Source organism: Chromohalobacter marismortui (assembly GCF_004364315.1).
Taxonomy (GTDB): Bacteria; Pseudomonadota; Gammaproteobacteria; order Pseudomonadales; family Halomonadaceae; genus Chromohalobacter; species Chromohalobacter marismortui.
The window spans coordinates 1-115,343 of sequence record NZ_SOBR01000005.1 but is presented as its reverse complement, the minus strand read 5'-3'; the positions used below and the strand labels follow the sequence as shown (position 1 = coordinate 115,343).

The window sequence follows — 115,343 nt, the reverse complement described above, 5'->3', positions numbered from 1 at the left end:
CTGCAACGTCTCGATCTGGAGGCACGCGATTATGACAATCGCGATGATCGGCCCTTCACCCTGCAAGGCCAGGCGAAATGGAATGGCGGTACTCTGAAAGGCAACGGCGAGATGGGGTTCGCGCCATGGACGCTGGATATCGAGCTCGACGCGGACCAGGTACCGCTGACGACGCTGTCGGGCTATCTGGCGCAGGTCGTTCGCGCCGCGCCGGCGGCGGGTTCGCTAGGCGCGCAGATTCGATTGCGTGCGGGCCGTGCCAGCGACACTGGTACGCGTATCCACGGTCAGGGCGAGATTGCAGGACTCGAGATGCGTGACCCTGCAACGGATGAGCCGGTCGCCCGCGCCGAGCGCGTCTCCATCACGGGGCTGACGTTCACCAGTGCACAGCCTGAGCTCATCGTCGAGCAAATATCGCTTGCGGCCCCTTGGCTTGAGGTGACGATCGACGAGCAACTCGACACCAATCTCGATGTCTGGCGCCCGCCGCAGCAAACGGGCGGTGGGTCTGAAGGCACCGGCATACGCTACACGTTCGATACCTTGATCATCGAACGTGGCGCGGTGGCCTTCACGGATCGTCACTTGCCACGCCCCTTCGAGATCGATTTCTCGGCACTCAATGGCAAGTGGCAGGCGATCAATTCCGCGCAAGCGGGTGATGGCCAGTTGTTGCTCGAGGGACAGGTGTCCGACGGCTCGCCACTGCGTATCGAGGGGGCCTTCGACCCTCTCAGCGACGCCCTGAACGGCAATCTGAATCTGCATTTCGAGCGTCTCGATCTCGAAACCTTTGCCCCCTATCTTCGCAAGTTCGGTGGGTATGCTGTCGAAGGTGGCCAAGCGACACTGAATCTCGATTATCGGCTCGTGCAAGGCCGCTTGATCGCCAAGAATCATGTCGTGCTGCATCGGCTCGAGCTCGGCGAGGAGGTCAATGCCTCGGCCACCGACCTGCCGCTCAAGACCCTGCTCGACGTACTGAAGAGCGAAGACGGGGTGATCGAGCTCGATATTCCCATGCACCTACCCCTCGATGAGCCCAGCGCAGTGGATTTTGGCAGTGTGATCGGTCAGGCGATCCGCGAGGCGCTCGAAAACTTGGTGACGTCACCGTTGGAAACGCTCTCCGCCGTGGTCGATGACGATGGTGAGCGTCGCGAGAACGGCACGGAAGATGGCAGCGGCGAAAGCGACAAACGCAGCGAGGCGGGCCCAGCGCTTTACGAGCGGGCCCGGACCATTCAGTAAGCATTCAGTGGGATGGGCAACGTTGTAGCGGCTGCTGCCGGAAGTAACGCGCGAGCAGTGCGTAAAGCTCGGGATAGGCGGCGTCGAGGATGTCCGGTGCGGTGAAGAAGTACTCGCAGCAGACCGCGAAGCATTCGCCGGGATGGCTGGCGGCGTAATCGTCGATGGGCGGCGCCTCGCCGCGCGCCAGGTGCGCCTGAAGGTCGTCCCAGACGCCGGTGAAGACGCGGTGCCAGTCTCGGGCATCGATAGCGCGCGGCAAGGGCGGGAAGCCGTCGGCGTCCAGCGAGTTGCCCATGTCCAGCTTGTGGGCGAACTCGTGGATGATGACGTTGAAGCCGCCCCAGTCGCCGCTTTCCTGAATGTCCGACAATGCCAGGACGATGGGCCCCTGATGCCAGGTCTCGCCGACGCGTTCGTCCTCGTATTCGTGGATCACGCCCGCCTCGTCCATTTCCTCGACCTTGCGGCGGAAGGCCTCCGGCAGCACGCGTACCTCGTGGACGTTGGCGAAGGCGTCACGGGCCTCGTCTTCCGACCAGTGAAGCGTCATCAGGCACGCCTGGGCGACCAGGGCCAGGCGTGCGGGCAGGTCGAACAGTTCGTCGTCGAACAGCGCAAGTCGCTTGCGACGCAGAAAGGACCAGGCGCGTTCGCCGAGGCGTCGGACATCCTCCTCGGGAAGCGCCTGCAACAGCGGCACCCGCGCGAGACCTTCGGCCCAGGCCTCGGCGGGGAAGGGATGACGCTCGCTGCGCCAGGCGTTCCACCATTTCATGACTGGGCTCCTTCTCGCCGTTTGCCGGCAGCGTCTCGGCTCAGGCGTCGTCCTGACGCGAGCCCGATTTCCACGACCAGTCGCGCCAGCGCAGGTCGAACAGGTCCTGGCGGCGATCTTTCAGATTGGTCACCGAGCCTTCGTTGCGCACCACCGTGAGGCGGGTCAGGTCGAGATCCGAGAACATGATCATCTCGGTGTTGGGGGTGGTCTCGGCCAGTACCGCATCGTGGGGGAAGGCGAAATCCGAAGGCGAGAACACCGAGGACTGCGCGTACTGAATCTCCATGTTCTCGATCGACGGCACGTTACCGACGCTGCCGCACAGCACCACATAGCATTCGTTTTCGATGGCGCGGGCCTGAGAGCAATGGCGCACGCGCAGGTAGCCGTTCTTGGTATCGGTCCAGAACGGCACGAAGAGAATGTCCATGTCCTGATCGGCGAGCAGCCGCGAGAGCTCCGGGAACTCGACGTCGTAGCAGATCAGAATGCCGATCCGCCCGGCATCGGTGTCGAAGACGCGTAGGTCATCGCCGCCCTCGATGATCCAATCGCGTCGCTCCTGAGGCGTGATGTGCAGTTTGGCCTGGGCCTCGATGTCGCCGTCGCGGTGGAAGAGATAGGAGATATTGTAGAGATGCCCGTCGTCGTGTTCCTCGATCATCGAGCCGGCGATGATGTTGATGTTGTAGGACACCGCCATGCGCGACAGCTCGGTCTTGAAATGTTCGGTGAAGCCGGCCAGAAAGCGAATGGCGGCGATCTGGTCCTGTTGCGCGGCACGATCCTGCAGGCCCATCAGTGGCGCGTTGAAGAGCTCCGGAAAGACCGCGAAGTCACTTTGGTAATCGGACAGTGCATCGATGAAGTATTCGGCCTGTTGCAGCACCGCCTCCACCGAGGAGAACTCGCGCATTTGCCACTGCACCGCGCCCACACGCACCTGGGTCTTGCGCGTGTCGAGTACCGACTCTGCAGGCTCGAAAAGGATGTTGTTCCACTCGAGCAGGGTCGCGTAGCCCTGGGATTTTTCATCCTCCGGCAGATACTTGCGCAGCAGTCGCTTGACCTGGAAGTCGTTGGCCAGCTGGAAGGAGAGGATGGGGTCGTGTATCTCCTTGCGCGAGACCTGATCCAGGTACTCGGCCGGCGACATTTCGTTGGCGTACTGGTGATAGTTGGGAATCCGTCCGCCGGCGAGGATGGCGCGCATATTCAAGGATTTACACAGATCCTTGCGGGCTTCGTAGAGGCGCCGGCCGAGCCGATAACCGCGATAGGCCGGATCGATCAACACGTCCAGGCCATACATGGCGTCGCCCTCGGGAGCGTTGAGAATGATCTCCCGCTGGTCCATCAGATCGTCGTAGCGGTGCGGGTTGGAAAACTCTTCATAGTCGACGCGGGCGGTCAAGGCCACGCCGACCAGGGTTTGATCATCCTCGATGGCAATCTGTCCGTCGGGGAACTCGCTGATCAAGCGCTCGATGGTGCGTTTTGGCCACGCGCCGCCGATATCATGATAGACGCGGTCCATCAGCGTCTTGAGCTGCGGATAGTCCTCGGGCGTCAGGTTGCGAAGATTGAGGTGAAGATCGTCGAGGGACATGTGGGCGTCCTGCGTTGCGGATACGAAAGTGGCGTCAGTGTATCACGCAGGGTGCGTGGCCCATGAGCCAACGATCGGGCAGTGGAAAGCCCCACGCGACTGACAAGCCCTGCACGGGGCAGGGCTTGTCGGGTGATGAGAGAACTATCGGTGCCGTGCTAGGAGGCTTGGAAGCTCTGCCGCGCGTTGGCGCTGCCTTGACTGTCAGCCTGGGGCTGAGTCCGCCAGATGGCGATGTTGGCATAGCCATAGAATATCGAGATCGCGATCACCAGCATGTGGTACCAAAGGAAGGGAAGATAGGCCATGGTCGAGACACCGAGGGTGGTGGCCATGAAGACACCGCCGTCGGTCCAGGGCACCATGGGGGTGGTGATGGTGCCGCCGGCTTCGGTATTGCGCGAGAGCACTCGCCGATCCACGCCCTGATCGTCATAGTTCTTCTCGGTGATGGTGCTGGCGGTGATGAGTGACACATAGGCTGCGCCGCCGAAGAAGTTACCGAAAAAGCCACCCAGCATGGTCGATACCGTCAAGCGGCCCGGGTTGCTGGCCCAGCGCAGAAAACCATTGCTGATGGTCTTGAGGATGCCCACCTGGCTCATCAGGCCACCGAGGCCCAAGGCAAACAGAATCAGTGCCACGACACCGAGCATGGATTCGATACCGCCGCGGTTGAGCAGCGTGTTGAGAAACTCCACCTCGGAGTGCATGTCATTGCCCACATAGGCGATGCGAATGGCATCGATGGGGCCGACACCTTGGGCCCACCAGGCACAGATGCTGCCCAGGACCGCGCCGAAGGTGATGACTGGAATCGCCGGATAGCGGCGGGTCAGCAGTCCGATCACGATGACCGCCGGCAGCAGTAGCCAAGGAGTGATGGTGAAGTTGGTCTCGAGCGCTTGCATGGCGACGGTGGCGCGCGAGGTGTCCATATCCACGTTGATATAGAAGAACCCGACGACCAGAAACAGAATTGATGCGACTGGTATGGCAAGCGCGCTGACCGTCATCATCGAACGGATGTGGTCGATCAGGTTGACCTTGCACAGCGAGGCGGTCATCACCGTGGTGTCGGATAGCGGCGACATCTTGTCGCCGACGTAAGCACCGGAGATGACCGCGCCGGCTACCAGCGGGAGCGGAATGCCGAAGCTGTGACCGATACCCATCATGGCCACCCCGGCGGTGCCTGCGGTCCCGAAAGAAGTACCGGTGGATAGTGAGGTCAGGGCGCAGATCACGAAGGCGGCGAACAGGAAGATCTGCGGGTTCATCACCGTCAGCCCGTAATAGATGATGCTGGGCACGATCCCCCCGGCGATCCAGGTACCGATCAGCGCGCCGACGGTGGTGAGCACCAACACGGCTTCCATGCCGTTGTGGATGCCGTCGATGAGGCCGTCTTGCATGGCGGTGTAGGACATCTTGAGCCTCAGGCCTAGTGCCATGACCAGGAACCAGGAGGCGAACAGCGCAAGCTGAATGGGCAGCCCGAGCACATTGATGCTGAGGAACATGATGGCGATGAAGCCCACCATGACCGTCAACACCTCACTCATGCTGGGTAGCCTTGCAGTGGCATTGGATGAGGACATGATATCTCCTTTGATCTTGTTGTCTGACTTGAAGGGATTGCGTTTAGAAGCGATCGAGCCGGTAGGGTGCCAACTCGGGAAGTGCTTGGTTGTGAGTAGATGGAGCGCACCGGGTTGCACCAGCGCCCGGCGTTCCTGGCGTTGCCAGCCCAGCGATCATCTCGGCTGTTACCGCGGCCTGGGTCAGCCCCAGATGGTGGTGTCCGAACGCCAGCAACACCCGACTGTCTTGCGCGCTATCAATGACGGGCAATGAGTCGGGTAGCGAGGGACGAAAGCCCATCCAGGGCGTTGCCTCGGTGGTATCGAGTGGCGTCTTGAAAAGCCCCTGACTCAAGCGATGCAGTTGCCAGGCCCTTTCCATGTTGGGTGGTCGCTTGAGACCTGCGAACTCGACGGTACCCGCCAGGCGCAGACCATCCGACATCGGTGTCATGATGAAGCGACGCTCCAGCGACGTGACCGCCATGGGTAGACGCGATTGCTCGCCGGGTAGCATCAGGTGATAACCGCGCTCGGTATCCAGCGGTACTCGTTTACCGGTGAGGTGGGCGGTGAGCGACGCCGAGTGCGCGCCGCAGGCCACCAGCACCTGACGGCAGTGGAGCCGTCCCAGGGCAGTCGTCTCGAGCGTGACTCCCTGGGCATGAACGTGGCCGGAGACGACTTCGTCCTGGCAGAACGTGACGCCCTCCGACTTGGCCGCCGTCACCAGACGCTGGACGACTGCGAGCGGGTCGACGACATGACCGGTCGCAGGAAAGAACAGGCCGCCGTGAATCGACTCGGACAGTTGTGGCGCCACATTGCGGATGGCGTTTCCCGACCAGGATTCGACCGGCACGCCCTGCGTTGCCATGCAGGCTTTCAGCGTTTGCAGGTCGGTGAGGGAGCTTTCCCGCTCGTAGACCATGAAGGAGCCGTCTTGCTTCAACAGGTGGGCGCCATCGACCGTGTCGAGGAGCCGGCGCCAGGCATCGAGGCTCGCCTCGTTGAGTGCCCGTAGCCCGCTGGTGCTGGCCTGGTAGGGCGTTGGACGGAGATTCGACAGCAACCGGGTGAACCAGGGCAGCGCCTTGGGAAGGTAGCGCCAGTCCAGGCGCAGCGGCCCCATGGGGTCCATCAGCATGCCAGGCAGGCGTTTGAGGATCGACGCATCGGCGATGGGAAAGACCTGCTCGGTGGCCATGTGACCCGCGTTGCCGAAGGAAGCCCCCATGCCGGGTGCCTGCTTGTCCACCACCATCACGTTCAAGCCTCGGCGACTCAGCGCGAGGGCGCAGGCGATACCGATCACGCCGGCGCCGATGACGGTAACGTCTGTCGGCTCGGCATTGTCGTGGACGGCCTGATCCTGTGAGCCCATGGAGATTTCCTCGCAGGTGGTGTGTTTTTCTTTGTCGATTGTATAAAATATAAGATATGTCGATGCCGGCTTCAATAGCCGTCGACCAAAGTCGTGACGCGATTCATGAATGCGATGCCGGCAGTGGAGAGCCGCAATGACAGCCAGGAGGAAATGCAGGGTGTCTGGCCGTCTGGGGAGGAGGCGAGGGGAGCAGCGAACGTCAGTATCGATGCGCCCGGAGGTGCATCGCTGGCAGGTCAAGGACCTAGGGAGGCCCGGGGGATGAACGTGCTCGTCGAAGAGAGAGTAGGCGCTGCGGCGCTAGGGAGCCTCCGCCTGCTTCGCGCGTTCGTCCAGAAGCGCGACGATGCCTTCGCAGGCTTCCTGTATATGCGTCTTCAACAATTCGCAGGCCTTGTCGGCATCGCGTTGGCGGGCTAGTTCGAGCAGGCCGTGATGCTCTCGTTCGGCTTTCTCGATTTCCTGCGTATAGACCAGTTGCATACGAATGTAGCGATCGGACTTGGTATTCAACTGGCTGATCAACGACAGCGTTTCAGGCAAGTCTGCCGGGGCGTACAGCGCCTGGTGGAAGGCGAAGTTGTACTCGCTCCAGTTATCGATATCGCCGCCCGAATTCAGCGCTTCATCGTACTTGAGCAGGATGTCTTCGGCCTTTTTCAGATTCGCGTCGGTGAGGCCATTCATGGCATGGCGCAGAACGTAGGTCTCGAGCAGTACGCGCAGATCGAACAGTTCGCGAATCTTGGCCACGGAAAGCTCGGTGGTGAAGGCGCCCCGATGGGCATGAAACTCGACCAGCCCTTCGGATTCCAGGGTCAGCAGGGCTTCACGGACGGGGATGCGGCTGACGTCGTAATCTCTGGCCAAAGCATCTTGTCGCAGTTGAGTACCGCCCTTGAACTCACCGCCCAGTATGCGTCCGCGCAGGTCATCCGCGACGAATTGCGCGCGTGTCTTGTAAGTTGCCATGGTCGGCCTCTGCCGAAGATTGGATTTCGCATACTGTATACAAACTGCAGTGAATGTCCAAGATGAAGACATGAGCTCACCGGCGCCATCTCATGCGTCTGAGAAGCAGCAGGCTCCTGCACCCGAAAAGGGAGCCGGGAGGTCGCAGACCTCCCGGTAGATAGTGACGCGATCTGCCAGGGTGCCGTTGGACAGTGCGTCGTATCAGGCAGGGAGTTGCCTCAGGTGGTGCTCAAGGTGGCGGACCAGTTCGCGTACCAGGTACGGAATAGCTCGTATTGGGTTTCGATGTAGTGTCGCTGGGCATCACTGAGGGCATCGGTCTCGTTGAAATGCAGCGTATACTCGTGTTCGCCATTGAGTACCATCAGGTGCTTGTAATAGAGGACCAGGTCGGCGCCCTCGTCGAAGGAGGACAGCACGCCGAGTGCTTCTTCGAGCTCCTTGGCCTGACGGCGCGCGACCACATCCCCCTGGGCGGCTTGCTTGCTGAGGGTCACGAGATGCAGCACTTCGCGGGGCAAGGCGTTGCCGATACCGGTGATGGCGCCGGTGGCGCCGCAGTTGACGAAGCCGTGATAGACGGTGGTGTCGACGCCGACCATCAGGGTGACGTCAGCGTCCTGTGAGGTGATGTGTTCCGCCGCGTAACGTAAGTCGTCGGCGCCGCCGAACTCCTTGAAACCGATCAGATTCGCGTGCTGGGCGCGCAATGCGAAGAACAGGTCGGCGCGGGTGGCGAAGCCGTAGTGAGGACTGTTGTAGATTACCGCCGGAAGGTCGGGCGCGGCATCCAGAATGGCCGAGAAGTGCGCCTTCTGCGCGGTGGCGGACGTGCCGCGAGACAGCACGCGGGGAATGACCATCAGTCCATGAGCGCCGACCTTGGCCGCATGCGCCGCATGGGAAACAGCTTCCTTGGAGTTGACCGCTCCGGTGCCGACGATGGTCGGGATGCCCGCCTCGACCAGACGTGCGACGCCTTCCTGACGTTGCGCTTCGCTCAGCAGCGGCCAGTCGCCCATGGAACCGCAGTACACCACGCCGCTCATGCCCAGTTCGATCAGTTCACGGCCCTTGGCTACCAAGGCGTCGAAATCCGGTTGTCGGTCGGCGGTGCATGGCGTCATCAGTGCGGGAATGCAACCGGTAAAGATGGCATCGTTCATCGTTGTTCCTCGGAGGTTGGTCCATTGCATGTAGTGGCCTCAGCGCAGCGTGGTGACCGGCGCTGAAGCGTCGAGAGAAGTTGGGTTACTGACGCGTGATGCCCCAGGCGAATGGGTCCTGCTCATCGATGAGCAGGGTGGCATCGGCGCTGAGATGGGCGCGCCCCTTGATCGAAGGACGAACGCCATCGCCTTCCCGCTCGTAGAAGGCCTCGAAGCGGCTGCCGCAGATGCTCGCCTGTGTCCAGATCTGCCCCGGTGCCAGCTTGCCATCGGCGGCGAGACAGGCGAGCTTGGCGCTGGTGCCGGTGCCGCATGGCGAGCGGTCATAAGCCTTGCCGGGGCAGAGCACGAAATTTCGGCTGTCGGCCTCGCGGTCGTCGCAGAAGAGTTCGATGTGGTCGATCACGCTGTCGTTTTCCCCGGTGATCGACTGAGCCTCCAGCGCCTGACGAATGGCCCAGGTGTAGTCGGTGAGAGCCTCGACGTTGTCGAGTTCGAGGGACATGTCGTGGTCGCTGACCAGGAAGAACCAGTTGCCGCCCCAGGCGATGTCGCCGTGTACGGTGCCGTAGCTCGGCACCTCGACGGGGACCCGGCGGCGATAACGGTAAGAGAGGACATTGCGCACGGTCACGGCGCCATCGTCGTGAAGCTTGGCGCTGACGGGGCCCGCTGGCGTGTCGATCTTGTGGCAGCCCGGCGTCAACTGCCCCAGATGATGCAGTGATGCCACCAGCCCGATGGTGCCGTGGCCGCACATGCCGAGATAGCCGTTATTGTTGAAGAAGATGACCCCGCAACTGGCATCACTGGACTCGGGGGCGCAGTACAGCGCGCCGACCAGTACGTCGTGCCCACGCGGTTCCAGCATGATGGCCCGCCGCCATGCATCGTGGTTGTCGCGGAAGTCGTCGCATTTCTCGGCGATGGTACGACCGGAAAGCGCCGGCATGCCTTCCATGACCAGCCGTGTCGGCTCTCCCGCCGTGTGGGAGTCGATGACATGCACCCGTTTCATAAGCCACCTTCATTCCATCTTGTTAGGTTTTATATTTTATACAATCTTCAAGGAGGTTTGTGAAGCCATGGCCGACGATAATCTCACCGCAGGAGGCGGCCCGGGATACAGATCGAAAGAGGTGTGGACGCATGCAGGCGGCAGCCAGCGCCGGAGCGGCGAGCAAGACACCGCTTGAACGGGAAAAGCCGGAGGAATGCCACCGGCCGGGGGCAGGGAAAACGGTGGGACTGACATAGCCGCGCGCCCGGCCAGGAGGTGGAGTGTCACGCCTCGCTGGATGTCATGCGGGCAAGTTCAGGCGTGACGGAGAAGCATCAGACAGTAGCTAGCGCAGCTGACTGTCCTTGCTGCCGCGTCGATTGTAGCCATTGACGGCGGTGCGCTGCTTGTCGCGCTCGCTCTGACATGCGATGCACAAGCGCACGCCCTTTATCGCTTCGCGCCGCGCCTGGGGAATCGCCTCGCCGCATTCTTCGCAGTACGCGAGACTCTCTCCGCTGGGGAGCTCGCTCCGCGCGCGTTCCAGGGCGTCCTCGATGGTGCTGTCGATCTGCTCCTGGACGGCGCCGTCTTTCGACCATCCGCCTGCCATGGTCTGCCTCCTTCAGGGTCAACGGTCGTGTTTCGGGGATGTTGCCATCTGCGCCCCGTCGTGTCGCCCATGTCACGTCGGGGACGCTGACAGTATGGAACAACAAGTAGGGGACAACACGGGCGGCGATACATGCTGGCATTCGCGCGCCGGTGCCGAAGGTATCGTTATTTCGGGCGCGCCATCTTGAAGTTCTGCTCGGCGCTGATCTCGAAGTAGTCGGCGGGACCGCCGCCACGCAGGATGGGGTGGGCTGCGGCCGTTTGGTAAACGCCTTCGCGAAGCAGTTGCTTGTCGATATGCACGCCGACGACCTCGCCGAGCACCAGCCAGGTGTCGAGCGACGTCCCGTCGGCGGCCTGCAGGCGCACCACCTGGCTCAGCCGGCACTCGAAGGCAACGCGGGCTTCGGCGACGTGCGGGACCCCGACGACTTGGGAGGAACGCGGCGTCAGGCCGGCCAGCGCGAATTCGTCGACCTCGGGCGCTACGGCCGCGCAGCTTGCATTCATCTGCTCGGCGAGTGCTCGGGTTGCGAGGTGCCAGCAGAACTCGCCCGTCGCCTCGATATTACGCACGCTGTCCTTGTAGCCGATGCTGGAGAAGCCCACGATCGGTGGCGTGTAATTGAAGGCATTGAAGAAACTGTAGGGCGCCAGGTTCAAGTGGCCGTCGCGGTCCTGGGAAGAGATCCAGCCGATGGGGCGGGGCCCGACGATGGCATTGAAGGGGTCGTGCGGCAGGTCGTGGCCCTGGCGTGGCTCGTAGAAGTGAAATCCATCGCGCATGACATGCTCCTGATTGATCATGAAGAGTGCAGCGCCGGGCGTATTACCCGGGCGGACCGCTGGCGTGATGATGGTAGCCAGAGACGTGCGCTGGCGATAGGGGCGGCTAGGTCGCGCTGCCGTCGAGGGCGTCTCGCGTGCGGCGCACGTTGGTGAGCAGTGGTGCGCCGGTGGCGGGATCGGTCATCAGTGTGCAATCGACACCATACAGCCGTCGTACTAGATCGGTCGTGACCGTTTCGTGCGGCGGCCCCTCGGCGAGAATTCGACCTTGGTGCATGGCAATCAGGTGATCGGCGTAGCGACAGGCGCCGATCAAGTCGTGGATGACCATGACGATGGTCTTGCCCGTCGTGGTAAGCGATCGGATGAGCTCGTAGACTTCGACCTGATGGCCGAGGTCGAGCGCCGAGGTGGGCTCGTCGAGCAACAGCGTCGAGGTCTGCTGGGCGATGGCCATGGCGATCCATGCGCGTTGGCGCTGACCGCCTGAGAGCGCATCCACCGGACGCTCGGCAAGCGTCGTCAGCCCCGTCAGCTCGAGCGCTTCGTCGACGCCACGTTTGTCCTCGGGAGACCATTGACGCAGCCAGCTCTGATGCGGATGTCGGCCGAAACGTACCAGTTCGGCGACGGTCAATGCCTCGGGGGCATGGGGCTGTTGCGGCAGCAGCGCCAGGCGCTTGGCCAGTTGGCGGCTCGGCAGGCGCTGAATGTCCGCGCCATCGAGCAAGACCGTGCCCGCGCGCGGCTTGAGCAAGCGCGACATCCCCGACAGCAAGGTCGACTTGCCACAGCCGTTGGGGCCCACGATGGCCGTGACCTGCCCGCCAGGGAGGCGTAGCTCCAGCTCCTCGATGACGGATACGTTGCCATAGGCAAGCGATAGCCCCTGCGTCGCGATGTCCGGGGCGCTGTCGTGATCGGCGGACGTGGAAATGAAAGCCTCTTGGGTCATGGGGTCGTCCTGGCATTGGGGTTCAAGAGTATCCACAGCAGCAATGGGCTGCCGATCAACGCGGTGACGATGCCCACCGGGATCTCGATGGGGGCGAGCAGTACGCGCCCGAGCAGGTCGGCAGCCACCATGACCACCGCCCCGGCGAGGGTCGCGCCGAGCACGGGAACGGTGTTCCTGGCACTGAGCTGACGCGCAAACTCCGGGCCGATCAACGCCACCATGCCCACCGGTCCCGCCACCGCCACGGCCAGCCCGGGGAGAATCACCGCGACGCTCAGGGCGGCCATCCGACAGCGTCCCGCCGCGATGCCCAGACCGATGGCGACGGCATCGGAAAGTCGCAATACGGTGAGCGAGCGGGTCAGCCATATGCCAGCCAGCAACGCGGGCAGCAGGGCCAGCGACAGGCTCAGCACCGCGTGATCGGGGCGGGCATTGAGACTGCCCACCGTCCATGGATAGGCCGCATTGGCGGCATCGATGGAGACCCGCGTCAGCATGAGTTGGGTGATGGCGCCAAAGACGGCACCGACGCCGATGCCGGCGACCAGAAAGCGATACCCGCGCACACCGATGCGGCCCGTCAAGCCGAAGGTGAGTGCCGCGGCGACGGCGGCGCCGGTCAAGGCCATGGCCGGTGGCGCCAGGCTGATGCCGGTGCCCACCACGGAGGCTACGGCGAAGGCGGTGGCGCCATTATCGAGGCCGACGATGCCTGGCGTGGCCAGGCGGTTGCGCGCGACGGTCTGCATCAGGCAGCCGGCCAGGGCAAAGGCGCCTCCGGTGGCGATGCCGGCAACCACGCGTGGCAGACGCAGGTCGCGGATCACGAAGATGTCGAGCGGATCGCCTTCTCCGAACAAGGCGCGCAGCGTCGCCGGCAGCGATAGCGACGCGGCGCTGCCGGTATTCAGTGAGATGCCTGCCAGCAGTATCAGGAGCCCTAACAGCAGCAGGTTGACGAGCAGGTTGCGCTTGTCGACGATCACGCGCAGCGGGGAGCGCTGGCCCAGCGGCAACGCGAGGTAGTACTTGTCCTGTCGCACAGAGCTCGGAGCGTCGATGGGGGACGTCATGGCGTGGCCTGCGGAAGGTGTCGTGAATGAAGCGTCGGACATGTGCGGCCTATAGCGTTGGCAGCCGGCGGCCACGCACCACGCCGATCAGCACGGGCGCGCCGATCAGCGCCGTGAGCACGCCCAGCGGGAGTTCGGAAGGCGGCACCACGAGCCGCGAGACGATATCCGCACTGACAACCACGATAGGGCCCAGTGGCAAGCACAGCCATAGCGTGCGCCGAATGTCGGGGCCGGCCAGCGCGCGCGCGGCGAAGGGCACTACCAGCCCCACGAAGGCGATGGGGCCGGCCGCGGCAGTAGCGCCGCCCACCAGCAGGGCGACGACCACGATCACCAGCAGGCGCACGATGCGAGGATGATGCCCCAGCCCGATGGCGACGTGCTCGCCGAGTGCCAGTGCCGCGAGCGGGCGCGCGAGAATGACGGTCAGCAACGCGGCCACTGCCAGACTGGGGAATAGTGGCACCAGGTCGTCGAGTTGGCGGCCGGCGAGGCTGCCCACCACCCAGAAGCGAATTTCGTCTGCGGTGTATTGATCGTAGAGCAGGATCAGCGACGACAGCGAGTGCAACAAGCCCGACAGGATGGCCCCGGCGAGGATGAGGCGGACAGGGTCGTTGCCGATGCCTTGCAGTCGCGCGGCGGCCAGCACGCACAAGCATCCGCCCAATGCGCCAAGTTGGGCGACCGAGACGCGAAGCGTGGCGGCATCCGCTCCCCACAAAATGGCCAACGTCACGGCGAAGGCAGCCCCTGCGCTGACGCCCAGCAGCCCGGGCTCCGCCAGCGGGTTGCGCGTCACGGCCTGCAGCAACGCCCCCGCGATGCCGAGGGCGGCGCCTACCACCAGGCCGATCCACAGCCGGGGCGCGCGTAGCTCGGCGGTTACGAAACGGGCTTCGCTATCGTATGAGGCGGCGGTGCCTAAGTTCTGCAGCGCCTGCCAGGCGCGTGCAGGGCCGACGTCACCGGCCCCGTACAGCAAGCTCAACAGCGCGATGGCGGTCAGCAAGCCGGTCAGACCGAGCCACAGGCCGATCAATGAGCGTGGCTTGCCGAATGACAGACAATGAGTCAGGACACGCATGAGGTCATCGTTATCATCAAGTGCTTAGGCATCCGTGGACGCCATCATTGGGCCGCATCCATGGCGGAGGCGATATCGTCGAGGATTGCCTTTGCCGCCATCGGTCCGGACGCGCTGGTCCATAGCTGGCCGTCGACAGTAATGACGTGGTCCTGTTGCACGACGTCGAGGCGTTCGAAGGCCGGCGACTGCTTGGCGGCTGCGTACGCCTCATCACCTTCGGCGTTCAGCGTGGCCAGGAACAGATAGTCGTTGTCGATCCGCGAGAGGTTTTCGAGACTCAACGGATCGCTGTGCGGGCGCCCATCCTTGACGGTACCGCCATCGTCGACCGCAAAACCGCTTTTGCTGAGTAGTGTGTTGGAGAAGATTTGCGGTGCCATGACGATGGCGCCTTGCGGCATCCAGCGAATCAGGCTGGCGGTCGGAGAACCGTTCTGACGTTCGCTCAACGTCTCGGCCTTGGCATTGACCTCGGCGATGGCGTCATCGATGGCGTCGCTGCGCCCGAGTGCCTCGCCATAGACTCGTGCCTCATTCTCCCAGCTATCCATTTGATAGGGGGCGACATCCGGCACCACGGTCGGTGCGATGCGCGATAGCAGCTCGTACTGAGCCTCGGGCAGTCGCGGCGAAGCCAGGATGACATCTGGCTTGAGCGCCGCCACGGCTTCGATATTGGTTTCCCGCGGCGTGCCGACGATATCGATGTCCCCGGCCTCCTCGGTGAGGTAACGCGCGACGCCGTCACCGCCTCGGGTAGCGACCGCTCCCAATGGGGCCACGCCCGCCGTCAGTGCGGTATCCAACGCGTTGGTATAGAGCGTGACGACACGTGAAGGGGCGTCATCGACCTCCACCGTACCGAACGCGGTCTCCAAAGAGTTGGCGTTAGCCGGGAGTGTCGCGGATAGCGCGGCGATGCCGGCCGCCGCCATGCAAAGGCGTCGTAGAGAGGTCATGAGAGGCTCCTAATGGTAAATACCGCACTAGTGGTTACTACCGTGCTGGTTTGATCTCGCGCAAAGGTGTCTTTCACTGAAACGCGTGGAATAGTAAACGAGAACAAATGTAAATGAGAAGTCATCTCATGATGTTGCCGGCCACGTTCCGGTGCGCGGCGCCATGCCGAGCGAGCATGTCTTCATTGGCCTCGTGTTACACGAGGTCATGTTCGGCGTGGGACGTAATGTGTTAAGTTATTGTTTTTAAAGTTATATATTGGGATTAGAAGGGGCGAAGTAGGCGTGTCCGAGGCGGCGGCGAAGATGTGGGTGTTCTAGATGATGAAACAAGGCGTTCGTCTATCACCGAGTCGCTCTGGAAGGCCGCACCGCTCGGTGAGCGGTACGGGAGGGGGGATTATGCGCGGCGATCTGCAAGGACGCGCCGGCCGCGACGGCAATCCTGTTCATGGGGCTCGTCGACCCAGGGCTCGGCGATGCCCTGGGATATCCAGTCAGCGATACTGGGGTGCGCGAGTAGGCGTTGCGCAGAGAATAACCCCTCATGGGTCAGCGAGGCCCACGGCGTAGGAGCCTCGCGCTCGTGGGGGAGTGCAGCGGTCAGCCTTGTCCTTCCAGGAAGACCAGGGTGCGGCCGTGGGAGAGTGCCGCGGCGTGGCGGTGGTAGGCGCTGCGAGCCCAGCAGTTGAAACCGTGGTCGGCTCCGTCGTAGACGTGGATGGTGACGTCGTCGCGGTCGGCGAAGGTGGCGCGAACCTGATCGACGGTCGCGGCGGGGATATGCCCGTCGTTACCGGCGAAATGGAACTGTACCGGCACGTCGAGGCGCGGCGCCTTGTCCAGGTGCTTGTGAATGCCGCCGGGGTAGAAACTCGCCGCGCGGTCGACGCCCGACTCGATGGCGGCGAGATAGGCGAGAATGCCGCCCATGCAGTAGCCGATGGCAGTGACGTCGCCGTCGCACTCGCCGCGCTGTCGCAAGGCCTGGGTGGTGCTGGCCAGGTCCTTGACGGCTACCGTGAAGTCGATATCGCCGACGAGCTTGAAGGCCTTGTCCATGTCGGTACCTTCATAGGCAAGTTCGACGCCCGGCTCCTGACGCCAGAACACATCCGGTGCGAGCACCACATAGCCGTCCTGGGCGTATTGTTCGGCCACGCTGCGAATGTGGGCATTGACGCCGAAGATTTCCTGAATCAGCACGATACCGGGGCCCTTGCCGGCAGGTGGCAGGGCCAGGTAACCCTTGAAGGTCTGACCGTCGTGGGAAGTGATATCGATCCATTGAGTCGTGACGGCAGAGTCGCTCATGGTGTCTCCTTGGGTGGTGAGGCATTCAAGATATGAACCTAGTCTAGAGAGTTGGCACTATGAAGGCCAGGAGGTTTGCAGGCGAACGATAGTTCAGTCCCGTGGTCAGGCCTTTTAGTCGTTTAAAGAATATAAAAATCGCGTTTTAGAATTTTTCATTCTTTTCAGACTTGCTAGGCTAGAAGCCTTGGTTTTCCGAGCATTTACGCAACGATGAGAGGTCCAATGTCGCAAGGACGCTTGTCCGAATCGAACAGCCCCCTCAGCGCCGATCAGGCGCGACGGCTCAATGATGCGCTGGTCGATCTCGATGCCCGCCAGCGTGCTTGGCTGCAGGGCTATCTGGCCGGTCTGGATGCGCACGACGCGCCGGTGGTCGCTGAATCGCCGCCCTCGGCGCCCAGTGAGCCGCTGACCGTGCTGTTCGGCAGCCAAACCGGCAATGCCGAAGGTGTGGCCGAACAGGCGGCCGAGCGCGCGCGTGCCAGGGGACTCGAGGTCGAGCTGAAGGATATGGCGTCCTTCGGTAAGCAGGACCTCAAGCAGGCCACCCGGCTGATGGCGGTGGTCAGTACCCAGGGCGACGGTGACCCACCGGATAGCGCCTTGGGTTTTTACGAGCTGCTGGCGGGTCGCAAGGCGCCACGTTTGAGTGACGACCATCGCTTCGCTGTGCTGGGGTTGGGCGATGCCAGCTACGAGTATTTCTGCGAGTCCGGCAAGGTGCTCGATTCGCGGCTCGAAGCCCTGGGAGCGCAGCGGCTATGCACACGGGTCGATGCCGATGTCGATTATGAAGAGACCGCCACCCAGTGGGTCGACGCGACGCTCGAGGCGTTTGCCGCGCTCGCGGAGAGCGCGGCGCCGACGCAGGCGTCCGATGCCGGTGGTACGGCGGCCGCGACCTATTCACGTTCGACGCCTTTCCAGGCGGAAGTGCTGGAGATGCAGCCGCTCAACACCGAGGATTCCGATAAGCAGACGCTGCATGTCGAGCTCTCGCTGGAAGAATCGGGGCTGGAATATCAGCCGGGCGATGCGGTGGGCATCGTGCCGCAGAACGATCCTTCCTATGTCGATGAACTGTTGGCCGCCTTGCGACTGGATGGCGAGGCGCCGTTCGAGGAAGGACGCCAACTGCGCGATGCCTTGCTCAACGATTTCGAAGTCACCACCCTGACGCGCCCTTTTCTCAACCACTGGGCCGAGATCAGCGACGATGCCGAGCTGCGCCGCCTGCTCGATGAAGAGTCGCGCGACGAATTGCGCGAGTGGTTGCAGGGACGGCATATCATCGATGTGCTGGAGCAGTTTCCGGTCGAAGGCTTGGAGGCGGATACCTTCATCCGCGCATTGCGCAAGCTGCCGCCGCGCCTGTACTCGATTGCCTCGAGCCAGGCCGCGTCGCCCGATGAAGTGCATCTCACGGTGGCCGTCGTGCGCTATGAAACCCATGGCCGCGTGCGCGGCGGCGTAGCGACGACCTACCTCGCTGACCGTGTCAGTCCCGGCGATCAGGTGCCGATCTACATCGATCACAACAAGCACTTCAAGCTACCCGACGATGACGCAGCGCCCATCGTGATGATCGGCCCCGGCACGGGTGTGGCACCGTTCAGGGCCTTTCTGCAGGAACGCGAGGCGCGCGGTGCGAGCGGCGACAACTGGCTGTTCTTCGGCGACCGGCGACGGCGCAGCGACTTCCTGTATCAGGCCGAATGGCTGCAATGGCGCAAGATGGGATTGCTGACACGGCTCGACGTGGCGTTTTCCCGCGACCAGCAGGACAAGGTCTATGTGCAGGATCGTCTACGCGAACGGGCCGCCACCCTCTATGATTGGTTGCAGGCCGGGGCTTATGTCTTCGTGTGCGGCGATGCCGAGCGCATGGCGCCGGACGTCCACCAGGCCTTGCTCGATGTGATTCGCGAGCAGGGTGGGCATGACGAAGAAGCCGCTGCCGAGTACCTGCGTGACTTGCAGCAGCAAAAGCGCTATCAGCGCGACGTCTATTGAGGAGGCCGACATGGATATCATCGCCAAGATGCGTGACGTGTCGCTCGACGAGCTGCACCCCAATGAACGACTCAAGGTCGAGAGTCACTATCTTTACGGCACTCTCGAAGAGAGCCTGGCGGACCGCGCCACCGGCGCGGTCAACGAGGCGGATACGCAGCTGACCAAGTTCCATGGCTTCTATCAGCAGGATGACCGCGATGTACGCGACGACCGTCGCCATCGCAAGCTGGAACCGTTGTATTCGTTCATGGTGCGTCTGCGCCTGCCCGGTGGGCGCGTATCCCCTGAGCAGTGGCTGACGCTGGACGATAACGCCAAGCGTTATGCCAATGGCACGCTGCGCATCACCACGCGTCAGACCTTTCAGTATCACGGCGTGTTCAAGGAACACCTGCGCGGGCACCTGCAGGCGCTGGACAAGGCCATGATGGACACCATCGCCGCCTGTGGCGACGTCAATCGCAATGTGATCTGCACCGCCAACCCACACCGCTCTGCGGTACATCGTCAGGTCTATGACCTCGCGCATGAGGTCAGCACTCGCCTGCTGCCGCGCACTCGGGCGTATCACGAGATTTTCCTCGGCGAGGAGCGCGTGGCGGGGGGCCCCCAGGAAACCGACGACGAGGTCGAGCCGCTCTATACGCGGCATTATCTGCCGCGCAAGTTCAAGGTCGCGCTGGCGATTCCGCCTGAAAACGATGTCGATGTCTTCGCCCACGATGTCGGCTTCATCGCCGACGTCCAGGCGGGCGAGCTACAGGGGTTCAATGTCTGCATCGGGGGCGGCATGGGCATGACGCATGGGGAGCCCGCGACCTTCCCGCGGCTTTCCGACATCGTCGGCTACTGTACGCCTGATCGTGTGGCTGCCGTGTCGGAGGCGATCATGCTGGTGCAGCGCGATCACGGCAATCGTCAAGACCGCAAGCAGGCGCGTCTCAAATATACCGTCGAAGCGCTGGGTGTCGAGGGCTTTCGCGAGCGCGTCGAGGAGTATCTGGAGGAAGCATTGTCGCCGGCTCGCGAGTTGCCGCTCACCCATAACGGCGACCGACTCGGCTGGTATCAGGGCGATGACGGTCTCTGGCATTACGGATTGTTCGTTCAGAACGGACGCCTGGCGGATGTCGATGGCGGGCCGCAGCTCATGACGGGCATGCGCGAGATCGCCCAGGCGCACGATGGCGATATCGTGCTGACCACCAACCAGAACCTGATCATCACCCAGGTTCCCGAGACGCGGTGCGAGATCATCGACGAGCTGTTGGATCGCTACCGGATGACGGTCGAGGCGACGCCGCTGCGTCGTCATGCGATGGCCTGTGTGGCCTTCCCCACCTGCGGTCTGGCGATGGCCGAAAGCGAACGCTACCTGCCCTCGCTGATCGACCGTCTGGACGCGATCATGCATGACGCGGGACTCGACGACGACGCCATCGTGGTGCGCATGACGGGTTGCCCCAACGGCTGCGCACGGCCTTATCTGGCGGAAATCGGCTTCGTGGGCAAGACCCTGGGACGTTACAACCTCTATCTAGGGGGCGGTTTCGCCGGTGAGCGCCTCAACAAGCTCTACCGCGAGAACATCGACGAGGCGACCATTCTCGAGGAGCTCACGCCATTGATCCAGCGTTACGCCACCGAACGCGAGGCGGGCGAGCCCTTCGGCGACTTCGTGGTGCGTGCAGGCGTGATCGCCCCGACCCTGGCCGGACGAGAATTCCACGCGCGCTGAGCCGGCGCTCAGCCTTGCTTCCACTATGTCGTCAGCCACCATGCCTTGGCGCCTGGGTGCGCCAAGGCATGGTCTCCTGTCGCGGGGTGCCGTGTTATTGGAAAACGACGCTCGATCCCTCGTGAATGCCGATCTGCCGCAACAGTTTGACCAGTGCGCTGTAATCGCGAAGTGAGCGCTTCGTGCGGCTCTTCGAGGCCATGTCGCGCAGTATGCTCTCGCGTTCGGGAATCGCCAGGTAGTCGAGAATGGCGCGCCAGAATCCCACGTCGAGTTCGATGAAGTCGTCGATGGCGCGTAGCAAGTGGGCCCGAAAGATGGCTTGCTGTCCGGCCCCGAGACGCTCGTAAACGGCACGGGCGAGCTCACCGAAAATGGCCGCATGCGAGGCTTCGTCCTGGCGGTGAAGTTCGGTGTTCAGACGGTTGAGTGGTTGGATGCTGCGATCCTGTGAAAGACGTTTCAAAAACACGTTAATGGTCATCTCGGCCACAGTGGCGTAGGCCATGCGGATCAGTGCGAACTCACGTTCGTTGTCCGCCTTGGAAAGCGCTGTCTCCATGCGTTGCTCGAGCAGCGGCGTGGGAATGCGCAGGTCCTGGAGGCGGTGCTGGCGACGCGCGCAGTCGCAGACTTCCAGACACATCAGGATATGGAACTGCTCGTCGACCTGCGTCTGGGCGATGGCCTTCTTGGTGACGCTATCGCCTACGCCGGGCAACGCATCCTGCAGCAGCAGCGAGCACATGGGGTTGATGATCTTGTCCTCGACGAAGATCGTCTTCTCGTTGTAGTTGATCCAGGCGCCGGCCAGCATGCGGCGTTTGTCGGCGTCGTCGATGGCCTGAAAACGCGGATCGTCCCAGAAGGGCACCATCGATGGCGGAAAATCCGGCGCGCGGGTGTCGTAATATTCGCTCAGATCGAGTCGTGTCTTGCGCACCGCGACGCGCTGGTTCCAGCTCTCGGTGAGGCGCGCGAGGATCTCGCTTTCGCTGGCCTTCGTTGGGTGGGCGGTAGTGGTGTACATGTGGCGCTTTCCTTGAAAGAGCTATCTAGAAACCAGCCACTCGCTCTAGCGGTGGGTGATGTCGTTCGAGTCGGCGGAGGAAGTTCGCCAGCATGAGATGGCCATGCTCGGTGAGGATGGACTCGGGATGAAACTGCACGCCTTCGATATCCAGGTGGCGGTGACGAATGCCCATGACGTCCTCGATGTTGCCCTCGGCGTCACAGGTCCAGGCGCTGATCTCGAAGTCGGCCGGCATGCACTGGCGGGTGACGATCAGCGAGTGGTAGCGGGTCACGCGCACCGGTTGGCTGACGCCGGTGAACACGCCGCGGCCGTCGTGATTAACGAGTGACACCTTGCCGTGCATGACCTCGCGTGCATGTGCGATATGTCCCCCGAATGCTTCGGCAATCGCTTCATGGCCCAAACAGATGCCCAGAATCGGGACCTTGCCCGCGTAGGCCTTGATGACCTCGAGGGTGATGCCGGACTGCGATGGCGTGCAGGGGCCCGGCGAGATCAGAATGCCCTCTATGGCGTGGTCTGCCAGCTCATCCAGCGTCATCGCATCGTTCTTGACGATCCAGGGCTGAGTACCCAATTGGTTGAGGTAGGACACGATGTTGTAAGTAAACGAATCGTAGTTATCAATGAGACACAGCATAGGTTGCCTCCTGGCCGACCCAGGCAGTCAGGGTGTGTATGGCTTGTTCGCTGAGCATGACGGGAACGACGCCACGCACCGCGTTGGTGAGCCATATGGCGTCGGCATCGAGTAGATCCCGCGGTGTGATCGGGCGCTCGCAACAGCGCTCGCAACTCGCTGCGATGAGCGTTTCGCGGGCGATGCCGGGAAGCACGCCTTCGTCGAGCGGTGGTGTCAGCAGCATGCCATCCTTTTCGATGAACAAGTTGTGACGGCTGGCTTCGGTTACGCGGCCTTCTCGATTGAGGAAGGCGACGTCGTAATCGCCTTGCTCTTGATGTCTCCGATACTCGCTGTCGTAGACATCGCGTGCGCTGGTCTTGTAATGCAGCAGGAAGGCATGCTGATCGATGATATGGGTACTCATGCCTAGTTGCGCTGCCGACGGCGCTTCGCTCTCGGGCCCTAGCGGCGTGGTGACGATGTCGAACTGGCCATCATGGGCCAGGGACAGGCGCACCCTTGTGTCGTGACCGAGTCCGTCGATGGCCTCGTCGAGCGCATGTCGCACGCGTGGCCCTTCGAAGGCGAAATGCAAATCGTGCGCCGAGCGCGTCAGACGCTGCAGATGGTTCTCGAGATGCTCGATGCGCGCCTCGGCGTTGGAATAGCGCATCGTTTCGAAGAGCTGCAGGTCCTGATTGAGCCCGCTCAAGAAACGTGCCTTGAGCAGGCATTCCGCGTATTCGGCCTCGGGGTCGGACTCATGAAGCACGCCGCCGCCAATGCCCATCTCCGCGTGACCGTTGGCATATGCGATGCAGGTGCGGATGGGCACGTTGAAACAGAAATCGTTGTTAGGGGTCAGGTAGCCGATTGCGCCGGTATAGACGCCGCGCGGTTCGCGTTCCAGCTCTTCGATGATCTGCATCGTACGTATCTTGGGCGCACCGGTAATCGAGCCGCACGGAAACAGTTCGCGGAAGATATGCTCGATCCTGGCATCGGGAGCGATCCTGCCGGTCACCGTGGAAATCATCTGATGCAGTGTCTCGAATGTCTGTATCTCGAACAGATTCTTGACCGCCACGGAGCCTGGCGAGGCGACGCGGCTAACGTCGTTGCGCAGCAAATCGACGATCATCACGTTTTCGGAGCGTGTCTTCATGTCGTGGCGCATCGTGTCGAGAATATCGGTATCCTCTTCGACCGAGGCGCCGCGCGGGAAGGTGCCTTTCATGGGCTTGGATTCGAGTGCCGTGCCTTGCTTGCGCAGAAAGAGTTCCGGTGATAATGAGAGTACCGAGTATTCGGGAAAATTGAGCAATCCGCCGAACTCGACTTTTTGGCGACTGCGCAGTTTGCGATACAGCGCGATGGGGGCACCCTGGTATTCGAAGCGATATTTAAGTGTGTAATTGACCTGGTAAGTATCGCCTTCGCGAATATAGGATTTTATCTTGTCGATATTATCGAGGTATTCTTCGCGTCGTGCGTTGAGAGTCAGGTGGCGAAGAGCCGCCGGTGTCGTGTCGTGTGTGTGCGCTTCGAGAAATCGGCTGGCCTGGTGCTGCGACAAGCGGCGTACATCGCGAAACGCATAGAAATGCATGAGTGGGGTATCGCTATGGGCGCGCTTGCAAAACTTGAAATCCGGCTTGTCGGCAAGCGCGTAACCCGCTTCGTAGGCGAGATAGCCGCAGACATAATAGCCTTGCCCACGTAACTCATCGAGCTCGCGCAGCGCACCCTGCAGGGCGTCGTTGCGGTAACAGATGACTTCGTATTCAGGGCGTTCGAACAATAACGAAGCACGATGGCCGCTCGAGCAACGCGTGTTTTCGAGAAGTATGAATACATTGTCGTCTTGTTGCTCTTTGAGTTGCTGCATCGCCCTGCCCCTTGGAATTTAATTATATTTTTATTTAAGGGGGTGTGAGAGTTTATGTCAATAATGATTATATTGGTTCTAATGTGTTGCAGATTTAATCTAAAGTGTATTTTTAGTGTTTTAAAAATAGCATCGGGTCACGATGAAAAAGATGCGCGAGAGGCAGGAATTTTCTGCACTCGGCATGATGGAAAACGTCATGCCGCCACGCTCGAGGGGTGTCGCGACCTCGAACGTGGCGGTCTAGGTGCGCTCAGCCTGTGGCGAGCAGGCCGGTTTCCGCTTCCACTTCCTGCGTGCTCATCAACGCGAGCGTCACCGGGATCGACTTGCCGGCGATGGTGTTGCTCTGCTGGTCCCGGTTGCCGACGGGGATGAGATCGTTGACCTCAGGGTAGTAGGCACCGAGGCAGTTCTGCGGCAGGTCATAGGCGATGATCTTGAAGCCCGAGACCCGACGTTCGATGCCATCGTCGCTCACCGCTTTCAGCGTGACCTTGTTGCCGGCCTCGAAACGGTGCTTCTCGATGTCGGCGGGGTTCATCATCAGCACCATGCGGGTGCCGTAAATGTCCCGGTAGCGATCGTCGTACGAATACACGGTGGTGTTGTACTGGTCATGGCCGCGGATCGAGAGCAACTGAAAATGCGTGTCATCGGGCGTGGACTCATCCTCGGTCAAGTGCTCTTCGGGGAAAAGAAAGTGCGCCTTGCCGGAATCGGTGTTCCAGATTCGATCGCGGGCGGCGATATCGAGATGGAACACCCCGGTCGCGGCGAGCCGGGCATTGAAGTCGTAGAAGGTGTCCGGCTGGGTCGCTTCGATCTTGTCGCGGATGCGGGCGTAATCTTCGGCGAGCCATTCCCAGTCGACCTTGGGATTGGGCGTGAGTGTGGCACGCGCTAGCCCGGCGACGATGGCGACTTCCGACCGTAAATGCGGTGACGCCGGCGCCAGTGCGCCGGTCGAGGCTTGCACGTTGCACATGCCATCTTCGATGGTGATGGTCTGCTCGACGCCGGCCTGAATGTCCCTCTCGGTGCGGGCCAGCGCCGGCAGCAGGTAGGCCGCCTTGCCGTGGATCAGGTGGCTGCGGTTGAGCTTGGTGGCGATCTGCACGGTGAGCGGAATGTGCTTGACGCGGGCGGCGACGCGGGCCTGATCCGAAATTGCGCGGAAGAAGTTCCCGCCCATGCCGAGGAAGGCGTCCACCTCGTCGCGCAGGATGGCCTCGCAGCAGAGCGCCACGTCGTGGCCGTGTTCGCGACGGCAGTCGATGCCGAAGATCTCGTCCATCTTCGCCAGGAACGCCTCGCCGGACTTGTGGAAGATGCCCACGGTACGGTCCCCCTGGACGTTGGAATGGCCGCGCACCGGGCAGGCGCCGGCGCCGCGCCGGCCGATATGGCCACCCATCAGCAGCAGGTTGAGAAGCTGGTGGACATTGTCGCCGCCACGCATGTGCTGGGTGATGCCCATGCCCCAGCAGCAGATCACCCGCTCGGCCTTCATCCAGGCCGCGGCGGCTTGCTCGAGCGCCGCTCGTTCGAGACCGCTGTGGCGCTCGATACGCTCCCACGGCAGGTTGCGGCAGTGATCGGCAAACCTCGCGAAGCCCTCGGTGTGCATATCGATGAAGTCATGATCGATGACGCGCTCACCGTCTTTGTCGCGGGCTTCGTCGTCGACCTCGAGGATGCGCTTGCAGATGCCCTGGATCGCGGCGATGTCGCCGCCGATGCGCACCTGATGATACTGCGAGCTGATCGGCACGCCGTGATTGGTGAGCATGTCCCTGGGCGTCTGGGGGTTGGCGAACTTGACCAGTGCCCGCTCGCGCAGCGGGTTGAAGGTGATGACCTCGGCGCCACGCAGGCGCGCCTCGTGGAGCAGGCCCATCATGCGCGGACTGTTGGTGCCGGCGTTCTGGCCGAACAGGAAGATGCAGTCGGCGTGTTCGAAGTCCTCCAGCGTGGTGGTCGCCTTGCCCACGCCGATACTCTGCGGCAGCGCCACGGTGGTGGTCTCGTGGCACATGTTGGAGCAGTCGGGGAAGTTGTGGGTGCCGATCATCCGCCCGTAGAGCTGCCATAGAAAGGCGGCCTCGTTGGAGGTGCGTCCCGAGGTGTAGAGTTCGACGCGCGTCGGGTCAAAGGACGCGACGCGCTCGCCGATCTCGCGATAGGCGGTTTCCCAGTCGATGGGGTCGTATTTGTCCGTGGTGGCGTTGTAGCGCATCGGGTGGGTCAGGCGGCCCTGCTTCTCGAGGGCATGATCCGACCAGTCGAGCAACTCGGAAACCGTGTGGCTGGCGAAGAACTCCGGCGTGGTGCGTGCCGCCGTGGCTTCCCACGCCACTGCCTTGGCACCGTTCTCGCAGAACTCCGCCGGGCCGGGTTTGGCCGGATTGGGCCAGGCGCAACTCGGGCACTCGAACCCGCCCTTGGGCTGATTGATCTTGAGCATCAAGGCGTTGCCCTTGAAGGGCACTTTCTCGCGCAGGAAATGCGTCTCGGTGGCCCGGATCGACTGCCAGCCGCCGCCGGGTGCATCGTGTTTGCCCTGCTTGCCGTGCAGTTCGTCATCCTTGAGTGGGTGTGCCATGACCGTCGCCTCTTGGGTATCGCGCCCGCGCCACTAGATGTGTCGCGGGCTTATCGTATGGTGGCTAGTGAATACGTGATGATGAGTATGGCAAGGAATGCGGGATTTTGCAGGTGGCGGCGACCGAGCCCGCGATTGGCGTAAGACGGCAGAGGAATAGAAAAGGAGGCAGGCGGGGAGGAAGCACCGGCTGTCGGACCATGCCGAACGGTATAGCGAGGCACGCCGGTGCGTGCCTCGCCGGGCTGCGTTCGTCAGGGTGTGAGTGTCAGGATGTGCCTGCCAGGACCGTCAAGACAATGCCGCCACGGCGGCCTTGGCCACGTGCACGTCCTGATCGGGCTTGACGCCGGAAATCCCCACGCTGGCGACGACCTCGCCGTCGATGATCAGTGGCACACCACCAGCGAGCAGCGCTTGCATCGGTGCGCTGACGAAGGCGGTGCGACCGTTATTGATCATGTCCTCGAAGGCCTGGGTTTCCTTGCGCCCGATGGCGGCGTTGCGGGCCTTTTCGGTGGCAATGCCGGCGCTGAACGGGGCGGCGCCATCCAAGCGACGCAGGCCGAGCAGATGGCCGCCGGCATCGGCCACGGCGATGGTCACCGCCCAACCATTGGCTTCGGCTTCTCGTTGCCCGGCGTCGAGCAATTGATTGACGTCACTGAGTTCGAGTACGGCTTGAGTTTTCATGTAGATCTCCTGGTGAGAATGTGAGCTACGGGCTAGGTGTCGATGCTGTCTGCGTGTCGTCGCCCGCTGTCGATGTCAGCGCCTCGTCGACGACTTCGATCCAGTGCCGGACGGGGGTGCGGCCTGCGCCTGCCAGGTGGGTCTGACAGCCAATGTTGGCGGTGACGATCTGCTCGGGTTGCCCGGCCTCGAGCGCATCGAGTTTGTCGTTGCGCAATTGTGTCGCCAAGGCCGGCTGCGTGATGGAGTAGGTCCCCGCCGACCCACAGCATAGATGGGGATCGCGTACGGGGGAGAGCGAGAAGCCCAGTCGACCGAGCACGCTTTCCACGGCGCCGCCCAGTTTCTGGGCGTGCTGCAGCGTGCAAGGGCAGTGGAAGGCGAGCCGCGCGTCGCCGTGAAGCGTCAATGCTTCCAAGTCTTCTTCGCGCAGAATCTCCACCAGGTCCTTGGTCAGGGCGCTGATGCGTTTTGCCTTGTCGGCGTAGTGCGGGTCGTCGGCGAGCATGTCGCCGTATTCCTTGACGAAGGCGCCACAGCCGCTGGCGGTCTGCACGATGGCTTCGACACCGGCGTCGATGTGCGGCCACCAGGCGTCGATATTGGCCCGCATGCGGTCGCGGCCGTCCTCCTGGGCATTGAGATGGTAGTCGATGGCACCGCAACAGCCTGCCGCCGGGGCCGCTTTCAGGGCGATGCCCAGCCGGTCGAGAACGCGGGTCGCGGCGGCGTTGGTGTTGGGCGCTAGCCCCGGCTGTACGCAACCCTCGAGCACCAGCATGTGTCGGGGATGGCGTGCGGGGGTGGCCCGCCCCACGTTGACTGCACGAGGGGGAATCTTGTCCTTGAGCGGTCCCGGCGCCAGGGGGCGAAAGGTCTGTCCCAACGCGAGCAATGCTTGAAACCGCCGCGGCTCGACCAGTGCCTTGCGTAGGCCGTAGCGCAAGGCCCGCTCCTTGGCAGAGCGCCCGACGCGACGCTCGACCTCGGCGCGTCCGATGTCGAGCAGCTTATGGTACTCGACGCCCGAGGGGCAGGTGGTTTCGCAGTTGCGACAGCTCAGGCAGCGGTCGAGGTGGGTCTGCGTTTCGTGAGTGACCTGATCGTCGTCATCGCGGCTTTCCAGCAATTCCTTCATCAGATAGATGCGCCCGCGTGGGCCATCGCGCTCGTCGCCCAGCAGCTGATAGGTCGGGCAGGTGGCGTTGCAGAAGCCGCAGTGCACGCACGATCGCAGGACGCGGTCGGCCTCGCGGATGTGCGGTTGGCGCAGCGCCTCGTCGGAAAAATTCGTCTGCATGGCTATAGCCCCTCGTAGAGTCGCCCGGGATTGAAGATTCCCCTTGGGTCGAGCTTGGCCTTGAGCTGGCGATGATATTTGTCCATCACCACGGAAAGCGGTGTGAACGGCGCGTCGACGCCGTGCGCTTGGTTACGGTCGACAAGGGTGGCATGGCCGCCGGCCTGAGCGGCGTGCTGACGAATCGTCCCGGCAGGCAGCTCGCTGCGCAGCCAACGTTGGGCACCGGCCCAGTCGACGAGCGTGTCGCCGTCGAGTGCCAGGGGCGGCGCGCGATGCGGTAGCGATAGCCGCCAGAGCGGGCGCTCGTCGTGCCGACGCGAGAAGAACGCCAGTTCGAGCTCGCGCAGTCGTTGCCAGAAATCGGCGTCGTCCGGCTCGCCGCCGAGCCGCGTCTGCGTGTTGCTAACCGAGCTGGCACCGCCTTCCAGGCGAATATGCAGTGCCTCGCCGTCGTGGGCGGCACCGGTGATGGGCAGTGGCTCGCGTCCCCACTCGGCAAGGCGCGCCATGGCGGTGTCGCGGGACATTTCCAGGCGTAGCGTAGCACTGGCGGCGGGGCGCGGCAGGACTTTGAACGAGACCTCGTCGATCACCCCCAGCGTGCCCTGGGCGCCGACCATGAGTCGCGAGAGATCGTAACCGGCGACGTTCTTCATGACCTCGCCACCGAAATGCAGCCGCTTGCCGTCATGGGTGATCATGCGTGTGCCGAGCACGAAATCGCGCACGCTGCCGGCCCATGGACGGCGTGGACCGGAAAGTCCGCAGGCCACGGTGCCGCCAACCGTCGCATTTTCGCCGAAATGAGGGGGCTCGAAGGCCAGTTGCTGGCCCTCTTGAGCCAATGCGGCTTGCAGATCGGCCAGGCGGGTGCCGGCGCGTACCGTGACCACCAGTTCGACGGGGTCGTAGTTGACGATACCGGTGTGTTCGGCCAGCGAGAGCGTTTCGCCGACGACCGGTCGACCATAGAACCCTTTGCTGCCACCCCCGACAAGGCGCAGCGCCGTGCCGGTCGCCGCGGCTTGGCGCACGCCTTCGAGCAGAGCCTCGCTGGCATCGTGATCGCGCGCCGGCAAGGTGCGTGCGTCCTGTGGCGGATGTTGGTCCTGTGGATGCATCATGTTCTCTCCTTCGCACGCATGCCGTTAGAAACGCGGCAATTCGGGGTGGGGCAGATTGCCGTGATGCACGTGCATGGCACCGAATTCGGCGCAGCGTGCCAGCGTCGGAATGTTCTTGCCCGGGTTGAGCAGCCCGTGCGGATCGAAGGCGGCCTTGACGGCATGAAAGATCGTAATCTCGTCGGCGTTGAACTGGGCGCACATCTGGTTGATCTTCTCGCGTCCCACGCCATGCTCCCCGGTGATGCTGCCACCGACTTCGACGCAGAGTTCGAGGATCTTGCCGCCGACTTCCTCGGCCAGTGCCAGCTCGCCCGGCGCATTGGCATCGAACAGGATCAGCGGGTGCATGTTGCCGTCGCCGGCATGGAAGACATTGGCCACGCTCAGGCCGTGGGTCGCCGAGAGGTCGGCGATGCCCTTGAGCACGCGCGGCAGCTCACGCCGGGGAATGGTGCCGTCCATGCAGTAGTAATCGGGGGACATGCGTCCCACCGCGGGGAAGGCGTTCTTGCGCCCGGCCCAGAAGGTGGCGCGCTCGGCGTCGTCCCGTGCCAGGCGGATATCGGTGGCACCGACCGCCTCGAGAACGCCACGCACCGTGTCGCAGTCGTCGTGAACGTCGGCCTCCACGCCATCCAGCTCGCACAAGAGGATGGCTTCGGCCTCCACCGGATAACCGGCCTTGACGAAGTCCTCGGCAGCCTGGATGGCCAGTTTATCCATCATCTCCAGACCGCCGGGGATGATGCCGGCGGCGATGATATCGCCCACTGCCTTGCCGGCCTTCTCGACGTCGTCGAAGCTGGCCATCAACACCTTGGCGCTTTCCGGTTGAGGTAACAGTTTGACGGTGATCTCGGTGATCACGCCGAGCATGCCTTCGGAGCCGGTGAACAGTGCCAGCAGGTCGAAGCCTGGCGTATCCAGCGCCTCGCTGCCGAGCGTGATGTGTTCACCCTCGATGGTCAGGATGTTCACCGCGAGCACGTTGTGCACGGTCAGCCCGTACTTGAGGCAATGCACGCCCCCGGCGTTCTCGGCGACGTTGCCGCCGATCGAGCAAGCGATCTGCGACGAGGGATCGGGCGCGTAATACAGGCCATGCGGCGCCGCCGCCTCGGAAATCGCCAGGTTGCGCACACCGGGTTGCACACGTGCGGTGCGGGCATCGGGATCGACGTCGAGAATGCGGCTGAAGCGTGACATGACCAGCAATACGCCTCTCTCGAGGGGCAAGGCGCCGCCGGAGAGGCCGGTCCCCGCACCGCGCGTGACCACCGGAACGCCTTGAGCGTGACAGATGCCGAGAAGGGCTTCTACCTGCTCCAGCGTATCGGGCAATGCCACCAGCATCGGCAGCACGCGGTATGCCGAGAGGCCGTCGCACTCGAAGGGGCGCAGGTCCTCCTCGCGATGCAGCAGTGTCATGCCGGGGAGGTGCGCGGTCATGTGCGCGACAAGGGCATCCTTGTCGATCGCCGGCAGCGTGCCATCCAGGCGTTCGTCAAAGAGGATGTTCATGGGGGCTCCTTGGGCAATGCCGCCACGCATGGGCGGGGACGTTCGGTGCATGGCCTCGCCGCTTATGGAAAGTGTTTCCATATTCTCTTATGACATGCGGTCGTGCCTATTAGCCGAAAGCCTAATCGATGGGAAATTGGTAATACCAATAGAGACCCCGCCTCGGCATGGCCGAGGCGGGGCGGTGGGCGTGAGAAATGCAGGATGCGGTGGCGGTCTAGCCTATGAGAGGGTCGCTTACGCCGATCACATAGAAGGCAATCAATCCGAGGAGGCCGGTGAAGGCCACATAGTACAGCGTGGGGAGGATCGTCTTGCGCAGCGTGGTGCCTTCGCGGCCCAGCAGTCCCACGGTGGCGGAGGCAGCGACCACGTTGTGAATGGCGATCATGTTGCCGGCGGCGGCCCCCACGGCCTGCAGTGCCACCATCATGGCGGTGGAGACGCCCAAGGCCTCGGCGACGCTGAACTGGAAGTCCGACAGCATCAGGTTGGACACCGTGTTGGAGCCGGCGATGAAGGCGCCCAGTGCCCCGACGGCGGGCGCGAAGAATGGATAGACATGGCCGACCCCATCAGCCACCAGTTGTGCCATGGCCACCGGCATCGACGCCAGGTCGGCACCATTGACGCCGGAGTTGATCAGGATGCGCACCATGGGAATGGTGAACAGCAGTACGAAGCCGGCACCCAAAAGCGTGCGCGTCGATTCGGAGAACGCCTCCTTGACCTGCTGACCACGCATGCGGTGCAGCAGTACCGTGATCAGGACCACGATGACGAGGATTCCACCGGGCAGATAGAGTGGCTCGAGGCTGCCGGCGATATCGCTCTCGCCGAGTATGCTGCGCCAGCCGATGCTCAGCGACACGAGCGCTTCTTTGACGGGTTCGACAGTGCGCGAGATGACCAGCAGCACAGCCAGCAGGACGTAAGGCAGCCAGCCCATGAAGACCGACATCGGCGCGCGACCGGCCACGTCATCGAACTTGATGTCGAGGTTGCCGATCCATTCCTTCGGCCAGGAGGTGGCATCCGGAAAATCCCAGGTGGTCTTGGGCAGCAGGAAGCCTTTCTTGGCGGCGGGTACGACGATGGCCAGTCCCACCATGGCACCGATCATGGAGGGAAATTCCGGTCCCAGCAGGACGCCGGCCAGTGCATAGGGCACGACGAAGCTGATGCCCGCGAAGAGTGCGAAAGGGGCGATTTCCAGGCCATCGCGCCAGGAGCGTCGTTCACCAAAGAAGCGTGCCATCACGGTGACCATGATCAGTGGCATCAGTAGGCCCACGATGGCATGGGTAATGGCGACTTCGGAGGTGATCAGCTGAAAGTAGGCGTCCCAGCCGGCGCCATTCGCGGTGAGCGTGTCGCTGATGCCGGCTTTGTCGAGCCCGCCGCTGACGCCGACCACGATGGGCGTGCCTACGGCACCGAAAGACACCGGGGTGGACTGGATCATCATGCCCACCACCACCGCGGCCAAGGCGGGGAAGCCGAGCGCCACCATCAGCGGCGCGGCGACGGCGGCGGGGGTGCCGAACCCGGAGGCGCCTTCGATGAAGCAACCGAACAGCCAGGCCACGATGATCGCCTGGACACGGCGGTCGGGGCTGATACCCGAGAAGCCGTTGCGAATGGCGGCAATGCCACCCGATCGTTTCAAGGTATTGAGCAACAGGATGGCGCCGAAGATGATCCACAGGATCGCCACGGTCAGGATCAAGCCCTGAAAGGTCGAGGCCAGCACACGCGTGAAGGTCATGTCCCAGGCCAGCAGGGCGATCATTGCCGTGACCAGAAACACCACGGGCATGGCGGTCTTGGCCTGGATTCGGAAGCCAATCAGCAATACGCCGGCCAGTACCAATGGCGTGAAGGCGAGTAGCGAGAGCAGCGTTTGATTCATGGAAGTGCCCCTGATGGTGTCGTTGTACAGTGCAAGACGCTTGGCTGGGTTCAGCGGCTGATGTGCGTCGTCGAGCGAAAGATAACCGTCAAACTCCGCTAGGCCAATCCTTGGATAATTGGTAATACCAATATGGTTAGTGTGCCCATGAACTCAAAAAATAAAGGGCAATCATGAGGTTGGAGTTAGCCTTCCTACCTTGGTCGGAGGCCTGCAAGGCGCTTTGGCAGCGCTCGACGGCATTTTGATTCGACTAATAGACGAGACGTTTCAAGGTTCACAGGGGTGTCAGGGCGCGGGTCGTAGGCGCATTCACGCAGCGTGTGGTAGCGTCGACTTCCTGGGCGTGGGCGCTTCCCCACGCGATGCATGTCGAGAAGGAGCAATGATATGGCGTTGCAGATGTATGAGTTGAGCGGACGCGACGAGCGGCTGCGGTTTTCTCCCTATTGCTGGCGTGTGCGCTATGCGCTGGCACACAAAGGCCTGGAATGTGATTTCATCCCGTGGCGCTTTACTCAGAAAGAGGCGATCGCGTTTTCGGGGCAAGGCAAGGTGCCGGTACTCGTCGATGGCGAGACCACGGTCACCGATAGTTACGAGATCTTCCGCTATCTCGATCGTTCGTATCCCGGCAAGCCGTTGCTGGGCGACGATACAGCCGAGTCACGGGCGCGCTTTTTCAAGTTCTACAGTGAGCGGGCGCTGGCACCGGGGATTCTACGCACCATCGTCATGGATCTTTTCAATGTCGTGCATCCCGACGATCAGGCGTACTTTCGCGAAACGCGCGAAAAGGCGTTAGGTCGCAGCCTCGAGGAAATGCATGCGCCCAGTAAAGGGCTATCGGCCCTCGATGCGGCCCTCGAGCCGCTGCGGGGGCGTCTCGAGGAGGCTGACTTCCTCGATGGTGAAGCGCCTGGCGGTGCCGACTACATGGTCTTCGGCCATTTCATGTGGGCACGGTGTGTCTCGGCGGCGGATCTTGTCTCCAATGCCGATCCGGTCTATGCCTGGATCGAACGCATGCTGGATGTACATGGCGGCGTGGGGCGCCATGCCACGCGTATCGTCGATATCGAGGGCGGTTATCCCGGCTGATGGAGCATCGTGTGTCACGAGTGGTCACGTCTATGGACAAGGCCTATGTCAATAAGGAGTGAAGCATGAGCGATATCGTATTCATTACCGGGGCGACCTCGGGCTTCGGACGCGCCGCGGCACGACGTTTCGCCCACGCCGGCTGGTCGTTGATCCTCACCGGTCGGCGCGCGGAGCGTCTCGAGGAGCTCGAGAAGGAACTCGCTAGCCAGGTGCCCGTGCATACCGCGGTACTCGACGTGCGCGACGCCGACACGGTCAGGGATGTCGTCACGGCGCTGCCCGAAGGTTTTCGCGCGGTCAAGGCGTTGATCAACAACGCGGGCCTGGCCTTGGCACCGCAGCCGGCGCAGGCGGCGGCGCTGGACGACTGGCACACCATGATCGATACCAACATCAAGGGGCTGGTCAACGTCACCCACGCGGTTCTGCCCACCTTGATCGAGACCGGCGCCGGGGCGAGCATCGTCAACCTGGGCTCGGTCGCCGGCCAATGGCCGTATCCCGGTAGTCATGTCTACGGGGCCAGCAAGGCCTTCGTGCAGCAGTTCACCTATAACCTGCGTTGCGATCTACAAGGTACCGGTGTGCGGGTCACCGATATTGCCCCGGGCATGGCGGAAACCGAGTTCACGCTGGTACGCACCGGCGGCGATCAGTCGGCCTCGGACAAGCTTTATGGCGACACCACGCCGCTCGAAGCGGAGGACATCGCTGAATTGATCTTCTACACGGCCTCGCTGCCGGCGCACGTCAACGTCAATCGTCTCGAAGTCATGCCGACGCGCCAAGCCTGGTCGGCTTTCGCCGTCGACCGCGACTGAGTCAGTCGTCGGCGATCAGTCGCTTGCCGAGGGTCACGAACTCGCCGCTTTCGTACCCTTGGCGGCGGTAATACTCGACGAGCTCGGGGTGTTCGTTGCGGACCATCAGCATCAGCTTCGGGCAGCCCCGGGCCTGCAAGGCGCGCTCCACTGCGGTGAGCAGAGACGTGCCGAGCCCTTGCCCCTGATGACCGGGGTGGATGGCGAGGTAATGCACCCAGCCGCGATGCCCGTCGTAGCCCGCCATGGCGCTGGCGATCACGCTGTCCGCTGTCACGCCGACCAGAAACAGGCTGGGATCTTCCGCAAGCTTGCGTGCAATGTCGCGGCGCGGGTCATTTCCATGGGCGTGTCAGGCCGCAGCGCTCCCAGAGCGCAATGACGCTCTCTTCATCGGCGGGTTGAAAAGGGCGGATTTGCATGATTCTCCTCGCATCTGTCTCGTTGTCACTCTCAGGCGGGGCGCGCGGCGGGCGTCGGCGTCAACCGTTCGGCCATGACCTTGGCTTGACGTTCCAGCACCAAGTCGAGTCGCTCGACCAGCCCCTCGATGAGCGCGCGTGCGTCTTCCTCGAGGCCGCCATGGCGTGCGATGGCGTCGTCCAGCGCTTGCCCCGCCGCCTGAATACCGCGTGGCGCGCGACCATGGGCGCTGTCCTCGAATGCGGCGGCAAGGGTCGCCAGCAAGTGCCGCATGGCGTCACGCACGGGCGTCGCGGCAGCGTCCAAACGGTGGCGCAAACGCAGGCATGAGCGTCCCAGGTCGAGACCGTTGAGGCCGATCATGAACAGATGGCGGTGGTCCTCGGGCAGCATGTCGTCGTGCCGCGCGAGTTGTAACAGGCGATCGGCCATGCGGCCACTGAACCGGCTTTCGGCTTCATGCAAGGGCTGTTCATCGATATGCCGCAGGTCATGGCTGATGGCGCCGATCAGGCGGCGGCGCCGAATCGGCGCTCCGAGACCCGGGATCAGGCGAAAGCCCATGACCACGGCGCTCAACCCGACGATCACGGCAATGGCGCGGTTGGCGAAACTGTCGAAGGAAAAATCCATGCCGTTGCCCGGCATGGTCAGCAGGATATTGAAGATGGTGAACGCCAGGCAGTACCCCATCAAGCGCGGGTTGGAGGCGCCGAGCAGCCCCAAAAACAGCGGCGTGACGAAGAGCATGGCGAGCATGGGAAAACCGTTGGCCTGCGAGAGCAGCACATGCCCGAACAGGAAGGCACTGGGCAACGCCGCCAGCATGCCCTTGAAGAACATCATGCAGATCGTGACAGGGTTGTCGCGCGTGGCGAAAAACGCTGAGAACAGGGTGCCGAGCAGCATCGCGACCTGGCCGTTGCTCCAATGGGTCTGCAGCCAGAATACGGCCAGGCACGAGAAGACAAGCCCCGCGCGACCGGCATTGAGCAGCGCCACCAGATGATCGCGGTGCCACGACAGCGAGCCGCCGCGTAGCTGTTTACGCCCCGGGTGGGCGATGGCCTCGCGGGCATCGAGCATGATCATGGCATGCCCGAGCACCTCGCGCAGCGCCAGGATGACACGGCGCTGCAAGGGATCGAGCTGGGTATCGGCGTAGGTATGCGCTCGCTTGCGTAGTGCCTGCAGCTGTTGGCGTGCCGCCGGGACGCCCGTCACGTGTTCGGCGTTGCGAAAGCCGTCGGCGACTTCGCTGGCCAATTGTTGCAGCGGGGCGCTGATACGCTCGCGATGGTCGTGCAGCAACTGATAAAGCGCCCCCAGGGTGGCGAAGAAGCGCAGCGTGCGGCGAGTGAGTACGTGCGTGACGCGAATTCGGCCGGCACCGTCGGGGCCCTCGTAGCGCGCCGCCTGGCTGTCGGTTTCGAGCATCGTCAACGGCTCGAGACTGGCGGTCAGCGACTGCTGCATGGCGGCCAGATCCTCGCCTGCCTCGAGGCGCTGCCCGGCGTGGGTGAAAGCCTGGTTGATCACCGCGTCGGCTTGATTGGCCAAGTGATCCTTGACGCGCGTGGGCCACAGCAAGGCACTGACCAGGGTGGCGCAGAGCGCACCGAGCCCCAGTTCGGAGAGTCGCGCGACGGCAATGTCGAAGATGCTGCCGGGCTGACCGGCGGCGATGACGACGATCAACATGGCCGTGACGGCGCCCATGATGCAGCCGTAGGAAAAATTGTTACGCAACAGCGAGCTGCCGTAGGTACAAAACATGATCCACAGCGTCAGTGCCACCAGGGCGGGCACGCGCGCCTGGGCGAAGAAGGCCATGATGACGATCCCCACCAGTGCACCGATGAGGGTGCCGCCGATCTGGCAGATGCCCTTTTCGACGACCATACCGCTCATCGGTCGAATCTGCAGGAACGCCGCCGAGATCAGCGCCCAGTAGGGGCGGTCGAGATCGCACCACAAGGCGATGTAAAGCGCCAGCAGCATCGCCAGGGTGGTCTTGGCGGCGAATTGCAAGGATGACTTCGAGGGAGTGAGGTAGGTTTCCAGCCAGGGCGACATGGGCGACTCAGTCCGTATCCGACGCGTCGACGATATGGATGGTGGCGGTCATGCCCGCGCTGAGCAGCGTATCCTTCGGGATCTGAGCGAGCTCTATGCGCACGGGAATCCGTTGTGCCAGCCTGACCCAATTGAAGGTGGGCTCGACCTGGGGAAGTAGCTGACTGTTCAGCGAGGTGTTGGTGTTGGCAATGCCGCGCCCGATACCGGCGACACGGCCCCGCAGTTCGGTGTCGCCGCTCATCAGCGTCACCTTGGCGGGATCGCCCACCTCGATGCGCGATATCTTGGTCTCTTCGAAATACCCGGTCACGTAATAGGAAGCGTCTTTTACCAGGGCCATGACGGGATTGCCTGCCGTGACGTAATTGCCCTCGCTGAGATGCAGGTTGAGGATATGCCCAGCGGCGGGGGCCTCGACCACGGTGCGTTTGAGATCCAACTGAGCGCTTGCCAGGTTGGCCTTGGCTTCGGCGAGATTGGCTTTCGCCACGCGGGTGTTGATGCGTGCGATTTCCAGATCTTCGCCGCTGATGGCTTGATTGCTCAACCGATTACGCCGTTGCTCCTCGTGTCGCTTGAGTTCCAGCTGTGCCTGGTTCAGAGCGACGACGGCCTCGGCCTTGTCGACGGCGGTCTGGTAACGCGCCTGGTTGATCTTGAACAGCGTGTCGCCTTTCTCGACGTGCTGTGTGTTGTTCACCGATAACTGGTGGACCCAGCCGGAGACATCGGGGGCGATGGTGATGACCTCGGCGCGCACGCGCCCATCGCGGGTCCATGGCGTATAAAGATAGTAATGCCACAGCCAGACCCCGGCGGCTATGGCCAGTGCCACGATGACGAGTGTAGTGAGCATGCGTAGCGAAGTGCGCATTTAGACGATTCCGGCAATGGGCGAAAAGACAAAGGCGACGGTGGCCGTGATGATGACGAACAGGGCGGCATCGAACCACGCTTCGAACCAGGGGGTGTGCTGTCCGACGATCTTGTGCAGCAGCGTACGCACGATGAGAGCACCGATGAACCCCAACAGGGCGTAGAGCAGCAGCGGGCTGACATAAATGCCGCCGATCGCGATTTCCTTGAGGCCCATTCCCTCTCCCGTTCGCCAAGGCAAGCGACTATGTTAGCACGCTATCTATTTGGCGCGCTATCTGTGTGACCGGCTGCCGTGGTGGCACGTCCCGTCGCGGCTGTCAGTCTAGCGTGAAATCGAGGGCTGGGGGACCGGCGCATGCAAGCGCCAGCTCTCCGGCACGGTCTGGCGAATCTGCTCGAGAAGCGTGACGCTTTTGCGAGGTAAGCGTCCGAACGGGTAGAGCAGGGTGATGGGAAGCGACGAGGGCGCCCATTCTTCGAGGCAAGGGGCCAGGCTACCGGGATGATGTTGGAGGCGTTTCTCGGCCATCCAGTGGGGAAGCAGGCCAAGCCCGCGTCCCCGCGCGATGGCGTCGATATGCAAGACGTATTGATCCACGTGCAGGCGTGAGGGTGGCAGGGTGATTCGCGTTTCCCCTTCGCGGGCATGATGCAAGGTCATGCCTTGTTCGCTGGTACCAAGCAGGTCGACCCACGCGTGTTGAGTGAGTTCGCGGGGGTGTCGAGGTGTTCCGTGGCGACGGAAATAGTCGGGATGCGCGTAGACCCCACGACGCATGTAGCCGAGCGTTTCCTGGCGCAGACCACAGTCGGCGACGTCGCCCAGCCATACGCACAGGGTTTCGTCCTCAGGTCCTGTGGGCGGCATCAGACGGGTATGCAGGTTCAGGCGCATGCCCGGATGGCGCGCCACGAAATCTTCCATCTGCTGGCTGAACCATCCCCGCGCGAAGGCATTATGAACCTCGACGGTCAATTCGCCGCTCACTTCCGCGCGCAAGTCGTCGAGCGCCTGATGGCCTTGCTCGGCGAGGTGCAGTATCTGCTGGCTGTAGGCGAGAAACAGCGTACCGGCTTCGGTGGGAAGCAGGCGGTTGGCTTGGCGTCGCAACAGCGGCTGTCCCAGCCGTTCCTCCAACTGACTGATACGCCGACTGAGGGTCGACTTTGCGAGTCCTAGTTCGCGGGCGCTGGCAGTCAGGCTGCCGGACGCCATGACCGAGGTGAACGCGGTCAGTTCATCGAGATCGTGCATGCCATGGGCCATCGTCAGCATGGTGTGTGGAGTGGATGGGCATTTTGGCATATGGCACGACGTTTTTGAAAATCATTCACGTTTGTGACGCTATCTCGTGCGTTGCGGATTGCGAAACGCCCTGTCCCGTGACCTGTTGTGTTCTCTGTGAAAGAATCTAAATGATAAAAATTCGCATTAAAAATCAAGGTATCTTGCACATGCTCCAGCCGACCCTGGAGCGGGATTCATCAGGGAGAACAACGCACCATGTCTCATTACGTTGGTCCGTCCGCGCTGACGCTCGCCATCACGACGCTGGTCACGCCACTGGCCTATGCCGACGCTAAAGATGTTCAACTCAACGATGTCGTCGTGACCGCCGCCGGGTATGCCCAGCCGTTACAGGATGCTCCGGCATCGATCAGTGTCATTTCGCGCGAGCAGCTCGAGAACAAGGCCTATCGTGATATCACCGACGCTTTGCGGGGGGTGCCAGGAGTGATCGTCACAGGGGGCGGAGGTGGCGATAACGGAGTCGACATCAGCATGCGTGGCATGCCGGCCAAGTACACGTTGATACTCGTCGATGGTCGCCGTCAGTCATCACGCGAATCACGTCCCAATGGCAGTGCTGGATTTGAACAGGACTGGTTGCCGCCACTGCAGGCCATCGAACGTATCGAGGTCATTCGTGGGCCGATGTCGACGCTTTATGGCTCGGATGCCATCGGCGGGGTCATCAACGTCATCACGCGCAAAGTGGCCGATGACTGGCACGGCAACGTGCGTGCCGAGGCGACGCTTCAGGAAGACAGCGATTCGGGGAATGCCAATCAGGGCCAGCTTTATGTGTCGGGCCCCTTAGCCGACGATCTGCTTGGTGTGCAAGTCTATGGTCAGTACCAGAAGCGCGAGGAAGACGACATCGAGGAAGGATACGAAGACAAGGATCTGCAGAGTCTGACCGCCAAGTTTTCGCTGACGCCGAGCGAGCATCACGATATAGGCCTGGAAGTGGGTAAGGAAACGCAGGAGCGTGCGGCTCATGTCGGCAAGTCTGTCCCGGCGGAAGGCTGCCGCGGCGGTTGTAGCGATAGCTACTCGGCGCATGACCGTGAACATTATGCGCTGACCCATACCGGGCGCTGGGGATTTGCCACCTCCGACAGTTACATACAACGCGAGTCCACCGACAATAAGTCACGCGATATTGAAATTACCAATACGGTGGCGAACACCCAGTGGGTGCTCCCGTTGTCGCGCCATATCGTGACGCTGGGTGCCAACTATGAGAAAGAAGAACTCAACGACCAGAACACCAATCAGATTTCCGACCGGACCCAGGTCAGCAACGACCAGTGGGCGCTATTCGCCGAGGACGAATGGATGCTGACGCGGGACTTTTCGCTGACCGGCGGAGTACGACTGGATGACAACGAAAATTATGGCAGCCATGTCAGCCCACGCTTGTATGGTGTATGGCAGGCGGCACCGCGCTGGACATTGAAAGGTGGTGTTTCCACCGGGTATCGCGCCCCTGGCTTACGTGAAGTGACGGCTGACTGGGGGGCCATTAGTCGAGGTGGCACTACCTACGGGAACCCGGCTCTCGAGCCCGAGACATCGCTCAACAAGGAACTTGCCTTGCTGTACAGCGCCCCGCGGGGACTGAATGCCAGCGTAACGCTGTTTCACAATGACTTCGAAGACAAGATCACGCGGGTACGTTGCGGGTCGGCCACGGCATGCCCTCCGGTGACTCAGTACGATATCGACGACAACGGCAATCTTCTCACTAATACCCGCATCAATGTCGACGAGGCCGTGACACGGGGCGTGGAACTCTCACTATCGTCGCCGTTGACCGAGACGCTGAGCGTGTCGACGAGTTATACCTATACCGATTCCGAGCAGAAAAGCGGCGAATACGAAGGCCAACCGTTGACCCAATTGCCCAAGCACCAATTCCGCAGCACGCTGGACTGGACGCCGATGGCGCGGCTCAATGCCTGGGTGCGGTTGACCTATCGAGGCAAGGAAAGTCAGCCCGTCGAGGGACCGTCCTCCAGTAGCATCCAAGCCCCTTCCTACACTTACGTAGACAGTGGTGGGGCGTGGCAGTTGACCGACAAGGCCAAGCTCATGGTCGGTGTCTATAACCTCTTCGACGAAGACGTCGGCTACGAAGAATACGGTTATGTGAACGATGGGCGTCGTTATTGGGTGGGGGCGAGCCTCGACTTTTAAGCGCCGGTCGGATGTTGGCATCTCAAGGGAGGCGTCTGGCCTCCCTTCTGCGTTCGGCCCGGCCTCTTGGAAGGCGTCTGGGTTGTTGCCATCGTGCGTGCTATTTTCGATAAGCTGATAGCGCCGTCATTCTCATCAAGGCCGCTGAACGGTCTGGAGTGTTTTTTATGTCACGTCGTTCACTGGTGCGTATGTGGATCGTGCATGCCCTGGCATTGTCGCTGGGCATGGCAAGTCTGTCGGCGTTGGCCGCTGAGCGCGTCAAGGTCTTTGCGGCGGCCTCGCTGACCGATGCCGTCAATGCACTGGCCGACGCGTATGAGCGCGATCACGATATCGAGATCGTACCCGTCTACGCCGCGTCGTCGACCCTGGCCCGCCAGATCGCCAATGGCGCACCGGCGGACATTTATCTCTCGGCCAACGAACAATGGATGGACTGGTTGGGCAAGCAAGATGGCGTCGCGTTGTCGCATCGCCACGATGTGCTGGGCAATCGCCTGGCGCTGATTGCGCCTCGGGACAGCGCGCTGGATCGGTTTACCCCGGAGGGCAGCGCCTCGATTGCCGAACGACTGGGAGACGGGCGCCTGGCACTCGGCAACCCGGAGCATGTACCCGCAGGTATCTATGCCAAGCAAGCCCTGCAGGGAATCGGGCAGTGGCGAACACTGCGCGCGCGTCTGGCGCCTGCGAGTAACGTGCGCACCGCCCTGGCCTTGGTCGAACGCGGCGAAGCCCCGTTGGGCATCGTCTATGCCAGCGATGCCCAGGCCAGCGACAAGGTCAAGACGCTGGGCACCTTCCCCGAGGCTTCTCATGAACCGATCGTCTATCCCGTCGCCCTGGTGGGCGCGTCGCCCAGCGAGGCAGCCGCCGAGTTGGCCAGGTGGCTGGAAGGCGACGAGGCCAGCGCCATCTTCCAGCGTTTCGGCTTTACGACGCTGGGTGACGGGGATAGGTGATGTTGACGCCGCTGGAATGGGAGGCGCTGGCCCTGAGCTTGCGTGTTTCCGGTATCGCGGTGGCGGCCATCTTGTTGCCGGGGATCGCCTTGGCCTACATTTTGGCGCGTTTCGATTTCCCGGGAAAAACACTCCTTGATGGCGTTGTGCATTTGCCGTTGGTGCTGCCGCCGGTCGTGGTGGGGTATCTGCTGCTAGTGTCGCTGGGGCGACAAAGCCCGCTGGGCCAATGGCTGCATGAAACGTTCGACGTGAGTCTTCCCTTTACCTGGCAAGGCGCGGCACTCGCCGGGGCGGTGATGGCGTTTCCCTTGCTGGTGCGCGCCGTGCGGTTATCGCTGGAGGCGGTCGATCGCAAGCTGGAGGACGCTGCACGAACGCTGGGAGCGGGACGGCTCAAGACCTTCATGACGATCACGCTGCCATTGACCCTGCCGGGGATTCTGACCGGCGGCGTGCTGGCCTTCGCGCGATCGCTATCCGAGTTCGGGGCGACGATCACCTTCGCCGCCAACATTCCCGGCGAAACGCGTACGCTGCCGCTGGCGCTCTACAGCCTGGTACAGACGCCTGGCAAGGAAGCCGCCGCCGCACGGTTGTGCGTGATCTCGGTGGTGGTGGCATTGGTCGCGCTGGTGACATCGGAATGGCTGGCGCGACGCGCGCGCCATCGTCTGGAGGGCCGACATGCTTGACGCGCAGGTCTTTCAGCGGCTGGGCGACTTCACCCTCGATACCTCACTTGCGGTGCCGGCGGAAGGCGTTACCGCCCTGTTCGGGCGCTCGGGGAGCGGCAAGAGCAGCCTGATCCGGCTGATCGCCGGATTGGGGATGCCAGAGGTCGGCACCATTCGGTTGGGTGATACATGGCTGGTGGATACCCGGCGGCGTCGCTGGGTGCCGCCGCATCGGCGTCAATTGGGCGTCGTGTTCCAGGAGGCGCGGCTGTTTCCGCATTACTCGGTGCGTGGCAATCTACGCTACGGCATGCCGCGTGCATCGCGCGACGCGTTCGATGATCTTGTCGACCTGTTGGGGATCGGCCATTTGTTGGCGCGTACGCCGGGGCGGTTGTCGGGGGGCGAGGCGCGGCGCGTGGCGATAGGACGTGCTCTGTTGTCATGTCCACGCATGCTGCTGATGGATGAGCCGCTCACCGGATTGGATGGGGCGCGCAAGCAGGAACTCTTGCACTATATCCGGCGCCTCGCGCGCGACACCGGCGTGCCGATTCTCTTCGTCAGTCACGACACGCGTGAAATCGGTGCGCTGGCTGATCGCGTGGCGTTGATCGAAGAAGGCCGGGTCATGGCCAGCGGACCGGTGGACGAGATGTTCGCGCGCCTCGATCTGGGCCCGCGCACGGGACGTTTCGAGGCGTCGTCGTTGATCGAGGCACGCATCCTTGCCCATGACCAGGCGCTGTGCCTGACGCGTCTGGCATTGCCGGGCATGGAGGCGGGTGAGGCGCTGAGCGTCGCGCGTCTCGAGGGCGCGGTGGGAGATGCGGTGCGTTTGCGCCTGCGGGCGCGCGATGTCGGGGTCGCCCCTTCAGGGGCGCCGCCTTTGCCGGATGTGGCCTGCATCCCGGCGACGTTGCGCGAAATGGGGGATGAAGCTCACAGCCCCTTCGTCGAGGTGATGCTGGACGTCGGCGGACAGGCGCTGCGAGCGCGCCTCAGTCGTGACGCCATCGCGCAAATGGAGCTGCAGGTCGGGCACGCGTTGCAGGCGCGACTGCGCAGCGTGACGGTTTCCCGCCATGATATGGTCGTCGTGACGTAAGGGCGTTCAGGACGCGTCGCGTGGCTGTCGTCTTCCAGGGAGATTGATGACCGCCAGGCCGGCGATGACCAACGCCCCGCCGAGCAATTTGTGGCCGTCCAGAGCGTCGCCGAGCAGCCAGACACCGAGGAAAACGGCGATGACCGGCATCAGCAGGGTCAGAGGAACGACCCGATTGATCGGATGGCGGCGCAGTAACGCATACCACAAGCCATAGGCGATGATCGACGACATCACGGCCGTGTAGAACACCGCGCCCCAGCCGATCCAGCCGGCATGGCGAAGCGCTTGCAGGTGCTGAGTCTCGAAAAGCCAACTGCCCAGCGCGACCTGGGGAATCGCGAACAGCGCGATCCACCCGGCCAATGTCAGTGGTGAGATGGCCGGTGCGCGCTTGATGATCAACGTCGACACCGCCCAGGCCAGGGCGCTGCACAAGAGCGTCAGGGTGGCGGTGGCATTGGGCAGCGCCGGCCCGCCGGCGAGTACCACGGCGCCGGCGAAGGCCAGCAACAAACCGAGCAGGCGGCGGGCGTCGAGGCGCTCCTTGAGGAATAGGGCGGCGAGCAGGGTGGCGAAGGGCGTGCCCATCTGCACCAGCAGGGCCCCGGTGCCGGCCTCCGCCTGTTGCAGGCCTAAAAACAGCAGCGGAAAGTGCAGGCCGCCGAAGGTCACCGAGAGCACCAGTAGCCACGGGAGTTGCCGACGAGTCACGCGGGTGAAGGGCACGACCAGCGCGGCGACCAGCGTGAAGCGTAGTGTCATCAGCATCAAGGGGGGCAGGTCGTCGACCCCGACCTTGATGACGATGATATTGAAGGCCCAGATGACGATGACCAGAAGGCCGATCAGAAGATCGCGAAGTGGCACGGTATGTCCTTGTGGCTGCGTAGGGTGAGGCATCATTCGCGTTTGGCGATAGAAGGCAAGAGGATAGCGCATGAAGAGGGTGTTGTACGTGTCGGGATGGGGGGCATTGGGTATGCTGGTGCTGACGTTGGCGTTCGCTGCGCCGCGTTCGAGGCTTGAGCGCGCCACCCTTGAGGTCGCCGGAGAAACGCTGTCGGTCGAGGTGGCCAGGCAAGCCGATGATCGTGCCCGGGGGTTGATGGAGCGCGATGCGCTCGCTTCCGATGCCGGTATGCTCTTCGTCTACCCTCGTCAGCAACCCCCCGAGGCGGTGTTCTGGATGTATCGCACGCGTATCCCGCTGGATATCGCCTTTCTAGGCGCGGACGGTGAGGTGCGTGCCATCCGGCACATGCAGCCGTGCCAAGCCGTTTCCAGCGCCGCATGTCGCAGCTATTCGGCTGGGGCACCGTTTCGCGCGGCCTTGGAAGTCAATACCGGTTACTTCGCCCGTCACGGGATCGAGGTCGGCGATCGTCTGCCGATCGCGCCATTGCTTTCGCCGCGCTAGGCGTACTGAATGTCGGCACTGACCCGGCGCTGAAGATGTAATGCAGGAGTAAGTGATTTGGATCCGACATGGTGGTTGGCCTATCTGGCCCTGGGCGGTGTCGTGGGTATCTTCGCCGGCCTGCTGGGGGTGGGCGGCGGCGGCATCATGGTGCCGATACTGACGTCGCTGTTTGCGCTTCAGGGATTTCCGCATGACACCCTGGTACATGTGGCACTGGGGACCTCGATGGCCGCCATCGTGCCCACCTCGCTGGCGAGCCTGCGGGCGCACCATCGGCGGGATGGCGTGGCATGGCCGGTGGTGCGTTTCATTACGCCGGGTATCTTGATCGGCACTTTCCTGGGGACCTTTCTCGCCGCGCACGTTCCGACCACGGGGCTGGCGATCTTCTTCGCCTGCTTCATGGCCTTCGTCTCGATGCAGATGCTGATCAACCTCAAGCCCGCGCCGACGCGGACGTTGCCCGGGGCGTGGGGCATATCGGGCGTGGGGCTGGGCATCGGCGGGATTTCCGCCTTGGTGGCGATCGGGGGCGGTTCGCTGACGGTGCCGTTTCTCACCTGGTGCAACGTGGCCCTGCGCCGTGCGATCGGCACGTCTGCGGCGGTGGGGTTGCCGATCGCGCTGTCGGGCGCGCTGGGGTATTTGATCAATGGCTGGGGAGTAACGGATCTGCCCGCGAGGACGCTGGGCTTCGTCTATTGGCCGGCGGTGGTATTGATGTCGGCGGTGAGCTTCTTGACCGCCCCGCTGGGAGCTCGCTTGGCTCATCGCCTGCCGGTGGGCATGCTCAAGCGCATCTTCGCTTTCGTATTGATGGCACTGTCGGTGAAGATGGTGGTCACCGTCTTGTCTGGATAGTCTCTCGCGGGAGCATCATCCCTGCCGAGAACAACGAGAGTGACTTAGACCTTGGTCGTATCCGGCTTGGATATGGCAAACGCCTGTTCCGATTGGGGCACCGGCCGGTTATCATGCCGCCGGCTATCGGCGTCGGCATATATTGCCTACGCTGATGGCAAGGGACCCGAAAGGATTCGAAAGCGCCGCGCGAGCGAGGCTTCGGACCGCTCCCCTGATACCGACGTGGGCCGCATGCCGGTCGTCGGTACGTCAAAATAAAGTCCAAGAGGTGCATGCATGAAACGTCATGGTTTAACCGCAGCATTGATTTCCGGAGTTCTGATGGGCGCCGCGGCGCTATCCACGCCGGCGATGGCGCAGGATGAGCAACGCTTCGTCACCATCGGTACCGGCGGGCAGACCGGGGTCTACTATGTGGTCGGCCAATCGATCTGTCGTCTGGTCAACCGCAATGCCGACGAGACCAACATTCGCTGCAATGCGCCGTCTACCGGCGGCTCCGTGGCTAATATCAACGGCATCAAGTCCGGGGCGCTGAGCATGGGCGTGGCACAGTCGGACGTACAGTACCGCGCCTTCAATGGCGAGGGTGACTTCGAGCAACCCATGGAGGACCTGCGTTCGGTCTTTTCCGTTCACGGTGAGCCGTTGACCGTGCTGGCGCGCAAAGATGCCGACATTCACAGCATCGAAGATCTCAAGGGCAAGCGCGTCAATATCGGTAACCCGGGCTCCGGCCAGCGTGCCACCATGGAAGTGCTGCTGGACGCCGAAGGATGGACGACTGACGTGTTCTCCTTGACCTCCGAACTGGGGGCTGCCGAAATGGCCTCGGCACTGGCGGACAACAATATCGATGCCATGGCCTATGTGGTCGGCCATCCCAATGGCGCCATCCAGGAAGCGACCACGACCGTGGATGCCAATCTCGTGCCGTTGAATGACGCGGCAGTGGACGGCCTGGTCGAGAAATACCCCTACTATGCCAAGTCGGTGATTCCCGGTGGCATGTACAAGGGCAACGAAAAGGATGTCGAAACCTTCGGTGTCAAGGCCACGTTCGTGACCTCCTCGAAGGTCCCTGAAGATGTCGTCTATCAGGTCGTCAAGGCGGTGTTCGACAACTTCGACCGCTTCAAGCGTCTGCACCCGGCATTTGCCGATCTGCAGCCGCAAGAGATGATCTCCGCCGGCCTCTCCGCGCCGCTGCACGAGGGCGCCAAGCGTTATTATCAAGAGCGTGGCTGGTTGTAAGCATCAGCTCGATACTGCACGCAACGATGCGCGGCACCACGGTGGCCGCGCATCGTTGATTCTGGCCATGCGACGCCGAGCAGGACATCGATTCGCGCTACGTTCATGAACAGGCAAGTCCGCGTGATCGATGGCGATCGTTCGGTATCATCGGGATACATGTATGCAAGACGACAAGTCGACGGCACACACACGTGAGGCCGAGCTTGAAGAACTGACTGCCAATGAATCGGGATCGCGCAAGCCCGACGGCCCGGTCGGCAAGCTGCTGCTGTGCGTTGCGGCGGCCTGGTCGCTTTTCCAGTTGTGGATTGCCTCGCCCTTACCTTTCGTATTCGGGTTTGGCATATTCAGTGCCACGGAAGCACGTTCCATCCATCTGGCGTTCGCCATCTTTCTAGCCTTCATGGCCTATCCGGCGTTCAAGCGCTCTCCGCGGCATCGCGTGCCGTTGCTGGATTGGGGGTTGGCCCTGGTGGGAGCCTTCGCGGCGTCCTATCTTTATTTTTTCTATGAGCAACTGGCCGAGCGGCCTGGGGCACCGATACTCCAGGATGTGATCATCGGTGTGATCGGGCTGCTGCTGTTGCTGGAAGCCACGCGTCGCGCGCTAGGGCCGCCGTTGATGATCGTGGCCATCGTGTTCATCGTCTATTCGCTGGCCGGGCCTTATATGCCCGGGATGCTGGCACATCGTGGTGTCAGTCTCTACAGCCTCGTCAACCACCAGTGGCTGACCTCGCAAGGGGTGTTCGGCATCGCCCTGGGGGTATCGACCAGTTTCGTCTTCTTGTTCGTGTTGTTCGGTGCCTTGCTGGACAAGGCCGGGGCAGGCAATTACTTCATCAAGATGGCGTTTTCGATGTTGGGGCACTATCGTGGCGGCCCTGCCAAGGCGGCGGTCGTCGCTTCGGGCATGACCGGCCTTATTTCGGGCTCCTCGATTGCCAATACCGTGACCACCGGTACCTTTACCATCCCCATGATGAAGCGCGTCGGATTCAGTTCGACCAAGGCCGGTGCGGTCGAAGTCTCGTCGTCGGTCAACGGGCAGATCATGCCGCCGGTGATGGGGGCTGCGGCCTTTCTGATGGTCGAGTATGTGGGTATCTCCTATGTCGATGTCATCAAGCATGCCTTTCTGCCGGCAGTCATTTCCTATATCGCCCTGATCTACATCGTTCACCTCGAGGCGCTCAAGGCCAACATGCAGGGGCTCGAGAGCAGCAACCCCGTGCGTCCATGGCTGCAGAAAATCGTCGGCTTCTTGACCGGGCTGGTCGGTATCATGGCGCTGGCGCTGGTGGTGTACTACGGGCTGGGGTGGCTGAAGCCGGTGCTGGGCGAGGCCATGCCGTGGGTGTCCGCCGTGGGACTGGCGGTGATCTACGTGGCGCTGCTCAAGCTGGGGTCACGCTATCCCGAGCTCGAAGAAGACGATGCCAACAGCGATATCACCGTTTTGCCGCAAACCCGGCCCACGGTGATGGTGGGACTCTATTTCCTGCTGCCCGTGGTAGTGCTGGTATGGTGCCTGATGGTGGAGCGCCTATCGCCAGGACTGTCGGCGTTCTGGGCGACCGTGCTCATGATCGTCATCATTCTGACCCAACGTCCGCTGGAGGCCTTCTTCCGTGGGCGCGGCGCGCTAGGCAATGAAGCCAAGCGTGGCGTCGTCGATCTCTGGGAAGGCCTGATCGATGGTGCGCGTAACATGATCGGCATCGGCATCGCCACGGCGGCGGCGGGCATCATCGTTGGCGCCGTGTCCCAGACCGGGGTGGGCCTGGTACTGGCGGGCTTGGTCGAGACGCTGTCGATGGGCAATCTGTTGCTGATGCTCATGCTGACGGCGGTGCTGAGCTTGATTCTGGGCATGGGCTTGCCGACCACGGCCAATTACATCGTGGTATCCGCATTGCTGGCGCCGGTCATCGTCCAGTTGGGACAGCAGAACGGCTTGATCGTACCGCTGATCGCCGTCCACTTGTTCGTGTTCTATTTCGGCATCATGGCCGATGTGACGCCGCCGGTGGGGCTGGCGTCGTTCGCGGCGGCGGCGATCTCCGGGGCCGACCCCATCCGTACCGGTTTCCAGGCGTTTTACTACAGCCTGCGCACTGCCGCCTTGCCGTTCTTGTTCATCTTCAACACCGATTTGCTGTTGATCGACGTGACCTGGTGGCATGGCATACTGATCTTCGTGGTGGCGACGGTGGCGATGTTGATCTTCGCCGCCGCGACGCAAGGCTACTTGCTGGTGAAAAGTCGCTGGTACGAGAGTCTGCTGCTCTTGCTGGTGGCATTCACCTTGTTCCGCCCGGGATTCTGGATGGACACGATTCACGATCCGTATCGCGATATTCCGCCCGCACAGTTCGAACAGGCGTTGGGCGCCATCGACAGCGATAGCAACCTACGGGTCAGGATCGACGGCCTCGATGCTTATGGTCGGCCAACCAGTTTCGTGATTCTCGTGCCGGCCCCGGAGGGCGAGACAGGGGCCGAGCGCATGCAGAACCTGGGGCTGACGCTGTTCCAGGAAGATGGCAAGACGCTGGTCGACATGACGGCCTTCGGCAGCCAAGCGAAAGAGTTGGGCTTCGAGTTCGATCAACAGATCGTCTCGATCCGCGCGCCCGTCGATCGCTGGCCGAAAGAGTGGATGTGGATCCCGGCATTGGGTGTGTTCGCTCTTGTCGTGTGGCTGCAACGCCGCAGACGCCCCGTGTCGAGCCGGCACGCCGACGCCACGGCGTAAACGGACGCATTGCCGGTATCCGGCGCCCGCCTCTACAGAGGCGGGCGTTTTTCGTTCAAGGGGGACGGCATGCCACAAGCGAGGCGGTAGTCGGTATTTTTTGCGATAATGCGGTGCGCAGATCGCTTCTCTCCATCACCTCAAGAGGCCGCCATGGCGACGTTATCCTCGATTCACCTGTATCCCATCAAATCCACTGCGGGGCGTGCGCAGGAGTCGGCCTGGGTCGGCATGGAGGGGTTGATGGGCGACCGGAGATTCATGGTCACCAAGCCCGATGGCACCTTCCTCACTGCCCGTACGCATCCCCAGTTACAGCGCGTGACCGCAACATTCGACGGTCACACGCTGAGTGTGCGGCACCCTGACCTGTCAGCGCTGGAAATGGCGGTGGGGACTTTCGGTCTGGCGACCTTCGCCACCACGGTATGGGCCGATGATTTCGAGGCCCTGACCACCCATGCGCAGCTCGATGCCTGGTTCAGCGAGGCGGCGGGCGAGCCTGCGCGGCTACTGTGGCTGGGCGAGCGCTCTCCGCGCTATCGCCGTTCCATCGAACAGCGCGTCAGCTTCGCCGACGGATACCCGCTGCTATTGATTTCCGAGGCCTCGCTGGCCGATCTCAACACGCGCACCCGCGAGCAACATGTCATGGCGCAGTTTCGTCCCAATCTGGTGATCGCCGATACCTCGGCCTATGCCGAGGATGAGTGGCGACGCATCCGTCTGGGCGAGGTCGTGTTCCGCGTCGACAAGCCTTGTTCTCGTTGCGCGATGGTCAGCGTCGATCCTGCCACGGGCACTTTCAAGGACGCTCGCGAACCCTTGCGTACACTGGCCGGTTACCGACGCGGTGAAGGCGGCAAGGTGTATTTCGGTCAGAATCTGATCGCTGAAAACGAAGGTCGCATCACCCGCCATGATCGCCTCGAGGTGCTGGCGTAAGGCAGAAAGATGGCATCGATACATGACCTCTGCACATGACATGCAAGCCCCCCATCGTGGTGATAGGGTCGGTGATGGTGAGGTGACGTTTTGGCTTGCATGTGAATGGGGATGATAAATCATGAGGGGTCTGATGACGCTGACGCAATGCCTGGGATGCCGGGCCATGACATCGGCCGGGCTGGCTTTTTTCCTGCTCTTGGTCGGTGCCTCGACGGTACATGCTCATCCCTTGTCGGCTCCCGAGGGGGACGTCTTGTTGACCGTGGAGGGGGCCATTTCACATACCAACGGTGACGGCGTGGCCCGCTTCGACCGCGCTATGCTGCAAGCGCTGCCGCAGGGCACCATCGTCACGCACACCCCCTGGACAGAGGGCGCGTCGTGCTTCGACGGGCCACGCTTGGACGCGATCGCCGAGGCGGTCGGGGCACAAGGTGATTCGCTGCATATCGTCGCGCTCAATAACTTCGCCGCCGACGTACCGCTGGCCGAAGCCAAGGAGTATGGCGTGATTCTGGCCATGCGGCGTGACGGCGAGCCGATGCCGGTGCGTGAATACGGTCCTTTGTTCGTGCTCTACCCGTTCGATGACCATCCTGAACTGCAGACCGAGGAGGTGCGTTTTAGGTCGGTCTGGCAGGTGGCGCGTATCGTCGTAGAAAAATGATGGATTGGCGTTCCCGCATCCACCTCGTGTCGCGTTTGCCGTTGAGGCTCAAGCTGGGAGCCAGTGCGGCGACCTTGTTTTTCGTCGCGGCCCTGGTGGTGGTCAGTCTGATCATCTGGCGACAAGAGGTCCTGGCCAAGAGTGTCGCCGGTGACGCGGCTTGGGCGGCCTACAAGCTGGATCGGGAGACCATCCAGATGCGCAATGCCGTCTTGGAGGCCGAACGGAGTCCAGGCGAGCTCGATGACGTGCGCATGCGCTTCGAATTGCTGTACAGCCGCATCAACCTGTTGCGCCACGGCGAAATCGCCGAGCTGTTCCAGTCACTCCCCGAGGCGCGTGCCTTGTTGCCGGAGATTTTGTCGCGCAGCGACGCGCTCGATGCCGCCTTGTCACGGATGTCCACCGTCTCTCCAGACCTTGCCTCTGTGGAAGAACGTCTGCAGGCGTTGAGTGCTCTCAGCGAGCGTCTGGTCGTGGCGGTCAATGCCTACCTCGCCGAGTCCAAGACGCGTGAGCGTGAGGTGCAGCTGGCACTCTATGCCGCCTTGCTGACATTGATCCTGCTGATGTGCGTCGCCACCGTGTTGGTGGTTCGCTTTCTGTTCCAGGAGGCGGGCGAGAATATCGCGGCGCGACGCGCCTTGGAGCACTTGAGCCAGGAGCTCAAGGAAACCGCGCGTCATGCCGAGTCCGCCAACCAGGCCAAATCGGATTTCCTCGCCACCGTCAGCCATGAAATACGCACGCCGCTCAACGGCGTACTGGGCATGACGGAGCTACTGCGCGAGCGCCCGTTGGATGATGCCTCCCATCAATATGTCGAAACCATACATGACAGTGGTGCGCAACTACTGTCATTGATCAGCGATCTGCTGGACTTTTCCAAGATCGAAGCCGGGCATCTGGATATCGAACGCGCGTCTTTTTCGCTTCCTGTGCTGGTCGAGGCCCTGATGCGGCTACTCGAGCCGCGTGCCGCGCATGTCGAGTTCACGCGTGTCATATCGCCTACGCTGCCCGAGCACCTGGTGGGCGATGTCGGACGCTTGCGTCAGGTGTTGCTCAATTTGCTTGTCAACGCGCTCAAGTTCACGCGGCAGGGTAGCGTGACGTTGCTCGTCAAACCGATGCGTGGGGACTGGGTACATTTCGAGGTACGTGACACCGGTTGCGGCATCGACGATGTCGATCGCGAGCGCTTGTTTCAGCCCTTTTATCAAGGCGTTCCCAAGCAGGGCGGGACCGGTCTGGGACTGGCCATCAGCAAGCGTCTGGTAGATGCCATGCAGGGGCGCATCGGTGTTTCGAGCCGGGCCGACGAGGGCAGTCGCTTCTGGTTCGAACTGCCATTGCCCCGTGATGCCGAGGAAAACAAGGGACGGCATCTTCCATCACGCGGAGCATGGGACGCGACGGCGGCAGGTACGGCGCCGCTGCTGGTGGTCGAGGACAACCCCGTCAATCGCCAGGTCGCCGTGGCCATGCTCGAACGGCTCGGGCATACGGTCAACGTCGCCGATAGCGGCGAGGCGGCCCTGGCGCTGACTGCAGAGGTGTCGTTCGCCTTGATTTTCCTGGACGTGCGCATGCCCACGCTCGATGGACCGGAGACGGCGCGGCGGATTCTCGCCCAGGACGGTCCCAATCAGACCACTCCGCTAATCGCCATGACCGCCAGCGTCACCACTCAGGAGCACCAGCGAGCCCTGGCTTCCGGCATGTTGGACGTGCTGACGAAACCCATACGCCAGCAGGCATTGGTCGACATCCTCGTGCACGTCGGCGTGCGCGATCCGGAAGAAACGCCTGTCTTCGACGCCGGGGCGCAGGCGACCATGACGGCGTCTGCGGAGGCGATGCCGGCAGTTCTCGATCGCCATGAATTCGACATGCTCGGGGAGGCGTTGGGTGTGGCACAGCGTAGTGCGCTGGTGGCCGCCTGGCAGTATCAGTCACGGGTCCTGGAAGAAGCGCTCGAGGCGGCCGTCGCCGATGCCGATATGACGCGCACCGCCGAGTTGGCACACCGGCTCAAGGGGGAGTCGTCGTCGTTGGCCCTGACGCGTCTGGTACGTGGCAGTGACTACTTGGAGCAAGCGGCCCGTCAGGCGGATGCGGACGAGGCCGTTCGGCAGTGGACTTTATTGCGTCCCATCATCACCTCGTCGCGTCAGGCGCTGCGCATGGCCAATGACATGACCGCGTGATGATGAACGCGCCTGGCTTGCTTGGGAGACATCAAGATGTACAAAAAACGCTGGATCGGCGGGGCCTGTCTGCTGCTGTTGGCAGGCATCGGTTGGTGCGCGGCACAGGCGTGGTCGAGCCATGTGGGCGAACAGGCGCTGGAGCGACTGACCGCGCGCTTGGACGCGCGCCAGGGCTGGCAGGCCGCGCGGCATGAGGTCGCACGAGGATGGTGGCATTCCACCGGTGTTCTGCGCCTGGAAATCGCCGGCCCAGGAGGCGACCCACTACGCGTGTCGTTGCCGTATCGCGTCCGTCATGGCGTGCTGAGTAGTCACCTCAAGGGTGAAGTAGATGTCACCTACGCAGGGAGAGCGTTATTGGCGACGGAGGCGGCGCCGACATGGCAGGCCACCTACCGAACGCTGTCGGGCGAGATGCAGGGGCGACTACAGTGGTCGGCGTTCACCTCACGCGGCGTGCTACCGCAGGTGACATCGCTCGATGTCGGCGCCGGCGAGTTGTCGCTGCGTGGGCGTGCCGGAGACCTGCGTTACCATCTGCGCTCGGCAGCGTGGCGCGTATTACTGGGTGAGGCATCGCTGGATGTCGGGACGCTCGACGTCGAGGGGCGCCATCGGAGCGGCGAGCGCTGGTTTCATCACAGCCTGGATCTTTCTCTGGCGTCGCTGACCTGGCAGGGCGATGCGCCGTTCTCGCTGCATGCGCTGGACTACAAGGCCGCTATGCGTCTCGACGATGATACCTTTCGCTACCACGGCGAGGGGGGCGTCGACGATATCGCCGTGGCTGGACAGTCGGTGGCGGCGGGGCGCATGGCGCTGAGGCTTGAGCGTATCGATGCCGATGCGTTGCGTGCGCTCATCGCGCGTCTCCAAGAGACGCGAGCGGATGGCGCGCACTCCGCCATTGCGGCCTCGCGGTGGGCGCGATTGACACCGCTGATCGTGAAGGTGCTGCGCGATTCGCCGCGACTGACACTCGAAAGCATGCAAGTGACCAGCGAGGCTTTCGGCGTCGATAGCCGCGCCTTCGGAGAAGTGACCCTCGACGGTGACGATCCGGCCGCATTGGCAGCCACGCCGGTGACGTCGCCCGCCTTCTGGCGTCGCCTTCAGCAACGCCTCGAGGGGCGTATCACGCTTGTCGATGCGCCGCCGCTTTTGGCCTTGTATCTGGGCCTGGCGCCGGACACGACGCGCCTGGTCTTTCGCGTCGATGCCGGACAATGGCGCGTCAATGAACACGCGTTGCGCTGGTAAGCATCATGACCTGGAGGCTTGAAGTTCACTGCTAACGCCCGCATTCCTTGAGCAAATGGGGCGATTTGCCCGACGACTTTCAAGGTGAATGATGAGCGAACGCGACCAGGATCAATCCCGGGATTTTTACGCCGAACTCGAAGAGGCACGGCAAGATGCCCAAGAGGAACATTCCCCGACGCAGGACGACCAGGAATCGTCTGCTCAGGGGCGCGCGATGGTGCCGACGCAGGCCTATCTACCCGAGCGCCTCTACCTGTTGCCGATACACAATCGACCCTTCTTCCCCGCGCAGGTGCAGCCGCTCGTCATCCATCGCGAGCGTTGGGAAGAGACCATGGAGCGGGTCGGCAACACGCCGCACCACAGTGTCGGCGTGGCGTTCGTCGGAGACACCGGCGTCGACGAGCTGGGCCCCGATGACTTCCCGGAGATCGGCACGGCGGTGAAGGTTCACCGCTCGCAGACCGAAGAGCAACAGATTCAGTTCATCGCTCAAGGCATGCAGCGCTTTCGCATCGTCCGCTGGTTGTCGAAGACGCCGCCGTATCTGGTCGAGGTCACCTATCCCAAGGAGCCCATCGAGTCCAGCGACGAGGAAGCGCGCGCCTACGCCATGGCGCTGATCAACGGCATCAAGGAATTGCTGCCTATCAACCCGCTTTACGGTGAGGAGCTCAAGCACTATCTCAACCGCTTCAGCCCTCATGAACCCGGTCCGCTGACCGATTTCGCGGCGGCCATCACCTCGGCCAAGGGGCCAGAGCTGCAGGAAGTGCTGGAGACCTTGCCGGTGATGTCGCGCATGCAAAAAGTGTTGCCGTTGCTGCGCAAGGAAATCGAGGTGGCGCAGCTGCAAAGCGAGATCAGCGAGCAGGTCAACGCGCAGATGCAGGATCGCCAGCGCGAGTTCTTCCTGCGCGAACAGCTCAAGGTCATCCAGCGCGAACTGGGGATCTCCAAGGACGACCGCGAAAACGATGTCGATACGTTCCGCGAGCGTCTCGAGAATCTGGAGGTGCCGGAGCGGGTCATGGAACGTATCGAGGACGAGCTGGGCAAGCTCTCGGTACTCGAGACAGGTTCGCCGGAATACGGCACTACCCGCAATTATCTCGATTGGCTGACGTCGCTGCCGTGGGGGATCACCTCCGAGGATCAACTCGACCTGCCGCGTGCCCGCAAGATCCTCGACCGTGATCATGACGGTCTGACGGACGTCAAGGAGCGTATCGTCGAGTTCCTTGCCGAGGGGACCTTCAAGGGCGATGTCGGCGGCTCCATCCTGTTGCTTGTCGGTCCGCCCGGCGTGGGCAAGACCTCGGTGGGGCGCTCCATCGCCGAGGCGCTGGGGCGCGAATTCTATCGCTTCTCGGTGGGCGGCATGCGCGACGAGGCCGAGATCAAGGGCCACCGACGCACCTATATCGGGGCCATGCCGGGCAAGCTGGTGCAAGCGCTCAAGGAAGTCGAGGTCGAGAATCCGGTGATCATGCTCGACGAGGTCGACAAGATGGGACAGTCGTTCCAGGGCGATCCGGCCTCGGCGCTGCTCGAAGTGCTCGACCCCGAACAGAACGTCGATTTCCTCGACCATTACCTCGATGTGCGCATGGACCTGTCCAAGGTATTGTTCGTGTGCACCGCCAACACCCTGGATTCGTTGCCGCCGGCGCTGCTCGACCGTATGGAACAGATCCGCCTGTCGGGCTACATCGCCGAGGAAAAGATGGCCATCGCCAAGCACCATCTATGGCCCAAGCTGCTCGAACGCGACCGCATTCCCAAGAAGCGCATCAACCTCACCGATGCCGCACTCAGGCGTGTGATCGAAGGCTATGCCCGCGAGGCCGGGGTGCGTCAGTTGGAAAAGCAACTGCACCGCATCGTGCGCAAGGCGGCGGTGACGATGCTCGAAAACGAGCAGGCCACGGTCAAGATTTCGGTCAACAATCTCGAGGACTTCCTCGGCGCACCGACGTTCCGTAAGGAAAAAGTGCTCAAGGGCGTCGGCGTGGTCACCGGACTGGCATGGACCTCGATGGGCGGCGCGACGTTGCCGGTCGAGGCGGCCCGCGTGCATGCGAAATCGCGCGGCCTCAAGCTCACCGGTCAGTTGGGCGACGTGATGCAGGAGTCGGCGAATATCGCCTATAGCTATACGATGGCGCACCTCAAGGACTTCGGCGCCGACCCGACCTTCTTCGACGAGGCGCATGTGCATATGCATGTGCCTGAGGGTGCCACGCCCAAGGATGGGCCGTCGGCGGGCGTGACGATGACCACGGCGCTGTTGTCGCTGGCCAAGCAGCAGCCCCTGGACCGGCCCTTGGCGATGACCGGTGAACTGACGTTGAGCGGTCAGGTGCTGCCGGTAGGCGGCATTCGCGAGAAAGTGATCGCCGCGCGGCGCAGCGATATCTTCGAATTGATTCTGCCCGAACCCAACCGCCGCGATTACGAGGAACTGCCCGATTACCTCAAGCAGGGGGTGACCGTGCACTTCGCCAATCGCTATCGGGACGTGGCCAAGGTGGTCTTCGCCTAGCTGAGTCGCCAAGGCGTCAAGTAGTATCGGCCTCACGAGGCCGATTTCAGGTGCTCGCTATTGGGCGCGGTCGGATGTCCGATCGCGCCCAACGTCGTTACAATGGGGGTATCCCTTTACTGCGAGGGGCGTGCCTGTCCGCTTCCCAAGCGCCGCTTCACAAGAGCCATCACGTCCGCGCAATGTCATGTGACCGTGACCTCGAGGTTCATGCCGTTCGTGTATCGCTGTATCACTATAGCCGGCATGCATCGCTCATAATTCGCCCTCGGGCCTACTAGACGATACAGGAGCACTTGATGAGCCAGCAGGACTTTCCGGAGAACACCGATCCCCGTCGCCGCCATTCCGCCAACGTGGTCGATGGCCCGGGCAAGGCGGCGAGCCGCGCCATGCTGCGTGCGGTGGGCTTTACCGATGAGGATTTCAAGAAGCCGCAGGTGGGGATCGCCTCGACCTGGAGTCGCGTTACACCGTGCAACAGCCATATCAACGTGCTGGCGGATGCAGCCAGTGAGGGGGCCGACGCTGCCGGGGGCAAGGGTGTGGTGTTCAATACCATCACCATCTCCGATGGCATCGCCAACGGCACCGAGGGCATGAAGTACTCGATGGCCTCGCGCGAGATCATCGCCGATTCCATCGAGGCGGTATCGGGTTGCGAAGGCTTCGACGGGGTGGTCGCCATCGGCGGCTGCGACAAGAACATGCCGGGCTGCATGATCGGGCTGGCGCGCCTCGATCGCCCCAGCATCTTCGTCTATGGCGGCACCATTCAGCCGGGCAAGGGCCATACCGATATCGTTTCGGTGTTCGAGGCGATGGGCGCGTATTCCCAGGGCAACAAGTCGCTGATCGAGGTCAAGCAGATCGAAGAAACCGCGATTCCGGGGCCGGGTTCCTGCGGCGGCATGTACACTGCCAACACCATGGCGTCGGCGATCGAGGCGATGGGCATGAGTCTGCCCAACTCATCGGCTCAGGAAGCGGTCTCGCAGACCAAGAACGATGACTGCCGTGCCGCCGGCGAAGCCGTGCTCAAGCTGCTCGAGCTGGATCTCAAGCCTTCCGACATCATGACCCGCAAGGCGTTCGAGAACGCCATCACCGTGGTCATCGCCCTCGGCGGCTCCACCAACGCGGTGCTGCACCTGCTGGCGATTGCCAATACCGTCGGCGTCGAACTCTCGCTCGACGACTTCACCGAGATCGGCAAGCGCGTGCCGGTGCTTGCCGACGTGCGCCCCAGCGGCCACTACATGATGAGCGAGCTGGTGGCGATCGGCGGCATTCAGCCGCTGATGAAGGTGCTGCTCGATGCAGGCATGCTTCATGGCGATTGCATCACCGTCACCGGCAAGACGCTGGCCGAGAACCTGGCGGACGTGGCGCCGTATCCGATCGACCAACAGATCATCAAACCGCTGGACAAGCCGGTCAAGGCGAGCAGCCACCTGCGCGTTCTCTATGGCAATCTGGCGCCGGAAGGGGCCGTGGCCAAGATCACCGGCAAGGAAGGGACGCGGTTCACCGGTCGTGCCAAGGTGTTCAATTCCGAAGAGGAAGCGCAGGCGCGGATCAACGATCTCACCGTGGTCGCCGGTGACGTCGTGGTCATTCGCTACGAAGGGCCAAAGGGCGGTCCCGGCATGCGCGAAATGTTGACGCCGACCTCGGCGATCATGGGCCGCGGCCTGGGCGACAAGGTGGCGTTGATCACCGACGGGCGTTTCTCCGGTGGCAGTCACGGCTTCGTGGTCGGTCATATCACGCCGGAAGCCTTCGTCGGCGGTCCCATCGGCCTGATCGAGGACGGTGACGAGATCACCATCGATGCCGAGAATGACGTCATGACGCTGCATATCGACGATGCCGAGATGCAGCGTCGCCGCGCGGCCTGGAGGCGTCCGGCACCGCGTTACACCCGCGGCACGCTGGCCAAGTACGCCAAGACGGTCAGCTCTGCTTCCAAGGGGGCGGTGACCGATTTGCCCGAGGCGTTGGAAGACTGAGACGGCGCGTGTCTTGGGGACCCAAGCGGCCCCGCCGTGGGCCGCTTCTCGATGGCGCCTCCGTCAGGCTGCCTGCTGGTCGCGCATCCAGGCGATCAGGCCACCGCTGAACAGGATCTCGACCTGGCGTGGGGTCAAGGCATGTTCCAGCGTCAGCGTTCGGTTGCCGGCTTGTGCCGTCACGGGGCCGCCGGCGTCCAGGGCGTCGCCTAGCGCGTCGAAACCAATGCGCGTATCGATCTCGAGTGCCGCATAGTCCGCTTCGTCGGCGAAGGTCAGCGGCAGTATCCCGAAGTTGACCAGGTTCTGGTGGTGAATACGGGCAAAACTCTTGGCGATCACGACACGCAGCCCCAAGTAGCGCGGCGCGATGGCGGCATGCTCCCGGCTCGACCCCTGGCCGTAATTATGGCCGCCAATGACGATATGATCGCCCGTCTCGCGGGCATGATCGGCATAGTCATCCACGACACCTCGGAAGGCGAACTCGGCGATCTTGGGGATGTTGGAACGATAAGGCAGTACCTCGCCGCCGGCCGGCATGATCTCGTCGGTGGAGACATCGTCACCGGCCTTGACCAGAATCGGCAGATCCAATCGCGTCTCCAACGGTTCGAAATTCGGTAGCGACTCGATGTTCGGTCCCTTGATCAGATGCACCTTGCGTGCCTTGGACGCATCCATGGGGGCGATCAGGGTGCGGGTATTGATGATCGGGTCGTCGGGCGCTTGCACCTGTGGGTACGCCATGTCCAGCGTTCGGGGATCGGTGATGACGCCCTGGAGCGCCGAGGCGGCGGCGGTTTCCGGGCTGCACAGGAAGACGCGGTCTTCGTGTGTGCCTGAGCGACCGGGGAAGTTGCGCGGCACCGTGCGCAGGCTGTTGGTGTCGTTGGCCGGCGCTTGGCCCATGCCGATGCAGCCATTGCAGCCGGCCTGATGCAGGCGGGCGCCGGCGCCGAGCAGGCTCAACAGATGGCCGTCGCGGGTCAGCGTTTCGAGAATCGAGCGCGAGGTAGGATTGATCTCCAGCGAGACGTTGTCGTCGATGGTACGTTCCTTGAGCATGGCGGCGACGATGGCGAAATCGCGATAGCCGGGATTGGCCGATGAGCCGACATACGCCTGCGACAACGGCTGGCCGGCCACCTCGCGAACGGGGACGATATTGCCGGGACTCGAGGGCGTGGCGATCAGGGGTTCGAGCCGTGAAAGGTCGATCGTTTCGTGGTGGTCGTAGTCGCAGTCGTCGTCCGGCAGTAGTGCGCACCACTCCTCGCCGCGTTCCTCGGCGTCGAGAAAGGCTTTCACCGCCGCGTCGGAAGGGAAGACGCTGGTGGTGGCACCGAGTTCCGCGCCCATGTTGGCGATGACATGGCGATCCATCGCGGAAAGATGCGCGAGGCCGGGGCCGTAATATTCGATGATGCGCCCCACGCCGCCGCTGACGCCATGGCGACGCAACATCTCGAGAATCACGTCCTTGGCACTGACCCAGTCGGGCAGGCGGCCTTCGAGGCGCACGCCCCAGACTTCCGGCATGCGCGTATGAAAGGGTTCGCCGGCCATGGCCATGGCGACATCGATGCCGCCGGCGCCGATCGCGAGCATGCCCAGCGAACCGGCGGCCGGGGTATGGCTATCGGATCCCAGTAGCGTCTTGCCGGGCTTGCCGAAGCGCTGTTGATGCGTCGGGTGACTGACGCCGTTGCCAGGACGTGAAAACCATACCCCCAGGCGCTCTGCCGACGTCTGCAGGAAGCGGTGGTCGTCGGGGTTCTTGTTGTCTTCCTGGATCAGGTTGTGATCGACGTACTGGGCGGAGATCTCTGTCTTGACGCGGTCGAGCGCCATGGCTTCCAGCTCCAGCATCACCATGGTGCCGGTGGCATCCTGGGTCAGGGTCTGATCGATCGCCAGGCCGATGGCCTCGCCCGGCGTCATCTCGCCGCTGACGAGGTGCGAGGCGATCAGCTTCTGGGTAACGTTACGGGGGGAATGACGCATGATGAGCTCCCGTGATAGTGACGTTTGCTCCTCAGTGTAGGACAGACCCCGTCGACGTCACGTCCATGGGGTCCCCGCGTACGCAAACAAGGCCCGCGTCGGCTGTCGGCGCGGGCCTCGCTATGGTGATCGTGGCAGTGTCAAGCGGCGAGTTGCCAGGCATGGGCAGCGTCGTCCATCATTAGCCATTGCTCGATGTCGTACCATAATCTATCCAGCAGCATGTCGAGACTCTCTTCCGAACAGCACATAACGTCTCTCCCGATGTGGTGCATGATGCATGCGACCATCTTTCAGTATGGCGTATGTGGTGCTAGACACCGCGTTTTTTGGTGATGCTTTGTCACGGTATGTACGGGCGAGCATCATCGAGCTGCTAGAGTAGCGCTATCGAGACGGCCAACGTCGGAGTACAAGGGATTCACGTATGACCGAAGTGATCAAAGTAGGGCTGGTCGGTTATGGTTTTGCCAGCAAGACCTTCCATGCACCGCTGTTGATGGCGGATGACGGCATGTCCTTGCAGGCGGTCTCCAGCCGTGATGCCGCCAAGGTGAGGGCCGATTGGCCGCACGTCGATGTCGAGGCAAGCGCGGCCGCACTCTTCGCACGCGACGACCTCGACTTGGTGGTGATCCCCACTCCCAACGATACGCACTACGATCTGGCACGCGCGGCCCTGGCCGCCGGTAAGCATGTAGTGATCGACAAGCCCTTCACGGTCACGCTCGATGAAGCCGAGTCATTGGTCGCACAAGCCTCACGGACGGGCCAATTGCTCTCCGTTTTCCACAACCGTCGTTGGGATGCGGACTTCTTGACCGTGCAGGCGTTGCTCGAACGGGGTGATCTGGGGCGGGTCGTGCATGTCGAATCGCATTTCGATCGTTATCGTCCCGTGGTCAAGTCACGTTGGCGCGAGTCCGAGGTGCCGGGTGGCGGCATCTGGTACGACCTGGGGCCGCATCTGATCGACCAGGCGCTGGTACTCTTCGGTAGACCCGAGGCGATATTGCTCGATCAGGCCTGCCAGCGCGATGGCGCGCGGGTCGATGATTATTTCCATGCCGTGCTTCGCTATGGGCAGCATCGGGTCATTCTGCACGCGGGCAGTTTGATGGCGGCACCTGCGCCCCGTTTCGCCCTGTACGGTACCCAGGGGAGCTACATCAAGCATGGCCTCGACCCGCAAGAGGACATGCTCAAGCGCGGCGAGCGCCTGCCCACGCCGGAATGGGGCGAGGATCATCGGCATGGACTGCATACCGTACCCGATATGCACGATGACGGGGCGCATCCTGAGTTGCGGGAAGTGCCCACGAAAGCGGGCAATTATCCGGCCTATTACGCGGGCGTCCGCGAGGCGATACATGGCCGCGGGAAGAATCCCGTGCCGGCGGAGGACGCCCTGTCCGTCATGCAGGTGCTCGAAGCCGGGCGGCGCAGTGCACAGAGCGGGCGGTTCGAACCTCTAACGTGATCGAGTTTACCACCAGGCGTTATCGACGCGTTCGCTGCGCAGTCGGTCGCGCGCGATGAACAAGGCGGCGATGGCGCGCCCCTCGTGGAAGTCCTCCCGTGCCAGCAGGGAGGCGATATCCTCGAGGGGATGGCGTTCGACGACCAGAGGTTCCGGTTCGTCGCCGGGCAGGCGCTTCTCATACAGCTCGGTGGCGAGCATGACGTGGATGCGGTGGCTCATGTAGTTGGGCGCCAGGGAGAGTTCCACCAGAGGCTCGATACGGCGCGCGCCCATGCCGCATTCTTCCATCAATTCGCGATTGGCGGCACTGACGATATCCTCGCCGGGGTCGACGAGCCCTTTGGGCAAGGTCAGCGCATAGTCGTCGAAGCCCGCAGCATATTCATGAATCAGCAGCACATGCTCCGGGTCCGGCATGGCGACGATCATCACCGCGCCACCGCCATGGCCATTGCCGCTGCCCGTGAGGCGCTCAAAGGTGCGCTCGGCACCGTTGGCGAAGCGCAGCTCGAGCTCCTCGACCGCGAACAGGCGGCTGCGGGCGACTTCACGGCGGTTCAAGAGGCGTGGCTTGGCATGGCCCACGTCGGTAGCGTCGGGCGGCTTGCCGCCGGCAGGATGGGAAGAAAAGGCCATGGTGTCTCCGTGCGGGTGATGATCATGCAGCGTACAATAAGAGCGCCCATGGTTCGATATCCACCCCTGCTGGGAGCCCCTCATGGTTGACTGGAACGCCATCGACACTGTGCTGCTCGACATGGATGGCACATTGCTGGATCTGCACTTCGACAGCCATTTCTGGCTGGAGCATTTGCCGCAGCGCTACGTGGAACTGCACAAGCTCGATGACCATCATGCCGATAAGCTGCGTACGCGTATCATCGGCGAACAGGGCACGCTCAACTGGTACAGTCTGGCCTACTGGAGCCGAGAACTGGGCGTCGATGTGGTCGCACTCAAGCGCGAGGTGCAACATCTGATCGGCTTGCGTGGCGATGCGCTGGATTTCCTCAAGTGGCTCAAGAGCGCGCATCCCCGCGTGGTGTTGGCCACCAACGCCGATCGCGAAAGCCTGGCGCTCAAGCTGCCGCTGACCGGACTCGAAGACTACCTCGATGCCATCGTTTCATCGGCAGACGTGGGGGTCGCCAAGGAAGCGCCGGAGTTCTGGTTCGCGCTGCAGGATATCGAACCCTTCGAGCCCGCACGTACCCTGTTCATCGATGACAACCCCGCCGTGCTGGAAAGCGCGCGTGAATACGGCATTCGCTATCTGCTGGGTATCAAGCAACCCGACAGCCAGCGTCCCGAGCGCGAGCTGGAAAACTTTATCGCCCTCGAGCGCTTCGCCACGCTCTTGCCTCAGGACATGCCGAGTGCAGCGCGGCGTTGATCCGTGGGGCATGCCTTGAAAAGGCTGCCATCCGTGCCCACGTTACATACCCATTTCGTGGTGCGTTCCTGCCTATGGAGGCGGCGGTGCAGGGAGACATATGAGCGACACGATCCGTATCGACAAGTGGCTATGGGCGGCACGCTTCTTCAAGACGCGAGGACTGGCCAAGAAAGCCATTGAAGGGGGCAAGGTCCACTACAATGGCGGGCGCGTAAAGACCAGCAAAGCGGTCGAGCTCGGTGCCTTGCTCAAGGTGCCACAAGGCTGGGATACCCTCGAGGTCGAAGTGATGGGCCTCTCCGAGCAACGCCGAGGTGCCGCCGAGGCCCGCGAACTCTATCGCGAAACGTCGGCCAGCCAGGCGCGACGCGAGCGCGAAGCCCAGAACCGGCGCCTGGCCAATCAAAGCATGCAAGGACCACGTGGCCGCCCTGACAAGAAGCAGCGCCGCGCGATTCAGGATTTCCAGCGCCACGGCTTCGATGATTGAATGCCGGCCCGGCATCCACTGCGTTTTCCCCAACCTGACGATGACCCATCATGACCGACCAGATCCAACGTTTTCTCTTCGATGACACCAACGTGCGCGGCGAAATCGTCGGCCTGCAGCAGGCCTACGCCGAGGTGCTCGACAAGCATGCCTATCCCGAGGCCGTGAACCGTCAGCTCGGCGAACTCCTGAGTGCCGTCGCGCTGTTGACCGAGACGGTCAAGCTCGATGGCACCGTGAGCCTCGAAGTGCGTGGTCAGGGGGCCGTGCGTCTGCTGATGGCGGAATCCAATCCGGGAGGTGATTTGCGCGCCATCGCGCGTCTCGAGGACGAAGCGGCACTTCCCGAGGAAAACGCGTCGCTTGCAGCACTGGTCGGTGAGGCGCAGATCGTGATCACGCTCGACCCCCGCGAGGGACAGCGCTATCAGGGGATCGTCGCCGTCGAGGCCGATAGTCTGGCCGCCTGTCTGGAAGATTACTTCGCCCGCTCCGAACAGCTGGCGACTCGGCTGTGGCTCGCCGCCGACGGTCATCGTGCGGCGGGGATGCTTCTACAGCAATTGCCCGATGACGACGCCCACAGCGACGCCGATGCTTGGGAGCGCACCGTGCACCTGGCCACCACCTTGAGCGATGCGGAATTGCTCGATCTGGAGCAACGCGAGCTGCTTTACCGGCTCTTTCACGAAGAGCAGGTCCGTGTCTTCGACCCCAAGACACTGCGTTTCGGTTGCACCTGCACTCGTGAGCGTATCGCCAACGCCTTGCATGGCCTGGGTGCTGAAGAGCTACGCAGCATCGTGCAGGAGCAGGGCGAAGTGGAGACGCAATGCCACTTCTGCCATAGCCATTATCGTTTCAGTGCCGCCGATATCGAAGCGCTGATCGAGTCCCCGGGAGCAGGCGCTCCAACGCTGCATTGACCTGACGCGCGTCATGCAAAAAATGCGCTGTGTCATTAACGTGCCGGTAACGTTTTCCGCGCAGCGCCTTTTTGCCATAATGTCTGCCCTCAATCTCGCCCTGGCCGTACAAGAGGCAATCCATTGCCCGAGCGGCCTTGGCGAGTCAGCATCGGTTAACGAGAGAGAATCGCCTCCGGGCCCAGGACACGATAATGACCACGACCTCAGCCGCCTCCCCGGCAGCTCATGACGCACGTCCCGTGCAGACGCATTGCAATCTGAGCAGTGCCGCCTTGATCGAACATGCCATCGCGCGTGGCGAAGGCCATCTTGCCGACAACGGTGCTTTCGTGGCGAATACCGGGCGGCGGACCGGACGCTCCCCGAAAGACCGCTTCATCGTCAAGGAGCCTTCCACGGCGGATCTCATCGAATGGGGCAGCGTCAATCAGCCATTCGATGCCGACCAGTTCGATGCGCTGTGGGAGCGTGTCGAGGATTACCTGGCCGAGGGCGATAACTTCGTTTCCGAACTGCATGTCGGCGCCGATCCCGAATATTATCTGCCGATTCGCGTGACCACCGAAACCGCTTGGCACAACCTCTTCGGGCGCAACTTGTTCGTGCGTCCCGAGGGCTATAATCCCAAGGGCAAGAGTGAGTGGACCATCCTCAACGCGCCGCACTTCGAGTGCGTGCCGGAGCGTGACGGTACTCATTCCGATGGCACGGTCATTCTCAACTTCGCCCGGCGTCGGGTGCTGATCGCCGGCATGCGCTATGCCGGCGAAATGAAGAAGGCCATGTTCTCGGTGCAGAACTTCTTGCTGCCCGAGAAGGACGTGCTGCCCATGCATTGCAGCGCCAATGTCGGCGAGGATGGCGAGACGACGCTGTTCTTCGGTCTCTCGGGCACCGGCAAGACCACCCTCTCCGCCGATCCCGAACGCTATCTGATCGGTGACGATGAGCATGGGTGGGGCGAGGGCACGGTGTTCAATCTGGAAGGTGGATGCTATGCCAAGTGCATCGATCTTTCCGAGAAGAGCGAGCCGCTCATCTGGAAGGCCATTCGCTTCGGCACGGTGCTCGAAAACGTGGTCCTCGACGAATGCCGCCATCCCGATTACAGCGATGACAGCCTGACCCAGAATTCCCGCGCCGCCTATCCGCTCGAGCACATCGACAAGCGCGTCCCCGAGAATCTGGCTGGCGAGCCCAGTGCGATCATCTTCCTGACCTGCGACATGAGTGGCGTGCTGCCGCCGGTGTCGCTGTTGTCCAAGGAAGCGGCCGCCTACCATTTCTTGTCCGGTTATACCGCCAAGGTCGGTTCCACCGAAATGGGCGCCGCTGCGGGATTGGAAGCGACATTCTCGACCTGCTTTGGCGCGCCGTTCTTCCCGCGTCCGGCACGTGAGTACGCGGACCTTTTGATCAAGCGCGTCGAGGCTTTCGAGTCGCGTGTGTACCTAGTCAACACCGGCTGGACCGGCGGTGCCTTCGGCGAAGGCGGTGCGCGCTTCAGCATTCCTACCACGCGGGCGATCATCGCAGCGATCCAGAACGGTGATCTCAAGGACGTCGAAACGCGTCACATCGAGGGATTGAATCTGGACGTGCCGGTGGCGGTGAGCGGCGTCGATCCGGTCTTGCTCGATCCGCGCCAGGCATGGGCGGATGGCGCCGAGTATGAACGTCACATGCGCGCGCTGGCGGACAAGTTCATCGCTAACTTCGCCAAGTTCGACGGTGTCGACGAGGACATCGTCGCTGCGGGTCCATCGCGAGACTGACCGGCGAACGAATCCGCGAAATGTGTCTCTAACGGGGAGGGCCGGTCATCGGCTCTCCCCGTTGTGCATTGCAAGGAGGGTAGGTCATGCATCGACGTCGTTTTCTGGGGTGGTTGGGTGCCGCGGGCCTGTTGGGCGCGGTGCCGAGCATCGTGTTGGCGCGGCCCACGTTGTCGCTGGAACGCAGTGCGGATATCCAGCCGCTCGACTTGAGCGCTTCTGAGTGGCGTGAGCGTCTCAGCGAGGCGCGTTATCGTATCCTGCGCGAGGCCGAGACCGAGCCGCCCGGCAGCAGTCCGCTCAATCACGAGACGCGACCCGGGGAATACCGCTGCGCCGGTTGCGACCTGCCGTTGTTCTCCTCGCACACCAAGTTTGATTCCGGCACCGGCTGGCCGAGCTTCTACGATCACATCGAAGGCCATTTGCTGACCGAGCTGGACCTGGTGATGCTGATTCCGCGCACCGAATATCACTGCGCGCGTTGCGGCGGCCATCAAGGTCACGTTTTCGAGGATGGCCCCGAGCCGACCGGCCTGCGCTGGTGCAACAATGGGTTGGCGCTGCGCTTCGTACCGGCCTGAGCGAGCCCAGGCCGTCTTTTCGCCGATGTGATGCGCTACGCTCACCCTTCGGGCCGGTCTTCGGCTGTTACGTCCCAAGGTCATTGCGCCTTGTCTGTTCATGCTCGTTGACTTTTCAGACAAGGCCTCGTCGCGTCCTGCGTCTCCCGGTGCCGGCGGGCATGTGATACCTTGTCGCGAAGTTTTGTCGCTGTATCGCCAGCCGCTGCAAAGTCAAGGATTCCATGGACGCCAATCTCAAGATCGTTTCTCGGCTCGCCGAAGAACTCGCCGTTCGTTCCCAGCAGGTCAGTGCCGCCGTGGCGCTGCTCGATGACGGTGCTACCGTGCCCTTCATTTCTCGTTACCGCAAGGAAGCCACCGGTGGGCTGGATGACATCCAGCTACGCACGCTCGAAGAGCGTCTGCGTTATTTGCGTGAGCTGGAAGAGCGCCGTGACGCGGTACTCGCCAGCATCGACGAACAGGGCAAATTGACCGACTCCCTGGCGGCGTTGATCCAGGCCGCCGATACCAAGCAGCGCCTCGAGGATCTGTACCTGCCCTACAAGAAGAAGCGTCGCACCAAGGCGCAGATTGCCCGTGAGGCAGGTCTCGAACCGCTGGCGGAGGCGCTCTTGGCCGATCCCGCTCTCGACCCCGAGAGCGAAGCGGTCAACTATGTGCGTGCCGCCGAAGGCGAGACACCCGCCATCGAGGATGCCAAGGCCGCCTTGGATGGTGCCAAGCAGATCCTCATGGAACGCTTCAGTGAAGATCCCGACCTGGTCGGGCAGTTACGTGAACGCCTGTGGAGCGAAGGGCAGCTGGTGTCGCGCGTGATGAGTGGCAAGGCGCAGGAAGGCGCGAAGTTCTCCGATTACTTCGAACACGACGAAGTGTTCGCCAAGGTGCCGTCGCATCGTGCACTGGCCATGTTCCGGGGGCGCAACGAGGGCGTGCTGTCGTTGGCGATTCGTTTGCCGGGCGAGGAGGATGCCGAGGTGCATCCCGCCGAGGTCGCCATTGCCAAGCATGTCGGCGTGGCACTCAACGCCACGCAGCCGGCCTCGCGTTGGCTCAAGGAAGTGGTGCGCTGGACGTGGCGGGTCAAGCTGTATACTCACCTCGAGACCGAATTGATGGGCCGCCTGCGCGAACGCGCCGAGCGCGAGGCCATCGAGGTGTTCGCCGCCAACCTCAAGGATTTGTTGCTGGCGGCGCCGGCCGGGGCGAAAGCCACGTTGGCCATCGACCCGGGATTGCGCACGGGCTGCAAGGTCGTGGTCGTCGATGCGACCGGCAAGTATCTGGAAGATACGGTGATTTACCCCCATGCGCCACAGAAGCGTTGGGCTCAGTCTCTGGCCACCCTGGCGGGGCTGGTCGACAAGCATGACGTGGCCCTGATCGCCGTGGGCAATGGCACTGCCAGTCGCGAGACCGACAAGCTCGCCGGCGAGGTCGTCAAGCAGGCATCGCGGCCGCTGGCCAAGGTCATGGTCAGCGAGGCGGGGGCGTCGGTGTACTCGGCCTCCGAACTCGCCTCGCGCGAATTTCCGCAGCTCGACGTCACCGTGCGTGGCGCGATCTCCATCGCCCGGCGCCTGCAGGACCCCCTCGCCGAGCTGGTCAAGATCGAGCCCAAGTCCATCGGCGTCGGCCAGTACCAGCACGATGTGTCTCAGGTACAGCTCTCGCGTAGTCTGGAGGCGGTCATCGAGGACTGCGTCAACGCCGTGGGCGTCGAGCTCAACACGGCGTCCGGCGCCTTGTTGTCTCGTGTTTCCGGCCTCAACCCGACGCTGGCCGAGAATATCGTCGCCCAGCGCGATGCCAAGGGACGCTTCACATCGCGCCGTGAGCTGCTGGATGTCAGCCGGCTGGGGCCCAAGACCTTCGAGCAGTGCGCGGGGTTCTTGCGTATCGCGGATGGTGACCATCCGCTCGATGCCAGCGCCGTGCACCCCGAGGCCTACACGGTGGTCAATCGCATCGCCCAGCGTCATGCGCGGGAACTAGCCGGCGTGATCGGCGACAGTGACTTCCTGACGTCGCTCAATCCGGCCGATTACGTCGATGACACCTTCGGCGTGCCGACGATCAGCGACATTCTCAAGGAACTCGACAAGCCCGGTCGCGATCCGCGCCCCGAGTTCAAGGCCGCCGAATTTCGCGAAGGCGTGGAAACGCTCGAGGATCTCGAACCGGGCATGGTGCTCGAGGGCAGCGTGACCAATGTCACGCACTTCGGGGCCTTCGTGGATATCGGCGTCCACCAGGATGGTCTGGTGCATATCTCGGCACTCTCCGAAAAGTTCATCGAAGACCCGCGCCAAGTGGTCAAGGCCGGCGATATCGTCAAGGTGAAGGTCATGCAGGTGGATCTCGAACGTGCCCGGATTGGGTTGTCCATGCGCATGAGCGATGCGCCGGGTGATGCCGCGAGCGGTGGTGAGTCGCGTCGCTCGCGCGGCCCGCGCGGCGGGGGCGACAAGCACGAGTCGACACCGGCGAACGCGGGGCTCGGTGCGCTCGGCGAGGCGCTGGCGAAGGCGCGCCGTCAGTCGAGAAACACCGCGTGAGTGCGATTTGCCTTGAAAGGTGGCCGGCCGCCTCCATAATGGTTTTTTCATGCGGCGCGCTCAGGGGGCCGACGGTTCGCCGGGGCGTTCCCGGCGATGTTTCCGTTAGCCGCACACATGAGATCGTCCGGCGATGCCGGCAAGACACGATCCACCGGTGACACCTAGGGGAAAAGCCGTGCTTTTCCCAGACATGAGGGAATTTATCTTGTCCGAAGCACTCGCCACCGCCATTCAGCGCATGCACGGGCTGGCTCGCCAAGGGCGATTCGGCCGCTTGCGCCGCGGCATCGAGAAGGAAGGCTTGCGCGTCGATGGCGCTGGGCGCATCGCTCAGACGCCCCATCCCCATTCCCTGGGCTCCAAGCTCGCGCATCCTTATATCACCACCGATTACTCGGAAGCATTGCTCGAATACATCACGCCGGTCTATTGTCGCCCCGACGATGCGCTGGCGTTTCTCGGTGATCTGCTGCGTTACAGCTATCGCCAGCTCGGCGATGAATTGATCTGGCCGGCGAGCATGCCGAGCCGCCTGGATGGCAACGACAGCGTGGCCATTGCCGATTACGGCACTTCCAACGTCGGCACCATGAAACATGTCTACCGCAAGGGGCTCGACGTCCGTTATGGGCGCATCATGCAGTCCATTGCCGGCGTCCACTACAACGTCTCATTGCCCGAGAACCTGTGGCCGATGCTGCGTGAGCTCGAAGGCCGCGACGGCGAGAGCCTGGAGGGCTATCGCTCCAGCCGCTATTTCGACCTGATCCGCAACTTCCGCCGTCATAGCTGGTTGCTGTTGTACCTGTTCGGGGCGTCACCGGCGTTGGACCGCAGCTTCCTGACCGGGCCGGCACCGGAGCATCTCGAGGCGCTGGGCGAGCACACCTTGGCGGGACGTTATGCCACCAGCCTGCGCATGTCCGATCTTGGGTACCAGAACAAGGTGCAGGAGCAGCTCAAGATCTGCTTCAATTCGTTGTCCAACTACGTAGGCACGCTGCGGCATGCGATCAGCACGCCGTGGCCGGATTATCAGCGCGTCGGCGTCAACGTGGACGGCGATTGGCGCCAGCTCAACGCCAATATCCTGCAGATCGAGAACGAGTATTACAGCGACATTCGTCCCAAGCGCGTGGCGCGTCACGATGAGACGCCCACGCAGGCGCTGGAGGCGCGCGGCGTCGAATACATCGAGGTGCGCTGCCTGGATCTCGATCCTTTCACGCCGTTGGGTATCGACGAAACGCAGATGCGCTTCCTGGATACCTTCCTGATGTGGTGTCTACTCTCCGAAAGCCCCTGGATTCCCGACGAGGAATGCGATCGCCTCGACGATAACCGCCGTCTGGTCGTGGAGCGTGGTCGCGATCCCGAGCTCAAGCTGAGTGTCGGCGATCGCCAGCGCTATTTGCGTGACTGGGGCCATGACATCTTCACCGAGCTCGAGGGCGTCGCCGAGCTGCTCGATACCAATGAGGAAGGCTCGCCGCATCGCGACGCTCTCGCGGCACTCGCACCGCGTCTCGACGCCCCTGAATTGACGCCGTCCGGCCAGCTTTATGCCCAACTGGTCAACGAGAACAAGGAGTACCTCGATCAGATGCGCGAGCTGGCCGAGCAACAGGCGGCCGAACTGCGTGAAGCGCCCATGGATCGCGCCCGGCAGGCGCTGTTCGAGCAGCTCGTCGAGACCTCGCACCAACAGCAAGGCGACATCGAGCGCGCCGATCACGAGGATTTCGCGACCTTCCTGGCGCATTATTTCGAGCGCGCAGGCAAACCCCTTAGCGTCGCGTGAGTCGATGCGTTGTTCAAGGCCTGTGCCGTACCTGCGGTACAGGCTTTTTTCATGAGCAAGCAAGGACCCAACACGAGACGAGTCGTACTGTCCAAGGAGACGTGACAATGATGATCCGATTGGCCGCGATGAACGTGCGTCGAGGCTGTTTGCTGGGCCTGGCGATGTGCGTGCTGATGATGGGCGTGGCCTTGGTATTGCAATATGTCTATGGGCTGACGCCCTGTCCGCTGTGCATCGGGCAGCGCATTGCGGTGTTGCTCGCGGCGCTCGTCTTCACGGTAGGTGCGGTGCACAATCCAGGAGGGCGTGTCGGGCGCGGCGTTTATGCCGGTTTGGGTGCCCTGGCGGCGGGATTGGGGGTGGCGCTCGCCGCGCGTCACGTATGGCTGCAATCGCTGCCACCGGAAAGCGTGCCGAGTTGCGGCCCGGGACTGGACTACATGCTGGAAGTGCTGCCATTGTGGAGCGTCATCTCGCGAGTGCTGTCCGGCTCGGGAGAATGCGCCGAGATACATGGCTTGCTGCTGGGCATGTCGATCCCGCAATGGACGCTGGTGGGGTTCGCCGTGTTGTTGCTGATTCCGCTAGGCATGCTGGCCGGTATCGTGATTCGCCGCCGTTGAGGGGCGGGAAAGCGGCGGGAGCGCCGCCTTCCTCAATGTCAGGGAGTGGCCCGCTCGCCATGACAGGAGAGGTTCATCATGCTGGAAGATACCAAGACGGCCCTCGAGCGTTGGGGGGGTGTGCATACGCTCATCGACCGCTGGCTACAACAACGCTATGACATGCTGGTGACGCTGATGGAGCTGCGCGAGGCCTGCGACGCGGAATTGGAATCGGTGTCCAAGGCGCGCATCGATGCCTTCAGCGAAGCCTTGATGGACTACATCAGCGGTGGGCATTTCGAAGTCTATCCGAAGCTGCGCGATGAGGCGGTGGCGTTCGATGACCGAGACGCCTTGGCGCTGGCCGATCGTCTGCTCGCGCGGCTGGAGATGTCCACGCAGATGGTGCTGGAGTTCGACAATGACTACTCGACGCCGACGCGTTGTCAGCATTATGTGACGCGTTTGCCGGCTTGGCTCGAGCGCCTGAGCAAGGCCCTTACCGAGCGTTTCGCGCTCGAGGATCAATTGATCGCACGCTTGCACGCCGCGCATGCGCCGTCTTCCGACGTCGGCGATTCTCCTGCGCCGCGTACCTTGTCGTAAGCCGGACGTCTGGGCCGGTCGCGTTTGGCGTCAGTCGTCCGTCAGGAAGTATGTGGTGCTGCCGTCGGCGCCTAATTGCGCGACGCTGGCGGGGCGGCCTTGTGTGTCCAGGTTGACCAGCCCGATGCCGGCTTGATTCCACAGTCGCTCGCCGTGACTGGCACCTTGCGGTTGGCGCGGGCGAATGTGCATGGGGCGACGCTTGGTGAACCAATTGAGCGGCGACGCCGGCGCATACAGCCAGCGATCGAGGCGATCGAAGACATCCAGAAGGCGCACCGGAAACTCGTTCTTCAGGCCGCTGCTGGTGATTTGCCACAGGCGTGGGCCATGGCGGCGGTGGCGAATCTCGATATCGTAGACAAAGGAATAGTGCACATCGCCGGAGAGAATCACGTAATTGCCGGGTGTGCGGGTATGCCGAAAGATATTGAGCATGACGCTGGCCGCGCCGCGGTGGGCCATCCAGTTTTCTGCATCCACCAGCAGCGGTTTGCCCACCAGCGTGAATAAACGCTGTATGCCCTCGATCAACTTCACCCCGAACATCGGCGCCGGCGAGACCACGATCACGGCATGCTGTCCGAGCAGTGTCTGCTGGAGTTCGCTCAGGGCCTCCCAGTCCATCAACCCCGACGGATGATGGCGCCGCCGCTCGCTGCGCCAGCGGTGTGTGCGCGTATCGAGTACCACCAGGCGTGGTGTGGAGGGCAGTTGATAATGCCAGTGGTCGAACGCATACAGCTGCTCGAGGAGGGCGTCCTGTGTCTGGCAGTCGAGGCGCCCCTCGGCGTCGCGGTGTTCGAATAGCGCGCCCAGCGTGGGCCACAGCGAGCGGAAGGCATCAGGGTCGTTGCCCCAGCCTTGAAAGAGCAAGTAGCCGAGCAAGGCATTGCCGATGATACGGCGCGAGAATGGATGACCGTAGGCGGTTTCTTCCCAGGCCGCGGACAGGTTCCAGTCGTCGGTGACGTCATGATCGTCGAAGATCATCAAGGTCGGTAGGTGTGCCATCACGCGCGCGGCGCGGGGCAGGCCCTCGCGAAAGGCCGCGATGGTCGCGGCTTCGGTGTCGAAAGTCTCGGCAAGTGCGTCGTCGAGGGGGGGACGTTCAACCTCGATCAGCGCCCAGGGCGTTGGCGACCAGGTCAGCAAATACATGGCCGTGACCTCGGCCAGCGTGATCAGATGGTTGTGCGCACTGCTGGTGGTGAAGACCGGTTTACGAACACCGCCGAAGAAGCGCTCGCGGAGCTTGTCGTTGGCCTTGAACGCAGGCAGCAAGCGTTCGCGGTGATAATACGTATCGGGGTGTGCGTAGAGGCCGTCTGCATCCTCGACCAAGGCGCCTTGCACACATTCGCCGAAGAGTCCCAGTCGCCGGATGAGCGCATGGATGGCGACCAGCAGCGGCCCGGCGACATCATCGGCATAGATCTGATCGCCCGTCATCAAGAGGGCTGCGGGCATGCGCTCGAAGGTGTCGCGCGAGGCCTCGACATGCGCGTCGGCGCGTACCAGACCATCGCCGGAGGGATGGTGCGGTTTGCGACATGAACCGTGGAGCAGCGAGTCGAAACGTGCGCGCAACACGAAGCAAGGACGATCGGCACCGTCATACAGGAGATGCGGTGCCCAGTCGGCGATACCCGCTGTGCTGCCATCGCCGCCGTCGGCCACGCGTAGGTCATAGCCAATCGGTCGGTCGTGGGGCAGTGGCGTGGCGAGCGGTACGTCGATGAGGTGCAGCCATGCGCGTTCGCCCACCGGCAAACGCCGGCACAGCGAGCTATCCAGCGTGAAACGCTGATTCGGGACCTGGGCGTCGTCGACGTGCAAGGTCAACGTCAGATCGAGCGAACGCGATCCGACCAGCCAGATCACCAGGCGGTTGGGGAGTGCGCGACGCAGGATGGGACCGGCGAGAACGTCAGGTAAAGAGGCGTAAGACTGCTTCATGGACGCCAGCATAACGGGCGCTGGGCATGCCGTCATCCAGTGTCGTGCGTCGGCGCAGGGTGACGCAGCTTGAGGTCGCGTTCGACGATATCCACTCCCGGGCGATAGTCGCCACGTGCCGCCTGCATGGCGCGCTGCAGGGCCAGCTCGGCGATGCGGTCATGGTGCTGGGGCAGCGAATTGACCGCCACCGGCAAGAAATCCAGCAGGCGGTCGTCGCCGAACGTGGCCAGACGCAGCCGCTCAGGCAACCCCCCTTGTTCGAGCAGCACGTCGAAGACGCCATCGAGCAGTACATAGGAGGCGGTGACCAGGGCATCGGGAACGCCGTGTTCGTCGATCAGGCGTCGCATGAGAGCGGCACCGGTGGCGCGGTCGTAGCGCGCGCCGCTGAGCAATATCGGAGTGTCGAGCGATGCCTGGCGAATGGTCTCCAGAAATCCCTCGCGTCGCTCCACGCTGATCGACAGTTCCGGTACCGCATCCAGCCAAGCGATGCGCGAGACGTCGGCGTCGAGCACCGAACGCGTCAGGGCGCCTGCGGCTTGGGTATTGTTGCTGACGACGCAGACCACACGCGCCGGGTCGAGAGTGCGGTCGAGCGCGATGATCGGCAGGCCGCCTGCCATCAAGTCGGGATAGAAGGGGTCGTCCATGGCCAGGCTGCTGGCGACGATCAGCGCATCGCAGCGCTGGGCGCGCAAGGCACGGGCCAGCTCGCGTTCGGTGTCCGGATCATCGTCCGAGCCGGCGATCAGCAACTGATAGCCCAGCCGGCGCGCGCCATTCTCGAGACGCTTGGCCAGGCGGGCATAACTGGTGTTTTCCAGGTCCGGCACGATGAACCCCAGCGTTCGGCTGGCGCCCCGACGCAACGCCGCCGCCTGTGCATCGATGCGGTAATCGTGCTTGGCGACCACGGCCATGACGTGTGCCACAGTCTCCGGCCGGATCCGTCGCTCGGCGGCCTGGCCGTTGATCACGTAGCTGGCGGTGGTGCGCGAGACGCCGGCCAGTCGAGCGATTTCTGCGAGAGTCATGGGTGCATTCCTTGATCGAGCCGGTCACACAAAAGGGTCCATTCTAGAGGCTGACACGCCGTCTTGCCTGCCTGCCCCTGCGAAGGTCTAGTATCGTGTTGCTTGATAAATCGCGATGAACGTTTCAGCATTGTTCCCAAGATAGCTGACACGATTCAGCCCGTCACCTGCCGCAGCATGCCACATGCCGAAATGGTCAGCCTTCAGCGACCAGTGATGCTGATGCGCTAGCGGCGCGGCGGTATCAAGACGGGGATGATCGTTGTCTTTACCCGACGAGCGGATGGCTCCGTTCCGGCGGCATTATGGAGAGTTCCATGCTGACACTGACAAGCGAAGACGTTCTGCTCGACCAGCGTGCCGATGACTGGCGCGATGCCTTGAACCAAGCCGCTGAGGCGCTGGTCGAGGCCGGACGCGTGGCGCCCGGCTATGGTGACGGGCTGCACGCGCGCGAGGCGCAGTCGTCGACCTATCTCGGCAATGGCATTGCCATTCCCCACGGCACGCCGGAGAGTCGCGAACACGTCAAGACCACCGGCGTGCGGGTGTTGCAGTTTCCCCAGGGCATCGAATGGCATGACGGCCAACGCGTCACCCTCTTGGTGACGATTGCCGCTCAGAGCGACGAGCACCTCGATATTCTGCGCCAGTTGACGCACGTGCTCGATCGTGACGGCGTGGCCGAGCGCCTGGCTGCCGCCGACAGTCGTGAAGAGGTCATTACGCTGTTGTCCAAGGCACCGGTCGAGGCGCGTCTGGATGCCGATACGCTGTGCCTGGGGTTCCCGGCGCGTGATCGCTTCGAGCTGGCATTGGCCGCCGCGGCGCGCTTGCGTCAGGTGGGCAGCGTGGACAGCAGTTTCGTGGCCGAGATCAACACGCTGGAGCCGGTGGCACTGGGGCAGGGGCTGTGGCTGGTGAGCAGCGCCCAGGGCGTCATCACGCCGACGTTGGGCGTGGCGACGCCGGACCATGCCTTCTCGGGGCCCAAGGGGCCGGTCAATGCGGTCTTCTGTCTGGCGGCGCAGGGGGATGCGCATCGCGGTTTGCTCGAACGTTTGGGGAGCCTGCTGGACGCCGGTGATGGTGAAAGCCTCGCCGATGCCGATGCCACGACGCTGCTGGCACGGCTGTCCGGTGAATCCGCCGAGGCGGATACCGCACGCGCCACGGTGCTCAATGCGCACGGCCTGCATGCGCGGCCGGCCAAACAACTGGTGCAGGTTGCGCGGCGTCAGCACGTGCCGGTCAAGGTGCGTCTGCTGGAAGGCACGGGCCAGGCGGTCTCGGCGGCGAGTCTGACCAAGGTCATCGGATTGGGGGCGCGACGCGGCCAGACGCTGGTGTTCTCTGCCGAAGGCGAAGGCGCCAGCGAGGCGCTGGAAGCGCTGGTCACGGCCGTCAGGGAGGGCCTTGGCGAGCATGTGACACCGCTTCAGGAGACGCCGTTCGAGGCGCCTGCCGAGAAAGACAGTCTTCCCGCTCCCTTGGAGGATGATGTCGCGCATCCCGCCGTGCCGGCGTCGCCGGGGCTGGCCATTGCCCCGGCTTTCGTGATGCGTACGCCACGCTTCGAGTATCCCGAGCGGTCCGATGATCTCGATGCAAGCCGTCGCGGCGGCAGCGACGCGCAACTGGCGCGCCTCGATGCGGCGATCGAAGAGGCCGCCGAGCAGCTCCGTGCTCTGGTGAGGACGGCTCAGGGTGGTGAAGTCGCCGAGATTCTGTCGATGCACGAGGAAATGCTCGACGATCCCGAGCTGCGTGAAGCGGCGCACGAATCACTGAATACCGGCATGAGCGCCGAGGCGGCGTGGTGGTCGGCCATCGATACGGCTGCCCGCGCCCAGGAAAATCTCGCCGATCGCTTGCTCGCCGAGCGCGCCGCCGATCTGCGCGACGTCGGCCGTCGCGTGCTGGGCATCCTGTGCGGCGTGCGCCTGCCCACGCCGCCGGAGACGCCTTACATTCTGATCACCGACGATGTCGGTCCATCGGATGTGGCGCGGCTGGATACCAGCAAGGTGCGTGGCCTGGTCACCGCGCGTGGCGGTGCTACCTCGCACAGTGCGATTCTTGCCCGGGCGCTGGGCATCCCCGCCGTGGTGGGAGCCGGTGAGCGAGTGCTGACGCTGGTCAACGATACCGAGATCATCGTCGATGGCGAGCGTGGGCGCGTGATTCCGGCACCGTCCGATGAGCGTCGCTCGCGCACCGAGCTACGTCTGAAAGAGCATGAAATGCGCGAGCGCGAGGCCTATGCCGCGCGGCATGAGGAGGCGCGTACCCAGGATGGCCACCGTGTCGAAGTGGCTGCCAACCTGGGCAACACGGCGCACGCGGCAGATGCCGTCGAACGCGGCGCCGAGGGCGTGGGGCTGCTGCGTACCGAGTTCGTGTTCATGGCGCACCCCGACGCACCGGATCTGGACACCCAGATCGCCGAATATCGTCAGGCGATCGACGCCCTCGACGGGCGCCCGCTGGTGGCACGCACGCTGGACGTCGGCGGCGACAAGCCGCTGCCGTACTGGCCGCTGCCCCAAGAAGACAATCCGTTTCTCGGTCTGCGCGGCATTCGCTTGGCGCTGACGCGCCCCGAGGTGCTCGAGACGCAACTGCGCGCCCTGCTTACTGCGGCGGGTGACCGCCCGTTGCGGATCATGTTCCCGATGGTCAAGGACATCGCCGAGTTCCGCGCCGCCCGCGAGATCTTCGATCGCGTGCAGGCCGAGGTTCAGGCTAGCGACGTGCAACTGGGGGTGATGATCGAGATTCCCTCGTGCGCGCTGTTGGCGCCGAGCCTGGCCGCCGAGGTGGATTTCTTCTCCATCGGCACCAACGACTTGACCCAGTACACCCTGGCCATCGACCGCGGCCATGCCGAGCTGTCGGCCCAGGCCGACGGCTTGCACCCGGCGGTGCTGGCGCTGATTCGCATGACCGTCGAGGCCGCCCACGCTGAGGGCAAATGGGTGGGCGTGTGCGGTGAGCTGGCCAGCGATGCCCAGGCGGTGCCGGTGCTGATCGGATTGGGGGTCGATGAGCTGTCGGTGTCGGCGCGGCAGGTGCCGATGGTCAAGGCGCGGTTGCGCGAACTGACCCTGGAGACCGCACGTCATCATGCCGATATGGCCTTGCGCCAGTCGACCAGCGATGCCGTACGCGAAGCGCTGGAGGCTCTCTGATGGCGCGTGTGCTGACGTTGACCCTCAATCCTGCGCTGGACCTGGCGATTCGTCTGCCCTCGCTGACCCTGGGGGCGGTCAATCGCACCGAGGCCACCCATCTCGAGGCGGCGGGCAAAGGCGTCAACGTGGCCCGGGTGCTGGCGACGCTGGGCCATGAGGTGGCGGTCTCGGGGTTCCTGGGGGCGGACAACGATGGTGCCTTCGGGCGGGCCTTTGCCGATTGGAGCCTGGAGGACGCCTTTCTGCGCCTGCCCGGCGACACGCGCATCAATGCCAAGGTGGCCGAAGCTCAGGGACGCGTCACCGACATCAATGGCCCCGGTCTCGAGGTCTCGCGCGAGGATCTGACGGGCTTGTACCGCGCGCTCGAGACACGACTGGCGGACGCCGCGCGGCGTCCCGATGCCGTGGTGATCGCTGGCAGCTTGCCGCCAGGGGTGACGCCCGACGATCTGGGGGCCTTGATTCGCTGGCTGCGTGCGCGTGATCTGCCGGTCTGGGTGGATACCAGCGGCGCGGCGCTGAACGCCGCGATTGCCGCCGTGCCCAGCGCCGTCAAGCCCAACGAGACGGAATTGGCCGAGTGGGCCGGGGAGTCCCTTACCGATACGTCGGCCTGTATCGACGCTGCGACGCGCTTGTATGCGGCGGGCATCGAACATGTGCTGGTGTCGTTGGGAGGCGAAGGCATGCTGTGGATCGGTTCCGAGGGGGCTTGGCAGGCCACGCCACCACGCGTCGAGGTCGCCAGCACGGTGTGCGCCGGTGATACGTTGCTGGCGGCCATGCTCCACGGTCGCCTCGCGAAGCTCAGCGCCGAGGCTACCTTGCGCCTGGCGACGGCGCTCTCCGCCGAGGCGGTACGCCATGTCGGGGTGGGGGACACGCATGCCCCGGATCTTGACCAACTCCAACAACGTACGCGCGTGGGTCGGCTCGACGACAACGCGAGGGAGGATTCATGAAAGCGATCCTGATCACGGCCTGCCCGAGTGGTGTGGCGACGACATTCCTGGCGGCTCGACGCCTCGAGCAGGCTGCTCGGCGTCGCGGTTGGCAGGTCACGGTAGAAATGCACGGCGAGCTCGCGCCACCGCAGCCGGCATCCGAGGCGGAGGTACGCGACGCCGACCTGGTGATCGTGGCTGCCGATCATGTGCCGGAGGCGGCGCGTTTCACGGATAAGCGCTTGTTCCAGGCGCCGATCGCCGAGGCACTGCCCGATCCCGAGGCCTTCCTGTCACGCGCCGAGCGCGAGGCCGCTCCTTATCGTGGCGATACGGCGAGCGTCGCCACCAGCGCGGCGCCGGAGGCGGACAAGGGCCAGCGTATCGTCGCGGTAACGGCATGCCCGACCGGCGTCGCGCATACCTTCATGGCCGCCGAGGCGCTGGAAGAGGCCGGGCGTGGCCTGGGGCATCATATCCGCGTCGAAACCCAAGGCTCGGTCGGGGCGCAGAACCAGCTCAGCGAGGCGGAGATCGCCGACGCCGACGTGGTGCTGTTGGCCTGCGATATCGAAGTCGACGACGAACGCTTCGCCGGCAAGCGTATCTATCGTACGTCCACGGGCAATGCCCTGAAGAAGGCCAAGCCAACCATTCAGGAAGCGCTGGCCAATGCCGCCGTGGAGAGCCAGACGACAGGGGCCGCGAATGATGGCGGCAAGGCCAAGAGCGTCAAGGAGAAGGGCGTTTACAAGCACTTGCTGACCGGGGTGTCGTTCATGCTGCCCATGGTCGTCGCCGGCGGGCTGTGCATCGCGCTGTCGTTCGTGTTCGGCATCGAGGCGTTCAAGGAAGAAGGCACGCTGGCGTCGGCCTTGATGCAGATCGGCGGTGATGCCGCCTTCGCCTTGATGGTGCCGGTGCTCGCCGGTTATATCGCCTATTCTATCGCCGATCGGCCCGGGATTGCGCCCGGCATGATCGGGGGGATGCTGGCCAGCAATATCGGTGCCGGGTTCATCGGCGGCATTCTCGCTGGTTTTCTAGCGGGGTACGCCGCCAAGGCCATTACCCGCTATCTCAAGTTGCCGGCGAGCGTGGAATCGCTCAAGCCGATTCTGATCATTCCTTTGCTGGCGAGCTTGTTTACCGGTCTGGTGATGATCTATGTGATCGGCACGCCAGTGGCAGGGCTGCTGGATGCGTTGACCCATTTCCTCAACGGCATGGGCTCGACCAACGCCGTGCTGCTGGGGATGTTGCTCGGCGGGATGATGTGCGTCGATATGGGCGGGCCGGTCAACAAGGCGGCGTATACCTTCGGTGTGGGCCTGCTGTCGAGCGAGACCTATGCACCGATGGCGGCGATCATGGCGGCGGGCATGGTGCCGCCGCTGGCGATGGGGATCGCCAGCATTCTGGCCAAGCGCAAGTTCGACGAAACCGAGCGAGAGGGGGGCAAGGCGGCCTTCGTGCTGGGCCTTTGCTTCATTACCGAAGGGGCGATTCCTTTCGCCGCCAAGGACCCGCTGCGCGTGTTGCCGGTATGCATCATCGGCGGGGCGATCACCGGGGCCTTGTCGATGTATTTCGGCATTCAACTGATGGCGCCGCATGGTGGCCTGTTCGTACTGTTGATTCCGAATGCGGTCAACTACGCGCTGCTGTATTTGCTGGCGATCGCTGTGGGCGCGGTCATCGCTGGGGTAGCGTATGCGGTCATCAAGCCGCGCGCTTCTTCCGTGCCGATCGCGGAGGGCGCGACGGTTTAAGCTGTTTGGCCGCTGCACCGCCCCACATGGATGCCTAATGAAAAGGAGCGCCCCGCGGGGCGCTCCTTTGCACGTCATGGCGCTACAACGGCCTGGTTGAGGGTCACGCCGGCGGTTGCTCGGGGCTGTCCGGCATGGTCACGTGGCCGGGTGTTTCCCGGTTCATGTGCAGGAAGTGCAGGTGGCGTTCGTACTGATCGAGAATGTCCTCGATCACCTGCTCCTTGGTGTACCCCATCAGGTCGTAGCCCTGGCTTCCTTCGAGGAGATAGACCTCCAGACGATAGTAATGGGCATTGTCCTGTTGGGCGCGCAGCGCAAACGAAGGTGTGGCGAAGCGGCGCGGCCATACCTGATAAGTGAAGTTCTGCTCGTCGCCGAGGCTGACATTGAGTGCGAGATGTGCCTCCTCGCCTGTCTTCTCGTCGACCTCGACCTGAACACCTTCCTGGCCGATGGCTTGGCTGACCTCCTGCATGGCCGGTTTGGCCACGTCATCGAGGAAGCGCCGGGCCTGCTTGCTGCTCGGGAAGCTCATGGCGCGGCTAAGACGCTGGCGCCACCCGCGGGGTGCGCGCTCTCCGGCACCGGTGCGGCTGGAGAGATGCCCGGCGAGGCTGCTGCGATGGCTGTCTTCCTTGAGCCCCTCCACGCGCAAGGCCTTGAGTAGCCCTGCCATGATGAAGAACAGCACGATGGAAAACGGTAGCCCGGTGATGACCACCACGCTTTGCAGTGCCGACAATCCCCCCGCCATCAACAGTGCCAGGGTCAACAGCCCGATCACGCAGGCCCACAGGATGCGCATCCAGACCGGGGCGTCGCTGTTGACGTCCTTGAGCTTGGACGTGAAGTTGGAGAGTACCAGCGCCCCGGAATCACCGGAGGTCACGAAGAACACGATGGCCAGAATGGTGGTGGCGATGGTCGTCAGCCCCGTCCATGGCAAGGATTCGAGGAACAGATAAATGGACGACTCCGGCGTGTTCATCGCCGCCTGGCCGAAGTCCGTGGCGCCATTCATGACCATGTCGATGGCGCTATTCCCCATGATCGACATCCACGCCATCATGAAGGCCAGCGGCAACATCAGCGTGCCGGCGACGAATTCACGAATGGTGCGCCCGCGCGAAATGCGTGCCAGGAAGAGACCCACGAACGGCCCCCAAGCGATCCACCAGGCCCAAAAGAAGATCGTCCAGCCATTGAGCCAGGCAGTGGGTTGGTCGAAGGCGTAGGTGTTCATCGACAGACTGATGAAGTCGGAGAAATAGTCGCCGACATTGAGGACCAGTGCGTTGAGCAAAAATAGCGTCTTGCCGCTGAAGAGCACGAACAAGAGCAGCAACAGCGCCAACAGCATGTTGAACTCGGAAAGGCGACGAATGCCTTTTTCCACGCCGGTGACGGCCGACACCGTGGCGAAGAACACGATCATGATCACCAGCGCGGCCTGCACCAGGGTGTTCTCGGGAATCGAGAACATGTAGTGGAGGCCGAAGTTGAGCTGGATGACACCGATCCCCAGGCTGGTGGCAATGCCGAAGACCGTGCCCAGCACGGCGGCGATATCCACGCTATGCCCGATGGGGCCGTGGATCTTCTTGCCGAAGATGGGGTAAAGCGCACTGCGGATGGTCAGCGGCAAATTGTGGCGATAACTGAAGAACGCCAGCGACATTCCCACCAGGGTGTAGATGCCCCAGCCGGAAAGCCCCCAGTGCAGGAAGGTCAACTGCATGGCGTGGCGGGCGGCTTCCACCGTGTTGCCGTCCCCCAGGGGCGGCGCCAGGAACTGCGATACCGGCTCCGCGATGCAGAAGAACAGCAGGTCGATGCCGATGCCCGCCGAGAACAGCATGGCGGCCCACGAGGTCATGTTGAAATCGGGCGTGGAATGATCCGGCCCTAACTTGATCTTGCCGAACCGTGACAGGCCGATGGCGATCACGAAGACCAGGTAAGCGACGATGGCGAGGAAGTAATACCAGCCGAAGGTATTGGAGATCCAACTCAGCACGGTGTTGATGATGCCACTGGCCGAGTCGGTGAAAAGCATCGTCCACAGTGCGAAGAGCACGATGCCGATCACCGAACCGAAGAAGACCACGGGGTTGAGGCGGTCGCGACTGACGTCGCCGGTGTGTTGTGGATGCATGAGCGATCCTCTAGTTGTGTTTTAGCACGGCGGTAGTGAGAGATAGCCCCCTGCTGAGCCAGGCCAGATCGTATGCAAACAACGCTCTGGACATGCGCAGGACGCCACCGCTCATGACAACGGCACCTCGTCCCGCGAGCGTCTGGGTAGCGGATCCCTGACCGCTGCCGAGACGTTCGCGGAAAGCGTCATGCGTCGATGAAGAGGTGCGTTATTCATGTGACTACCGATGGAATGAGTCTTTTTTATTAATTGACCGTTCAATTAAAATACGTGGTTATGTACCGTCTTTCAACCGCCAGGAATAACCACTGCACCGTTCGGCTAATGGCCCGTTGCGCACGGTATCTCTATGATCAAGGCATGCATTCCAATTAACACATACGTTTGAATCATGAGCGTCTGAATGATGAAGGTGAGCCATGTCCTCCTATAATGCGCCGCTACGCGATCTTCGCTTCCTCCTCGAGGAATTGCTCGATCACCGCTCGCTTCGTCTCCCCGAGTATCAAGAAGTCTCCGCGGAACTGGTGACCGCGATCCTCGACGAGGCTGCGCGCCTGGCGGGCGAGGTATGGGCACCGCTCAATCGCCGTGGCGATGAACAAGGGTGTCGTCTGGAAGCCGGCGAGGTGCGCGCGCCGACGGGCTTCGCAGAGGCGTACCGTGCCTTCGCCGAGGGGGGATGGAACGGCATCGGCAGCGACCCTGACCATGGCGGGCAGGGCCTGCCGGAGGTCGTTGCCAGTGCGGTTCAGGAAATGTGGCAAGCCGCCAACATGGCGCTGGCGTTGTGCCCGCTGTTGACGGCGGGGGCCGTCGAAGCACTGGCCCAGCATGGCAGCGAGGAACTCAAGTCGCGCTACCTGGAGAAACTGGTCAGTGGCGAGTGGACGGGCACCATGAACCTCACCGAGCCGCAGGCCGGCTCGGACTTGTCGAAGGTGCGCACACGGGCGGTGCCGGAGGGCGCGCACTATCGTCTGAACGGCCAGAAGATCTTCATTACCTGGGGGGAGCATGACTGCGCCGACAACATCATCCACCTGGTTCTCGCCCGCCTGCCGGATGCCGCCGAGGGCAACCGCGGTATATCGCTGTTTCTGGTCCCCAAGTTCTTGGTCGATGAGCAGGGGCATCTGGGTGAGCGCAATGACGTGCGCTGCGTGTCGCTGGAGCATAAGCTGGGCATACACGGTTCGCCGACCTGTGCACTCAGCTTCGGGGAGCAGGATGGGGCCATCGGTTATCTGGTCGGCGAGCCAGGTCACGGCCTTCAACACATGTTCACGATGATGAACGCGGCACGCCACAAGGTCGGCATTCAGGGCATCGGCGTCGCCGAACGCGCCTATCAGCAAGCGCGTACGTATGCCATGCAGCGGGTGCAAGGTCGCACGCCCGCAGCGCGTGGCGGCCGCCCCGCCGTGCTCAGCGAGCATTACGAGGTGCGTCGCATGCTGCTATCGATGCGTGCACGGCTGGAAGCCCTGCGGGCCCTGGCCTTGCTCTCGGCCAGCGAGATGGACCGGGCCCGGTATGCGCCCACGGTGGACGAGCGGCAAGGGGCCCAGCGGCGGGTCGATCTCTACACCCCGGTGGTCAAGGCCTTTTCCACCGACCAGGCGGTAGACATCGCCTCGCTGGGTGTTCAGGTACACGGCGGCATGGGGTACATGGAAGAAACCGGCGCCGCGCAGCATCTACGCGATGCGCGCATCGCGCCGATCTATGAAGGTACCAACGGTATTCAAGCGCTCGACCTCGCCGGGCGCAAGATCCAGCGTGACGGCGGTGCCACCTTGGGGGGCGTGCTCGACGAGGTTGCCGCTTGCGCCGTTGACCTCACCGCCAACGCCAAGCTGGCTGGCTTGGGCGCGTCGCTGCATCAGGGCGTGGAGGATCTACGCCGAGCGGTAGCCATCGTGCTGGCGCGGGGCGACGATGCCGAGCACGGTCATGACGCGCTCCAAGCCCTGGCGACGCCGTTGTTGGCGCTGACGGGGCACGTGTTGTGCGCCTGGCAGATGGGGCGTGCGGCACTGATCGCGCAGACGGCATTGGCAAGCGGTGACGATGAGGCTTTCTATCGGGCCAAGTTGATCAGCGCCGACTTCGTTCTGCGCCAGTGGCTGCCCATGGGGCGTGCACATCTTGCTGCCATCGAGGCCTCGCCGTCGCTGTTCGAGGCGCCGGTATGAGGGATCACAATGCGGGATCGACGATCCCATTGAGTGAGGTGTTGCGGCGGAACCAGCCGGCGATACTGGCGCGCGGTGCCTGGGTCGGCAGCACCTCGTGGGGGATGCGATCGGCGAGAAAGCACACGAAGGTGCCGAGTTCAGGGCGTATCCGCGCGATTTCTCGTTCGGGATCGTCGGGGTCGAACATCGCCATCTCGCCGCCGTGCGCTGCCGTCCAGGCGGGATTGAGATACAACACGGTCGACACGATGCGGTTGCTGCGACCGCGAAAACTGTCGAGGTGCCTTTTGTAGAAGGCCCCGGGCGGGTACAAGGCAAAGTGCGCCTCGAACTCGAAAAGCCCCAGATAGAGCGTACGGTTGATGGCCTGCTGCAAGAACGTCATGACCGTCAGGTATTGGCGCTGGGCTCGGCTTTCGCGGTCCAGCCAATGAATGGCATCGCCACGCACGTCGCGTTTGATGCGATGCGTCTGGCCTCGGCCGACGCCTGCCTCGTCGAGATGCGATTGTGCCTTCAGCCCCTGCAACTCTGCCTGCAAGGAATGGCATAGCGCGGTATCGATGAAACGTTCGCCGACGAACCAGCCCTGCGTGACCAGCGCATCCAGCAGCCGGGGCAATGCGGCCATGTCGAGGTAATCGGCAGGATCGTGTCGTGGCATGCGGGCGGGTCCAGTCCAGGTGTCAGGGGCGTGGCGGAGGCGGTGCTGCAGGCAGATGACGCAACGGGCTGCCCAGCGGCGCGCGATCCAGACTGATGGGGTGCGCGAACCCCACCGCCAGCAGCTCGACCAGCATCATCGCCGACAGCCCCCATATTACATGATTGGCGTAGGCATAGCTGGGCACGTAATAAGTACGCTCAGCGTGGCGGATGACATCCGTGTGGCTGCGGCGATCCTCCAGGAACCACGTCAATGGTACCTCGAAAATGGTATCCAGCTCATTGTGGTCCGGCACCAATGGGAGGCCGGGCGGAACCAGGCCGACGAACGGCGTCACGCAGATGCCGTGGCGCGAGATGACATCGCTCAGTCGGCCGAGGCGCGCGACGTGTGTGGGCGGCAGGGCGATCTCCTCGTGCGCTTCGCGCAAGGCCGTGGTCCACAAGTCGGTATCGTCGGGTTCGACCTTGCCACCGGGAAACGCGACTTGGCCGCCATGCTGCGCGAGATGATCGGCACGGCGCGTCAGCAAGAGCGTGGGATCCGGGCGTTCGACGATCGCGAGCAATACCGCAGCCCTGGGGATGTCGGTGCTCAGGTGTCGTGGCCGATGAGCTTGCAGGCGTTCGCCCAGAGTCTCTAACATGTTGTTTTTCACCTAATGGGGCGCCGTGTCGCTCGCCCGAGGAAAATCATGAATTTCTGTAGCCATTGTGGCCAAACCGTACGTTTCGCGATTCCCGAAGGCGATGATCGCGGACGTTTTCTCTGCGATGCCTGCGGCACCATCCATTACCAGAACCCGCGTATCGTCGCCGGTACCTTACCGGTCGCGGGGCAGCGCGTCTTGCTGTGTCGGCGTGCAATCGCGCCGCGCATGGGCTACTGGACGCTGCCTGCGGGTTTCATGGAAAACGGCGAAACCACGTCCGAAGCCGCCTTGCGCGAGACACGCGAAGAAGCCTGCGCCGAGGTCTACCTTCAGGGCCTTTACACGCTCATCAACCTGCCGCATATCAACCAGGTCTACATGATCTTCCGTGGCGAGCTGCACGGTGATTATGCCTCCGGCCCGGAGAGTCTCGAGGTGGCGCTATTCGAGGAAGCCGAGATCCCCTGGCAGGAACTGGCGTTTCCCACCATCGAGCGCACACTGCGGCATTACTTCGATGATCGCCCCGGCGACGAGTACCCATTGCATGTCAGCGATATCACCGCCGAGGATCGCGAGCGTTATTTGGGCAGTGCGTAACGCGCCTAAACGTCTGCAAGACGCCACGCCTCATATGCCGGCTCCTCATAAGGATGCGCCAGCTTGAGCGCGGCGACCGCGGCTTCCAGGCGATCGTCGTCGCAGACCAGCTCGACCTTCAATTCTTCGACATGAGTGAGCGCGCCGACCTGGCCGATATGCGGGTCGGCGCCATCGAGCGGGCGAAACTGGCCTTGGCCGGGCGTTTGGAAGCAGCAGGCCTCATAGTCACCGAGGCGCCCGGCGCCGGTGGCGAACACGGCTTCTTTGACGCTTTCGGCATCGTCCACGGGAACGAAAAACGCGAGTTTGTACATTGGTAGGCTCCTTGGCATCGTCGGCGAGACGCACGGCGATGGCATGCCGTGCGCACTGCGCGGGTGCTTTGATGATGGCATAATGCCGAGCAGCTGTCGGTCCAGGACGGAACCAACGATGTTGAAGTGGGTATGCATTGCACTAGCGGTACTGATCGTTCTACTGCAGTATCACCTGTGGCTCGGTGAGGGGGGAGTACTCGAACTCAACCATATTCGTCACCGTGCCGATGTGCTCGAAGAGAAGAACGCTCGTCTTCAAGCGCGCAACGACCGCTTGGCGGCAGAAGTGATCGATCTCAAGAATGGGCTCGCTGCCATCGAAGAGCGGGCGCGCAGTGACCTGGGCATGGTGCGCCGTGATGAAGAGTTCTTCTGGGTGCCCGGGGTGACCGCCGAGCGCTCTATCCTGGAGCAAAGCGCGGCTGTGCTACAGGGCGATCCCGGACAAGCGGCGTCGACACATGAGGAGGCCGCGCCTTGAGCCGACTGTGGTTGATCGTACCCGCGGCGGGGCAAGGCCGCCGCATGGGCGCCACCTTGCCCAAGCAATATCTCGATATCGCGGGCCGCCCCGTACTGGCGCATACGCTGGCGCGTTTGCATGCCGCGTTTCCGGATGCGGCCTTGCGCCTATGCCTGGATGCCGATGATGTGCACTTTGCGTCTGAGTGGGTGCCTTTCGCGGAGTGGCAGCGCGTGCCCGGCGGGCAGGCGCGAGCCGATTCGGTGGCCAATGCGCTGGCCTCGCTCGACGCCATCGCGGCGGACGATGACCTGGTGTTGGTCCATGATGTCGCCCGGCCTTGCGTGGCCCTCGATGACTTGCGTCGCCTGCGTGCAGTGCTGGAAAGCTCGCCCGACGGGGGGCTGTTGGCAGCCCCGGTAGCGGACACGATGAAGCGTGCCGATGCCGGCGGCCGTGTCGTGCATACCGTTTCCCGCGAGGGGCTATGGCATGCCATGACCCCGCAAGGAGCCTCCTATCGCGTGCTGTGTCGGGCTTTCGCGCATGCCCGGGACACCCGCGTGGCGCTTACCGATGAGGCGTCGGCACTCGAGGCGCTAGGCTTGGCGCCGCGCCTGGTGCCCGGCCGCCGGGATAATCTCAAGATCACGCATCCCGAGGATCTTGCCCTCGCCACGCGGCTTCTGAGCGAGGCCGCGTGGGATTCCACGATTTCCGACGAGACATGCTCATGACGTTACGTATTGGTCACGGGTTTGATGTGCACCGCTTCGGCGACGGCGATCACTTGATGATAGGTGGCGTGCGCATCCCCCATACACATGGCTTCATCGCCCACTCGGACGGTGACGTACTGCTGCATGCAGTGTGCGATGCGTTGCTCGGTGCCTGTGGCCTGGGCGATATCGGCCATCATTTTCCCGACACCGACGCCGCCTGGGCAGGTGCCGACAGCCGTGACTTGTTGCGCCGGGTAGACGAGCAGGTGATCGCTTCGGGCTACCGCATCGTCAACCTGGATACCACTGTCATCGCCCAGGCACCGCGCTTGAGCGATCACATCGCGCTGATGCGCACGCGTATCGCCGAGACGCTCGCAATGGCGGAAGATGCGATCAACGTCAAGGCGACCACCAGCGAGCGATTGGGCTTCACCGGGCGCAAGGAAGGCATCGCCGCCGAGGCCGTGGTGCTACTGGCGCGCGCGGATGCGACATGATCGACATGTCGCTCTGGCCTCCCGACTGGCCCCACGCGCATGGCGAACCGCGGGCGTCGGGGGAGTTTCGCATGACGCCGGACGACTTCGTCGTCGAGGAGGTGTTCGATTTTGCGCCGGAAGGACAGGGGGAACATCTCTGGCTGTGGATCGAGAAGCGTGATCTGACCACGCCGGAAGCCGCCAAGCATGTGGCCCGGGTGTGTGGCGTGCGTCCGCGCGATGTGGGCTATAGCGGTCTCAAGGACCGCATCGCGGTGACCCGCCAATGGGTCTCGGTGCATTTGCCTGGGCGTGACGCCCCCGATGCGTTTGCCACTCGACTGAGTGACGTGGGAATCGTGGTCCACGAGGCGCAACGCCATCCACGCAAGCTCAAGCGCGGCGTACATCGTGCCAATCGCTTTACGCTTCGCCTGCGTGGTGCGGTGGCCGCGGATCCCGACCTGTCGCGCCGTTGGCGGCTCCTTTGCGAAGACGGGGTGCCCAATTACTTCGGCCCGCAACGCTTCGGCCGCGAAGGGCGCAATCTGGTGCTTGCCCAGAAGGCCTTCGCGCGCGGCTGGCGCAAGCGTGACGATCCGCATGGCATGCAGCTTTCCGCGGCACGCAGCTTCCTGTTCAATGAGGTGCTGGCAGCACGGCTGCGTGCGCAAACCTGGCGAACGCCGCGTCCAGGCGATGTCCTGGTATTGGCGGGAACGGCCAGCCGTTTTATGGCCGACGACGTCGACGCCGCTTTGCGTGAACGTGCCGCGCGCGGCGACGTCACGCCCACCGGCCCCTTGTGGGGAAGCGGGCGTCTGGAGAGTGGCGCTGCGGTGGCAGAGGAGGAAACGCGACTGGTGATGCAACATGCAACATTGGTGCAGGGATTGGAGGCGGCCGGCGTGCGCGTGGATCGACGTGCGCTGTGCGTGCCGCTCGACGCGCCGTCACTGACCCATGCAGGCCCTGACCGGATGACACTCAGTTTCGGCTTGCCGCGTGGCGCCTTCGCCACCTCGGTATTGCGTGAGTTGATGCTCCACCCATTGCTGTGAAGGGCTATCGGCGATCACAAAAGCAAGAGGATAGATATGCGCAAGTTACTGTTATCCAACGATGATGGTGTCCATGCACCGGGGCTGCGTGCACTTCATGATGCACTCTCGGCACATGGGCGCCTGCGTGTGGTGGCGCCGGACCGTGACAAGAGCGGCGCCAGTAACTCGCTGACGCTGACGCGCCCATTGTCGTTGACGGCGCTCGACAACGGCTTCTATTCGGTCGACGGCACGCCGGCCGATTGTGTTTACCTGGGCGTCAACGGGGTCTGGGACGAGAAGCCGGACCTGGTCATCTCGGGCATCAATCATGGTGGCAACCTGGGCGATGACGTATTGTATTCTGGCACCGTGGCGGCCGCCATGGAGGGTCGCAACCTGGGCATGGCAGCGATTGCCGTTTCCCTGTGCGGCGAGCGCTATTTCGAGACGGCCGGGCGTGTCGCCGCGACCCTGGTGGGGGCGGCGGAGTCGCTGTCATTGCCGCCACGCAGCCTGCTTAACGTCAATGTGCCGGACGTCCCCTGGGAAGACATCCGGGGCGTACGCGTGACGCGCATGGGCTATCGCGGACCTGCGGCCCAGCCGATGAAGGTGAAAGATCCGCGTGGACGCGAGCGTTATTGGATTGCCGCCGTCGGCGATAACGCCGATGATGGCGCGGATACCGACTTCGCCGCCATCGACGCCGGATACGTGTCGATTACCCCCCTGCAGACCGATCTCACGCGGCATGCCGCGTTGGACGACGTACGGAACTGGCTGGATGCATTGTCAAACGCCTGATACTGAGGATATGTACCGATTCGGTGGCATTGGCATGACCTCGCAACGTACTCGCAATCGACTGATACGCCGCCTGCAAGCCGGCGGCATTCGCGACGCGCGAGTGCTCGACGTCATGGCGCGGGAACCGCGTCACGTCTTTCTCGACGAGGCGTTGGCGCACCGTGCTTATGAAGACACGGCCTTGCCATTGGGCCATGGCCAGACGCTTTCGCAGCCGTGGATCGTGGCGCGGATGACCGAGCTGGTGCTGGCCGCACGACCGCGTCGCGTGTTGGAAGTCGGGACCGGCTCGGGCTATCAAACGTTGATTCTGGCGCGTCTGGTCGAGTCGGTATGCAGCCTCGAGCGTATCGGGGCACTGCATCGCAGTGCCGCCTCTCGCCTGGCCATGCTGGGCGTGAATAACGTGCGTCTGCGTCACGAAGATGGCGGGCATGGATGGCCGCAGGCCGCCCCCTTCGATGTCATTCTCTTCACCGCCTGCGCCAGCGTGCTTCCCCAGGAACTGTTGTCGCAACTGGACGATGGCGGGGAATTGATCGCGCCACTCGAGGATGACGCCGGACGCCAATGGCTGACACGCGTGCGACGCCGCGGCAACACATTCGAACGAACACGACTGGAACGCGTCAGATTCGTACCGCTATTGGAAGGGGTCATACAATGAAGCGTTACCTGACGCTGTTCTTCAAAGGCGCCGGGATGGGGGCCGCGGATGCGGTACCTGGAGTGTCCGGCGGAACCATTGCATTTATCACCGGCATCTACGAAGAGTTGATTGATTCGATCAAGCAATTCGGTCCTCGGGCCTTCGGCGTAGGGCGTCGTGAAGGTCTGACAGGGCTCGTGACGTATCTCAACCTGGCGTTTCTGCTGCCCCTGCTATCGGGGATCGTCGCGAGTCTGGTAAGCGTCGCGCATCTTGTCACCTGGCTGTTGGCTCATCATCAGTTGCTGCTCAATGCCTTCTTCTTCGGACTGGTGCTGGCCTCGGCTGTCGTGGTGGGCCGACAGATCGGTCATTGGCAATGGCGGCATGTCATGCCCTTGATGCTGGGCGTTTGCGTGGCGTTATGGTTGCCGAGCCTGTTACCGGCACCCGGGGAGGCCAGTCAGTGGGTGTTGGTGGTAGGCGGTGCCATTGCCATCAGTGCAATGCTTCTGCCAGGTGTCTCGGGGAGCTTTCTATTGCTGGTGATGGGGCTTTACGGGACGGTGATGGAAGGCGTTAAAAGCGCCGACCTGTCCTTGATCGCGACCTTCGGTGCGGGCTGTGTCATCGGCTTGATGGTGTTCTCGCGCGTACTTTCCTGGTTGTTCCATCATTACCGCTTGGGGACACTCTTGACCCTGGTCGGCTTCATTCTGGGCTCATTGCCGCAACTCTGGCCATGGCGCGAGCTCGCCAGTTACCGCCTTGCCAGCGGTGACAAGATCGTGCCGCTCGACTATCGCTACCTCATGCCTTCGGACTACAGCGCCATTACCGGCGAACCGGCCCACTTGTTGACGGCGATCGCCCTGATGATCGCCGGCTTGGTGTTGGTCATGGTAATCGGCGAACGCAGTCCTTCTCCCTTTCAGGAGGATCGAACTCATGTCTGACTCGCGTCGACTATTGCCCGTGTTGGGATTCGTGGTGCTGGGCCTGGCGGGGTGTGTAAGCTCCGGCGGCGCGCCCCAGGTGCAAGATCTTTCGGTCAGCCGCAACAGCTCGCCCCCGAGTACCTATACCGTGAAGTCGGGCGATACCCTGTACGGCATTGCCTGGCAGAATAATCTCGATTTTCGTGACCTGGCGCATCTCAATGACATTACGCCCCCTTACCGCATCGAGCCGGGGCAGACGTTGCGCCTGACGCCCGCCAGTCCCCCCGAGGGAGCATCAAGCGCGTCGGCGTCAGGCACGTCTCCAGCTGAGGCGACCGCTGCCGTTACAACGCCGCTGGGCGATGCAAGCGCATCCAGCGGCGGCAGCGATGATGACTGGTTGGTTCCTGCGGAGAGTTCAGTGTCTTCAACGCCTGGAGCGGGTGGCGTCGCCGCCGACACGCAGGCCGTGGCGGCGGCTTCCCAGGTCGGCGGCAATGCGCCGGGGCCTGTCTACGACACGCCAGATGCGAACGTCGCCTCCACGGATGAGAGTAAGGATACCCGCAAGGCGTCGGATACGTCCGCCGCCAGTGATGGGTCTGATCAGGCGCCAGCCGACAAGGCATCTCGCCCTGATGATGAACGCGGTGCCACAGGCAGTGAGTCGTCTGCCGCCGACAGCGGTGAAAGTGATGCCGGCACCCGCGTTGCCGGCGAAAACGACACGACGACCGACCGCTCGCAACGCGAGTACCAGCCGGTCGAAAGCGTCGCTTGGCAGTGGCCTGCCAAGGGTGAGGTCATCAACGGTTTCGATGACGAATCCAGTGTGACGGCCGGCATTGATATCGCCGGGGAAAAGGGGCAACCTGTCAGGGCAGCAGGTCCAGGCATCGTGGTGTATGCCGGCAGTGGCGTCCGTGGATACGGCAATCTCATCATTCTCAAGCATAACGATCATTTTCTGAGTGCTTACGCGCATAACGACTCGTTACGCGTGAAGGAGAACGATGTTGTCGAAGCGGGAGATGTCATCGCCACCATGGGTGACACCGATGCCGATCGCGTTAAATTGCATTTCGAGGTGCGCCAGGACGGCCAGCCTCAAGACCCAATGGAGTACCTGCCGCCACGTTGAGCGCGGTAGGACTCGGACCCTGAACATGCGTAGAACAATAAACGGGTAGTCCGCCACGGCCGGTGGCTTGCGCACTCCGGCTGTGGTCATCAAATCGGCAGCAGTAAAGTGGGGTATCGGATATGAGCATGCTGGAGCGGGATATTCAGGGTGTGGATCTTGACGACGTTGACAGTGAAATGGAAGTCGATGCCGCCGAGGTCGCTCGTGACAAGGAGGGCGATGCGTTCGAGAAAGCGCTGAATCGTGATGACAACACTTACCACCAAAGCCTCGATGCTACCCAGATATACCTCAACGAAATCGGCTTTTCGCCGCTGTTGACGCCTGAAGAAGAAGTGCACTATGGGCGGCTGGCCCAAAAGGGCGATCCTGCCGGACGCCAGCGCATGATCGAGTCCAACCTGCGTCTGGTGGTCAAGATAGCCAGACGTTACCTCAACCGTGGATTGTCACTGCTCGACTTGATCGAGGAAGGCAATCTGGGCCTGATTCGGGCCGTGGAGAAGTTCGATCCCGAACGCGGATTTCGCTTCTCGACCTATGCCACCTGGTGGATTCGGCAGACCATCGAGCGGGCGCTGATGAATCAGACGCGTACGATCCGCCTGCCCATCCATGTGGTCAAGGAGCTCAATATATACCTGCGCGCTGCACGTGAGTTGACGCAGCGGCTCGACCACGAAGCCACCGCCGAGGAAATCGCTGAGTTTCTGGACAAACCGGTGGGTACCGTCAAGAAGATGCTTGGGCTCAACGAGCGCGTGTCGTCGGTCGACTATCCGATGGGCGGTGAAAGCGATAAACCGCTGATCGACACGCTGGCCGATGAGAATGAAGCCGGCCCCGAGTCGCTACTGGTCGGCAATGATGTCAAACAGCACGTCGACGACTGGTTGGCGGAGCTGACCGACAAGCAAATGGAAGTCGTGGTGCGCCGTTTCGGTCTGCGCGGACATGAAGCTGCGACCCTCGAGGATGTCGGCGCGGAAATCGGGCTGACGCGCGAGCGGGTACGACAGATTCAGGTCGAAGCGCTGAAAAAACTACGCCGCGTGCTGGAGAAACAAGGGTTGTCGTTGGACTCGATCTTTGAATGACACGCCTGGCATGAAGGGCCGCATGCTCCTTCATGCCAGGCGGCCTGTCACGGCAATGATGCAATTTTCACGCTATCCTTGGTGCGTGCATATTCGACTGATTCATTGATCTGAAGCAATACATGCGGCATTGTATGTAACTCGTTGCCCATGTTGGCGGTGACGCTAGCGGTGGTCGAGGCCGTCATCAGCCTGCCCCCTGTGAAAAGCAAGTCAGTCAAAAGCACGTTCGTCGCAAGACCGTGCGTCAAAAGAAAGGAACCCAAGCCGATGTCCTCTCGAGAGCCGTCATCGCCGAAATTTCGGTTGCGTTTATTGCCGGTGCTGATTGCCGCTGTCGTCACTTCTCAGGCGCAGGCCGCCGATTTGTGGACGATCACGCAGGATGCCCTGCAAGACAACGCTACCCTGGATGCCTCGCGGTCGACCTTCCAGAGTGTCGAGGCGGGACGTGACGTGGCACGAGGCAGCCTGTTGCCGCAGATCGACGCCACGGCGCAGGTTGCGCACAACAACACGCTAGAGAGTCAGGAGGGCAGTGGTATTCAGGGCGGTGGTGCCCAGAGTGGTGTAGGGAGTTCCGCGGATAACTACAACGCCACCAGCGCCAGCCTTGAATTGACTCAGGCGTTATACGACGCCACGAGCTGGGCGTCGCTGCAGATCGCCAAGCGCGAGATCGATCAACAAGCACTTTTGTTGCAAGCGGATCGTCAGCAGCTTCTTTACGATGTCGCCTCGGCGTATTTCGAGATTCTGCGTGCCTATGAAGTACTTCAGGCGCGCATTGCGCAAGAAAAAGCCATCAAGCGTCAGCTCGATCAGGCGCAGGAACAGTTCGACGTCGGCTTGGTGGCCATTACCGATGTCAACGAGGCCCGGGCATCATACGACCTGGCGCGTGCGCAGCGCATCTCCGCCGAAAACGACCTGCAGGTCAGTTTCGAGGCACTGCAGCGTTTGACCGGCAAGCGTTACGACAGCATCGAGATGCTGTCGGAAGACATTCCCATCGAGGCCCCTGAGCCGGCAAAGCGTGATAGGTGGGTTCGCCTGGCGGTCGCCAATAACCCCAGTGTGCAGGCAGCCCAGGCAGCGGTGAATGTGGCGCAAGCCGAAGTTGATCAGGCGCAGGCCGGCCATCTGCCGACACTGTCGGCCTTCGCCAACTATGATTATTCGGATAGCGATCAGGACTATCTCAGCGGCCATAATGAAGGCACCACGGTGGGCCTTCAGGCCACGTTGCCCATCTACAGCGGGGGCACGACCAGTGCCCAGGTCCGTCAGCAGACCTATTCGCTCGAAGCCACGCAATATGATTTCGAGGCCCAGCGTCGCGATACCACCCAGCAGGTACGCTCGCTGTTCACGCAAGTCATGAACGATGTCGAAAGCGTCGAGGCCCAGCGCCAGGCGATCGTTTCCAACCGTAGTGCGTTGGAAGCGACCCGCTCGGGTTATCAGGTCGGCACGCGCAATATCGTCGATGTGCTCGAAGCCGAGCAAAGCCTCTATCAAGCCATTGCCGATTACGCCGACGCACGCTACACCTACGTGACCGACATGGTGGCGCTGCGTCAGCAGGCAGGTGTGCTCGATCAAGGCGTGATTCGTGAGCTAAACGAATGGCTGAAGGATACGCAGACAGTGAAGTTGCGTTTGCCCGAAGACGGCGGGATGAGTCAGGTGGAAGACATCGGCAAGCGACCCACCATGGGGCCATCGGCCACGCCCTGAGGGGGACGTTCGATACGCCCCCTTCATGACGCCGCACCTCTGGGTGCGGCGTTTTGCGTATCGCGCCACACTGCGCGAGCGGGTCGGCGTGCGAGCGGGTAGAATAGTGCGCTGGTTATCGCCTTGTGAGGAGGAACGTTTGCCATGTCCCGGCCGTTGATCGCCGATATCGATCTGGGCGCCTTGCGCGACAATTACCGTCTTGCCCGTGATCGAGCGCCACACAGCCGTGCCTTGGCGGTCCTCAAAGCGGATGCTTACGGTCATGGCGCGACACAGTGCGCCTTGGCACTGGCCGATATGGCCCCCGCTTTTGCCGTCGCCAGCCTTGAGGAAGCAGTCGCGCTACGTGACGCGGGAATCACACAGCCGATCATGTTGCTGGAAGGCTTCTTCGATGCTGCGGAACTGCCGCTCATCGACGCGCATCGGTTATGGGTCGCCGTGCATAGTGATTGGCAGATCGATGCGCTACTGGCGTATCACCCCCGGCAGCCGATCCCGACCTGGCTGAAGCTGGACTCCGGCATGCATCGCCTGGGGGTCGCGCCGGAGATGTTCGTGGCGCGTTGGCAGCGTCTGAAGGCGGCGTCGACCCAGGTCACCGCACTGCACTTGATGACTCACTTCGCCACCGCCGACGCGCTGGATCCGACGTATTTTCGCCGTCAGATGACGTGTATCGAGACGCTGCGTCAGCGGCTCGAGGCGCCGATCTGCCTCGCCAATTCACCCGCGACACTCGCTTGGCCCGAGGCCCATGGCGACTGGACTCGTCCGGGGGTCATGCTCTATGGCAGCGATCCACTGGAAGGCGCCAATGATGCCAGCCGCGCCCTCAAGCCAGTGATGACCTTGCGTTCAGAACTCATCGCGGTGCGTGAACTGGCGACGGGGGAAGTCGTCGGTTACGGCGGGCGCTGGAAGGCGTCGCGCCCCTCGCGTATCGGTGTGGTTGCCTGTGGCTACGGCGATGGCTACGATCGTCATGCTCAGGACGGTACGCCCGTACTCGTCGAAGGACAGCGTGTACCGCTCGCCGGCAAGGTGTCCATGGATATGCTGACGGTCGATCTCACCGACGTGCCCGAGGCGGATGTCGGCAGTCGGGTGGTGTTATGGGGCGAAGGGCTGTCCGTCGACGAAGTGGCGCGTTATTGCGACACCATCAGCTATACGTTGTTGACCGGGTTGCTGCCCCGGGTGCCGCGCCGCTATCGCAACGCCGAGATGATGTGAAATCCGCTACAATGAGCGGCGTTTCGACGCCCTGAGAGAGTCATGCCCAAGCACGTATTTCCCGACAGTTTCGTTCATCCCCGCTACTGGCCCACTTGGCTGGCCATCGGCGCCATGTACCTCGGTGCCTGGCTGCCCTGGCGCCTCAAGATGCTGGTGGGACGCATCATCGGGTTGAGCGCCTGGCGTTTCGCGCGCAGTCGTCGACGTATTACCGAGACCAATCTGGCGCTGTGCTTTCCCGAGCTCAGCGAGCGCCAGCGTGCCGCACTGGTGCGTGAGACCTTCATCGCCAACGGCAAGGGCATTCTCGAGACCGCCACCGGGTGGTGTCGCGATCCGAAACACTTGCGCCACCGAGTGACCTTCAAGGGGGAAGACCACATGACGCAGGCCTTGGCGCAAGGCAAGGGCGCGTTGATCATCGGGGTCCACTTCTCGACGCTCGATCTCGGCGGGGCGCTGCATTCGCTGTTCTTTCCTGCGGACGTGGTTTACCGGGCGCATGACAATCCTCTGTTCGAACGCTTCATGACCCGTGCACGGCGGCGCATCTTCGGGCGTGCCATCGATCGCCACGATTTGCGGGATGTCGTGCGCCGTATCAAGACGGGACATGCCGTCTGGTATTCGCCGGATCAGGATTTCGGGCGCGACGCCAGCGTCTTTGCGCCGTTTTTCGGCGTCCAGGCGGCGACCCTCAAGTTGACCGCCAAGATTGCGCGCATGACGGGGGCGCCCGTGATGCCACTGATCTTCCACCGCAACCCCGATGACGCAACCTATTCGATGGAATACCTGCCTGCGCTGGAGGGCTTTCCCTCGGGCGATGATGTCGCCGATGCCACGCGCATCAATCGCGTCATCGAAGACGCCATTCGCCGACATCCCGAGCAGTATCTGTGGCTGCATCGGCGCTTCAAGACGCGCCCGCGGGGCGACGCCTCGCTATACCCGAAGTGAGCCGTGCGTGGCGAGGCCGGTTCGCCGGTCCGCCAGATGTCGCTCTGCGCCATGGGGCCCTATGGGGTGCGGCCGCGGGAAGCAGCCGCTGCGTCGGCGTCGTGCGTTGGCGCTAGGAGCCGCACTCGCAAGCGATGCTCGCCGGCCTGCATGCGACTGGCGATGAAGTGGCGATCCAGCGTGTCCTGCGCCGCCGTCTCCAGTGCTTCCACGACCCGGTCGGTATGTGCCTGGATGATCGACAGGGCCGCTTCGTCGGCGAACATCGACAGTGTTTTCAGTGCCTTGAGCAAGGCCAGCAGGATGCTTATATCGTCGCGACCGTAATGCAGAATCGGTGTAAAAAGCCGATAGAGCAAGCTGTCGAAGTCGTGAATCTTCCATGTCACGCGCAGCGTTCCTTGTCCATCGGTCAGGACATTGCTGGGGGTGATCGTCAGGCGTCGGCAGAGGAGTTCCGTCAGCTGATGCAGGCACAGGCGGGCGGTCCCAGGGTCGTTGACGCTTGGTGAGATCGCTTTGATGGCGATCTCCATCAGCTGTGTCAGACCATTGATATAGAGATCCTTCACGGACTCGCCCTGTACGTAGACCAGCGTTTCCAGCACCGCCTGCTCGATGTCCTTCCCCGGCTTGTCGGTGGCTTCGATCTTGAACAGCGGAAAATCGACGACGGTATAGTCGCCGAACATGAAATTGAGGTGGATGACCGCATCATGCTCTTCGGCGAGCCTTGCCAGCGTCTCGAGTTTTACGCTTTGCACGTAGCCGCTTTGTCGGGCATGGATGACATGGCATCCGCTGGGTACCTCGATATCGGTGTGGTGCTGCCATCTATCTTGTTGCTGGAGGGACGCCAGACGTTGCATCGACTCGCGAGTGGAGCGGTGCAGGCCCTGAAGGATGGCGTTTATCTGCACGGATTGCGAGGCGTTGTGGATGAAGTAGACGAACAACGCCAGACAATGGATCACCATCCCCACGCCTAGGTAGCCGCCCAGCGAACGCCACAGGCTGGGGGACTCATTCTTGAACGGCACCATCAGCAGGATCAGGATGAACAGGATGGTTCCCAGATAGTGGCCGAGTACACGCTGATGAGGTCGCTCGGTGACCAGGCCGAAGACCAGCTTGTGTGAAAACTGGCCACCTGCCTGGGAGAGTACCGTCATGACCATCGAAAAGCTGAACACTACCATCGAGATCATGCCGGCGATCAGTGTCGAGAGTAGTGTGCGGACCGTGCCGGGATCCTTGAAGTCGAGCGGTACAAGCAAGGCAGGCAAGGCGGTATCGGGAATTCGCGGCACCACGGCGATGAGCCCCAGGGCGAGATAGATCAGGGCCAACAGGGTGGGGTAAAAGGCAATGCTTTGTCGCACGCGGTTGAATAGCTCGTACGGCCAGGTCATCACGCCAACCATTGCAGTATCCTCGAGTATGACAGCGTCCGTGGTGTCGAGAGGCTCGCCGTCTTGCAGTGTGTTCACGACATTCAGCCGCCACAGGGCTGCACGTCACGCCCTGGCGTTTCGGATGGCGCATAAAAAGGCCTCGCTGCGAATGCAACGAGGCCTTCATGATGCGGCATGGACGGGTCAGGCGTCGATGCGCTTGTACTTCATGCGCTTGGGTGTGTCGTTGCCCACACGCTGGTGATAGTCTTCCTCGTACTCGCTGTAGTTACCCTCGAAAAACTCCACGTGGGATTCCCCCTCGTAGGCGAGAATGTGGGTGGCGATTCGGTCGAGGAACCAGCGATCGTGCGAGATGACCAGTGCACAGCCGGGGAACGCGAGCAGCGCTTCCTCCAGGGCACGCAGCGTCTCGATGTCGAGATCGTTGGACGGTTCGTCGAGCAGCAGGACGTTGGCGCCTTGCTTGAGAGTCTGTGCCAGTTGCAAGCGACCGCGTTCACCTCCCGAGAGCTCCGATAGACGTTTCTGCTGATCGTTGCCCTTGAAGTTGAAGCGTCCCACGTAGGCACGTGAAGACATCTCGTAGCCGTTGATGCTGATCATGTCCTGACCGCCGGATACCGCTTCCCAGACAGTCTGCTTGTCGTCGAGATGATCGCGTAGCTGCTCTACATAGGCGATGTCCACGGTCTCGCCGATAACGACCTCGCCGCTGTCGGGCTGTTCCATGCCGGCGATCAGTTTGAACAGCGTGGACTTGCCGGCGCCGTTGCCACCGACGATGCCCACGATGGCCCCCTTGGGCAGCTGGAACGACAAGTTCTCGAACAGCAGTTTGTCGTCGAAGCGTTTGGCCACGTCATGGAATTCGATGACTTTGTCGCCGAGACGCGGGCCGGGCGGAATGTAGATCTCGTTGGTCTCGTTGCGCTTCTGGAAATCCCCCGATTGCATTTCTTCGAAGCGATTCAGGCGCGCCTTGCTCTTGGTTTGGCGACCCTTGGCGTTGCTGCGGACCCACTCGAGCTCGTGCTTGATGGCCTTCTGACGAGAAGCTTCTTGCTTGGCTTCCTGTTCGAGACGCTTTTCCTTCGATTCCAGCCACTGTGAGTAGTTGCCCTCGAAGGGAATGCCTTGCCCACGGTCCAGCTCCAGGATCCAGCCGGCCACGTTATCGAGGAAATAGCGATCATGGGTGATGGCCACCACGGTCCCGCTGTAGTCGTGCAGATAGCGTTCCAGCCAGGCGACCGATTCGGCGTCGAGGTGGTTGGTCGGCTCGTCGAGCAGCAGCATGTCGGGGCTCGAAAGCAGCAGGCGACACAATGCCACGCGGCGGCGCTCACCTCCGGAGAGGTGGCCGACCTTGGCGTCCCAGGGCGGCAGGCGCAAGGCTTCGGCGGCGACTTCCAGCTTGCGTTCGATGTTGTGCGCGTCGGCGGCCTCGATCAGGTCCTCGAGACGTGCCTGCTCGGCGGCCAAGGCGTCGAAGTCGGCATCCGGCTCGGCATAGGCGACATATACCGCCTCGAGTTGTGCCTGAGCTTCGGTGATCTCGCTCAAGGCTTCTTCCACCGTCTCGCGAACGTTCTTGTCGTCGTCGAGCTCGGGCTCTTGCGGCAGATAGCCGATATTGATGCCCGGCATGGGCCGTGCTTCGCCGTTATATTCCTTGTCCACACCGGCCATGATCCGCAGCAGCGTGGACTTGCCTGCACCATTGAGACCGAGCACGCCGATCTTCGCGCCAGGGAAGAAGGAAAGCGAAATATCCTTGAGGATTTCATGCTTGGGCGGGACGGTCTTGCCCACCCGGTTCATGGTATAGACGTATTGCGCCATGGAATTCCGGTTTGGTTGAGAAATGAATCACGCGTGATGATGATAGAGGGGGCGTTGCGTAAAGGCCAGTGCGATGAAACGCCCCGGTGTCGAGGCATGCCGACGCGAGCGGCATGGCCCGGTTGCGCTGGCATGTCACTCTTCTTCGTCGACGTCGCCGATGTCCCAGTCATCCTCGATGGCGCGCTGTAGGCGGCGCTCCTCGAGAAGTTCCTCGACGCGACGACGTGCCTTCAACGTGTCGCTGCGACCGCCGCGCAAACGCGGGTAGGACGCGTCGTTGACGGCATCGAACAGGTCCAGTTCATCGGCGAATTCTTCACGGCTCATGCAGAGCCCTCCGTGCCTCGGCATCCCAGTGATGCCCGCTGGCTATATAGCGCCTACGCACCTCCAGTGCAAGCCCCGTGATGCCTGATATCTCGCTACACCTGGTCGCGTGCGGCCCGCAAGCGCTGAAGTTCCTGCATCGCCTCGACGAGGTCGGTCACGTCCTTCTGCACGCCGACGAAGTAGGTCAGTTGATCTTCGTCGTCGTAGACGGGTGTGATCGATAGTTCGTTCCAGAACATCGAGCCGTCCTTGCGGTAGTTGCGCAGCACCTCACGGCAGGGTTGTCCCGAGCGGATCGCCTGGCGGATGTTATCCAACTGGATCTGGTCGCGATCACCGTTTTGCAGGAAACGGCAGTCGCGATAGAGAATCTCGTCGGCACTGTAACCGGTGAGGCGTTCGAAACCTTGGTTGGCATAGATCAGGATGGTTTCGTCGCCTTCCTGTTCGGCCACCACGATGCCATCGTCTGACGCATTGACGATACGTTCGAGTAGCGCCGGGCTGATCATGGGAGGTCGTTTCATCTCTCTCGCGTTCCTTTGACTTTCGTTGTCATGAGCCGTTCTTGCGAGGCAATCGTACATTTATCATGGCCATGCTGGGGTCGGATTTCAACGCGCCACCTGGCGTCACGTCTCGACCTCCGGCAAGCACTGGCTGCTAGCCGCCGCGCCCAATGCGCATGCCGCCAGTACGAGCAGTAACCCGGCGCTACCGATGACGTACGCGACGGCCCCGAGCAGTCCGCCAATCAGCAACATGAGAATCCCGGTGAAGGTGTTGGAGAGCGCGACATACAAGGCACGCTTTTCGCTACCCGCCATATCCACCACGTAGGTCTTGCGGCCCAACCGAACGCCGGCATGGGCGATAACGAGTAGGGCATAGACCAGCGCATAGGGCCCTATGCGCTGGGTCCAGGCGCCCGGCAGCCAGGCGATCAAGGCCGCCGCCGTACAGCACAAGGTGGCGAGCACGGCACTGTCGCGCATCACCTTGCGACTGGAACGGTCGGCAAGCTTGCCCCAGAGTGGGCTGGCCAGCATGCTCGCCAGGCCCGAGACCAGGATCATGATGCCCAGGCCGCCGAGATCGGCGCCGCTTTGCCGTTGTCCCAGTAGCGCGATATAGGGGAGCGCCAGCGCACTGGAAAGTAGCAGGGCACGGGCCATGTTGAAGTGCCGAAAATGCCGATCGGTACGCAGCAGATGCAAGCCTTCGCCGAGGCTGCTCCAGACATTCTGGCCACCCTCGGTAGCGCCGGGTGCTTCCTTGATACGCGATGCGCAGAAGGCATTGAGCATCCAACCGAGTGTCGCGGCGAGCAAGAGAATGGCCAGCGCGATCTGCCCCGGTCGATCGCCGAACAGCATCAGCACCGCGCCCACGGCCAACGTGATGGCGCCTGCCATGCTACCGCTCCAGCCCATGAGCGTGCCGCGGCGTTGCTTGGAAATCGTCTTGCCCAACACGTCCTTGGTGGCAATCGATGACAGGCCACGTCCCAAGGACAGCACCACCAAGGCGATGAGCACGATGCCGCCGCCCCAGGCGCCCTGGCCGAAAAGGGCCATGCCCGCCATCACCAGGGCGGCGAGAGCCTGCACGATGCCGCCGGTGACCCATACGCCCTTGCGGATCGACTTGAGGCGAATGTAGCCGGCGACGAATACCTGCGGCAGCAAGGCGCCGGCCTCGCGGATCGGCACCAGAAAGCCGACCATCCACACCGGTGCACCGAGGGCGCCCAGCAACCACGGTAACACCAGGCGCGCGCTGGACAGTTCATCGGCGAGCTTGTTGCCGAGCGACGCCAGCAGGTGGCGAAAAAAGTTGCCGGGCTGTTCGTGACAGGCGGCGTCGGGAATGTCCTTGCATAGCCGGCTATCTTCATCGCCGGTCACGCGCTCGTAGAGCCGCGTCAGGGAAAAGGCGCGATCACTCATTCGATATATCCTTGCTGGCTGACTGGAACGGAATCGTCTGGCTTGTTCGGACGATACGGCCGTCGCATCATGGCGGCCCTATCCACTGACGGAGGCGCGCTCGCCATGTCCCGAATCCGTATCCATTATTGCACGCAATGTCATTGGTTGTTACGGGCCGGGTGGTATGCCCAAGAGCTGTTGCAGACCTTCGGCGAAGATATCGAGCACGTTGCGCTGGCACCCAGCCACGGTGGGCACTTCGAGATCGTCTACGAGGAGGATGACGTCATCTGGGAGCGCAAGCGCGATGGCGGCTTTCCCGACATCAAGTGGCTCAAGCAACAGGTGCGCGATCGACTCGATCCGGCGAGGGATCTGGGGCATAGCGATCGGTGAGTCAAGATCGTACACCGTTGCGTATAGCCTTGTGGCGCTGACGCCCGGTTAGCTCTATTACTGCATGCAGGCTAATGTTATTTGCAATCAAGCTTATGTATCGAGTAAATTTTCATTAATAGGTGTTCCATTAGGTATTAAAAAGTAAACAATAAAGCGTGATGCCGTTACAGAGGTGTTTTAAGCTCTTTGCATGAGCATCGCGACCGCATAAGTCGCGAGCACCCAACATCATTGAGGGGAAGGAAAACGGGAATGGATGCGCCGCCTATGCACACCAAGTGTCAGGTGAGTCCCGTGATAACTAATGCCACCGACGATGCGGGGCACTCGCTGTCGTTGGCTCTCCATTCAAAGGGGATGACAAATGAAAAACGTTAGTGGCGTCAGCGCATTCTATCAGCGGCGGTTTGGTTGTGCCGGTATTCTTAAGGCAATGGCCGGAACGGGTCTGGCGTTCTTGTCGCTTGGTCAGGCGGTGGCGCAGCAGTTACCTCCCGAGTTGGCGGTGCCGGGCACGTCCGATCTGCAAGAAACCGTTCAGCAAGCGATCATGCAGAACCCGGAAGTTAACGCGGCATTTCGTGCCTTCAAAGCGGCGGGCTACGACAAGGACGAAGCCTGGGGCGGTTATTTGCCCAGCATCGACGTGACCGCTGGCGTGGGACGCGAATCCGTCGAAGGTGATGGTCGGGGCAGCTATGAGACGGATTACGTACAGCTCGAGCTGAACCAGATGATCTATGACGGCTTTGCCACTGCCAGTCGCGTAGAGCAACTGGAGCACGCGCAACTAGTACGTTATTACGAGTTGCTAGGCGCTAGTGAAAACATTGCTCTGGAGGCGACCAGAGCCTACGCTGACGTGCTGCGCTACCGCGAATTGGTGCGCTTGGCTCAAGACAACTATCGTCAGCACATGCGCGTCTACGATCAGATCGAGGAGCGTGCGCTCTCCGGTGCTGGTCGTGGCGTCGACCTCGAGCAGATTACAGGTCGCGTGGCACTGGCCGAGTCCAACCTGTTGACCGAAGCGGCTAACCTGCATGATGTGTCAGCGCGTTATAGCCGTATCGTCGGCGAGCTGCCGGTTGCAAATCTAGCGCCCGCGCCGGAACTATCGGATGAATTGCCTGATTCGGTTCAGGAAGCCGTTCGTCTTGCCTTCGAAGGCAATCCGGACTTCCACGCGGCGATTGAAGACATCGCCGCCTCGCGTGCCGAGCAGGATATCGCGGAGGCAGGTTTTCATCCGAAACTGAACCTCGTTGCGCGTACCGGTAGCAATAACGACGACTCTGCTGCCATCGGGCGCCGAGATCAGAGCAGTATCGAGCTGGTGGCCAGTATGAACCTGTATCGTGGAGGCTCGGACCTAGCCTCGTTCCGTGCTGCCAGTGAACGCATTGAAGAAGCCATCGATAATCGCGCGCTGGCCTGTCATAACGTGCGTCAGACCACTCAGATCGCTTATGCGGACACCCAGCGACTGCGTGAGCAGATGCGCTACCTCAACCAGCACCGACAGTCGATCGATCGCGTGCGAGTCGCGTACCAGCAGCAGTTCGACATTGGTCAACGTACCTTGCTCGACGTGCTGGATAGCGAGAACGAATTCTTTGAAGCGAGTCGCGCCTACGCCAACGCCAAGTATGACGTAGCCATTGCCGATGCCGAGACGCTGGCGGCGATGGGCCAGTTGATGTCGACGCTAGAGGTGTCGCGTACTGGTCTACCGAGCCTGGCAGATTTGGACAGCGATGGCGTTGAGCTGGACGGTGAGGCCATTTGTCCAAGTCAAGCGCCGGCACGTTATTCGCTGGAGGATTTGGTTGGCAAGAGACGCAAGGGTGTCTCTTCAGACGTCGACAGTTAATCAATAAGGGGTTGCTGTAGATTGTGCCACGTTCTGAATCTTTTCTCGTATGGATGATTGTGCGACACGCCGGCGTTGAGCGCGTTGATCCAACCATAATTTGGAGTTCGTGTGTCTAACGAACAAGACATGGCTTCAGCCGAGCCATCCCACGGAACCGAGACCGACGAGCTGCTGGAGTGTCTGGTCGCCGTGGCGGCAATGCATCACCACGATACAACCCGGGAAGCCTTGGTCGCAGGTCTCCCGCTTGAAGAAGGCAGGCTGACACCAGGCGTTGTGGGGCGTGCCGCCCGTCGGGCCGACCTTACTGCGCGGCTGGTCAAAGCGCGACTTACGCAGCTCAATCCCGCCCTGTTTCCGGTTATTTTGTTGCTGGAGACAGGGCGTGCCTGCGTGTTGCTCAACATCGATCTCAACAACAGGCAAGCCGAGGTCATCTTTCCCGAGCTCGGAGATGCCAGTTCTGTGGTCAGTCTTGACGGCCTGCAGGATGCCTACAACGGCCAAGCCTTTTATGTCAGGCCTAAATATCGCTTTGATGCACGTGGCCCCGAGGTCAAGCAGCAGCGCTCGCGGCACTGGTTCTGGGGTGTCATCCGGGAGAATCGCAAACTGTATCGCGACGTCTTGATAGGATCGGTGGTGATTAATGTGTTCGCCATCGCCATGCCGCTGTTCGTCATGAACGTCTACGACCGGGTTGTTCCCAACGCCGCCACCGAAACCCTCTGGGTGTTGGCGGTGGGTATCTTTATCGTGCTGTGCTTTGACCTAGCGCTGCGCCTTATGCGCAATGCCTTTGTGGATCTTGCTGCCAGTCGCGCCGATGTGAAGCTAACCTCCAGCATCATGTCCCGCGTGCTGGGCATGCGCATGGAGGTCAAACCAGCGTCGACCGGGTCCTTTACCTCGACCCTGCAGTCGTTCGAATCCGTCCGCGCGTTTATCGGCTCGGCCACCATTGTGGCACTGGTGGACTTACCCTTCGTGGTGCTTTTTGCCACGATCATTGCGCTCATTGGCGTGCCGCTAGTGATACCCATTGTGCTGGGAGCCGTCTTTGTCTTCCTGTATGCGCTAGCCGCCCAAAGCAAGCTGCACGAGCTCTCCGAGACCACTTGGCGCATTGGTGCTCAACGCAATGCCACGCTTGTCGAGTCCGTGGGCAATCTGGAGACCGTCAAGGCACTGCGTAGCGAAAGCCGTTTGCAGGGGAACTGGGAACGTGCATCGGCGTTCTTGTCTCGTACCGCAGCACAACTGCGTCTGGTGGGTTCCTCGGTGACCAGCATGGCACTATGGACCCAACAAACCGTGGCGGTAGCGATCATCGTGGTCGGCGTTTACTTGATTGTCGAAGGTGATCTGACCCAGGGCGGATTAATAGCCGCGTACCTGCTGTCATCGCGTGCCATGGCGCCGATCAGTCAGGCGGCGGGATTGATGGCACAGTATCACCAGTCATCCACCGCGCTGCAGTCGCTCAATGATGTCATGGACAAGCCCGTTGAGCGTGCCGAGGGTAAAGCCTACATCAGTCGTCCCGTGGTGCGAGGGGACATCAAGTTCGATGGCGTAAGCCTAAATTACCCCGAAACGGAACGCGCTGCCCTGAATGACGTGAGCTTTCGGCTCGAGCCGGGCGAAAAGGTGGCGCTGATCGGTCGCGTCGGCTCGGGCAAGTCAACGCTCAGCAAGCTGTTGCTGGCGCTTTACCAACCCACCGGTGGAGCCGTCTTGTTGGATGACGTGGACATCCGGCAGTTCGATCCACTGCAGTTGCGTCGTCATATCGGCTACGTTCCCCAAGACATTGCGTTATTTTTTGGTACGCTGCGCGAAAACATAGTGATCGGTGCCGGCAGCGAGGGCGTAGACGATGACGCCTTGCTCGAAGCGGTGAAGTTGAGTGGGCTCGAGTCCTTGGTCAAGTCGCATCCCTATGGTCTGGATCTGCCGGTCGGTGAGGGGGGCAACATGCTGTCCGGCGGTCAGCGTCAGTCGGTCGCGATTGCTCGGGCGCTGGTCAGTAATCCGACCGTGTTACTGCTCGATGAACCCAGTAGCGCCATGGATCACGCCAGTGAGGAGGTGCTGAAGAAAAATCTCACCCGCTACAGCGAAGAAAAAACCATGGTGATCGTCACTCACCGCACCTCGCTACTCTCGCTCGTTGATCGAGTCATCGTCATGGATGCTGGCAAGGTCGTGGCAGATGGTCCTCGTGAGCAGGTCGTCGAAGCCTTGCGCAAAGGCCAGGTGGGGAGAGCGAGTTAATGGCAAAGAAACGCAAGTCTGCGGAGCAGCAAGGCTTTGAAGCGTTGGGTCGATTCAGTGAAAAGGGCGGTAAACCTTTTCGGCCGTTCATGGACCGACTGTTCTCCAAGCGGGTCACGTCAGCCCACCTGAATCGTGACTGGGCAAGTGATGCCGACTGGGCGCGCATGCAGCAGGATCCATTGCGCGCTCGTGCCCTTCTATATGGCATTTTTCTGGCAGTGGTCGCGTTGCTGGTATGGGCCTCCTTTGCCGAAATCAATGAAGTGACCCATGGGCAAGGCCGCGTGATACCTGCTCAAAAATTGCAGCGTGTCCAATCCTTAGACGGAGGTATGGTCGAGAAAATTTTGGTTCAAGAAGGCCAGAATGTCGCAAAGGGCGAAGTCATCATGCAGATTGACCCGACGCGTTTCGTTTCGGATTTTCGCAAAAATAAGGTTCAGGCTCAGGCGCTGAAAGCCCGTGCCGAGGGGCTGCGTTCTCTGCTGACAGACACTCCTTTTTCGCCCAGTGAAGAGCTGCTGGCAGACGCGCCGCTGGCAGTCTCGCAAGAACGTAAAGTCTACGAAAGCCGGCTCAATGAGTTGAACCAACAGAAAGCTGTGATACGCGACCGCATTCGCCAGCGCGAAGCCGAGCTACGCGAGGCACGATTGCGTCGTGATACCGCTAGTCGCGAGCTCAAAATGGCTAACGAAGAACTCCAGCTCACACGTCCCTTGTTGTCCTCCGGCGCCGTGTCGGAAGTGGAAGTGCTGCGTCTGGAACGCGAAGTGTCTCGCAATCGAGGAGAGCGCGATCAGGCCAGCGCGGCGATTGAGGGACTCGAAGCCGCTGTTGAACAGAGCAAATCACAGTTGCGTGAACTAGACGCTGAACGGCGCAGTAAGTGGCGTAAAGATCTCGCCGAGACACTGAGTGAAATTGCCGCACTCAATGAAGCCAGCGTGGGTCTGAAAGATCGCGTGCAGCTTGCGGACATCCGCTCTCCGGTGAAAGGAGTCGTGCAGCAGCTATATATCAATACCGTCGGTGGGGTAATCCAGCCGGGAGAAAAGGTCGTCGATATCATTCCCACCGACGATCGGCTGCTGGTCGAAGCGAGGGTCGCGCCACGGGATATTGCCTTTTTGAGTCCGGGACAAGATGCAATAGTGAAGCTGACCGCCTACGACTATGCCGTTTACGGCGGCTTGGAAGCGGAACTTGAAAGCATCAGTGCCGATACCATCACCGATGATGATGACAATACTTTCTATCGCGTGCGGGTGCGTACCGAGCGGGGTGAAATCAATAACGAAAAAATGGATATCATTCCTGGTATGACAGCGCAGGTTGATATCATGACCGGCAAGCGCACGGTGATGGAATTCCTCCTGAAGCCGGTTCTCCGTGCATGGAATAATTCATTAGGGGAACGCTGATGAAGCACTTTTTTGTCGCTCAAAAGCGAACACTGATGCCGCGTTGGCAGGAAGCATTCGCAGAGGCTAAATGCGTTTCCCCTGAGAAAGCCCTTGTAGCGGCTGATGCCGACACTATGGTATGGGTGCTGAAGGAAGAGCCAGAAAACGATGGGCCTTCCCTTGTCAGCCGTATTGCACAACATTCCACGGTAGTAGTGTTGTCGATGATGCCCAGCAACACAGCCGCCATCGATGCACTCCGGCAAGGTGCTAGAGGTTATGCCCACGCCCTGAGTCCTGCCGATATCCTGCAGCAGATCGCCACGGTGGTCATGCACCAGGGGATTTGGGTGCCACCTGAGCTGGTGGCTCAAGTAATAGGGAGCACTTGGCGGCTACTCGACGGCGATCAGCAGGCAGAGCCCTTGATGTTGGAAATGCTGACGCAGCGCGAGCGTGAAGTAGCGTTGGCTGTGGCAAAGGGGGCCAGTAACAAGGTGGTGGCCCGTGAGCTCGACATTAGCGAGCGAACTGTGAAAGCCCACCTGACCGCCATCTTCAGCAAGCTGGATATCCAAGATCGGTTGCAGCTGATCATCAAGCTGACTGGCAAAGGGGCGGCGTCAGCTATCAAGAGCGCTCCCAGTCGTTCCTCGACCTGAAAGCCCGGCTGGACGCCACTGCCTACCGGGTGCGCGGCCCTATGCGGCCCGAGTGGCTGTATCCCCATCGACGGTGGTTCTTCTAGCCGCCATGTTATCGCATGTAACTTTTAGTCCTCCTGCCTGTACCACTGTCCAATACCACTACTAGCCAACCAGGCCTAGTCTGGATACCAATACAAAATCTTATCTTCATTGTTAGAGGTAGATGCTATGAGCATTGCAACCGTTGTCTCTATCACCGGTCAGGCCTGGGCGCGGGATCCCGATGGTAACCTGCGCGAGCTGTCTGTCGGCGATGTGCTCAAAGAAGGTGAAACGCTCATCACCTCTGCCAATGGTAGCGTTCAACTGGATTTTAACGACGGTTTGCCTCCCACGCTGATTGGCGGCGATGAACAAGTCGCGCTAACCAACGATGTGGATGCTGAAAACGCCTCGGGACAGGACGAATCCGCTGTCCAGGACAGCGAAGTAGAAGCGTTGCTCTCCGCTCTGGAAGAAGAAGAAGGCGACCTGTTCGAACTGCTTGAAGCGACCGCTGCCGGCGGCGGTGCTGCCGGCGGGGGTGGCGGCGGCTCCGACTTCGTTCGGCTCTCCCGTATAGAAGAATCCGTTCAGGGGCTGCAGTATGAGTACTCAGTTGGCGCTGATGAAGGGCCTGAGACAATTGAGTTTGCCGAGGCCCCCGTTGCTGACGAGACCGCAGCGGTAGCGAACATTGTTCTTGATCCGATCACCGCCGACAACACCGTCAACGACACCGAAGCGGGTCAGACGATTGCGATCACCGGCAGCGTCACCGGCGATGCCGCCGCCGGCGACACCGTTACCCTGACCATTGGTGACCAAAGTTACGAAGGCACCGTGGGGGACGACCTCACCTACAGCATCGACGTGGCCGGCGAAGTGCTGGCCGCCCATGACACCGTCAGCGCCGAAGTGACCGGTGCTGACGAAGCGGGCAACGCCTTCAGTGCCGACACCGCCCGTGAGTACGCAGTGGATACCACTGCACAAGCCGGTATCACCATCGACCCGGTGACTGACGACAACACCGTCAACGACACCGAAGCGGGTCAGACGATTGCGATCACCGGCAGCGTCACCGGCGATGCCGCCGCCGGCGACACCGTTACGCTGACCATTGGTGACCAAAGCTACGCAGGCACCGTGGGGGACGACCTCACCTACAGCATCGACGTGGCCGGCGAAGTGCTGGCTGCCAACGATACGATGGCCGCCAATGTCACCGGCACCGACGAAGCGGGCAACGCCTTCAGTGCGGATACGACCCGCGACTACAGCGTCGATACCGACGCCAGTGCCACGATCACCATCGACCCGGTGACTGACGACAACACCGTCAACGACACCGAAGCGGGTCAGACGATTGCGATCACCGGCAGCGTCACCGGCGATGCCGCCGCCGGCGACACCGTTACCCTGACCATTGGTGACCAAAGTTACGAAGGCACCGTGGGGGACGACCTCACCTACAGCATCGACGTGGCCGGCGAAGTGCTGGCCGCCAACGATACGATGGCCGCCAATGTCACCGGCACCGACGAAGCGGGCAATGCCTTCAGTGCCGACACCGCCCGTGAGTACGCAGTGGATACCAC

The 115,343-nt window shown here is 62.3% G+C and carries 95 protein-coding genes (1 of these 95 running past the window's edge); 52 read left to right on the top strand and 43 right to left on the bottom strand.

Annotated elements, in window-relative coordinates:
- Window positions 1–1,254 carry the 3' portion of a DUF748 domain-containing protein gene (locus C8E00_RS12245; protein ID WP_133697804.1) on the top strand. The gene continues 519 nt to the left of window position 1, outside the view, so 1,254 of the gene's 1,773 nt are visible here — the last part of the coding sequence; the start codon falls outside the window, past its left edge; the stop codon is at window positions 1,252–1,254.
- Window positions 1,255–1,258: 4 nt separating this feature from the next.
- On the opposite strand, the gene C8E00_RS12240 is transcribed toward C8E00_RS12245, so the two are convergent.
- The 14 genes from C8E00_RS12240 to C8E00_RS12170 form a co-directional block, all read right to left on the bottom strand.
- Window positions 1,259–2,032, bottom strand: coding sequence for a M90 family metallopeptidase (locus tag C8E00_RS12240; protein ID WP_133697803.1), 774 nt, complete (start codon window positions 2,030–2,032; stop codon window positions 1,259–1,261).
- A gap of 40 nt (window positions 2,033–2,072) precedes the next feature.
- Entirely contained in the window at window positions 2,073–3,644 is a 1,572-nt protein-coding gene (locus tag C8E00_RS12235; protein ID WP_133697802.1) for a carbon-nitrogen hydrolase family protein, read from the bottom strand.
- 158 nt (window positions 3,645–3,802) lie between these two features.
- Window positions 3,803–5,245: a Na+/H+ antiporter NhaC gene (gene nhaC / locus C8E00_RS12230; RefSeq protein WP_133697801.1), complete on the bottom strand. Its 1,443-nt coding sequence runs from the start codon at window positions 5,243–5,245 to the stop codon at window positions 3,803–3,805.
- 43 nt (window positions 5,246–5,288) lie between these two features.
- Window positions 5,289–6,611: an NAD(P)/FAD-dependent oxidoreductase gene (locus C8E00_RS12225; protein ID WP_133697800.1), complete on the bottom strand. Its 1,323-nt coding sequence runs from the start codon at window positions 6,609–6,611 to the stop codon at window positions 5,289–5,291.
- Window positions 6,612–6,914: 303 nt separating this feature from the next.
- Complete coding sequence (locus C8E00_RS12220; protein WP_133697799.1) at window positions 6,915–7,586, bottom strand: GntR family transcriptional regulator; 672 nt, start codon at window positions 7,584–7,586, stop codon at window positions 6,915–6,917.
- 221 nt (window positions 7,587–7,807) lie between these two features.
- The gene (locus tag C8E00_RS12215; protein ID WP_133697798.1) at window positions 7,808–8,755 is read right to left on the bottom strand and encodes a dihydrodipicolinate synthase family protein; all 948 of its coding nucleotides are present in this window, start codon (window positions 8,753–8,755) and stop codon (window positions 7,808–7,810) included.
- Window positions 8,756–8,840: 85 nt separating this feature from the next.
- The gene (locus C8E00_RS12210; RefSeq protein ID WP_133697797.1) at window positions 8,841–9,776 is read right to left on the bottom strand and encodes a 4-hydroxyproline epimerase; all 936 of its coding nucleotides are present in this window, start codon (window positions 9,774–9,776) and stop codon (window positions 8,841–8,843) included.
- Window positions 9,777–10,104: 328 nt separating this feature from the next.
- Entirely contained in the window at window positions 10,105–10,371 is a 267-nt protein-coding gene (locus tag C8E00_RS12205) for a DksA/TraR family C4-type zinc finger protein (protein ID WP_133697796.1), read from the bottom strand.
- Window positions 10,372–10,538: 167 nt separating this feature from the next.
- Entirely contained in the window at window positions 10,539–11,159 is a 621-nt protein-coding gene (locus C8E00_RS12200) for a flavin reductase family protein (RefSeq protein ID WP_133697795.1), read from the bottom strand.
- A gap of 106 nt (window positions 11,160–11,265) precedes the next feature.
- Window positions 11,266–12,117: an ABC transporter ATP-binding protein gene (locus tag C8E00_RS12195; protein ID WP_133697794.1), complete on the bottom strand. Its 852-nt coding sequence runs from the start codon at window positions 12,115–12,117 to the stop codon at window positions 11,266–11,268.
- On the bottom strand, window positions 12,114–13,196 hold the full coding sequence (locus tag C8E00_RS12190) for a FecCD family ABC transporter permease (protein WP_243833187.1): 1,083 nt from the start codon (window positions 13,194–13,196) through the stop codon (window positions 12,114–12,116). The genes C8E00_RS12195 and C8E00_RS12190 overlap by 4 nt, the downstream gene beginning before the upstream one ends.
- A gap of 49 nt (window positions 13,197–13,245) precedes the next feature.
- Window positions 13,246–14,286, bottom strand: a complete 1,041-nt coding sequence (locus C8E00_RS12185; protein WP_133697793.1) for a FecCD family ABC transporter permease — start codon at window positions 14,284–14,286, stop codon at window positions 13,246–13,248.
- A 44-nt stretch (window positions 14,287–14,330) separates the two neighbouring features.
- Complete coding sequence (locus C8E00_RS12180) at window positions 14,331–15,248, bottom strand: ABC transporter substrate-binding protein (protein WP_133697792.1); 918 nt, start codon at window positions 15,246–15,248, stop codon at window positions 14,331–14,333.
- Between the two features lie 603 nt (window positions 15,249–15,851).
- Window positions 15,852–16,562 (bottom strand): dienelactone hydrolase family protein, encoded by a 711-nt coding sequence (locus C8E00_RS12170; protein ID WP_133697791.1) that lies wholly within the window; start codon window positions 16,560–16,562, stop codon window positions 15,852–15,854.
- 225 nt (window positions 16,563–16,787) lie between these two features.
- On the opposite strand from C8E00_RS12170, the gene C8E00_RS12165 reads away from it, so the two are divergent.
- Both C8E00_RS12165 and C8E00_RS12160 read left to right on the top strand, forming a co-directional pair.
- A complete protein-coding gene (locus tag C8E00_RS12165) occupies window positions 16,788–18,578 on the top strand; it encodes an assimilatory sulfite reductase (NADPH) flavoprotein subunit (RefSeq protein WP_133697790.1) in 1,791 nt (596 codons plus the stop codon).
- Window positions 18,579–18,588: 10 nt separating this feature from the next.
- Window positions 18,589–20,319, top strand: a complete 1,731-nt coding sequence (locus C8E00_RS12160) for an NADPH-dependent assimilatory sulfite reductase hemoprotein subunit (protein WP_133697789.1) — start codon at window positions 18,589–18,591, stop codon at window positions 20,317–20,319.
- Window positions 20,320–20,413: 94 nt separating this feature from the next.
- On the opposite strand, the gene C8E00_RS12155 is transcribed toward C8E00_RS12160, so the two are convergent.
- The 9 genes from C8E00_RS12155 to C8E00_RS12115 all read right to left on the bottom strand — a co-directional run bounded on the left by C8E00_RS12155 (window position 20,414) and on the right by C8E00_RS12115 (window position 33,029).
- Entirely contained in the window at window positions 20,414–21,349 is a 936-nt protein-coding gene (locus tag C8E00_RS12155) for a diiron oxygenase (RefSeq protein ID WP_133697788.1), read from the bottom strand.
- Window positions 21,350–21,374: 25 nt separating this feature from the next.
- Window positions 21,375–21,995 (bottom strand): anthranilate synthase component II, encoded by a 621-nt coding sequence (locus tag C8E00_RS12150; protein WP_133697787.1) that lies wholly within the window; start codon window positions 21,993–21,995, stop codon window positions 21,375–21,377.
- Window positions 21,979–23,868, bottom strand: coding sequence for an aminodeoxychorismate synthase component I (pabB, locus tag C8E00_RS12145; RefSeq protein ID WP_133697786.1), 1,890 nt, complete (start codon window positions 23,866–23,868; stop codon window positions 21,979–21,981). The genes C8E00_RS12150 and pabB overlap by 17 nt, the downstream gene beginning before the upstream one ends.
- Before the next feature lie 253 nt (window positions 23,869–24,121).
- A complete protein-coding gene (locus C8E00_RS12140) occupies window positions 24,122–26,473 on the bottom strand; it encodes an FdhF/YdeP family oxidoreductase (protein WP_133697785.1) in 2,352 nt (783 codons plus the stop codon).
- 291 nt (window positions 26,474–26,764) lie between these two features.
- Complete coding sequence (locus C8E00_RS12135; RefSeq protein WP_133697784.1) at window positions 26,765–27,166, bottom strand: heme-binding protein; 402 nt, start codon at window positions 27,164–27,166, stop codon at window positions 26,765–26,767.
- 25 nt (window positions 27,167–27,191) lie between these two features.
- A complete protein-coding gene (gene glcF, locus C8E00_RS12130; protein WP_133697783.1) occupies window positions 27,192–28,466 on the bottom strand; it encodes a glycolate oxidase subunit GlcF in 1,275 nt (424 codons plus the stop codon).
- A gap of 2 nt (window positions 28,467–28,468) precedes the next feature.
- Complete coding sequence (glcE, locus tag C8E00_RS12125; RefSeq protein WP_133697782.1) at window positions 28,469–29,593, bottom strand: glycolate oxidase subunit GlcE; 1,125 nt, start codon at window positions 29,591–29,593, stop codon at window positions 28,469–28,471.
- 24 nt (window positions 29,594–29,617) lie between these two features.
- Window positions 29,618–31,117, bottom strand: coding sequence for a glycolate oxidase subunit GlcD (glcD, locus tag C8E00_RS12120; RefSeq protein WP_133697781.1), 1,500 nt, complete (start codon window positions 31,115–31,117; stop codon window positions 29,618–29,620).
- A gap of 217 nt (window positions 31,118–31,334) precedes the next feature.
- Window positions 31,335–33,029, bottom strand: coding sequence for an L-lactate permease (locus tag C8E00_RS12115; RefSeq protein WP_075368095.1), 1,695 nt, complete (start codon window positions 33,027–33,029; stop codon window positions 31,335–31,337).
- Between the two features lie 390 nt (window positions 33,030–33,419).
- Here C8E00_RS12115 and C8E00_RS12110 point away from each other — a divergent pair, with 390 nt between their 5' ends.
- Together C8E00_RS12110 and C8E00_RS12105 are read left to right on the top strand one after the other, a co-directional pair.
- A complete protein-coding gene (locus C8E00_RS12110; RefSeq protein WP_133697780.1) occupies window positions 33,420–34,130 on the top strand; it encodes a glutathione S-transferase N-terminal domain-containing protein in 711 nt (236 codons plus the stop codon).
- 65 nt (window positions 34,131–34,195) lie between these two features.
- Window positions 34,196–34,954, top strand: coding sequence for an SDR family NAD(P)-dependent oxidoreductase (locus C8E00_RS12105; protein ID WP_133697779.1), 759 nt, complete (start codon window positions 34,196–34,198; stop codon window positions 34,952–34,954).
- A 1-nt stretch (window position 34,955) separates the two neighbouring features.
- Here C8E00_RS12105 and C8E00_RS12100 read toward each other — a convergent pair whose 3' ends face one another.
- The 5 genes from C8E00_RS12100 to C8E00_RS12080 all read right to left on the bottom strand — a co-directional run bounded on the left by C8E00_RS12100 (window position 34,956) and on the right by C8E00_RS12080 (window position 39,590).
- The gene (locus C8E00_RS12100) at window positions 34,956–35,240 is read right to left on the bottom strand and encodes a GNAT family N-acetyltransferase (protein WP_243833189.1); all 285 of its coding nucleotides are present in this window, start codon (window positions 35,238–35,240) and stop codon (window positions 34,956–34,958) included.
- Between the two features lie 167 nt (window positions 35,241–35,407).
- On the bottom strand, window positions 35,408–37,453 hold the full coding sequence (locus C8E00_RS12095) for an FUSC family protein (RefSeq protein ID WP_133697778.1): 2,046 nt from the start codon (window positions 37,451–37,453) through the stop codon (window positions 35,408–35,410).
- A 7-nt stretch (window positions 37,454–37,460) separates the two neighbouring features.
- A complete protein-coding gene (locus C8E00_RS12090; protein ID WP_133697777.1) occupies window positions 37,461–38,330 on the bottom strand; it encodes an efflux RND transporter periplasmic adaptor subunit in 870 nt (289 codons plus the stop codon).
- Window positions 38,331–38,549 (bottom strand): DUF1656 domain-containing protein, encoded by a 219-nt coding sequence (locus C8E00_RS12085; RefSeq protein ID WP_133697776.1) that lies wholly within the window; start codon window positions 38,547–38,549, stop codon window positions 38,331–38,333. It abuts the gene before it with no gap.
- A gap of 108 nt (window positions 38,550–38,657) precedes the next feature.
- Window positions 38,658–39,590, bottom strand: coding sequence for a LysR family transcriptional regulator (locus C8E00_RS12080; RefSeq protein WP_133697775.1), 933 nt, complete (start codon window positions 39,588–39,590; stop codon window positions 38,658–38,660).
- A 249-nt stretch (window positions 39,591–39,839) separates the two neighbouring features.
- Here C8E00_RS12080 and C8E00_RS12075 point away from each other — a divergent pair, with 249 nt between their 5' ends.
- The 4 genes from C8E00_RS12075 to modC all read left to right on the top strand — a co-directional run bounded on the left by C8E00_RS12075 (window position 39,840) and on the right by modC (window position 44,569).
- Window positions 39,840–41,819, top strand: a complete 1,980-nt coding sequence (locus C8E00_RS12075) for a ligand-gated channel protein (protein ID WP_133697774.1) — start codon at window positions 39,840–39,842, stop codon at window positions 41,817–41,819.
- A 167-nt stretch (window positions 41,820–41,986) separates the two neighbouring features.
- Entirely contained in the window at window positions 41,987–42,784 is a 798-nt protein-coding gene (modA, locus tag C8E00_RS12070; protein WP_133697773.1) for a molybdate ABC transporter substrate-binding protein, read from the top strand.
- A complete protein-coding gene (modB, locus tag C8E00_RS12065; protein WP_208291931.1) occupies window positions 42,784–43,479 on the top strand; it encodes a molybdate ABC transporter permease subunit in 696 nt (231 codons plus the stop codon). Before modA ends, modB begins: the two co-directional genes overlap by 1 nt.
- On the top strand, window positions 43,472–44,569 hold the full coding sequence (modC, locus tag C8E00_RS12060; protein ID WP_133697771.1) for a molybdenum ABC transporter ATP-binding protein: 1,098 nt from the start codon (window positions 43,472–43,474) through the stop codon (window positions 44,567–44,569). Before modB ends, modC begins: the two co-directional genes overlap by 8 nt.
- 6 nt (window positions 44,570–44,575) lie before the next feature.
- Here modC and C8E00_RS12055 read toward each other — a convergent pair whose 3' ends face one another.
- Complete coding sequence (locus C8E00_RS12055; RefSeq protein WP_133697770.1) at window positions 44,576–45,439, bottom strand: DMT family transporter; 864 nt, start codon at window positions 45,437–45,439, stop codon at window positions 44,576–44,578.
- 70 nt (window positions 45,440–45,509) lie between these two features.
- Between C8E00_RS12055 and C8E00_RS12050 the strand changes: the two genes are divergently transcribed.
- The 10 genes from C8E00_RS12050 (at window position 45,510) to ilvD (ending at window position 60,519) form a co-directional block, all read left to right on the top strand.
- Window positions 45,510–45,989: a DUF192 domain-containing protein gene (locus tag C8E00_RS12050; protein WP_133697769.1), complete on the top strand. Its 480-nt coding sequence runs from the start codon at window positions 45,510–45,512 to the stop codon at window positions 45,987–45,989.
- A 57-nt stretch (window positions 45,990–46,046) separates the two neighbouring features.
- On the top strand, window positions 46,047–46,853 hold the full coding sequence (locus tag C8E00_RS12045) for a sulfite exporter TauE/SafE family protein (protein ID WP_133697768.1): 807 nt from the start codon (window positions 46,047–46,049) through the stop codon (window positions 46,851–46,853).
- Window positions 46,854–47,132: 279 nt separating this feature from the next.
- Window positions 47,133–48,110 (top strand): TAXI family TRAP transporter solute-binding subunit, encoded by a 978-nt coding sequence (locus tag C8E00_RS12040; RefSeq protein WP_133697767.1) that lies wholly within the window; start codon window positions 47,133–47,135, stop codon window positions 48,108–48,110.
- 163 nt (window positions 48,111–48,273) lie between these two features.
- Window positions 48,274–50,871 carry a TRAP transporter permease gene (locus C8E00_RS12035; RefSeq protein WP_133697766.1) on the top strand — a complete coding sequence of 866 codons (2,598 nt, stop codon included), beginning with the start codon at window positions 48,274–48,276 and terminating at the stop codon, window positions 50,869–50,871.
- Window positions 50,872–51,024: 153 nt separating this feature from the next.
- Window positions 51,025–51,816 carry an MOSC domain-containing protein gene (locus tag C8E00_RS12030; protein WP_133697765.1) on the top strand — a complete coding sequence of 264 codons (792 nt, stop codon included), beginning with the start codon at window positions 51,025–51,027 and terminating at the stop codon, window positions 51,814–51,816.
- Between the two features lie 133 nt (window positions 51,817–51,949).
- Window positions 51,950–52,486 (top strand): putative pterin-binding protein, encoded by a 537-nt coding sequence (locus C8E00_RS12025; RefSeq protein WP_243833186.1) that lies wholly within the window; start codon window positions 51,950–51,952, stop codon window positions 52,484–52,486.
- On the top strand, window positions 52,486–54,696 hold the full coding sequence (locus C8E00_RS12020) for an ATP-binding protein (protein WP_166638317.1): 2,211 nt from the start codon (window positions 52,486–52,488) through the stop codon (window positions 54,694–54,696). The genes C8E00_RS12025 and C8E00_RS12020 overlap by 1 nt, the downstream gene beginning before the upstream one ends.
- 36 nt (window positions 54,697–54,732) lie before the next feature.
- A complete protein-coding gene (locus C8E00_RS12015) occupies window positions 54,733–55,959 on the top strand; it encodes a DUF945 family protein (RefSeq protein ID WP_133697763.1) in 1,227 nt (408 codons plus the stop codon).
- A 91-nt stretch (window positions 55,960–56,050) separates the two neighbouring features.
- Entirely contained in the window at window positions 56,051–58,507 is a 2,457-nt protein-coding gene (lon, locus tag C8E00_RS12010; RefSeq protein WP_133697762.1) for an endopeptidase La, read from the top strand.
- 299 nt (window positions 58,508–58,806) lie between these two features.
- Window positions 58,807–60,519 (top strand): dihydroxy-acid dehydratase, encoded by a 1,713-nt coding sequence (gene ilvD, locus C8E00_RS12005; RefSeq protein WP_133697761.1) that lies wholly within the window; start codon window positions 58,807–58,809, stop codon window positions 60,517–60,519.
- A gap of 63 nt (window positions 60,520–60,582) precedes the next feature.
- Here ilvD and C8E00_RS12000 read toward each other — a convergent pair whose 3' ends face one another.
- Window positions 60,583–62,526, bottom strand: a complete 1,944-nt coding sequence (locus tag C8E00_RS12000; protein ID WP_133697760.1) for an aconitate hydratase — start codon at window positions 62,524–62,526, stop codon at window positions 60,583–60,585.
- A 427-nt stretch (window positions 62,527–62,953) separates the two neighbouring features.
- On the opposite strand from C8E00_RS12000, the gene C8E00_RS11995 reads away from it, so the two are divergent.
- The gene (locus tag C8E00_RS11995) at window positions 62,954–64,006 is read left to right on the top strand and encodes an oxidoreductase (protein WP_133697759.1); all 1,053 of its coding nucleotides are present in this window, start codon (window positions 62,954–62,956) and stop codon (window positions 64,004–64,006) included.
- A gap of 6 nt (window positions 64,007–64,012) precedes the next feature.
- On the opposite strand, the gene nudE is transcribed toward C8E00_RS11995, so the two are convergent.
- The gene (gene nudE / locus C8E00_RS11990) at window positions 64,013–64,645 is read right to left on the bottom strand and encodes an ADP compounds hydrolase NudE (protein ID WP_133697758.1); all 633 of its coding nucleotides are present in this window, start codon (window positions 64,643–64,645) and stop codon (window positions 64,013–64,015) included.
- Between the two features lie 82 nt (window positions 64,646–64,727).
- Here nudE and yrfG point away from each other — a divergent pair, with 82 nt between their 5' ends.
- From yrfG to rsd, 9 genes are all read left to right on the top strand, one after another.
- On the top strand, window positions 64,728–65,402 hold the full coding sequence (gene yrfG, locus C8E00_RS11985) for a GMP/IMP nucleotidase (protein WP_133697757.1): 675 nt from the start codon (window positions 64,728–64,730) through the stop codon (window positions 65,400–65,402).
- 100 nt (window positions 65,403–65,502) lie between these two features.
- On the top strand, window positions 65,503–65,895 hold the full coding sequence (locus tag C8E00_RS11980; protein WP_133697756.1) for an RNA-binding S4 domain-containing protein: 393 nt from the start codon (window positions 65,503–65,505) through the stop codon (window positions 65,893–65,895).
- A gap of 50 nt (window positions 65,896–65,945) precedes the next feature.
- Window positions 65,946–66,821: an Hsp33 family molecular chaperone HslO gene (hslO, locus tag C8E00_RS11975; RefSeq protein WP_133697755.1), complete on the top strand. Its 876-nt coding sequence runs from the start codon at window positions 65,946–65,948 to the stop codon at window positions 66,819–66,821.
- Between the two features lie 194 nt (window positions 66,822–67,015).
- Window positions 67,016–68,599 (top strand): phosphoenolpyruvate carboxykinase, encoded by a 1,584-nt coding sequence (locus tag C8E00_RS11970; protein WP_133697754.1) that lies wholly within the window; start codon window positions 67,016–67,018, stop codon window positions 68,597–68,599.
- Window positions 68,600–68,685: 86 nt separating this feature from the next.
- Window positions 68,686–69,183, top strand: a complete 498-nt coding sequence (gene msrB / locus C8E00_RS11965; RefSeq protein ID WP_133697753.1) for a peptide-methionine (R)-S-oxide reductase MsrB — start codon at window positions 68,686–68,688, stop codon at window positions 69,181–69,183.
- A 224-nt stretch (window positions 69,184–69,407) separates the two neighbouring features.
- Window positions 69,408–71,747: a Tex family protein gene (locus tag C8E00_RS11960; RefSeq protein WP_133697752.1), complete on the top strand. Its 2,340-nt coding sequence runs from the start codon at window positions 69,408–69,410 to the stop codon at window positions 71,745–71,747.
- Between the two features lie 193 nt (window positions 71,748–71,940).
- A complete protein-coding gene (gene gshA / locus C8E00_RS11955) occupies window positions 71,941–73,551 on the top strand; it encodes a glutamate--cysteine ligase (protein WP_133697751.1) in 1,611 nt (536 codons plus the stop codon).
- Between the two features lie 107 nt (window positions 73,552–73,658).
- On the top strand, window positions 73,659–74,177 hold the full coding sequence (locus C8E00_RS11950) for a disulfide bond formation protein B (protein ID WP_133697750.1): 519 nt from the start codon (window positions 73,659–73,661) through the stop codon (window positions 74,175–74,177).
- Window positions 74,178–74,255: 78 nt separating this feature from the next.
- On the top strand, window positions 74,256–74,765 hold the full coding sequence (gene rsd / locus C8E00_RS11945) for a sigma D regulator (protein ID WP_133697749.1): 510 nt from the start codon (window positions 74,256–74,258) through the stop codon (window positions 74,763–74,765).
- Window positions 74,766–74,795: 30 nt separating this feature from the next.
- Here rsd and C8E00_RS11940 read toward each other — a convergent pair whose 3' ends face one another.
- The gene (locus tag C8E00_RS11940; protein ID WP_208291930.1) at window positions 74,796–76,724 is read right to left on the bottom strand and encodes an alkaline phosphatase D family protein; all 1,929 of its coding nucleotides are present in this window, start codon (window positions 76,722–76,724) and stop codon (window positions 74,796–74,798) included.
- Window positions 76,725–76,756: 32 nt separating this feature from the next.
- Window positions 76,757–77,764, bottom strand: a complete 1,008-nt coding sequence (cra, locus tag C8E00_RS11935) for a catabolite repressor/activator (RefSeq protein ID WP_133697747.1) — start codon at window positions 77,762–77,764, stop codon at window positions 76,757–76,759.
- A 317-nt stretch (window positions 77,765–78,081) separates the two neighbouring features.
- On the opposite strand from cra, the gene ptsP reads away from it, so the two are divergent.
- Genes ptsP through fruA form a run of 3 tightly spaced genes read left to right on the top strand, consistent with a single transcriptional unit; the run spans window position 78,082 to window position 83,677 of the window.
- The gene (gene ptsP, locus C8E00_RS11930; RefSeq protein ID WP_133697746.1) at window positions 78,082–80,955 is read left to right on the top strand and encodes a phosphoenolpyruvate--protein phosphotransferase; all 2,874 of its coding nucleotides are present in this window, start codon (window positions 78,082–78,084) and stop codon (window positions 80,953–80,955) included.
- Complete coding sequence (pfkB, locus tag C8E00_RS11925; protein ID WP_133697745.1) at window positions 80,955–81,923, top strand: 1-phosphofructokinase; 969 nt, start codon at window positions 80,955–80,957, stop codon at window positions 81,921–81,923. The genes ptsP and pfkB overlap by 1 nt, the downstream gene beginning before the upstream one ends.
- Window positions 81,920–83,677: a PTS fructose transporter subunit IIBC gene (fruA, locus tag C8E00_RS11920; RefSeq protein WP_133697744.1), complete on the top strand. Its 1,758-nt coding sequence runs from the start codon at window positions 81,920–81,922 to the stop codon at window positions 83,675–83,677. The genes pfkB and fruA overlap by 4 nt, the downstream gene beginning before the upstream one ends.
- Window positions 83,678–83,780: 103 nt before the next feature.
- On the opposite strand, the gene C8E00_RS11915 is transcribed toward fruA, so the two are convergent.
- Window positions 83,781–85,835, bottom strand: coding sequence for a choline transporter (locus tag C8E00_RS11915; protein WP_133697743.1), 2,055 nt, complete (start codon window positions 85,833–85,835; stop codon window positions 83,781–83,783).
- 422 nt (window positions 85,836–86,257) lie between these two features.
- On the opposite strand from C8E00_RS11915, the gene C8E00_RS11910 reads away from it, so the two are divergent.
- Window positions 86,258–88,036 (top strand): acyl-CoA dehydrogenase, encoded by a 1,779-nt coding sequence (locus C8E00_RS11910; RefSeq protein WP_133697742.1) that lies wholly within the window; start codon window positions 86,258–86,260, stop codon window positions 88,034–88,036.
- 4 nt (window positions 88,037–88,040) lie between these two features.
- Here C8E00_RS11910 and C8E00_RS11905 read toward each other — a convergent pair whose 3' ends face one another.
- Entirely contained in the window at window positions 88,041–88,703 is a 663-nt protein-coding gene (locus C8E00_RS11905) for a 2OG-Fe(II) oxygenase (protein ID WP_133697741.1), read from the bottom strand.
- Window positions 88,704–88,725: 22 nt separating this feature from the next.
- Window positions 88,726–89,352: a CoA pyrophosphatase gene (locus C8E00_RS11900; protein ID WP_133697740.1), complete on the bottom strand. Its 627-nt coding sequence runs from the start codon at window positions 89,350–89,352 to the stop codon at window positions 88,726–88,728.
- Window positions 89,353–89,400: 48 nt separating this feature from the next.
- Here C8E00_RS11900 and C8E00_RS11895 point away from each other — a divergent pair, with 48 nt between their 5' ends.
- Window positions 89,401–89,958: an NUDIX hydrolase gene (locus C8E00_RS11895; protein ID WP_133697739.1), complete on the top strand. Its 558-nt coding sequence runs from the start codon at window positions 89,401–89,403 to the stop codon at window positions 89,956–89,958.
- A gap of 5 nt (window positions 89,959–89,963) precedes the next feature.
- Here the strand turns inward: C8E00_RS11895 and C8E00_RS11890 are convergent, their stop codons facing one another.
- Complete coding sequence (locus tag C8E00_RS11890) at window positions 89,964–90,275, bottom strand: YqfO family protein (protein WP_133697738.1); 312 nt, start codon at window positions 90,273–90,275, stop codon at window positions 89,964–89,966.
- A gap of 118 nt (window positions 90,276–90,393) precedes the next feature.
- Between C8E00_RS11890 and ftsB the strand changes: the two genes are divergently transcribed.
- The 9 genes from ftsB to rpoS all read left to right on the top strand — a co-directional run bounded on the left by ftsB (window position 90,394) and on the right by rpoS (window position 97,629).
- The gene (gene ftsB, locus C8E00_RS11885) at window positions 90,394–90,759 is read left to right on the top strand and encodes a cell division protein FtsB (RefSeq protein WP_133697737.1); all 366 of its coding nucleotides are present in this window, start codon (window positions 90,394–90,396) and stop codon (window positions 90,757–90,759) included.
- A complete protein-coding gene (gene ispD, locus C8E00_RS11880; RefSeq protein ID WP_133697736.1) occupies window positions 90,756–91,478 on the top strand; it encodes a 2-C-methyl-D-erythritol 4-phosphate cytidylyltransferase in 723 nt (240 codons plus the stop codon). The genes ftsB and ispD overlap by 4 nt, the downstream gene beginning before the upstream one ends.
- Complete coding sequence (ispF, locus tag C8E00_RS11875) at window positions 91,475–91,963, top strand: 2-C-methyl-D-erythritol 2,4-cyclodiphosphate synthase (RefSeq protein ID WP_133697735.1); 489 nt, start codon at window positions 91,475–91,477, stop codon at window positions 91,961–91,963. Before ispD ends, ispF begins: the two co-directional genes overlap by 4 nt.
- A 71-nt stretch (window positions 91,964–92,034) precedes the next feature.
- Window positions 92,035–93,006 (top strand): tRNA pseudouridine(13) synthase TruD, encoded by a 972-nt coding sequence (gene truD / locus C8E00_RS11870; RefSeq protein ID WP_424948549.1) that lies wholly within the window; start codon window positions 92,035–92,037, stop codon window positions 93,004–93,006.
- Window positions 93,007–93,042: 36 nt separating this feature from the next.
- On the top strand, window positions 93,043–93,795 hold the full coding sequence (gene surE, locus C8E00_RS11865) for a 5'/3'-nucleotidase SurE (RefSeq protein ID WP_133697733.1): 753 nt from the start codon (window positions 93,043–93,045) through the stop codon (window positions 93,793–93,795).
- The gene (locus C8E00_RS11860) at window positions 93,776–94,465 is read left to right on the top strand and encodes a protein-L-isoaspartate(D-aspartate) O-methyltransferase (RefSeq protein ID WP_133697732.1); all 690 of its coding nucleotides are present in this window, start codon (window positions 93,776–93,778) and stop codon (window positions 94,463–94,465) included. Before surE ends, C8E00_RS11860 begins: the two co-directional genes overlap by 20 nt.
- Window positions 94,462–95,403: a DUF368 domain-containing protein gene (locus tag C8E00_RS11855; protein WP_133697731.1), complete on the top strand. Its 942-nt coding sequence runs from the start codon at window positions 94,462–94,464 to the stop codon at window positions 95,401–95,403. Before C8E00_RS11860 ends, C8E00_RS11855 begins: the two co-directional genes overlap by 4 nt.
- Window positions 95,396–96,529: a peptidoglycan DD-metalloendopeptidase family protein gene (locus tag C8E00_RS11850; RefSeq protein WP_133697730.1), complete on the top strand. Its 1,134-nt coding sequence runs from the start codon at window positions 95,396–95,398 to the stop codon at window positions 96,527–96,529. Before C8E00_RS11855 ends, C8E00_RS11850 begins: the two co-directional genes overlap by 8 nt.
- 122 nt (window positions 96,530–96,651) lie before the next feature.
- Window positions 96,652–97,629, top strand: coding sequence for an RNA polymerase sigma factor RpoS (gene rpoS, locus C8E00_RS11845; RefSeq protein WP_133697729.1), 978 nt, complete (start codon window positions 96,652–96,654; stop codon window positions 97,627–97,629).
- Between the two features lie 47 nt (window positions 97,630–97,676).
- Here rpoS and C8E00_RS11840 read toward each other — a convergent pair whose 3' ends face one another.
- On the bottom strand, window positions 97,677–97,895 hold the full coding sequence (locus C8E00_RS11840; RefSeq protein ID WP_133697728.1) for a hypothetical protein: 219 nt from the start codon (window positions 97,893–97,895) through the stop codon (window positions 97,677–97,679).
- A gap of 4 nt (window positions 97,896–97,899) precedes the next feature.
- Between C8E00_RS11840 and C8E00_RS11835 the strand changes: the two genes are divergently transcribed.
- The 3 genes from C8E00_RS11835 to lpxL all read left to right on the top strand — a co-directional run bounded on the left by C8E00_RS11835 (window position 97,900) and on the right by lpxL (window position 101,571).
- Window positions 97,900–99,369 carry a TolC family outer membrane protein gene (locus C8E00_RS11835; RefSeq protein ID WP_133697727.1) on the top strand — a complete coding sequence of 490 codons (1,470 nt, stop codon included), beginning with the start codon at window positions 97,900–97,902 and terminating at the stop codon, window positions 99,367–99,369.
- A 144-nt stretch (window positions 99,370–99,513) separates the two neighbouring features.
- Window positions 99,514–100,608, top strand: a complete 1,095-nt coding sequence (gene alr / locus C8E00_RS11830) for an alanine racemase (RefSeq protein ID WP_133697726.1) — start codon at window positions 99,514–99,516, stop codon at window positions 100,606–100,608.
- Window positions 100,609–100,650: 42 nt separating this feature from the next.
- Entirely contained in the window at window positions 100,651–101,571 is a 921-nt protein-coding gene (gene lpxL / locus C8E00_RS11825) for an LpxL/LpxP family Kdo(2)-lipid IV(A) lauroyl/palmitoleoyl acyltransferase (RefSeq protein ID WP_133697725.1), read from the top strand.
- A gap of 59 nt (window positions 101,572–101,630) precedes the next feature.
- On the opposite strand, the gene C8E00_RS11820 is transcribed toward lpxL, so the two are convergent.
- The 5 genes from C8E00_RS11820 to C8E00_RS11800 form a co-directional block, all read right to left on the bottom strand.
- Window positions 101,631–103,061 (bottom strand): DUF2254 domain-containing protein, encoded by a 1,431-nt coding sequence (locus tag C8E00_RS11820; RefSeq protein WP_133697724.1) that lies wholly within the window; start codon window positions 103,059–103,061, stop codon window positions 101,631–101,633.
- 108 nt (window positions 103,062–103,169) lie between these two features.
- Window positions 103,170–104,831, bottom strand: a complete 1,662-nt coding sequence (gene ettA / locus C8E00_RS11815; RefSeq protein WP_133697723.1) for an energy-dependent translational throttle protein EttA — start codon at window positions 104,829–104,831, stop codon at window positions 103,170–103,172.
- 135 nt (window positions 104,832–104,966) lie between these two features.
- Window positions 104,967–105,161, bottom strand: a complete 195-nt coding sequence (locus C8E00_RS11810) for a PA3496 family putative envelope integrity protein (RefSeq protein ID WP_208291929.1) — start codon at window positions 105,159–105,161, stop codon at window positions 104,967–104,969.
- Between the two features lie 95 nt (window positions 105,162–105,256).
- Window positions 105,257–105,691, bottom strand: coding sequence for a PAS domain-containing protein (locus C8E00_RS11805; protein ID WP_133697721.1), 435 nt, complete (start codon window positions 105,689–105,691; stop codon window positions 105,257–105,259).
- 105 nt (window positions 105,692–105,796) lie between these two features.
- Window positions 105,797–107,113: an MFS transporter gene (locus C8E00_RS11800; protein ID WP_133697720.1), complete on the bottom strand. Its 1,317-nt coding sequence runs from the start codon at window positions 107,111–107,113 to the stop codon at window positions 105,797–105,799.
- A gap of 105 nt (window positions 107,114–107,218) precedes the next feature.
- On the opposite strand from C8E00_RS11800, the gene C8E00_RS11795 reads away from it, so the two are divergent.
- From C8E00_RS11795 to C8E00_RS11770, 6 genes are all read left to right on the top strand, one after another.
- The gene (locus tag C8E00_RS11795) at window positions 107,219–107,491 is read left to right on the top strand and encodes an Rdx family protein (RefSeq protein WP_133697719.1); all 273 of its coding nucleotides are present in this window, start codon (window positions 107,219–107,221) and stop codon (window positions 107,489–107,491) included.
- A gap of 367 nt (window positions 107,492–107,858) precedes the next feature.
- Window positions 107,859–109,367 (top strand): TolC family outer membrane protein, encoded by a 1,509-nt coding sequence (locus C8E00_RS11790; RefSeq protein WP_133697718.1) that lies wholly within the window; start codon window positions 107,859–107,861, stop codon window positions 109,365–109,367.
- Window positions 109,368–109,496: 129 nt separating this feature from the next.
- Window positions 109,497–111,647: a type I secretion system permease/ATPase gene (locus C8E00_RS11785; protein ID WP_133697717.1), complete on the top strand. Its 2,151-nt coding sequence runs from the start codon at window positions 109,497–109,499 to the stop codon at window positions 111,645–111,647.
- A complete protein-coding gene (locus tag C8E00_RS11780; RefSeq protein ID WP_133697716.1) occupies window positions 111,647–113,074 on the top strand; it encodes an HlyD family type I secretion periplasmic adaptor subunit in 1,428 nt (475 codons plus the stop codon). Before C8E00_RS11785 ends, C8E00_RS11780 begins: the two co-directional genes overlap by 1 nt.
- The gene (locus C8E00_RS11775) at window positions 113,074–113,718 is read left to right on the top strand and encodes a response regulator transcription factor (RefSeq protein ID WP_133697715.1); all 645 of its coding nucleotides are present in this window, start codon (window positions 113,074–113,076) and stop codon (window positions 113,716–113,718) included. Before C8E00_RS11780 ends, C8E00_RS11775 begins: the two co-directional genes overlap by 1 nt.
- A 213-nt stretch (window positions 113,719–113,931) precedes the next feature.
- Window positions 113,932–115,343 (top strand): retention module-containing protein (locus tag C8E00_RS11770; protein WP_133697714.1); only part of this gene is annotated, 1,412 nt, incomplete at its 3' end.

Coding starts and splice junctions, on each gene's coding strand:
- C8E00_RS12240 (WP_133697803.1), bottom strand. CDS start 2,032: ATGAAATGGTGGAACGCCTGGCGCAGCGAGCGTCATCCCTTCCCCGCC.
- C8E00_RS12235 (WP_133697802.1), bottom strand. CDS start 3,644: ATGTCCCTCGACGATCTTCACCTCAATCTTCGCAACCTGACGCCCGAG.
- nhaC (WP_133697801.1), bottom strand. CDS start 5,245: ATGTCCTCATCCAATGCCACTGCAAGGCTACCCAGCATGAGTGAGGTG.
- C8E00_RS12225 (WP_133697800.1), bottom strand. CDS start 6,611: ATGGGCTCACAGGATCAGGCCGTCCACGACAATGCCGAGCCGACAGAC.
- C8E00_RS12220 (WP_133697799.1), bottom strand. CDS start 7,586: ATGGCAACTTACAAGACACGCGCGCAATTCGTCGCGGATGACCTGCGC.
- C8E00_RS12215 (WP_133697798.1), bottom strand. CDS start 8,755: ATGAACGATGCCATCTTTACCGGTTGCATTCCCGCACTGATGACGCCA.
- C8E00_RS12210 (WP_133697797.1), bottom strand. CDS start 9,776: ATGAAACGGGTGCATGTCATCGACTCCCACACGGCGGGAGAGCCGACA.
- C8E00_RS12205 (WP_133697796.1), bottom strand. CDS start 10,371: ATGGCAGGCGGATGGTCGAAAGACGGCGCCGTCCAGGAGCAGATCGAC.
- C8E00_RS12200 (WP_133697795.1), bottom strand. CDS start 11,159: ATGCGCGATGGATTTCACTTCTACGAGCCACGCCAGGGCCACGACCTG.
- C8E00_RS12195 (WP_133697794.1), bottom strand. CDS start 12,117: ATGACCCAAGAGGCTTTCATTTCCACGTCCGCCGATCACGACAGCGCC.
- C8E00_RS12190 (WP_243833187.1), bottom strand. CDS start 13,196: ATGACGTCCCCCATCGACGCTCCGAGCTCTGTGCGACAGGACAAGTAC.
- C8E00_RS12185 (WP_133697793.1), bottom strand. CDS start 14,286: ATGCGTGTCCTGACTCATTGTCTGTCATTCGGCAAGCCACGCTCATTG.
- C8E00_RS12180 (WP_133697792.1), bottom strand. CDS start 15,248: ATGACCTCTCTACGACGCCTTTGCATGGCGGCGGCCGGCATCGCCGCG.
- C8E00_RS12170 (WP_133697791.1), bottom strand. CDS start 16,562: ATGAGCGACTCTGCCGTCACGACTCAATGGATCGATATCACTTCCCAC.
- C8E00_RS12165 (WP_133697790.1), top strand. CDS start 16,788: ATGTCGCAAGGACGCTTGTCCGAATCGAACAGCCCCCTCAGCGCCGAT.
- C8E00_RS12160 (WP_133697789.1), top strand. CDS start 18,589: ATGGATATCATCGCCAAGATGCGTGACGTGTCGCTCGACGAGCTGCAC.
- C8E00_RS12155 (WP_133697788.1), bottom strand. CDS start 21,349: ATGTACACCACTACCGCCCACCCAACGAAGGCCAGCGAAAGCGAGATC.
- C8E00_RS12150 (WP_133697787.1), bottom strand. CDS start 21,995: ATGCTGTGTCTCATTGATAACTACGATTCGTTTACTTACAACATCGTG.
- pabB (WP_133697786.1), bottom strand. CDS start 23,868: ATGCAGCAACTCAAAGAGCAACAAGACGACAATGTATTCATACTTCTC.
- C8E00_RS12140 (WP_133697785.1), bottom strand. CDS start 26,473: ATGGCACACCCACTCAAGGATGACGAACTGCACGGCAAGCAGGGCAAA.
- C8E00_RS12135 (WP_133697784.1), bottom strand. CDS start 27,166: ATGAAAACTCAAGCCGTACTCGAACTCAGTGACGTCAATCAATTGCTC.
- glcF (WP_133697783.1), bottom strand. CDS start 28,466: ATGCAGACGAATTTTTCCGACGAGGCGCTGCGCCAACCGCACATCCGC.
- glcE (WP_133697782.1), bottom strand. CDS start 29,593: ATGATGCATCCACAGGACCAACATCCGCCACAGGACGCACGCACCTTG.
- glcD (WP_133697781.1), bottom strand. CDS start 31,117: ATGAACATCCTCTTTGACGAACGCCTGGATGGCACGCTGCCGGCGATC.
- C8E00_RS12115 (WP_075368095.1), bottom strand. CDS start 33,029: ATGAATCAAACGCTGCTCTCGCTACTCGCCTTCACGCCATTGGTACTG.
- C8E00_RS12110 (WP_133697780.1), top strand. CDS start 33,420: ATGGCGTTGCAGATGTATGAGTTGAGCGGACGCGACGAGCGGCTGCGG.
- C8E00_RS12105 (WP_133697779.1), top strand. CDS start 34,196: ATGAGCGATATCGTATTCATTACCGGGGCGACCTCGGGCTTCGGACGC.
- C8E00_RS12095 (WP_133697778.1), bottom strand. CDS start 37,453: ATGTCGCCCTGGCTGGAAACCTACCTCACTCCCTCGAAGTCATCCTTG.
- C8E00_RS12090 (WP_133697777.1), bottom strand. CDS start 38,330: ATGCGCACTTCGCTACGCATGCTCACTACACTCGTCATCGTGGCACTG.
- C8E00_RS12085 (WP_133697776.1), bottom strand. CDS start 38,549: ATGGGCCTCAAGGAAATCGCGATCGGCGGCATTTATGTCAGCCCGCTG.
- C8E00_RS12080 (WP_133697775.1), bottom strand. CDS start 39,590: ATGCACGATCTCGATGAACTGACCGCGTTCACCTCGGTCATGGCGTCC.
- C8E00_RS12075 (WP_133697774.1), top strand. CDS start 39,840: ATGTCTCATTACGTTGGTCCGTCCGCGCTGACGCTCGCCATCACGACG.
- modA (WP_133697773.1), top strand. CDS start 41,987: ATGTCACGTCGTTCACTGGTGCGTATGTGGATCGTGCATGCCCTGGCA.
- modB (WP_208291931.1), top strand. CDS start 42,784: ATGTTGACGCCGCTGGAATGGGAGGCGCTGGCCCTGAGCTTGCGTGTT.
- modC (WP_133697771.1), top strand. CDS start 43,472: ATGCTTGACGCGCAGGTCTTTCAGCGGCTGGGCGACTTCACCCTCGAT.
- C8E00_RS12050 (WP_133697769.1), top strand. CDS start 45,510: ATGAAGAGGGTGTTGTACGTGTCGGGATGGGGGGCATTGGGTATGCTG.
- C8E00_RS12040 (WP_133697767.1), top strand. CDS start 47,133: ATGAAACGTCATGGTTTAACCGCAGCATTGATTTCCGGAGTTCTGATG.
- C8E00_RS12035 (WP_133697766.1), top strand. CDS start 48,274: ATGCAAGACGACAAGTCGACGGCACACACACGTGAGGCCGAGCTTGAA.
- C8E00_RS12030 (WP_133697765.1), top strand. CDS start 51,025: ATGGCGACGTTATCCTCGATTCACCTGTATCCCATCAAATCCACTGCG.
- C8E00_RS12025 (WP_243833186.1), top strand. CDS start 51,950: ATGACGCTGACGCAATGCCTGGGATGCCGGGCCATGACATCGGCCGGG.
- C8E00_RS12020 (WP_166638317.1), top strand. CDS start 52,486: ATGGATTGGCGTTCCCGCATCCACCTCGTGTCGCGTTTGCCGTTGAGG.
- C8E00_RS12015 (WP_133697763.1), top strand. CDS start 54,733: ATGTACAAAAAACGCTGGATCGGCGGGGCCTGTCTGCTGCTGTTGGCA.
- lon (WP_133697762.1), top strand. CDS start 56,051: ATGAGCGAACGCGACCAGGATCAATCCCGGGATTTTTACGCCGAACTC.
- ilvD (WP_133697761.1), top strand. CDS start 58,807: ATGAGCCAGCAGGACTTTCCGGAGAACACCGATCCCCGTCGCCGCCAT.
- C8E00_RS12000 (WP_133697760.1), bottom strand. CDS start 62,526: ATGCGTCATTCCCCCCGTAACGTTACCCAGAAGCTGATCGCCTCGCAC.
- C8E00_RS11995 (WP_133697759.1), top strand. CDS start 62,954: ATGACCGAAGTGATCAAAGTAGGGCTGGTCGGTTATGGTTTTGCCAGC.
- nudE (WP_133697758.1), bottom strand. CDS start 64,645: ATGGCCTTTTCTTCCCATCCTGCCGGCGGCAAGCCGCCCGACGCTACC.
- yrfG (WP_133697757.1), top strand. CDS start 64,728: ATGGTTGACTGGAACGCCATCGACACTGTGCTGCTCGACATGGATGGC.
- C8E00_RS11980 (WP_133697756.1), top strand. CDS start 65,503: ATGAGCGACACGATCCGTATCGACAAGTGGCTATGGGCGGCACGCTTC.
- hslO (WP_133697755.1), top strand. CDS start 65,946: ATGACCGACCAGATCCAACGTTTTCTCTTCGATGACACCAACGTGCGC.
- C8E00_RS11970 (WP_133697754.1), top strand. CDS start 67,016: ATGACCACGACCTCAGCCGCCTCCCCGGCAGCTCATGACGCACGTCCC.
- msrB (WP_133697753.1), top strand. CDS start 68,686: ATGCATCGACGTCGTTTTCTGGGGTGGTTGGGTGCCGCGGGCCTGTTG.
- C8E00_RS11960 (WP_133697752.1), top strand. CDS start 69,408: ATGGACGCCAATCTCAAGATCGTTTCTCGGCTCGCCGAAGAACTCGCC.
- gshA (WP_133697751.1), top strand. CDS start 71,941: ATGAGGGAATTTATCTTGTCCGAAGCACTCGCCACCGCCATTCAGCGC.
- C8E00_RS11950 (WP_133697750.1), top strand. CDS start 73,659: ATGATGATCCGATTGGCCGCGATGAACGTGCGTCGAGGCTGTTTGCTG.
- rsd (WP_133697749.1), top strand. CDS start 74,256: ATGCTGGAAGATACCAAGACGGCCCTCGAGCGTTGGGGGGGTGTGCAT.
- C8E00_RS11940 (WP_208291930.1), bottom strand. CDS start 76,724: ATGAAGCAGTCTTACGCCTCTTTACCTGACGTTCTCGCCGGTCCCATC.
- cra (WP_133697747.1), bottom strand. CDS start 77,764: ATGACTCTCGCAGAAATCGCTCGACTGGCCGGCGTCTCGCGCACCACC.
- ptsP (WP_133697746.1), top strand. CDS start 78,082: ATGCTGACACTGACAAGCGAAGACGTTCTGCTCGACCAGCGTGCCGAT.
- pfkB (WP_133697745.1), top strand. CDS start 80,955: ATGGCGCGTGTGCTGACGTTGACCCTCAATCCTGCGCTGGACCTGGCG.
- fruA (WP_133697744.1), top strand. CDS start 81,920: ATGAAAGCGATCCTGATCACGGCCTGCCCGAGTGGTGTGGCGACGACA.
- C8E00_RS11915 (WP_133697743.1), bottom strand. CDS start 85,835: ATGCATCCACAACACACCGGCGACGTCAGTCGCGACCGCCTCAACCCC.
- C8E00_RS11910 (WP_133697742.1), top strand. CDS start 86,258: ATGTCCTCCTATAATGCGCCGCTACGCGATCTTCGCTTCCTCCTCGAG.
- C8E00_RS11905 (WP_133697741.1), bottom strand. CDS start 88,703: ATGCCACGACACGATCCTGCCGATTACCTCGACATGGCCGCATTGCCC.
- C8E00_RS11900 (WP_133697740.1), bottom strand. CDS start 89,352: ATGTTAGAGACTCTGGGCGAACGCCTGCAAGCTCATCGGCCACGACAC.
- C8E00_RS11895 (WP_133697739.1), top strand. CDS start 89,401: ATGAATTTCTGTAGCCATTGTGGCCAAACCGTACGTTTCGCGATTCCC.
- C8E00_RS11890 (WP_133697738.1), bottom strand. CDS start 90,275: ATGTACAAACTCGCGTTTTTCGTTCCCGTGGACGATGCCGAAAGCGTC.
- ftsB (WP_133697737.1), top strand. CDS start 90,394: ATGTTGAAGTGGGTATGCATTGCACTAGCGGTACTGATCGTTCTACTG.
- ispF (WP_133697735.1), top strand. CDS start 91,475: ATGACGTTACGTATTGGTCACGGGTTTGATGTGCACCGCTTCGGCGAC.
- truD (WP_424948549.1), top strand. CDS start 92,035: ATGACGCCGGACGACTTCGTCGTCGAGGAGGTGTTCGATTTTGCGCCG.
- surE (WP_133697733.1), top strand. CDS start 93,043: ATGCGCAAGTTACTGTTATCCAACGATGATGGTGTCCATGCACCGGGG.
- C8E00_RS11860 (WP_133697732.1), top strand. CDS start 93,776: ATGCATTGTCAAACGCCTGATACTGAGGATATGTACCGATTCGGTGGC.
- C8E00_RS11855 (WP_133697731.1), top strand. CDS start 94,462: ATGAAGCGTTACCTGACGCTGTTCTTCAAAGGCGCCGGGATGGGGGCC.
- C8E00_RS11850 (WP_133697730.1), top strand. CDS start 95,396: ATGTCTGACTCGCGTCGACTATTGCCCGTGTTGGGATTCGTGGTGCTG.
- rpoS (WP_133697729.1), top strand. CDS start 96,652: ATGAGCATGCTGGAGCGGGATATTCAGGGTGTGGATCTTGACGACGTT.
- C8E00_RS11835 (WP_133697727.1), top strand. CDS start 97,900: ATGTCCTCTCGAGAGCCGTCATCGCCGAAATTTCGGTTGCGTTTATTG.
- alr (WP_133697726.1), top strand. CDS start 99,514: ATGTCCCGGCCGTTGATCGCCGATATCGATCTGGGCGCCTTGCGCGAC.
- lpxL (WP_133697725.1), top strand. CDS start 100,651: ATGCCCAAGCACGTATTTCCCGACAGTTTCGTTCATCCCCGCTACTGG.
- ettA (WP_133697723.1), bottom strand. CDS start 104,831: ATGGCGCAATACGTCTATACCATGAACCGGGTGGGCAAGACCGTCCCG.
- C8E00_RS11810 (WP_208291929.1), bottom strand. CDS start 105,161: ATGAGCCGTGAAGAATTCGCCGATGAACTGGACCTGTTCGATGCCGTC.
- C8E00_RS11805 (WP_133697721.1), bottom strand. CDS start 105,691: ATGAAACGACCTCCCATGATCAGCCCGGCGCTACTCGAACGTATCGTC.
- C8E00_RS11800 (WP_133697720.1), bottom strand. CDS start 107,113: ATGAGTGATCGCGCCTTTTCCCTGACGCGGCTCTACGAGCGCGTGACC.
- C8E00_RS11795 (WP_133697719.1), top strand. CDS start 107,219: ATGTCCCGAATCCGTATCCATTATTGCACGCAATGTCATTGGTTGTTA.
- C8E00_RS11790 (WP_133697718.1), top strand. CDS start 107,859: ATGAAAAACGTTAGTGGCGTCAGCGCATTCTATCAGCGGCGGTTTGGT.
- C8E00_RS11785 (WP_133697717.1), top strand. CDS start 109,497: ATGGCTTCAGCCGAGCCATCCCACGGAACCGAGACCGACGAGCTGCTG.
- C8E00_RS11780 (WP_133697716.1), top strand. CDS start 111,647: ATGGCAAAGAAACGCAAGTCTGCGGAGCAGCAAGGCTTTGAAGCGTTG.
- C8E00_RS11775 (WP_133697715.1), top strand. CDS start 113,074: ATGAAGCACTTTTTTGTCGCTCAAAAGCGAACACTGATGCCGCGTTGG.